Source organism: Curtobacterium sp. AG1037 (assembly GCF_003349855.1).
In the GTDB taxonomy this organism is placed as follows: Bacteria; Actinomycetota; Actinomycetes; order Actinomycetales; family Microbacteriaceae; genus Curtobacterium; species Curtobacterium citreum.
This window is the reverse complement of record NZ_QQAO01000003.1, coordinates 284,483-396,955: the sequence shown is the minus strand read 5'-3', so window position 1 is coordinate 396,955 and position 112,473 is coordinate 284,483. Positions and strand designations below refer to the sequence as shown.

Genomic DNA, 112,473 nt, shown 5'->3' with positions numbered 1-112,473 from the left:
GACGGGCTGGCTGCAGACCGGACGGGGCCGGGTCCGGACCGGACGGGAGGCGCGCGGCGGGCCCGTCACGCGCCTCCCGTCCGGTGTGTGGTCACGTCGCGATGGCGACCCTCACGGGGTGGTGCGCCGCGCCTCCTGGGCCACCACCTGGTCGAGGTCCGCCAGCTTCCGCATCTGCTGGAGCGGACGCGCCATCCGGTTGTTGTTGCGGAGGGCGGGTTCCGTCCGCGACAGGAACGCCCAGTACCCCGCGGTGAAGGGGCAGGCGTCCTCGCCGACCCGTTTCGTCGGGTCGTAGCGGCAGCCACCGCAGTGGTCCGACATCCGGTCGATGTAGCGGCCGCCCGACGCGTAGGGCTTCGTCGCGACCATGCCGCCGTCGGCGTGCTGCGACATCCCGATGATGTTCGCCGGCATGACCCAGTCGGTGCCGTCGACGAAGACGTCGGTGAACCACTCGGTCAGGTGCACCGGGTCGTAGCCGCGTTGCAGGGCCCAGTTGCCGAGGACCATCAGGCGCTGGATGTGGTGCAGCCAGCCGTGGTCGTGCAGGCCCTCGATCGCGGTGCTCAGGCACACCGCGTCGATCTCCGAGGCGTCGAGCTCCCGCCACCAGCGGGGGAGGTGCTCGTGCGCGTCGAGGGCGTTCTCCTCGGCGCCGTAGTCGTCGCCGAACCACCAGTAGAGGTGCCAGACGTAGTCGCGCCAGCCGGCGACCTGGCGCACGAACCCCTCGACGCTGGCGAGCGGGGCGTCGTGGTCGCGGTGCGCGGCGAGTGCGGCCTCGACGACCTCGAACGGGTCGAGCACGCCGAGGTTCATCGGCACGCTGAGGAGCGAGTGCGCCATCGTCCAGTCGTTCGTCAGCGTGGCGTCCTCGAACGGGCCGAAGTCACCCAGGCGCACATGGACGAAGTCGTCGAGCGCCTGCCGGGCCTCGTCCGCCGTGACCGCGAAGCGCCGGGTGTCGTCCCTGCCGACGAAGCGCACGGTGCCGTCGCGCTCCCACCGGTCCAGGTCGCGACGGACCTCGTCGTCGATCTCGTCCTCGGTCGGCCACCACGGTTCGGGGAGCCCGAGCGTCGTCGCACCCTTCGGCGGCGGCTCGCGGTTCTGGTCGTCCAGGCTGAACTTCCCGCCGATCGGCTTCTCCGAGCGCATCAGCCAGCCCTCGCGGCGGCGGACCCGCTCGTAGTGGGTCTCCATGCGGAACCGTCCGGTGCCCTGCGCTGCCCACTCGGCGAACTCGGCCTCGTCGGTGATGAACCCGCGGCTCGGCAGGATCGCGGTGCCCTTGCCCCAGTGCCGGACCTGCGCGCGGAGGGTCCGGGACGGCGGGTCGACCACCTCGAGGTCGTCGCGACCGACGAGGGCGTCCTTCAGCCGGTCGACCTGCACGTGCTCGGCGCGGTCGCCGAGCTCCCGGACGCGGTGGCGCAGGGCGCTCAGCCACAGGTGCGCCTTCGCGCGGTGCATCGGCCGCGCGTCGAAGAACTCGCGGGCCTCGACGACGAGCACCGGACCGCCGTCGTCGAACAGCGGCCCGTACTGCCCGGGGAGGACGAGCCTGGTGCGGACGGTGCTGCCGGCTTCGGTGCTGCGGCGCTCGGGTGCCATGCCCGGACGCTACCGGCGGTGCGTGACGACCGCCTGACGGCGCGTGTGCCCCGACCGCCGGGCGTTGCCCGCGACCGGGGCTGCCGGCGACCGGGGCTGCCGGCGACCGGTGTCGTCGACGGCCCCGGTCGGTCGGATGGCCCGCTCAGTTGTAGGACGCGAGCCGGTTCGGCGCCGTGTTGCCCACCGGCGTCGGAACCGCCCCGCCGACGCCGTTGATGACACTCGAGATCGTGCCCGTGTCCCCGAGCGACACCGTCACGAGCCCGTGCGCCCGGATGCCCGAGCCCGTCGGGGTCTCGAACGCCCGGTCGGCGTGCACGGATGGGTTCGTGTTGAAGAAGCAGTACACGCCGCCGCCCCAGATCTCGTGGTTCGTCACACCGGACGCGACCTTGTACGCCGCGTACCCGGCACCGGTCGGGCTCTGCCACGAGGCGTTGTCCGGCACGTCGTACGGCATCTCGTTCTGGAAGAAGATCGTCCGACCGCGGTTGCCGTTCCAGAGCACCTCGTACTTCTGGTAGTGCTCGACGAACAGCCCGGTGGCGAGCACGTCGTCCCCGTTCACCTCGACGCCCGTCGCGCCGGTGTTGACGTTCCAGCCCGTCGCGGCGCCGCCGTGGTCGGCCCGCCACGCCCAGATGTGGTCGACGAGCGTGTCGTCGGCGTCGACCTGCAGCGTCGTCGACGCCTTGCCCTGGATGCTCGACCCGACGCGGAAGAACACGTCCTGGATGCTCTGCGGGTCCGAGGCATGGTCGACGTGCGAGCCGCTGGTGCCGAGTCGGACGAGCTGCGCGCTGTTCTGTGTGCCTGCGTCGACGACCAGGTTCGACACGTTCACGCCGGAGACGTCAGCGGTGGTGAGCACCGCGTTGCCGGCGGTCGGCACGAGCGTCGGGAACCCGATGCCCGTGACGACGGTGTCCGGACGGGTGACGTTCAGCGCGGCGTTCAACTGGTACGTGCCCGGGGTGAAGAACAGGTTCAGCCCCTGCGCCAGCGCGGTGTTGATCGTCGCCGCGCTGTCACCGGGGTGCGCGACGTAGAAGTTGCGCATCGGGATGTCCGTCCCCGGCGTGTTCGGCCACGTCACCCCGGCGGAGTTCGTCCGCAGCGACGGGACGAACACGTGGTACTTGTTCGACGAGTCGACGTACAGGTACGGCTTCTCCCGCGTGACCGGGGTGCTCGACAGGGTGGTGTAGCTCTTCGAGAAGTCGTTCGCCGGCGCGCCCTGCACCCCCGAGAACACCATGTTCCAGTTGCCGCCCTGCCAGCTGCCGAGTGTCGAGTTCCGCGTGTACCACTGCTGCTGCGACCCGCTCGTGACGGTGCCGTCGACCTTCGAGTCGGCGATGTAGCCGCCCGACGAGTACCCCTGCCCGCCGTCCTGGTTCGACGGCCCCATGGTCAGGTTGCCCTTGATGTGCACCCGCCGCATCGGAGCGGCCTGCGACACCGCCCACCGGTCGGTCCCGCCCTCGGGCGCCACGGAGAGGTTCTCCGCCGACCGCCAGAAGTTCTGTGTGGCGTTCTTCTCGTCGCCGGCGTTCCAACCGGAGTCGACGTTGAGCGCGCCGGAGATCGTCACGTCGTCGGGGTTCTTCCCGAGACCGGCCACCGAGGTGTAGAAGCCCAGGTTCGCCCAGACCCGCCCGTAGCCGCCGGGCTTGAACAGGAAGGCGTACCGCTGCGAGCCGAACTGTGCCGTTCTGCTGCGGAGTTGCGCGTTGAAGGCCGCGTCGACGTCGGCCTGGATCGTCGACGCGGGAGTGGACTGGTCGTAGACCTTGACGTTGCCCCCGAAGTCCGGGACGTCGCTGGTCGGGACAGCGGCCTGCGCCTGCAGGGCCGGCGCCAGGGCGCCGACCAGGCCGACCGCCGTGATCGTCGCGAGGAGCGTGCTCATCCGTCGTTGCATGATGCTCGATTCGTCGTCGAGCGGCCCCGTTGCCGCCCGCAACAGACGGTAGACCCGCCCGGACGCCGCGGCAGTCGGTGCTGCGGCGGACAAGGACGTACCCCGTTCGGGGGTCGGACAGGAGGCGCGGGGGTGCGCCCGCCCGGTCGCTCACGGTCCGGCGGCGGGTACCATGCGCGCATGTGGCCGACCGAGCGGGACTGGCGTGCGTCCGTCCCGCGCAGGCTCGCACGAGCGGTCGAGCGCTGGGACCTGCGTCCCGGCGAGCCGTACGCCGGCGGGAGCGTCTCGCACGTCGTGCCCGTGCGGTTGCCCGACGGTGGCGATGCCGTCCTCAAGCTGTCCCTGCCGCACCACGAGGCCGAGCACGAGGCCGCGGCACTCGCCTGGTGGGACGGAGCCGGAGCGGTCCGCCTGCTCGACGTCGACTCGGACGATCCCTTCGTGCTGCTGCTCGAGCACTGCGATCCCGGCACCCGGCTCGGGGAGCGTGACGACCTGTCGGCCGAACACCGCCTGCGCTCCGCCGGCGGTCTGCTCACCCGGCTCTGGGCCGCCGGGGTCCCCGACGAGGACACCTTCGTGTCCGTCGCCGACGTCACCACCGGGTGGGCGTCGCTCGCCGAGGACCGGATGCGCGAGCTCACGCCGCCCTTCGACCCGGGACTCGTGCGCCGCGGCGCAGACCTGCTCCGCACGCTGCCGAGCGGTGCCGTGCGGTCGGTGGTCGTGCACGGCGACGCGAACCCCGGCAACGTGCTCGCGGCGGGGCGGGAGCCGTGGCTCGTCATCGACCCGAAGCCGATGGTCGGCGACCCCGCCTACGACCTGTGCCCGCTGCTCGTGCAGGTCGACGACCCGTTCCGCGCGGAGGATCCCCTGCACGCCGTGCGGCATCGGGTCGTCGTCCTCGCGGACACGACCGGCGAGCCCGCCGACCGGATCGCCGCCTGGTGCACGGCACGGCTGGTCGAGTCGGCCCTGTGGTCCGCCAGCCGCGGCGCACTCGACGACGGCCTCGACGCGATGACGCGAGCCGCCGTGGTCGACCGCCTGGCCGACTGACCGCCGACGGGCTCACCGTCGAGCCGGGTCACGATCCAGCATCGAGCGATCTCGATCCGGTCACCGCGGCCGACTCCGGCGTGCCGGTCCGCCAGGATCGACGCATGGGAATCCCGAGCACCGTCCGCCCGTTCGCCGCCGTGGTCGTCCTGCTCGCCGGGGGACTGCTGTCCGGCTGCGCTGCCGGCTCCGGCGACAGCGCTGCGCCCGTGGCCCAGACGCCCGTGGCCCAGACGCCCGCGGCCCCGAGTGCGGCGCAGACGCAGGAACCGAGTGATCCGATGCAGCAGGACCTGTCCGCTGCGTCGGTCTGCGGAACCGTGAGTGCGCTGAGCACGGTCCTCCTGAACGCGTCGGCAGGGCAGCAGGTCGGTGCGGTCAGCGAGTCCGACCGGCTGGCCCTCGTCCGGTCGGCCCGGTTCGGCTACGAGCACCTGCAGTCCTCGGACCCTCGGATGACCCGGGCCATCGACTCGGTCCAGCGGTACCTCGACGCGCATCCGGCCCCGACCGAGGGCCTCGCGATGGAGGACGGCCCGGAGTGGGAGCTCCAGCAGAAGCTCCTCACCACCGCGTGCCGCGAGTCCGGCTCGAACGTCGTGGCGACGGCCCAGTACGGCGGCTGACCCGGGGCGGTCAGTCCGTCGCACCCCGCGGTGGATCGACCAGCAGCGCCACCCGGTCGCGCAGGTACCCGTCGAGCGGCACCGTGCCGGCGGTGGGGGACCACCGGACGACCGGCTCGCCGTCGACGACCGCGAGCACACCGTCGGCGTCGACCAGGGTGTCGTCGAGGGGGATCGGCACCGCGCCGTGGTTCACGGTGTCGTTCTCGCGGAAGTGCCCCTTCGCGGCGGCGGCCCGGTAGGCGCGGCGCACCTCGGCGGACACCGACACGAACTGCGTCCGGCCCGGATCGGTCACACGGGTGATGCGCGCGGTGGCCCAGACCCGGCCCGTGGTCTCCACGGACGAACCGAGCAGCAGGGCACCGACGCGCCACACCCGGCCGAGCGGTCGCATCGTCGGGTCGCGGCGGATCCCGAGCACGGCGCGCGGCTCGACGTACTCGGCGAGGGCCTCGTCCCGCACCCCGGCGTCCCGGAGCCGGTCGGCCGCGGCGTCGAGCAGGTCGCGCGTGCGCTGGACGGCTGCCGCCGCGCTGCCCGTCCCGCCGTCGTCCGCCACGACCCCAGAGCGTAGCCCGGAGCCGAGTATCGGGGCCGTGCACACCGCGAGCCCGTCACGCGGCGCCGCACGACCGCCGGAATGCGCGTCGGGCCCCTACCGTTGCACCGTCCGGAAACGAGGAGGGCCCCATGAGCATCGTGCGGTGGCTGTTCGACGCACAGCTCGTCATCGGCGACCAGACCGTGCTCTGGCGCGAGGTGATCGGCAACGTGTTCGGACTCCTCAGCGCCCTCGGCGGGATGCGCCGCAGGGTCTGGGCGTGGCCGGTCGGCATCGTCGGGAACGCCCTGCTCTTCACCGTGTTCATGGGCGCCCTGTTCGACACCCCGAACCCGGTCAACCTGCTCGGTCAGGCCGGCCGCCAGGTGATGTTCATCGCCGTGAGCGTCTACGGCTGGTACCGCTGGACCCACCGCGCGGACGACACCGTCACCGTGGTCGAGCCCCGCTGGGCCTCGTGGCGGACCCGCGCGCTGCTCGTCCTCGCGATGGTCGGCGGCACCGCGGTCCTGACCCCGGTGTTCCGTGCCCTCGGCTCGTACGAGCCGGTGTGGAGCGACGCGTGGATCTTCGTCGGCTCGCTCCTGGCGACGTACGGCATGGCGAAGGGCTGGGTCGAGTTCTGGTTGATCTGGGTCGCCGTGGACCTGGTCGGTGTGCCCCTGCTGTTCTCCGCCGGGTACTACGCCTCCGGCCTGATGTACGTCTTCTACGGCGTCTTCACGCTGACCGGCTTCTTCGTGTGGATGCGCCAGCGCGTCCGGCCGTCGGCAGCGCCGATCACCGTCGGCTGAGGCACCACCGGGCCGCCGGCAGGACGGCCAGGCGGCCGGGATGACCGTGCACCGCGGTACCCCCCGAACGAGGATGTGACAGGAACGAGCGGTCTCCTGTGGAATGTCCGGATGACGGTCCCCGACGTGCACCTCGTCGACGAGGAGGCACTCGCTGAACGCATCGTGCGCGGTGCGATCCGCGCCTTCCGGCTGTACACCTTCGAGATGGTCGACGCGGTCGTCGTCGCGGACACCTGCGGGGTGACGCCCGAGGACGTCGACCGCCTGTTCCCGTCGTGGGACGGCCTGCTGCTCGTGACCTACGACCGGTGGATCCAGCTCCGGGGGACCGGGCGCTCGACCCCGGCGACGACGGTCGACCACGTCCGGACGACCCTGGCCGAGGACGTCGCCGACCCCGGCCTCGTCCGGCTGATGGCAGGCGTCCTGACGATCGCGGCCGCGGACGGCGACTTCGCGGAGCTGTTCCGCAAGCGCTTCGAGGAGTTCGTCGAGGAGCTCACGCGCGGCCTCGAGGCCGACGTGCGCGCGGGCACCGAGCGACTCGGGATCCCCGCGCACCGAGCGGCGACCCAGCTCCTGGCAGTCTACGAGGGACTGCAGATCCAGATGCTCGTGCGGCCCTACCTGGACGTGCTGGTCGAGTACGACCGGTCGGTGCGCACCCTGCGGCTCGGGTGGCGGGAGCAGGAGACCGCGGCCTGGGACCTCGACGAGGTCGCGGTCCGGTAGACGAGCGCGCCCGGCGACGGCCTGGAGGCGCGTGGCGGGCCCGCCCCGCGCCTCCAGGCCGTCGTCGACCCGGCCACGGGACGGTCAGCGACCGGTGCGCGGGGTGCGGCGACGCCGCCAGGCGGCGATCTGCCGCAGCGTGACCTTCGAGCCGTACTGGGCGATGGAGTGGCGGAACAGGTACTCGGCGAACCAGAGCAGGAGCGCCGCGGTGGCGAACACCTCGACGATGCACGCCACGGACTCGGTGAGGGTGAGCGTCCCGACGGCGTTCCGGACCATCGCGGTGATCGGGGTGAAGGTCGGGAAGTAGGTGAAGAACGCCGCGATCGGGGACCCCGGGGTGGTCATCACGAAGAACGCGGCGTACAGCGGGATGATCAGCGCGAAGATCGCCGCGGACTGCAGCGTCGAGGCATCCTTGATTGACGGGACCGCGGCGCCGACCGCCACGAACAACCCGGACGCGAGCAGGACCCCGCCGACGAGCAGCAGCGCGCCGACGACCATCCGCCACGGGTCCACCGTCAGGCCACCGAGTCGCGCGGCCACGAGCGGCAGGCCGACGAGCGCGACGGCGAGGCCCGGCACGACGAACACCCCGACCTGCACGAAGCCGACGAGCAGCATCGCGACGACCTTGCCGCGGATCAGCTCACCCGCCGTGACCGTCGTCAGGATCATCTCGGAGATGCGGTTCTCCTTCTCCTCGACCACCACCGTGACCATGCGGGTGGCGAGCAGCACGACGATGCCGAAGAACGCCGCGACGTACAGGAAGGGCGGCACGATCGACAGCCAGCCGGGCGCGACGTGTCCGTCCGACCAGGTGCGGAGGTCGGTGTCCGGCGGTGAGCGCAGGATCGACACCGACTCCGGGTCGTCCACCGACGCGGCGACGCTCTGCTCGAGGACCCGCTCGGCCAGGGTCGAGTAGCCGCCGTTCTCGAAGAGCCCGCGGTCGGCGGCCTCGATGTGGATCGGGGTGCTCGACGGGGTCCTGGGGTAGACGACGAACAGGTCGAGCCGCCCCGCACGGACAGCCGCCCGGTCGGCCTCGGGGTCGGTGGACGGTGAGCCGCCCCACCTCGCCGCGACCGAGCGGTCGACGAGCCCCGAGCGGTCGACGTAGTGGAACGGGGTCTTCGCGGCCGAGGAGCTCGAGCTGACCGAGTCCGCACCCGCGGCCTGGCCGACCCCGACGAGCAGCGACACGACGACCACCACCAGGGGGAGGGCGAGCGTGCCGATCCAGAACGCGGGCTTCTTGACGGCGCGGACGAACTCGAACCGGACGACCGTCCCGAGGCGGCTCACGCGGCTGCCCCGCTCGCGCCGGTGCCGGTGCCGGTGCTGGTGCTGGTCTCCTCGTGCTCGCTCGTGGCGGGCAGGTCGTCGTGCCCGGCGTCGTGGCCGTAGACCTGCACGAAGATCTCGTCGAGGGGGATCCGCCGCATCGTGAACCCGGTCACGTGCACCCCGGCGGACACGAGCGCGGCGAGGACGTCCGATCCGTCCGGCGCGGCGGCGTCGGTCAGGGCGAGGTACGCCACGTGCCCCTCGTGCCGGACCACCCGGTACAGCGGCGACTCCGGAACGCTGCCGTCGAGCGTCACGTGTGCGACCGCACCGCCGAAGGCGTCCTGCACCTCGGGGATGCTGCCGTACGCGGCGGCGCGCCCGTCCTTGAGCAGGAGGATCCGGTCGCACAACCGCTCGACCTCGTCCATGTGGTGCGTCACGAGCACGACCGTGGCGCCGTCGGCCTTCCGCTCGGCGACCAGGTCGAGGAGCAGCCGGCGGTTGACCGGGTCGAGGCCCTTCGTCGGCTCGTCGAGGATGAGCAGGCGCGGGCGGTCCATGATCGTGATGCCGAGCTGCACCTTCTGCTGTTGCCCACCGCTGAGCTTGTCCACGCGGAGCTTCGCGCGGTCCGCGAGCCCGACGCGCTCCAGGTAGGCGGTGCTCCACGCGGTCGCCTCGGGACGGCGCAGACCCCGGAGCATGCCGAAGTACGTCATCACGTCGATGACGGACTCCTTGCGGTAGAGCCCGCGCTCCTCGGGCAGGTAGCCGATGCCGCCGGTCGCCGGTCGGTACGGGACGCCGTCGACCGTCAGGGTGCCGGCGGTCGGGGTCGTGATGCCGAGCAGGGCCCGGATCGTGGTGGTCTTGCCCGAGCCGTTGCTGCCGAGCAGGCCGAACGTCTCGCCGGGTGCCACGTCGAAGGACAGGCCGTCGACCACGTCGCGGTCGCCGAAGCGCATCACGAAGTCCTGCACGCTGATGTCCGCCCCGCTCATGGTGCCGACCCTACCGACGGTGGGGCGGGGGTCGCCGGGTACCGGTACTTGCCACATTGGAAAGTAGTTGCCATGATGGGAACACTTCCCGGGGTGGGGAGGGACCAGAGGGGGAACCATGTCCGATCCGCAACCGTCCGAGGCCCGCGCGCTCCTCGCGCACGCCGACCGTCTCGCCCGTCGCACGCACGACGCCGTCCGGTGGCCGTACGTCGCCTTCATCGTCGCCCTCGGCGCGACGACGTCCCTCGGGACCTTCGCGATGGGGATGTCAGCGGGCCGTGCCTTCGCGGCGGCGTACGTCGGCACGATCGTCGTCGTGCTCGCGCTCGTCCTGTGGTTCAGCGCCGCGATCCGTGGTCGTGCCGCCTTCGCCCGCGGCCGGCGGTGGATCACCTACGTCGCCGCGTGGGGGCTGACCTACTGCGCCGCGATCGCCGTCGTGGGCTGGGCGCACGGCTCGGTGCTGTGGTCGGCGGTCACGTCCGGTCTCGTCCTCGTCGTGTCGCTCGCCTGCGCCGCGTGGGAGTCCCGCGGATGAGCAGCTCGCACCCGCGACACCGACTCGACGACCTGCTGCAGAACCCGGTGCGGTTCTCGGTCGTCGCAGCGCTCGACCGGGCCGGGACGCTCTCGTTCCGCGAGGTCCGGGACGCGCTCGAGGTCACCGACTCCGCGCTGAGCAAGCAGGCCAGCGCGCTCGAGGCGGCCGGGTACGTCACGGTGGGCAAGGCGCACGTCGGCAGGACCCCGCGGACGTCGCTGACCCTGACGCGGGCGGGTCGTCTCGCGTGGCAGGCGCACCTCGCCGCGCTCCGGGAGATCGCGGGGCCGGTGAGCTCGTCCTGAGCGATCTGTCCCATCACGGGTGACGTGGGAGGCGGATCCGCGCATGGCGGGTCGGAAGGGGCGACCTCCCATGCGCGGATCGCCATCCCGCGCGCGGATCGACACCCCACGCGCGGATCGGCACCCCACGCGCGGATCGGCACGGCACGCCGGGTGCGGGACGCGACCCCGGGACGGACGGGAGGCACGGTGCCTGCCTGCACCGTGCCTCCCGTCCGCCTGCTGGTCCCGTCAGGAACGCAACCAGGCGGTCCCCACACCCGACAGGGCGCCGTCTGCCACCGGCGCGGAGGCGAGCAGAAGCTCGCCGGTGGGGAGTGCGAACGGCTCGTCACCGAACACCGTCACGCTCGTCCACCCGTTCGGGCGACGGAACGCGAGCACGTCGTCGCGGCCGGTCTCGATCCACTCGAGGTGCTCCTCGGACCGGAGCTGGCCGCGCAGGCCGAGGGCCTTCCGGTACAGGTTGAGCGTCGAGTCCGGGTCGGCGTCCTCGGCCTCGACCGACGAGTCGGCGAACCAGGCCGGCTGCGGCAGGTGCGAACCGCCCGTGCCGAAGCCGAAGGACGGCCCCGAGCGGGTCCACGGGATCGGCACGCGGCAGCCGTCGCGGCCGACGTCGACGCCTGGGTTCCGGAAGAACGCCGGGTCCTGTCGTTCGGCGTCGGGGATCTCGCCGACCTCGTGCAGGCCGAGCTCCTCGCCCTGGTACAGGTACGCCGAGCCGGGCAGCGCGAGCTCCAGGAGCGTCGCCGCCTGCGCGCGCCGGAGCCCGAGGGCGCGGTCGAGGTCCTCCTGCCGGCCGCCGGCGAGCAGCCACGCGGCGCCCTGCTTCTCCTCGGCGCCGTTGCGGGCCGGGAGCGCGTACCGGGTGGCGTGCCGGACGACGTCGTGGTTCGAGAACACCCACGTCGTCGACGAGCCGGACTGCTCGGCGAGCCCGAGGTTGAACTCGATGATCGTCCGGAACTGCTGCGCGTCGAAGTCGGCCTCGAGCAGGTCGAAGTTGAAGGCCTGCCCGAGTCCCTCGGCGGAGGCGTACCGGGCGCGGCGGTCGGCGGCGACCCAGGCCTCGGCGACCGCGGTGCGGGCGGGGGTGTACTCGTCGAAGACCCGGCGCCACTCGGCGTAGATCTCGTGCACGTCGTCGCGGTCCCAGAGGATGTGCGCGCCGTCCTTCGGGCTCGCGAGCACCTCGGCCCACGTGGGCAGTTCGCCGGCCGGCAGGTCCTTCGCGAGACCGTGGGCGACGTCGATGCGGAAGCCGTCGACCCCGCGGTCGGACCAGAAGCGCAGGGTGTGCAGGAAGTCGTCGCGGACTTCGCGGTTCGCCCAGTTCAGGTCAGGCTGCTCCTTCGCGAAGTTGTGCAGGTACCACTGACCGTCGCCGACCGCGGTCCACGCGGGGCCGCCGAAGATCGACACCCAGTCGGCCGGCGGCTCCTGGCCGTCCGGGCCGGTGCCGTCGCGGAAGACGTAGCGGTCCCGCTCCGGGCTGCCCTTCGGCGCTGCGAGGGCCTCGCGGAACCAGGCGTGCCGGTCGCTCGTGTGGTTCGGCACGATGTCCACGATCACGCGGATGCCGGCGCCGTCCAGCGCCGCGACCATGTCGTCGAAGTCGGCGAGCGTGCCGAGCCGCGGGTCGACGTCGCGGTAGTCGTCGACGTCGTAGCCGCCGTCGGCGAGGGCGGACGGGTAGAACGGGCTGAGCCAGACCGCCTCGATGCCGAGCGACGCCAGGTACGGCACGCGGCTCGTCACACCGGGCAGGTCGCCGATGCCGTCGCCGTCCGCGTCGGCGAACGACCGCGGGTAGACCTGGTAGACGCTGGCCTGGCGCCACCACGTCTCGTCGGTGGTGGTCGCAGCGGGCTGGGCGAGGGTGTCGGTCACGTCGGGCCTTCCGTCGTAGGTGGGAGTGGGAGTGGGAGTGGGAGTGGGAGTGGGGGTCGTGGTCGTGTTCGTGGCGGTGTTCGGCTCGGTCACTTGATGGCGCCCTGCGTCACCCCGGCCATCACCCACCGCTGGGTGACGAGGTAGACGATGATCGCCGGCGCCATCGCCATCAGGTACGAGGCGAACGACACGTTGTAGTTGTTGCTGAACTGGGTCTGGAACATCTGCTGCAGCACCGGCAGGGTCTGCAGCGCCGGGTCGGAGGTGATCAGCGACGGCATCACGAAGTCGTTCCAGGACGCGAGGAACGCGAAGATGCCGACGGTGGCGCTCATCGGTGCGAGGAGCGGGAACACCAGTCGCCAGAACACCTGTCCCGTGGTCGCACCGTCGATGCGTGCACTCTCCTCCAGTTCGGCCGGGATCGACCGCAGGAACGCGGTGAACAGCAGCACGCTGAAGGACAGCTGGAACATGACGTGCAGGATCGCGACGCCGAGCGGGTTGTCCAGGTGCGCCAGCCCGGTGAGCTTCACCTGCGACAGTGCGAGGACCGGGAACGGCAGGAACATCGCGGCGAGCAGGTAGAAGAACGACCAGCGGAACAGCCGGCGCTCCCAGTTCCGGGCGATGGCGTACGCGGTGAAGGACGCGAGCAGGATCGTCCCGGCGACGGTGATCGCGGCGATGAGCACCGAGACGCCGAACGCCCGCGGGAAGTCGGTGAGCTCCCACGCCTGGACGAACCCGTCGACGCTGAACGGCGCCGGCAGCGAGAACGCGTTGCCGTCGACGGCCTGGCTCGTGGTCTTGAACGCCATCGTCACCGTGACGTACAGCGGGACGAGGACGGACAGTGCGCACAGCACGAGGACGATCGTCACCGGCCAGTTGGCGCGGTCGCCACGGCCGCCGCCGCGTCGTCCGGCGGTGCGGTCGGCGTCCACGGAGCGGATCGACCCGGTCGCGGTGGTGCCCGGTCGGAGTGGTGCCTGCATGGTCATCAGAGCGCTGCCTTCCCGCGGGTCGCCCGCAGCTGGATCACGGCGATCACGACCGCGATGACGAAGAAGATCGTCGCGTTCGCCATCTGGTAGGCGTAGTCGCCACTGCTGAAGCCCTTGAAGATCGACATCGCGACGCTGGTCGTCGCGGTACCGGGGCCGCCGTCGGTCAGGCCGACGATGATGTCGTAGGAGTTGAGGAAGTTCTTGAACCCGATCACGAGGTTGATCAGGATGTAGCCCGCCGTCAGCGGGGCCGTGATCGACACGAGCTCCCGCCAGGAGCTCGCCCCGTCCAGGGCGGCGGCCTCGTACACCTCGCCGGGGATCGACAGCACCCCGGCGATGTAGATGAGGAGCGTCGACGGGATCGCCTGCCACGCGGTGACGACCACGATCGCGACCCACGCCAGGTCCGGGTTCGCGAGGATGCTCTGCTCGAGCGGCGCGAAGCCCAGTGCGGTGGCGAGCGCTGGCAGCGAGTTCGCGAACAGGAACGAGAACACGTAGGCGATGACGATGCCCGAGATCACCATCGGCAGGACGAACACCGCCCGGAGCGCGATCTTCCCGCGCACCTTCGACGTCAGCGCGATGGCGAGCAGGAACGCGATCGCGTTGACGACGAGGACGGTGACGAGCGAGAACCCGATCGTGAACAGGTACGCCTGCAGGATCGCCGGGTCGGAGAACACGGCGACGTAGTTGGTGAGTCCGGTGAACCGGAACTCGCCGAACCCGACGGAGTCCGTGAAGCTCAGCACGATGCCCATCACCGCCGGCAGCGTGATGGCGAGCGTGAAGAGCACCAGGGTGGGGACGAGGAAGACGAGGAACAGCGGCTCGATGCGCTTCCGGCGTCCGCGGCTGCCGGCCTGGAGGCGCGGTGCGGCTCCGCCCCGTCGGCGGCGGTCCGTCGTCGTGATCGCTTCGGTGGTCGTGGTGGCCAAGGTCGTCTCCTTACGCGGCCGTGCGGAGCGCGAGACGCGCCCAGTCGCCGTCGAGGGTGCGGAGTTGCGGAGCGGGGGCACCGCCGAAGGCGGTGGACTGCAGGTAGTTCGCCACCGGGATCTCGGCGGGGATGAGCTGCGAGGCGCCGAGGGAGAAGGCGGCGCGGTCGTACGAGTCCTGCATGCCGCGGAGAGCGGGGTTCGACACCGGCGGGGAGTCCTTGCGGACGCCGAAGCCGTTGTTGTCGGCGTTGTACTGGTCGCTGACCGCCGGGCTCATCAGGAACGACAGGAACTCGCGCGCGGCCTCCTGCTTGCGCGACGCCTCCGGGATCCAGAGCCCCAGGTCGACGTTCACGCGCACCTTGTTGTCCGCGGCGTCGTCGGTCGCAGGGAACGGGAAGGTGCCGAGCTCGATGTCCTTGTTCGACTTCGCGATCTCGCCGAGCGCCCACGGCCCCTGCAGGTACATCGCGGCCTTCCCCTGCGCGAACGCCAGGTTCCCGTCACCGTACCCGCGGCTCGCAGCGCCCTTCTGGTGCCACTGGAGCAGGTCCACCATGCGGTCCACGGGGGCGGCGAAGTCCTGCTCGAACGAGACACGGGACCCCTTGCCGACGCGGGTGCCCTCGCGGTCGAGCGCGGCGAACGTCTGGTGCAGGTCGAGCATGCCGCCGACCGAGTAGTCGAACATGCCCTGGGCGATCGTCCAGTTGTCCTTGTACGTGCCGTACATCGGGGTGATGCCGGCGCGGACGAGCCGCTCGCACACGTCGCGGAACGCCGACCACGTGGTCGGCACCTCGAGCCCCTGGTCGGCGAAGATCCGCTTGTTGTAGATCACGGACGCCGCCGTCACCGAGTAGGGCAGCACGCTGGTGCGGCCCGGGTAGTCGGCCGTCTGCTGCATGAGCGGCCACAGGTCCGGGTTGATCGTGTCCTTCTCGGGCAGGTCCGACAGGTCCGTCAGGGCGCCGTGCTCGACGAACGAGACCATCGCGTAGTTGTAGTTCAGGCACCCGAGGTCCGGCGGCCGGTTCCGGACGAAGTTCGCGGACATGTTCGACGTCGAGTCGCGGACCACGCGGATCTTCGACTGGCTGTCGTGGAACTTCGCGATGACGTCGTCGAAGTAGCCGATGACCTCGGGCTTCGACACGTAGAAGGTGATCGTCTCGGGTCGGCTGCTCGAACCGCCGAGCGGGGCGCACCCGGCGAGTGCCAGGCCCGCGCCGATGCCGCCGGCCCCGAGGAGGAACCCGCGGCGGCTGAGCGCGGCGGTGTCCCTGGTGGTGGCGTGTGGTCGCACGTCGTCTCCGTCCGTCCGGACCCGGCGTCCCTGCCGTCCCGGTCAGCGGACCGGCGTCGGTGCCGGCTCGCGACACTTAATCTACTCAGAAAATCTAATCGCGCAAGCAATACCTCTCGCGGTAGGGTCAGCGCATGTCCCGACGCCGTGAACCCGCTCGTGCGACCAGCGCCGAGACGGTCCTGGCGTCCGCGTTCGACGCCGCCGCGTTCACCGCGACCGAGGCCATCGACGCCACCGGCCTGACCCGCTCGACCGTCCTCGCCGCGTGCGCCGAGCTCGTCCGGCTCGGGTGGCTCCGCGACCTCGACGACGCCCGGGCCGCGGGGGAGGAGTACCGGAAGGGCCGACCCGCCCGCCGCTACGAACTCGACGCCGGAGCCGGGGTGGTCGTCGGGGTCGACGCCGGGCAGCACCGCGTCACGGCGCTCGTCGCGGACCTTCGCGGGACCGTGCTCGCACGAGCCGAGGGCGCACTCGGCGACGCCGGCCTCGAGGTCCCGGTGCGCCTCGGCGTCACGGCCGACACCGTGTCCAGGGCGCTCGCCGACGCCGGGGTCGACCCGACGCGCGTGCTCGTGACCGTCATCGGCATCCCCGCGCCCGTCGACGCCTCGGGTGCGTCGCCGGACGACGGCGGGTTCTGGAACCGGATGAACCCGGGTTTCGCCGACGTCGTGCCGCACGGTGTCGTGGTCGTCGAGAACGACGCGAACGCGGCGGCCCTCGCCGAACGGCCGTCCTCCGGGGACGCCTCGTTCGCGGCGCTGCTGTCCGGTGAGCGCTTCGGCGCCGGGCTCGTCGTCGACGGGGTCCTGCTGCGCGGGGCGCGCGGTGGTGCCGGCGAGCTCCGGGTGCTCGACCTGGTCGACGGTGTGGCGTCCTCCGACGGCATCGGTCGCACCGCACGCACGCTCGTTCGGCAGGCGCGGGCGGCGGGCCGTGTCGGCGCGTCCTCGCTCCTCGGCGGCGACGAGGAGCCCGACGCCGCGGCCGTCCTGACCGCCGCCGCGCTCGGCGACGCGGTCGCGGTCGGGATCGTCGACGCGCTGGGGGATCGTCTGGCGCGGGTCTGCGTGCTGCTCGCGAGCCTGCTCGACATCGACCGCGTGGTCGTCGCCGGGGCGATCGCGGACGCGGTCGAGCCGGTGATCGACCGGGCACGGGCGCACCTCGCGGCGTGGGAGTACGACCCGACGCCGGAGGTCGTGGCCTCCCGGCTGGGTGGCGACGTCGTCGTGCTCGGGGCGCTGGCGCTGGCGCTCGACACCGTCCGCGCCGACCCGATGGCGTTCCCGCTGCCGGCCGCCCAGCCGGTCCCCGCAGCCTGACCGCCGCCCCGCCCACTTACCCGTTGACACCGCGCTCGCGCAGTGCCACGCTGCTTGCGTGTTGACGTTGCCATCAGCGTGCCAGGGGGCAAGCGGGAGCGCCGACGACCGGCACGCCGACGTCGTCGTGCCGCTGCAACGATGCAGTCAGGGAGGACCCATGCACACCTCGACCACCCCACGCCGACGCCGACTCGTCGGCACGCTCGCCGTCGTCGCCGGCGCCACCGCGCTCGCCCTCGCCGCCCCCGGCACCGCGACCGCCGCCCCGGTCCCGACCGCCGCGGCGCCGACCCACCACCGCCCGGGCCCGACCCCCGCGCTCGACCCGACGCAGTTCCACGGCGTCAACTGGGCCGACCCGCGGGACAACTACGTGAACGGGCCCGTCGTCCCCTCGGGGCTCTCGACGTCGGACGACTACCGCACCGTGTACAAGACCTCGGAGCGGATCGTCCGCGAGTTCCGGAAGGACCTCGGCGCCGACACCGTCCGCCTGCCCGTCAACCCGTACTCGGTCGGCACGACGTGGTGGACGTCCTACAAGGGGGCGATCGACGCTGCCCGGCACCAGGGCGTCAAGGTGGTCCTCGGCTACTGGGAGGGCAGCGACGCCAGCAAGGACGGCAAGGTCGACGACCCCGCCGCCTGGACCGCCATGTGGGACACCCTGACGAGCACCTACCGCGGTGACGCCGGCGTGTACTTCGAGCCGATGAACGAGCCGTTCGGCTACGCACCCGCCGACTGGATCCAGGTGGCCACCGACTGGGTCGACCGCTACACGGCTCGTGGGATCCCGCGCGACCGCGTGTTCGTCAGCGGCACCGGCTACAACGACCACGTCGACGCGGTCTGCGCCGCGCCGGCACTCGCCGGGACCTACGTGTCGCAGCACTTCTACGGGTTCTGGGGCACGCACGACGACGCGGGCTGGGCCGCCGACTTCGAGAGCCGACTCGGCGACCAGGCGTGCAGCGCCCGCACCGTCCTCGACGAGTTCGGGGTCCCGATGACCACCGGGATCGACTACCGCGGTTCCGCGACGACCGGCAACGCCGACGCGGACAACTCGGTCGCCTTCCTGCAGACGGTCACGACGATCGTCCGCGAGCGGCACCTCGGCGCCGTGTACTGGCCGGGGCTGCGCACCGGTGACACCTACAGCCTCGAGGAACTGCAGGGCACCGGGTCGCACGTGAAGCTCGCGGTGACGAACGAGTCCGGGCTCGCCCTGCTGCGGTGGGCCTGGGGCGAGGGCGAGCGCGCGCCCTTCGGGACCCGCTGACGCGACCACGGACCGGGACGCGCGACGCGACCACGGACCGGACGGGAGGCACGGTGCCAGCTGGCACCGTGCCTCCCGTCCGTGGGGTGGTCGCGTCGGCGACGGATCAGCGCCGGACCGGCGCCAGCCGCTGCAGCTGGGTGACGTGTCCCGGCTCGAGCTCGTCGAGCCTGGCGACGCCGAGCAGGCGCATGGTCCGCTCGATCTGCTCGGAGAGGATCTGGATCATCCGGTCGACACCGGCCTCGCCGCCCGCCATGAGCCCGTAGAGGTAGGCGCGGCCGACCAACGTGAACCGGGCGCCGAGCGCGACGGCGGCGACGATGTCGGCGCCGGACATGATGCCCGTGTCGAGGTGCACCTCGGTGTCCTTCCCCACCTCCTTGACGACCTCCGGGAGCAGGTGGAACGGGACGGGGGCGCGGTCGAGCTGCCGACCGCCGTGGTTCGACAGGGTGATGCCGTCGACGCCCATCGACGCCAGGCGCTTCGCGTCCGCGAGGGACTGCACGCCCTTCACGACGACCTTGCCGGGCCACTGGTCCCGGATCCACGCGAGGTCCTCGTAGGTGACCGTCGGGTCGAACATGTGGTCCAGCAGCTCACCGACCGTGCCCGACCAGCGGTCGAGGGAGGCGAACGCGAGCGGTTCCGTGGTGAGGAAGTCGAACCACCACCACGGCCGGGGGATCGCGTTCACGATGGTCTTCACGCCGAGCTGTGGCGGGATCGAGAACCCGTTGCGCTTGTCCCGGAGGCGTGCGCCCGCGACCGGGACGTCGACCGTGACGAGCAGCGTGTCGAAGCCGGCCTTCGCGGCCCGGTCGACCAGCGCCATGCTCTTGTCGCGGTCCTTCCACATGTACAGCTGGAACCAGTTCCGGCCGTGCGGGTTCGCGTCACGGACGTCCTCGATCGCCGTGGTGCCCATCGTCGACAGCGAGAACGGGATCCCCGCCCGCCCCGCGGCCCGAGCGCCGGCACGCTCACCCTCGGTCTGCATCATCCGCGTGAAGCCCGTCGGCGCGATCCCGAACGGCAGGGCGGTCGGCGCGCCGAGCACCTCGCGGGAGGTGTCGACCTTCGAGACGTCGCGCAGGATCGCCGGGGTGAACTCGATGTCCTCGAACGCCTGCCGGGCGCGGGCGAGGGAGATCTCCGCCTCGGCCGCGCCCTCGGTGTAGTCGAACGCGGCCTTCGGGGTGCGGCGCGCGGCGATCCGGCGGAGGTCCCAGATCGTCAACGCCGACTCGAGCCGCTGCTGTCGCCCCGGGAGCCCGGGCTTCTTGAACTGCATCAGTGGCGCCAGGTCGTGCACGGTCGGCAGCTGCCGCCGGACCCGGACCCGGTTCGTCGACGGGGTTCCCTGCGTCGGTGCCGGAGCCCCGGTCGCCGGGTCGACGCGGTGCTGATCGTCGGTCGAGGTCATACAGACATCCTATGTCTGTATGAGATCGTTGGCGAGGGTGATGGGGCAGGGGTGCGCTCTCGGGCAAGGAGCGCGCTGCGCCAACGCGTCGACGGAGCCGGGGATGTCGCGAGACGTCCGATCAAGCTCCCTCCCGCAAGACGCAACGTCGGCGGTTGCTCGCAGCGAAGTACCGCTGCGAGAACCCGCCGACGTTGCGTTTCGCGATCGCCGGAGCCCGCGAGCGCCAGCGCCGGTCAGCGGGGGAGCGCGGCCAGGACCTCGGCGGCGCGGGCGGCGTCCTCGGCGCTGACGTCCAGGTGCGTCACGAGCCGGACGGCCCGCGGTCCGAGCTGCATCACCCGGACGCCCCGCTCCGCGGCCCCGGCGACGAACGCCCCCGGGTCGGCGACCTCCGCGAACACGATGTTCGTGTCGACGGTCGCCGGGTCGACGTCGAGCGCCGCGGCGAGCACCCGGGCGTTCGCGTGGTCCTCGGCGAGCCGGTCGACGTGGTGCCGGACGGCGTACCGACCCGCGGCGGCGAGGAACCCGGTCTGCCGCATCCCCGCGCCGTACCGCTTCCGCCAGACCCGCGCGGCTGCGACGTGCTCCCGGGAGCCGACGAGCACCGAGCCGACCGGGGCACCGAGGCCCTTCGACAGGCAGACCGACACCGTGTCGAAGCCGGCCGCGAGCTCGCGGAGCGGGGTGCCCGACGCCACGTGCGCGTTCCACAGCCGGGCGCCGTCGAGGTGCACCGCGATGCCGTGCTCCCGCGCGTACGCCTGCACGGCCCGGACCTGGTCGAGGGGCTGCACGGTGCCGCCACCGAAGTTGTGGGTGTTCTCGACCGCGATGGCCGTCGTCGACACGGAGTAGGCGCCGGCGTCCGGCTCCGCGATCGCCTCGACCGCCGCGGCCACGAGTCGTCCGCGCTCCGAGGCCCACGTTCGCGTCGTGATGCCGGAGAACACCGCGGCGGCACCGAGCTCGGCCCGCACGACGTGGGCGCGGACGTCGGCGAGCAGCTCCTCGCCCGGGGCGACGTGCAACCGCAGCCCGAGCTGGTTCGCCAGGGAGCCGGTCGGGGTGAAGAGTCCGGCCTGGTGCCCGAGCAGGTCGGCGACCTCGCGCTCGAGGGCGTTCGTCTCCGGGTCCTCGCCGAAGACGTCGTCGCCGACCTCGGCGCCGGCCATCGCGGAGCGCATCGCCGGGGTCGGTCGGGTGACGGTGTCGGAGCGCAGGTCGATCGGGGCGTCGGTCACCAGGCAACGCTAACGCGCCGTTTAGATCGTCGATGCGCGACGCCGCTAGCGTGGCGCCATGCAGCAGCCAGCCGCGGGGTCGCTCCGCATCCTCCACCTCTCCGACACACACCTGACCGGCGACGGTGCACTCCACCAGGGGTCCGTCGACACCACCGCGGCGCTCGACGCCGTGCTCGCCCACGTGGACGGTGTCCCGGGCGTCGGGCTCGTCGTCGTGTCCGGCGACGTGTCGGAGGACGGCAGCCCGGAGTCCTACCGGACCGTCCGGGAGCGCGTCGGCGCCTGGGCGGAGCGGCGCGGCGCGGCGTTCGTCGCGGTCCCGGGCAACCACGACCTGCGCGAGGGCTTCCGTCAGGTCCTGGCGAACGGGCACGTCCTCGGCGAGGGCGGCCGGCCGCTCGCGCACACGATGGAGCACACCCCGCCGGAGGTCCCGGTCTCCGGACAGTCCACCGTGCACGGCTTCCGCATCGTCACCGTCGACACGAGCGTCCCCGGCGCCGGCTACGGGTACCTCGACGACACGGCGCTCGAGCGGCTCCGGACCGCGCTGACCGGTGAGCCCGCGGCGCACGGCACGGTCGTCGTGCTGCACCACCCGCCGTTGCCGTCGCCGACGCTCCTGCACGAGGCGCTCCGCCTGCAGAACCCGGAGGACCTCGCCGAGGTGCTCGACGGCTCGGACGTCCGGGTCGTCCTCGGCGGCCACCAGCACCACCACGCCGTCGGGTCGCTCGGCGGGATCCCCGTGCTCGTCGCCCCCGGAGTGGCGAACGACACCGACGTCGTCGGTCCGTACGACGAGGAGTCCGCCCACGTCGCCGCCGGTGCACTCATCGTGGACGTCGCGCCGGACGGCTCGGTGTGGTCCACCCCGGTGCGCGTTCCCCAGCCGGACGCGGATCCGCTCGCGTTCGCGCTGGACGCCGAGACGGTCGCGCGGATCGCGGAGCAGGCCGGCCCGCGCTGAGCGCGAGGCACGGGCCGGTCCGCGCAGGGCTGACGCAGGCTCGGTCGCGCGGGCCGGGCTGCGCGGGCCGGGTCGCGCAGGCCGAGTCGCGCAGTCCGGGCCACGCGGACCGGCCCGGCACCCGGCCGGGGACGGACCGGACGGGAGGCACGGTGCCGGACCGGCGCCGTGCCTCCCGTCCGTCCCGTGCTCGCGTGGGGCGACCGCGCCCACGGGAGGGGACCCGTCGAGTACCCCGCGCTCCCGGACACCGTCCCGGCGGCGCGAGTACACCGGGGGTCATGCAGACGGAAGGAGTCCCTCATGCGCATCGGTAGTGCCGTGCAGTACGACCGGTACGGCGGGTTCGACGTCGTCGACCTCGTCCCGCAGGAACGTCCCGAACCCGGACCCGGCGAGGTCGTCGTCGAGGTCGTCGCCGCCGGCCTGAACCACGTCGAGCGGTTCCTCCGCGAGGGGAAGCTCCGCGACCACATCGACCTCGCGTTCCCGGCCCACCAGGGCGTCGACTTCGCCGGCATCGTCCGCGCACGCGGCGCCGAGGTCAAGGACCTCAAGGTCGGCGACGAGGTCATGGGACACGCCCCGGACGGCGGCGCGCACGCCACGTGGGTGCGCGTGCCGCGCGGCGCGGTCATCAAGAAGCCCGAACACGTCGGTTGGGAGGTCGCCGGTGGGCTGTACCTCGCCGGAGCGACCGCCGCGACGATCGTCCGCGGCCTGCGCCTCGGCCCCGAGGACACCGTCGTGATCAGCGCCGCCGCGGGTGGGGTCGGGCACATCGAGTGCCAGCTCGCCCACGACGCCGGCGCGACCGTGATCGCGCTCGGCAGCCCGCGGAACCACGACTACCTGCGCCAGATCGGGACGCTGCCCGTGGCCTACGGCGAGGGCGAGGAGGACCGCATCCGCCAGATGGCGGCCGGCCGAGCGATCACCGCGTTCATCGACAACCACGGCGGGGGCGGTGCGGCGGACCTCGCGAAGCGCCTCGGCGTGCCGTCGGAGCGGCTCGTGACCTCCGAGCACCGTCGCGACGTCGAACTCCGCTTCCTCCGCGCCCCCGCGGACGACGAGGAGGCGCGCGACCTGCTCGTCATGCTCGCCAAGGCCGTGCAGGACCGGCGCGTGCAGGTGCTCATCTCCGGCTTCTACCCGTTCGAGTTCATCGTGGACGCGTACGAGGACCTGGCCGAGATGCGCTCCCGCGGCAAGGTCGTGATCGGCATGCAGACCGTCGAGACCGGTGCGCGCCTCGACTGGTACCGGTCCGAGAAGGCCCGGGACCTGCGCGACCGCTACGGCGAGCAGCGCGGTGCCGACACCGAGACGATGGCGGGCGGGAGCGCGTCGCCCGCCTCCTGAGCGAAGGACACCCACGGTGACGAGACGGTCCGGCCCCGCGGGGTCGGACCGTCTCGTCGTTCGACCGTCGCTAGCTCAGGACGTCCTTCGTCGCGAACCGGCCGTACGCCAACGCGCCGAACACCGCGACGTACCCGAGCTGCAGCAGAGCGTTCTGCCCGAACGAGTCGAACGCGATCGGGTCGCGGAGCAGGTCCCCGAACCCGAGCCACAGGTGCGAGAACAGGAACGGGTGCAACCAGTCGAGCTGGGGGAGCTGGTCGAGCACCTGCGACACCCCGGCGAGCACGACCGTCGCCGCCATCGCCCCGACCGGGACGGTGGTGAGCGTCGACGCGAACAGGCCGATCGCGGACAGGCCGAGCATCGACAGCGTCACGTAGAGCGCCAGGAGCACGGCCCGGCCGGCGTACGACCAGCCGTCGACCTGGGTCCCGGACAGCAGCGTGACGGGGCCGATCGGGAACAGCAGTGCGCCGATCGCCGCACCGACGAGCACCACGAGGAGCGTCGCGGCCAGGCTGAACGCGACCGCCCCGACGTACTTCACGACGATGAACCGGAGCCGGCCGGTCGGTGCGACGAGCAGGTAGCGGATCGTGCCGTGGTTCGCCTCGCCGGCGACGGTGTCCCCGGACACCACCCCGACGGTGAGCGGCAGGAACAGCGGGATCGACACCGTCAGCGCCGTGAAGGCGACGAAGAGCCCGTTGTTCGTGATGTCGCCGAGGAACGCGGGGCCGCGGTCGCTCGGGTCCGTGGTCAGCCGGACGGCGATCGCGATGAGCACCGGCACGAGTGCGAGCGCGCCGAGCATCGCCCAGGTCCGTCGACGGCGGAACACCAGGGCGAGTTCGGAGCCGAGCAGGGCGAACGGTCGCCTGGGCCGGTGCGCGGTGTCAAGCTGCGACATCGAAGCCCTCCCCGGTGAGCGCGACGAACAGGTCCTCGAGGGTGCCACCGCCGAGCGCGATGCCACGGACGCGGACGTCGGCACGGACGAGCGCCGCCGTGATGGTCTCCGGCTCGAGGTCGGCGGGCAGGTCCGCGACGAGGGCGTCCGAACCGGCGTCGCGCCGGGGGGAGAGCCCGATCCGGACGAGGACCGCGGAGGCCTCGCCGACGTCCGGGGTCCGTACGGTGACGGTCCGGCCACCGGTGGCGCGCAGGTCGTCGAGGGACCCCTGCGCCACGAGGCGTCCGCTCCGCATCACGGCGGCGTGCGTGCAGACCTGCTCGATCTCGGCGAGTAGGTGGCTCGACACGAACACCGTGGTGCCGTCGTCGGCGAGCGAGCGGATGAGGTTCCGGACCTCGCGCGTGCCCTGGGGGTCGAGACCGTTCGTCGGCTCGTCGAGCACGAGCAGGTCGCGCGGCGCGAGCAGGGCGTTCGCCAGCCCCAGGCGCTGCTTCATGCCGAGCGAGTAGGCGTGTGCCTTCTTGTCCGCGGCGTGGGTGAGCCCCACGCGTTCGAGGGCGACCGCGACGCGGTCCCGACGGGTGCGCGGGTCGGAGCTCGGGTCGGCGACGTCGAAACGCTGCAGGTTCGCGCGTCCGGACAGGTACGGGTACGCGGCCGGGCCCTCGACGAGCGCGCCGACACGGGGCAGGACCTCCTGCAGAGCGCCCGGGACCGGTCGGCCGAGCACCTCGATCGTGCCGCTCGTCGCCGAGGACAGTCCGAGGAGCATGCGGATCGTGGTGGTCTTGCCCGAGCCGTTCGGGCCGAGGAACCCGAAGACCGACCCGCGCGGTACGGCCAGGTCGATGCCGTCGACGGCCCGCTGCTTCCGGAAGACCTTGACGAGCCCCTCGGTGCGGACTGCGAGCTCGGACGACGCGTCGTCCGGCTGCCGCGCTGTCTCGCCCGGCTGCCGCGCTGTCTCGCCCGGCTGCGGTGCTGCCGTCACTTCGCGGCGGCGACCAGCGCGGACACCGGCACGGCGCCGGCGAGCACCCGGCCGTCGTCCGTCAGGTACACCGAGACGAGCGATGTCTGCAGCGCCCGGCCGCCGTCGACCGGCTTCGTCAGCTGGTCGAGGAGTGCCGATGCGTCAGGGTCCCGGGTCGTCCGGGCGGAGTCCCCGGTCGGCAGCTCGACGATGCTGTCCCAGCCGGACCCGGTCACCGTCGGCCGGACACCGGCACCCTGTGACTGCCCGTGCTGGCTCGGTCGGTGCTGACCCGCGTCGGAGAGGTCCTTCGTCGTGACGTCCGCGCCGGCCGGCGGCGTGAAGTCGAACAGTCGGGCGTCGGGTGCGCCGTAGTCGAGACTCGTGAAGCCGACCTGGAACGCCGGGTCGTCCTGCCCGGCCGCCGTCACCGTGACGCGGAGCGGCAGCCCGGTCTGCTGGTCCACCGCCAGCCGGACGCTGCCGACCAGCGTGTCGTCGGACCTCGGCGTCAGGATGACCTGCCAGGCGTCGTGACCGGCGACGCGGACCGTCGTCGGCTCGGAGACCCGGGTGCTCGGTGTGATCGCCGCGACCGCACGCTCGGCGGCCTGCGCCGGCGTGGTCGCGCCGGCCGTGGGGGCATCGGAACCGGCGGGGAGCGTGAGGTGCACGGCCTTGCGCTCCTCCGAGTCCCACGTCCACACGTCGGACCCGTTCCGGACGACGTCCTGCTCGGCGAGCTGCTGCGTCAGCTGGAAGCGCTGTTCGTCCTCGCCACCGACGTACAGGCGCGCGGTGTGTGATGCGGTGAGCAGCCCGAGGACGTCGGACGCACCACCCTCGAGCGAGGACCCACCGCTGCCCGAGGGGAGTTCCGGCAGGCCGAGGTCGCTCGTCTGCGAGAGCGTGCCCGAGTACTGCGCGTCCCGGGACGCCGCGATCCTCGCGAGCACGTCCGCCGCGCTCGGGTCCGTGCCGGCGACCGGGTCGGCGGCGGCGTTCGCGATGACGGGCGCGGCGATCGCTCCGGCCACGACGACCGGGGCGATCGCGGCGGGCAGCCAGGCTGACTTCTTCATCGGGTCCCCTTCGGTGGTGCGGTGGGTGCACGAGCGGCGTCGCCGTGGAGCGTCGGGTGCGCGAGCACCGTACGTCGCGCACCCGACAGCGCGCTGGGGATCCGCGGACCCAGCGCCCTCATGCCCTCCCGACGTCGGTACCGACCGGCACCGAGCCGTCGTAGCCGCAGATCGCCGCGACCTTCTCGGCGCTCGCGCTCGTCGAGTCGAACTCGTACCCGAGCCACTCCTTCGCCAGTCGCCGTGCGAGCTCGAGCCCGATCACGCGCTGCCCCATGCAGAGCACCTGCGCGTCGTTCGACAGCACGGAGCGCTCGACGCTGAACGAGTCGTGCGCGGTGACGGCTCGGATGCCGGGGACCTTGTTCGCGCTGATCGCCACCCCGAGCCCGGTGCCGCAGACCAGGATCGCGCGGTCGGCCTGACCGTCCGCCACCATCCGCGCCGCGTCCACCGCCACGTGCGGGTACGCCGTGTGGCCGTCGGCGTCGACCCCGACGTCGACGACGCTCGCCACGCGGTCGTCCGCCTCGAGGTCACGCTTGATGACCTCCTTGTAGTCGAAGCCCGCGTCGTCGGAGCCCACCACCAACCGGTACGTCATGCGTCCACTCCTTCGCGTCGTGCGCGGACCGCGAGCACCTCGCCGATCCGCGTGAGGACCATCCCCATCGAGGTGGCGCCCGCGTCGGGCGTCCCCACGCTCTTCTCGGCCAGCGGCCGGGCACGCCCGACCCTCGGCCGCAGGTCCGCCGTGGCCGCCGCCTGCTCGACCGCGACCCCGGCCGCCGCCTGCCACGCCTCCGCCGTGTCGGCACCCTCGTCGACCCGGGACCGCAGCTCGTCGACGAACGGCATCAGGGCGTCGAGCAGGGTCTTGTCACCGCGGGACGCGCCACCGAGGTGGACGATCGAGTCCGCGAAGGCCTGGGCGGCCGCGACGACGTCGGCCGCGTCCACGTGCTCGGCGTCGTCGCCGAGCGCGCGGCCGAACGCCTCGAGTGCCGCACCCCACAGCACACCGGACGTGCCGCCGGCCGACGCGGCCCACGCCTCACCGGCACGGCCGAGGACGAAGGCGACCCCGGCCTCCCGGTCGGTCTGCTCGACGGCGCGACGGGCCGCACCGATGCCCTTGACCATGCCGCGACCGTGGTCGCCGTCACCGGCGACCGCGTCGATGCGGCCCAGCGTCTCCTCCTGCTCGCGGAGCAGGACGTCCATCGCCTCGACGGCGACGCGTGCGGTCTCGGCGGCCCGCCGGGAGGCACCGGTCGCCTCCGGCACGACCGTCGCCTCGGCAGCGGCCTCGGTGACGGCCGCGGCCGGCACGAGCGCGGCGACCGGGGCGGCGACCTTGCGGTACGCCGGCGTGTAGGCATCGGCGCGCCAGTACCGTTCGAGCTCGTCGTCGAGGAACTGCAGCGTCAGCGAGCAGCCGCCCATGTCGAGGCTCGTGACCAGTTCGCCGACCTCGGGCTCGACGACCTCGAGCCCCGCGTCCTCGAGGAGGGGCAGCACCCGGCCCCACAGCAGGAAGAGCTCCTCGTACTTCGTGTCGCCCAGGCCGTTGAGGATCGGCGCCACCCGCGGTCCGGCGCCCTCGGGTCGTTCGGCCAGCAGACGCTCGACGAGCAGCGCGGCGAGGTCCCGCGCCGGCAGCACCGGGACGTCCTGGATGCCGGGTTCGCCGTGGATGCCGAGCCCGAGCCCGAGGTGGCGGTCGGGGACCGAGAAGAGCGGCTCGGTGGCGCCGGGCATGGTGCAGCCGGAGAATGCGACGCCGATCGTACGGGTGGCGGCGTTCGCGGCGGTGCCGACGCGCTCGACCTCGTCCAGCTCCGCGCCGGCGGCCGCGGCGGCACCCATCGCCTTGAACACCGAGAAGTCGCCGGCGATGCCGCGACGCTTCGTGACCTCGTCCGCGCTCGCCACGTCGTCGGTCACGACGACGATCCGGGTGTCGATGCCCTCGGCGCGGAGCCGCTCGGCGGCGAGCCCGAAGTTCATGGTGTCACCGGCGTAGTTGCCGAAGGACAGCACGACGCCGCGGCCCTGGTCGGCGGCCTTGGCGACCGAGTACACCTGCGCCGCCGAGGGCGAGGTGAAGACGTTGCCGACGACGGCACCGGTGGCGAAGCCCGGACCGACGACGCCGCAGAACGCAGGGTAGTGCCCGGAGCCGCCGCCGACGACGACGGCGACCTGGCGCTCGGCGCCCTCCGTCGGGAGTGCGACGACGCCGCCGTGCACGCCGCGGACGCGGTCGGCGTACAGGGCGAGCCAGCCGGCGAGCTGGTCCTCGGCGAAGTCCTCGGGGTCGTCGTGGATGGTGGTCATGGGGGTCGTTCCTGTCGTGCGGTGGACCGGGGTCCGGTGGATGGGGTCAGGATCGGGTCGGACGACCGGGTGCGTCGGTCGGGTCGGAGGGGTCGCGCGTGCCGGTGAGGGGGTGTGCGCATCGGGGGGACCGGGCGGCGGTGGGACGGCCACCGCCGCCCGGGGTCGGGTCGACGTGCCTCAGCGGGTGCCGCGGTGCGGGCGCCCCTGCGGCACGTCGAGGAAGTGGATCATCACGAACGCGCAGGCGTAGAGGCCGACGAACGTCCAGGTGACCGCCTGGCCGCCGCCGCCGAGCGCGAAGACCGCTGCGACGACGCCGGTGCCGAGGAACGCCGCGCCGCCGGCGGCCGTGGTGTACATCGCCATCGCGGCACCCTTGTGCTCCGGAGCGAGCGCCGGCATGATCGCGCCCATCGGGACGAAGCCCGCGAGCAGGCACCCGAACACGCAGCCGGCCACGACCGAGAGCACGTAGCCCCAGTCCGACCCGGCGGGCACCAGCTGCGGCACGTACCACCAGGCCACGAGCCCGGTCGCGGAGCCGACGATGCCGAACCACTTGACGGTGCGCTGCCAGCCGATGCGGTCGCCGACCCAGCCGAACAGGGCGTTCACCAGGATGTTCGTCGCGTAGACGCAGACGGTCATGAGCAGCCAGCGGCTCTGGCCCCAGCCGCGGTCGTTCGCGATCACGGCGGGCAGCACGACGAACATGCCGAACTCGGGTGCGGTGTTGATGAGGCGGACGAGGAAGCCCATCAGGATCTTCGGTCGCGTCGCGGTGAGGCGGATGCCGCTCGTCAGGACCCGCCCGGCGCTCTCCGCGGCCGGCGCGATCCGCGAGAAGCCGTTCGGCAGGCGGACGCCGAACAGCATGATGAGGAACCCGGCGACCACGAGGCCGATCGAGGCGATCATCGCGCCCGTCTCACCGATCGTCCCGCCACCGAACACCGGGATGGCCCCGATGGCGAACAGGGAGCCGAGCGTCGGCAGGCCACCGGTGAAGGCGACGTAGAACCACCCCACCGCTGCGCCGTTGCGCTCGACCGGCGTGGTGATGTTCACCCAGACCAGGAAGGCGAACGCGAAGAGCGGGTAGCCGAAGCCGCGCAGGGCGTAGGCGACGGCGGCGAAGGGCACGCTCTCGACGTTCAGCGCCAGCAGGAACAGCACCTCGAAGACCACCCAGACGGCGAACCCGAGGATCATCACCCGGCGCGGCCCGATCAGGTCGGAGAGGGCGCCGGAGACGTAGCTGCCGATGAGGGCGGCGAGGCTGTAGAACGTCACGATCGTGGCGACGGTGGCCTCGGGGCTACCGAGGACCGCGACCATGTGCGGCGTGATGAAGTTCGACTCGACGCCGTTGCCCGTCATGAAGACGAGCACGGCGACGAAGCCGAGGGCGAGCGGACGGGGGATGCCCATCCGGTCGAGTCGACCCTCGGGGCGGGCGGCGGCGGTCGTGGGCGCGGTGGTGGTGCGCGCGGTCGTCGTCGACATCGCGGGACTCCTCGGCGCTCAGGCCCGCGCGGCGGACACGGTCGGGGCGGACGTGGTGGGCGCCGAGAGCGACGGGATGATCGACACCTTCACCGACACGCCGGCGGAGTCGCCCACCAGGTCGAGGGCCTGCTGGAAGTCCTCGAGCGGGAACTGGTGCGTGCAGATCTCGTCCATCGGCAGCGTGCCCGACTCGAGCAGCTTGATCGCCGCCGGCCAGGTGTGCGGGCCGAGGTGGGCGCCCCGGACGTCGAGCTCCTTGTCGTCGGAGATGATCGACCAGTCGACCGAGACGGCGTCCTTGAAGACCGAGTACTCGACGAACGTGCCGAGCTTGCGGAGCAGGTTCAGGCCCTGGGGCACCGCGGAGGGGTGACCGGTCGCCTCGATGTAGACGTCGGCGCCGTAGCCGTCGGTGAGTTCCTTGACCCGGGCGACGGCGTCCTCCTGCGCGATGTTGATCGTCAGGTCGGCACCGACCTTGCGGGCGAGCGCGAGCTTGTCGTCGACGACGTCGAGCGCGATGATCCGCAGCGGGTTCTTCTGGCGGGCACCGGCGATGGCGGACAGGCCGATCGGGCCGGCGCCGGCGATCACCACGGTGTCGCCGAACCTGATCTCGCCGCGCTCGACGGCGTGGAAGGCGCAGGAGAGCGGCTCGGCGAAGGCGGCGACCTGGCCCGGCAGCGCGCGGTCGACCGGATGGGTCAGGGCCTTCGCCGGGACGAGCACGTACTCGGCCATCGCACCGTCGAAGCCCTTGAACCCGAACATGTCGTGGACGGCGCACATCCAGTAGGCACCCTCGAGGCAGTACCGGCACTCCCAGCACGGGACGATCTGCTCGCACGCGATCCGGTCGCCGAGCGTCACACCGCGCTTCGCGAGTGCGGCGTCGTCACCGGCGACGATCGTCCCGACGAACTCGTGGCCGGGGATCCGGTCGGCCTCCGCCCACGCCGGCCGGTTCTCGTCGCCCCAGAACTTCGCGGCGCCGTGGTAGCACTTCAGGTCGCTCGCGCAGATGCCGACGGCGTCGGTGCGGAGCAGCAGTTCGCCCGGGCCGGGCTGCGGCACCGGACGTTCCTCGAGTCGGTAGTCACCGGGCCCGTGCACCACGACGGCGCGCATCGTGGTCGGGATCTCGAGGTGCGCCTCACCCTGCGCCGGGGTCTCGGTCGTCGTCGTCGTCGACATGTGCTGGTCCTCCGTTGGTCAGCCGGGCGGGGCGCCCGTTCCGATGGTTCGGCGACGACTGTACACCCGTCGGAACAGATGTCCAGAACACAATTTCTGCTATGGTTCCCACACCACACCGATCCATCGCAAGGGAGCGACCATGACCGACGCCGTCGACAGCGCCACCGGCACCGACACCGCCACCGCCACCGACTTCGCCGCGGCACTGCGACCCGGTCCCGGGACCGTCGACCTGACGAACGACCTGACCGGCCGGACCGCGGTCGTGACGGGCGGCGCGTCCGGCATCGGGAACGCCATCGCGCACGCCTTCGCCTCCCGCGGTGCCCGCGTCGCCATCGTCGACGTCCGTGCGGACCCCTCGGCGGCGGCCGCCGCCGAGCTGCCCGCCGTCACGGCCGGGGAGCACCTCGGCCTCGCGTGCGACGTCACCGACGACGTCTCCGTCGCGGCCGCGGTCCAGCAGGTCGTCGACGCCGCGGGCTCGATGGACGTGCTCGTGAACTGCGCGGGCATCGTCGCGCTCGACGCCGCCGAAGACCTCGACGCCGGGGCGTGGGCGCGCACCCTCGACGTCAACCTGACGGGCACCTTCCGGCTCGCGCAGGCAGTCGGGCGGCACATGCTCGCCGCCGGCACCGGGCGCATCGTGAACATCGCGTCGCAGGTGGCCCACGTCGGCCTCGACCGGCACGCCGCGTACTGCGCGTCGAAGGCCGGCGTCCTCGGTCTGACCCGGGTGCTCGCGCTCGAGTGGGGCGGGCGCGGGGTCACGGTCAACACGGTCTCGCCGACGGTCGTGCTCACCGACCTGGGTCGTGCGGCCTGGGCGAACGCGGCGGGCATCCGGCACCAGGACGAGATCCCGACCGGCCGCTTCGCGACCCCCGCCGAGATCGCCGCCGCGGTGCTGTTCCTGGCGAGCGACGGCGCCGCGATGGTGAACGGCGCCGACCTCCGCGTGGACGGCGGGTTCACGATCCGGTGACCCTCGGTCGGACTACGATCCGAGTGTCCGACCGATCCGAAGGGTGCCGCAGCATGTCCTCCGAGAGCACCACCGGCGCCGAGGGGTCGCGGGCCCGTTTCCCGCTGGACACCGTCTACCAGGCGGCCCGGATGTACTACCTCGAGGACGCCACCCAGGTCGAGATCGCCTCGCGCCTCGGGGTCTCGCGCCCCACGGTCAGCCGACTGGTCGCCGAGGCGCGCCGCGCCGGCCTCGTCCGGATCGACGTCGTGGACCCCTTCCAGGACGAGACCGTCGCGCTCGCCGAACGGCTGCAGGTCGTGCTCGGGCTGCGCGCCGTGCACCTGGCGGCCGTGACGCACCAGGCGACGCTCGGCGCCGACCTGGCCGCCCCGATCGCGACCGCTGTCGAGGGGATGGGGCTCACCCCGGGCGACGCGGTCCTGGTGTCGTCCGGTCGGACGGTCTACGACGTCGCGCAGACCGGGATGCCGCAGCTCGCGGGCGTGCAGCTCGTCCCCACGGTCGGCGGGCAGGCGGACCCGATGCCGTGGTTCCAGACGAACGAGATCACCCGGACGGCCGCCGAGCACTCCGGCGCGATCCCGGCGTTCCTGTTCGCGCAGGCCCTGCCGTCGGCCGCCATGCGGGCATCGCTCGACGAGGACCCCGCCTTCCAGCACGTCGTCGGCCTGTGGGGGCGGGCGAAGGGTGCGATCCTGGGCGTCGGCGCACCGACCCCCACACGCGATGCGCTGGCGCGGGGGATCCCGGTCGAGGACGCCGTGTTCGACCAGGCCGCCGGTGACGTCTGTCTCAACTTCTTCGCCGCCGACGGGTCGCCGATCGAGTTCCCCGGCAGCGAGCGCATGGTCCGGACGTCGCGCGAGGTGCTCGCGGGCGTCCCGCACGCGGTCGGCGTCGCCGTCGGGTCGGCGAAGGTGCCGAGCATCATCGGCGCCGTCCGTGCCGGCATGATCAACGAGCTGGTGACCGACGCCGTGACCGCGCGCGCCCTGCTCGACGCACTCGCCTGAGTCGCGAGGCGACCAGGGGCGGACGGGAGGCGCGGTGCGGGCCGGCACCGCGCCTCCCGTCCGTCACCCCGTGCGGTGGGCGGTCCGGCGCACGTCCCACAGGTGGTGCACCGGGTCGTGCGCGTAGTAGGTCGCGAGGGTCGTGACCGTGAAGGCGCTGCCGTCCGAGCGCCGCCCCGTCCGTCCGACGGCGCCGTCGGGGACGGCGGCGAACGCGGCCGCCGCGTCACGGGCCGCATCGGTGAGCTCCCGGGCGACGACCGCCGGGTCCTGCTCGCCGTAGCGGTCCTGGGCGGCGGTGGCGTCCTGGTCCCAGTTCGGGAAGGTCGGGTCGTCCTCGGCGAGCACGAGCCGGAGCCGTTCCGTCATCTTCCGGTGGACGTCGCGGACGTGCGCGCCGTACTCCAGTGGCGACCACGTGCGGTCGTCGGGGCGCTGCCGGACGTCCGGACGGGCCAGCTGCTCCGGCCACGCGGCAGCGTTCTCGGCGATGACCGACGGGACGTCGCGGAACGCCAGGGTCGCCCCGTCGAAGCCGCAGTCGGGGCACGCGGTCCCGATCACCCAGGTCCAGTTCTTCGTGTCCGGTTCGATCGCCACGGGGCAGACGTTACCGCGTCGTGACCTCCGGGCCGATCGGCACCGTCGTGCGGATCGGGCGTGACCCCCGTCCGGGTGACACGCCGGTACCTGTGAATCCCCGGCCAGTGACATGTCGGTCGCTCGGTACCGTTGCTGGCTGTTCCGGGCCGGTACCGATCGGCCCGTCCCCACCACGAGGAGATCGCGTATGGGTTCCGACCCCAGCAGTACCACCACCCGACCGCCCCGACGTCTGCGGGTCAGCGACGTCACGGTGGTCGACAAGAGCATGATGCGCCGGGCCGTCAGCGGGATGGTCGTCGGCAACACGATGGAGTGGTACGACGTCGGGGTGTACGGCTACCTGGCGGTCACGATGGGCAAGGTGTTCCTGCCCACGGCCGAGCCGTCGGTGCAGATCCTGTTCAGCCTCGGGGTGTTCGCGGCGACCTACGTCGCGCGACCCCTGGGCGGCATCGTGTTCGGTCGGCTGGGGGACCGGCTGGGACGGCAGAAGGTGCTCGCCACGACGCTGATCCTGATGGCGTCGTCGACGTTCCTGATCGGAGTGCTGCCGGCATGGTCGACCATCGGCGCGGTCGCTCCGGTCGTGCTCGTCGTGCTGAAGCTCGCGCAGGGCTTCTCGACCGGTGGCGAGTACGCCGGCGCGACCACGTTCGTGACCGAGTACGCCCCCGACCGTCGGCGCGGCTTCTTCGCGAGCATCCTCGACTTCGGCAGCTACATGGGCTTCGCGCTCGGCGCCACCGTGGTGACCGTGCTGCAGGTGTCGCTCGGCGACGAGACGATGACCGCGTGGGGCTGGCGCCTCCCGTTCCTGCTCGCCGGCGTGATCGGCGTCGTCGCGATCTGGTTCCGCCTGCGCATCGAGGAGTCGCCGGTCTTCCAGGCGACCCAGGCGGCGCAGGAGGCCGCCGCCTCGGACCGCGAGGCCGCCGAGGGCGGTCGGCCCGCCAACGTGCTCGTCATGGTGCGGGACCACTGGCGCCCGATCGTCATCGCGATCATGCTCGTCGGCGCCTCGAACACGGTCGGCTACGCGCTGACCTCGTACATGCCGACGTACCTGACCGACTCGCTGGGGTACTCGGCGATCGACGGGACGCTCCTCACCATCCCCGTGCTCGTGCTGCTCGCGGTGATGCTGCCGGTCGCCGGTCGCGTCTCCGACCGGATCGGTCGTCGCACGGTGATGTGGATCGGTGCCGGCACCACGGTCGTGCTCGCCGTCCCGGCCTTCCTGCTCATCGGGCACGGAGCGCAGTGGTCGACCCTCGCCGGACTCGGGCTGCTGGCGCTGATGACCGCGCTGTGGGTGTCGAACCAGGCGGCCTCGTTGCCGGCGCTCTTCCCGACGTCGACCCGGTACGGGGGCATGGGCTTCGCCTACAACATCGCCATCGCGGTGTTCGGTGGAACGACGCCGCTCATCGTGCAGGCGCTCCTGACCGCGACGGGGGACCAGCTCGCGCCGGCGTACTTCCTCGTGGCGATGAGCATCGTCGGGGCGATCGGTGTGTTCTGCATGCGCGAGTCCTCGCAGCGGCCGCTCCCGGGGTCGATGCCCGCGGTGGAGTCCGAGGCCGAGGCGCGCGAGCTCGTGCTCACGCAGGACACGAACCCGAACCTCGACCTGGGCGACCTGCCCTTCGCGGCGCACGACGGGATCGCGGAGACCGCCCGGCGCTGAGGGCGTGCAGCGCCGGTCGTCCCGGGGCGCCGGTCGTCCGGAGCACGGCGCGCGGTCTGCGACGACGCACGCGTCGATCGACGCGTGCGACGTCGCACACCGGTCAGTCGTGCCGGTGTCCGTGCGAGGGGTCGAGCGCCGGCCACACCGGGAACGGGTCCGGCCACCGACGCCAGACGTCCGGCCCGGCGAGTAGCTCCTCCGACGTGAGGAGTGCGCCGTCCAGCGCGCGTTCGACAACGTGCACGTCGAGGCGCTCGCCGACGAACCAGATCGCCTGACCGACCGGCGCGTCCTCGTCCCACGACGGGTTCGCGGTCGGGTCCAGCGCGAGCATCGCACCGAAGCTCGACCACGAGCCGACGTGGTCCGGCCGTGAGGCCAGTCGGAAGAACCCCTTCGAGCGCAGGACCCGCCCGTTCGCGCCCGCGGCGAGGTCGTTCGCGATGACGTCGGCGAGTCGCCCGGGGTGGAACGGCAGCGGCTCGCGGTACCGCATCGTCACCAGGTCGTCCTGCGGCCCTCGCCCGGTGTCGGTCCGGCCGGCGTCGCTCGACAGTGCGCGCATCCAGCCGGCGCCGGAGGCCAGCAGGCGGGCGGCGCCGCCGTTCGACGCCGGCAGGTCGAGCGGCCCCCTGACGGCGGGTGCCGCGACGATCGCCGCCTGCGGAGCCATGCGGTGGAGCAACGCCACGAGCGCCCGACGACGACGGCCGGAGAGTGGCTCGAGTCGGTCGAGCGCGACCACGGTCGCGTACTCGACGAGGGCCACCACGCGCTCAGCGGCCACGAAGGCGTCGTCCACGTCCGACCAGAGCAGGTGGGCGACGTCGTCCGCCCGGAGCACGGCGACCACGTGGCGCAGGACCCGGTCGTCGCCGGTCTCCGAACGGGCGGCGTTCGCGAGGAGCATCCCGACCGCGCGGACGTCCACCTCCGGCGCGAGCGTGACGACGAGGTCGTGGTCGGCGTCCGGTCCGCACACGCGGTCGAGCTGGTCGCGTCGCGCGGCGATGCCCCTGGCCGCCGCGAGGGCATCGCCCTGGACGTGCATCCGGTGGCCGCTGCCGATCCGGCGCGCGACGCGGACTGCGTCGGCATCGTGCAGGGCGGTGACGAGGGTGGTTGCTGCAGGGCGCATGTCGGGTAGCCTACATGACAACCGTTCTCAACAAGGAGTCGGTGCAGGAAGGAGACCCGTGAAGGTCCGCAACTCGCTCAAGGCGCTCAAGAAGATCCCCGGCTCGCAGATCGTGCGACGCCGCGGCCGCGTGTACGTCATCAACAAGCGGGACCCGCGGTGGAAGGCCCGCCAGGGATAGGTCACCGGCCGTCCGTAGGGTGGGGCGCATGCGACTCCTGCTCATCCGGCACGGCCAGACCCCTGCGAACGTGGACGGCGTGCTCGACGCCGAAGTACCCGGCCCCGGGCTCACCGAGCTCGGGCAGCAGCAGGCGGACGCCCTGCCCACTGCCCTCGCCGACCACGGGATCGAGCGGTTGTTCGTCTCGTCGATGGTCCGAACGCAGGTCACCGCCGCGCCGCTCGCCGCCGCGCTCGGGACCGAACCCGTCGTGCTCCCCGGGCTGCGCGAGATCGAGGCCGGGGACCTGCAGGGCCGGCGCGACCGGACCTCGGTGCAGCTGTACATCTCGACCGTGCACGGGTGGTCGGCGGGGGACCGGTCGAGCCGGATGCCCGGGGCCGAGAGCGGCGAGGAGTTCTTCGCGCGCTACGACGACGCCGTGCGGCAGATCCTCGACACGGGCGTCGAGGTCGCTGCGGCGTTCAGCCACGGCGCGGCGATCCGCACGTGGGCCAGTGCGGCCGCGCAGAACACCCCCGACGAGTTCGGCACGAAGCGGCACCTCGAGAACACCGGGATCGTCGAGGTCGAGGGCTCGTTCGAGGACGGCTGGCGCCTGGTCGACTGGGAGGGCGAGCCCGTCGGTGGCCAGGACCTGATCGACCGGACGGCGCAGGACCCGACCGGCGACGCGTTCTGACGTTCGCGACGCTCCCTGAGACGCCGGCGTCGACGCGAGACGCCCGCGGTCGGGCGAGACGCCGCCGGATTCGGCGGCGTCTCGTCGCGACGGCGGCGTCTCGTGACGCGCGGGCTTCTCGTCGGGACGCCGGCGTGTCGTGACGCGCGCGGCGGACGGGTGCGGAACCACACGACGGACGGGAGGTGCGGCGCCGGCCGGCACCGCGCCTCCCGTCCGTCGGGGGCCGCGTGGACTACGCGGGCTGCGCCGCCGACGTGTGCAGCGGCACGATCACGCCGTGCGACTCGCGCAGGACGTCGAGCGTGCGCTGGACCTCGTCCGCGCGCTCCTCGGCCGTCCAGCCGAGCGCACCGGCGAGGACGTCGGCCAGCTCGTCGAGCAGGTCGATCGTGACGCCGCCGACGAACGCCAGGTTCGTGCGGCGGAGCACCACGTCCACCAGGTGGACCGCCTGCTCGTGCTCGGCGAAGTACGCGACCTCGGCACGGGTGAGCGTCGGGTCGGACTCGAGCGGCTCGACCGGGCCGTCGGTCAGGACGTCCACGACCTCGGCCGCACGGGTGCCGTAGCGCTCGAGCAGGCCGTCGACGAGCTGCTCGTCGAGACCGTCCCGGTGCGACTTGATCCACAGCGCGCGCTGGGCGTCGGTCGTCGGGAAGTCCTTGCCGCCGCCGATCGGCATGCCCGTCGTGTCGACCTTCCGGTCCACGCCGAGCTTCGTCGTGACGTCCGAGGACAGGTGCGCGGCGAGGGCACGGAAGGTCGTCCACTTGCCGCCGACGAGCGAGAGCACGGTCGTGCCGGGCAGGCCGGCGATCGGGGTGTCGACGATCCGGTAGTCGCGGGACACGAAGCCGGGGGCGGTGTCCTCGTGGCGGGGGAGCGGGCGGATGCCGGAGTAGCGGTACACGATGTGGTCGCGGTCGAGCGCGATCTGCGGGAAGACGTGCTTGACGAGCCCGAAGAAGTAGTCGACCTCCTCCTCGGTGCACACCGCCGGCTGCGACGGGTCGGCGTCGATGTCCGTCGTGCCGATGAGCACCCGGCCCTTCAGCGGGTAGATGAGGACGATGCGGCCGTCGTTGTTCTCGAAGAACAGCTCGCGGCCCTTCGTCGCCCCGAGGAGCTCGGGGTTGTCGACGACGATGTGCGAGCCCTTCGTGCCGCCCATGAACTTCGTCTCGCCGCCGAACGCCTGGTTCGTCAGGTCGGTCCAGGGGCCGGAGGCGTTCACGACGACCTCGGCCGAGAAGACGAACTCCTCGCCGGTCTCGCGGTCGCGGAGCACGACACCGCCGTCGCGGGTGCCGGCTGCCTCGACGTAGTTGACGGAGCGGGCGGTCGCGGCGCTGCCGGAGCCCTTCGCTGCTGCGAGGCCGTCCTTGAGCACGTCGAGCGCCAGGCGCTCCGGCTCGTGCACGGACGCGTCGTAGTAGGTGCCCGTGTACTTCAGGTCCTTGTTGAGCGCGGGCATGTCGGCCAGCGCGGCCTTCTTCGTGAGGAAGCGGTGCTTCGGCACCGAGCCGCCGTCGCGCGAGAAGGAGTCGTAGATCGTCATGCCGATCTTGATGAGCGCGGCGCCGCGCTCCTTGGTCGAGCGCTGCTTGTGCGTGAGCATGCGCAGCGGGGCGTTCATGATGCCGGAGAACGTCGAGAAGATCGGCATCGTCGTCTGCAGCGGCTTCACGTAGTGCGGCGCGATGCGGATCAGGCCGTTGCGCTCCTGCACGCTCTCGCGCACCAGGCGGAACTCGCCGTTCTCCAGGTAGCGGATGCCGCCGTGGATCATGTGGCTGGACGCGGCCGAGGCGCCGCCGGCGTAGTCGCCGCGCTCGACGAGCACGACGTCGACGCCCTGCAGGGCGAGGTCGCGGAAGGTGGCGATGCCGTTGATGCCGCCACCGACGATGAGGACCTGGGCGTTGGGGCGCTCGGTGAGCGCGGTCACCGTGTTCCGGGGCTGCGTCTTCTTCGACATGGTGCGTCGCTTCCTTGGGTCGGTTCCGTGGGGTCGACTCCGATCGTGCGCCTCGGTGGGAGGTCGGGCAACCTACGTGCACGAACGTGCAGCACACCTGTCGCTGCGGCCCGGCACGGGGCCGGGGAGCGGACGGGAGGCGCGACAGGGGTTGCAGAGGCCGTGCACGTCCGTGCATGCTCGGTTCCCATGAGCGATGCTGCGCAGCCGATGCGGACCCAGCAGGCGCTGCGCGCCGCACACCTGTACTACCTGCAGGACCTGACGATGGACGCCATCGCGGACGAGCTCGGCACCTCGCGGTCGTCGGTCTCGCGGTTGCTGAAGTACGCCAGGGACACCGGGCTCGTGGACATCCAGATCCGCTCGCCGCTCGACCAGGCGGCAGCGCTCAGCCGGAACATCCGGGCGCGGTTCGGCGTGCACGCCCACGTCGTGCCGGTGCCGGACCACACGAGCGACGTCGACCGGCTCGAGCGTGTCGCCCTGTCCGCCGCGCGCATCCTGACGCAGTACGTCGAGTCGAACATGGTGGTCGGCATCTCGTGGGGCTCGACCGTGAGTGCGGTGAGCCGGTACCTCGTGCCGAAGACGACCCACGGCTCGACCGTCGTGCAGATCAACGGTGCGGCGAACACCCGGACGACCGGCATCGTCTACGCGTCCGAGATCCTGCGGCGGTTCGGCGAGGCGTACGGCGCGTTCGTGCAGCAGTTCCCCGTCCCGGCGTTCTTCGACGATCCGGCGACGAAGGAGATGCTCTTCCGCGAGCGCTCCATCCGCCGCGTGCTCGACCTGCACGAGCGGATGGACCTCGTCGTGTTCGGTGTCGGCGCGCCGCAGGCCCCGGTGCCCTCGCACGTGTACTCCGGCGGGTACCTCGACCCGGCCGACCGCGACGAGCTCGCGCAGGCCGAGGTCGTCGGCGACGTCTCGACGGTCTTCTACCGGGCCGACGGGTCGTGGAAGGACATCGGCGTGAACGCGCGCGCCGGCGGACCCGACCTCGACACGATCAAGCGGGCGCCCCGCCGCGTGTGCGTCGTCGCGGGGCGGGGGAAGGCGGCGTCGCTCAAGGGCGCCCTCGCCGCGGGACTCGTCACCGACCTGATCCTGGACGAGAGCGTCGGGCAGGCGATCCTGCAGCCCTAGGTCAGTTCCTGACCGACTCGATGTCGGTGGTGCGCCCTAGGCTCCGGTGCATGGTGTTCTCTCGTGCGACCCAGCCGGCGACGGCGCCCGTTCCGGGTGTCCCGACGTCGCCGGACGTCTCCGACGCCAGCCGACAGGACGACGGTCGGCGCCGTGGCGCCCGCTACTTCCGGCGCCTCGCCGGGACCGACATCGACGAAGCCCTCGCCTTCTTCACGGGCGACTACGACTTCCGGGCGCCCCGCGTCCGCCGGACGCACACGCAGCAGCACTGGGACTTCGCGGGCGTCGGTGACGCGCGGATGTCGCTCCGGTCCTCGCGGCTGCTGGTCGACCTGCAGACCGAGAGCCTGGTCGACGACGAGTTCCTCGTCGCGTGGATGCGCTCGGGCACGAGCACGATCACGTTCCAGGGACGCGAGCACGCGCTCGAGCCCGGCGTCCCGGTCGTGCTGCCCTTCGCCGAGGCGTACGCGCTGCACCACCGGGACATCGGTCTGAACCTCGTGCACCTCGACCGCGACTTCGTGCGGTCGGTGGTCGGCGAGGACGACTTCGCGTTCGAGCCGATGCGCCGCCCGACGGCCGAGGGGCTGCGCGCCTGGCAGTCCGTCGTCCGTGCGCACTCCGGCACCTGGCTCGACGTCGAGCACGACCTGACGCCGATCGTGCAGCGGTCGATCGCCGAGTCGTTCGTCGCCGCCGCCGTGCAGGCGTTCCCGCGACGGGATCGCTGGCGCTCGTCCGTCACCGGCTCGGGGCCCGAGCACGACCGGCTGCGACGCGCGCTCGAGTACGTGCACGCCCACGCCCGCGAACCCATCGGGACGACCGAGATCGCCGAGGCCGCCGGGCTCAGCCCCCGTGGCCTGCAGCAGTCGCTCCGGCGCCACCTGGACCAGACGCCGGGCGACCTGCTCCGGAGCGTCCGGCTCGACGGTGCCCGGGTGGACCTGCTCCGCGCGGACCGGGACGCCACGAACGTCGCGGAGATCGCCCGCGCGTGGGGCTTCGGGCACCTCGGACGGTTCTCGGCGACCTACCGGGCCCGGTTCGGCGAGCTCCCGAGCGAGTCGCTCCGCACCCGCTGATACCGGGCACGTGCTCGGTCGGCGGCGTGCGGCTCGGTAGCGTGGCGCGCATGGACACCGTCGTCACCGCCCTCCGCTCCGCCCTCGCGGACCCGGACGGCGCCGTCGTCCGCACCGACCCGGCAGTGCTCGACGCCGCACGGACCGACAAGTCCGGCTGGACCGCACCCGGCGGGCCGGTCGCCGTGGTCGAGGCCCGGTCGGTCGCCGACGTCCAGGCCGTCCTCCGGACCTGCTCCGCGGCGCGGGTGCCGGTCGTCCCACGGGGCGCCGGCACCGGGCTGGCCGGCGGGGCGAACGGCACCGAGGGCTCCGTCGTGCTCAGCGTCGCCCGGATGGACCGCATCCTCGAGGTCTCGGTCGCCGACGAGTACGCCGTCGTCGAGCCGGGCGTCGTGAACGGCGCCCTCGACGCCGCGGTCGCCGAGCACGGGCTGCGCTTCGCCCCGGACCCGGCCAGCGCGGCGATCTCGACCGTCGGCGGCAACATCGCGACGAACGCCGGCGGCCTGCGCTGCGTCAAGTACGGCGTGACGCGCGAGGCTGTGCTCGGACTCGACGTGGTCCTGGCGGACGGCCGGCTCGTCTCCACCGGACGCCGCACGGTGAAGGGCGTCACCGGCCTCGACCTGACGGCGCTGTTCGTCGGCTCGGAGGGCACCCTCGGGGTGGTCGTCGGAGCGACCGTCCGGCTCGTGCCGCTGCCGGCCGGAGCGCCCGCGACGCTGGGGGCGGTGTTCCCGACCGTCGCCGACGCGGCCCGCGGTGCCGCGGCCGTCGTCACCGGCGCGAGCCGGCCGTCGACGGTGGAGCTGCTCGACGCGGCCGCCCTCGCGGGCATCGCCGCACACCTCGGACCGCAGGTGCTGACCGAGACGCTCGGGAGCAGCTCGGCGGACGGGGCGTTCCTGCTCGTCGAGTTCGACGGGCCGGACGCAGCGCAGGCCGCGCTGGGAGCCGCACCGCGCCTCCAGGCCGAGGGCGGCACCGTGCACCACGCGACGTCCGCCGTGGAACGCGAGCGCCTGCTGACCGTCCGACGGTCCTTCCACCCGGCCATGGAGGCGCGCGGCCGGGTGCTGATCGAGGACGTCGCGGTGCCGCGGAGCCGGCTCGCGGAGATGTTCGAGCGGGTCGAGGCGATCGGGCGTCGGCACGGCGTGGCGATCCCGACGGTGGCGCACGCGGGGGACGGCAACCTGCACCCGAACTTCGTCTTCGCGGGGGACGAGGTGCCCGCGCACGTCTGGGCCGCGGCCGACGAGTTGTTCCGCGCCGCGATCGACCTCGGGGGCACGCTGACGGGCGAGCACGGTGTCGGGGTGCTCAAGCGGCGGTGGCTCGGTGACGAGCTCGGTGACGCCGTCCTCGATCTGCAGCGGGGCGTGAAGGCGGTGTTCGATCCGCTCGGGATCCTCAATCCGGGCAAGGCGATCTGACCGGTTCGTCAAATCTCGTCGTACCGAACGACCGATCATCGCGCAGATGTTCGGCGGAAACGAGTCTGAAACGAACCAGAGCGCATCGTGGTCGTACCTGCACCGCCCACGAAGGAGTCCGTGATGCTGATCGGCGTCCCCACAGAGGTCAAGAACAACGAGTACCGCGTCGCGGCGACGCCGGCGGGGGTCGGTGAGCTGACGCTGCACGGCCACGAGGTCCTCGTGCAGTCCGGCGCCGGCACCGGGTCGTCCTTCGGCGACGACGAGTACCGCGACGCCGGGGCCACGGTCGTCCACACCGCGGCCGAGGTCTGGGCCCGGGCCGAGCTCGTGCTCAAGGTGAAGGAGCCCGTGGCGTCGGAGTACGCATCGATCCGCCCCGGACAGGTGCTCTTCACGTACCTGCACCTGGCCGCCGACCGCCCCCTCACCTCGGCGCTCGTCGAGTCCGGCGCGACCGCGATCGCCTACGAGACCGTGCAGCTGCCGGACCGGTCGCTGCCGCTGCTCTCGCCGATGTCCGAGATCGCCGGACGACTGTCGGTGCAGGTCGGCGCGGCGCAGCTCATGCGCACCGCGGGCGGCCGCGGCCTGCTGCTCGGCGGAGTCCCCGGGACGCCGAAGGGCCGGGTCGTCGTGATCGGCGGTGGCGTCGCGGGCGAGCACGCGGCGACGATGGCGCTCGGCCTGGGCGCTGAGGTCACCGTGTTCGACATCAGCCTGCCGCGGCTCCGTGCGCTCGACGCCCGTTTCGACGGCCGCATCACGACGCTGCGGTCCTCGTCGCACGCGATCGCCGAGGCGCTGCGTGACGCGGACCTGGTGATCGGGTCGGTGCTCATCCCCGGGGCCTCGGCGCCGAAGCTCGTGACCGACGCGATGGTCGCCGGCATGCGCGAGGGTTCGGTGCTCGTCGACATCGCCATCGACCAGGGCGGGTGCTTCGAGGGTTCGCGGCCGACCACCCACGACGACCCGACCTTCCGGGTGCACGACGCCGTGTACTACTGCGTGGCGAACATGCCCGGGGCGGTGCCGCGCACGAGCACGATCTCGCTGACGAACGCGACGCTGCCGTACGCCCTCGCCGTCGCCGACCAGGGCTGGGAGCGGGCGACCGAGGCGGACCCGGCGCTCGCGAAGGGGCTGAACGTGCACGCGGGCCGCGTCGTGAACGAGGCGGTGGCCGCCGCGCACGGGCTGGCGGCCGCGCGGTAGCGCGCCGCGCCGCGCCGCGCTGCGCGCGGTAGCCGGTGCCGGTTCACGCGCTCAGCGACAGTTCACGGGCTCACGAGCCCGTGAACTGTCGCTGAGCGCGAAAGGTGTCCGGCGGGGCGCGGCCCCGCCGCCCCGGCCTACGCCACCCGCGCGGCGCCCGCGCCGCGGCGCGCCCCGACCCACCCGACGCGGGTGCGCACCACGAGGGTGACGAGCACGACCGCCGCGATCGACACCACAGCCGCCACGGCCGTCGGCACGGACACGAGCGGCCCGTCGAGCCGCCCGACCGCGACCCACGCCAGGCCCCACGCGAGCGACACCGTCGGGGCCAGTCGTCCGCCGCCCCACACCGCCAGGAGCACCCCGACGAGCCCGGCGACGAGCGCCACGACCACGCCCCAGACGTCCTGGCCGAGACCGAAGCCCTCGAACCCGGCCGCCGCGAGCACCGCCGCGGTGTTGGCCGCCGTCGCGACGCAGACCCACCCGAGGTACAGCCCGAACGTCCCGTCGGTCAGCACCTGCTCGACGACGCCCGACGCCGTGGTCCGCCGGAGCACCGCGAACGTCCACACGAGCACGACGAGCAGCGCGACGATGACCGGCTCGCTCAGCCACAGCGCCCCGAACTGCACGGACAGGATCCACGCCGCGTTGAGCAGCAGGGACAGCGTCGCGGGCAGCGCGAGCCGTGCGTGCCGCGCGTCGTCGGCGGTCCGGAAGCACTGCCGCACCGCGTACGCGAGCAGCCCGACGTAGACGACGCTCCAGATCGAGAACGCCGGACCGTCCGGCGCGATGGCGGTCGAGGACGCCGACAGCGCCCCGCCGGCCGCGTCCTGGATCGGGGTGCCCACCACCGCTCCGGACCCGACGAACGCGCCGACCACCGCGACGACCGCGCTCACCGCGACCACGATCCTCCAGGCCTTGCCCATGACCACTCCCTTCGTCAGCATGCTGATGACCTGCACGGTAGGCGCGTGTCACCCCGCGCGCGCAGCGCGCGTCCAGCGGGCGGGGGACGGGCCACGGCCGGGAGGCACGCCCCGCGTCCGGCACGTCGGCCGTGCGTGGTGCGTACGGTTGCCTCGTGACCGTCGAGCTCAACACCGTCTACGTGGACCGGATCGCCCCGATCGTGTGCCCCTCGCTCGAGACGACCTTCCGGATGATCGGCGACCAGGGCGCGAGCGCGTGCATCGTGCTGCACCGCCCGGACGCCGAGGAACTCGGGGACGTCGCTGTGGCCCTGGGGCTGCACGAGCTCGCGGTGGAGGACGCCGCCGAGGGTCACCAGCGTCCGAAGCTCGAGCGGTACGGGTCGACGCTCTTCGCCGTGCTGAAGCCCGCGGTCTACGACGACGGCCGCGAGGAGGTGGAGTTCGGCGAGGTGCACGCCTTCGTGGGGGAGTCGTTCTTCCTCGCGGTCGTCCCGGCGGACCCCCGCGGTCCCCAGGCCGTCCCGCGCGCGCTGCAGCGGATGAGCGGCAAGCCCGGCCTGGTCACGGTGGGGCCGCAGGCGCAGCTCTGGGCGCTGATGGACTCGATCGTGGACGGGTACGCGCCCGTGATCGACGGCCTCGAGGAGGACATCAACCAGATCGAGGACCAGCTGTTCTCCGGCGTCCCCGGGGTCTCGAAGCGCATCTACGAGCTGTTCGGCGAGGTCGTCGACTTCCAGCGGGCCGCCCGTCCGCTCATCGGCATGATCGAGAACCTGCACCGCGGCGCCGACAAGTACCACCTGCCAGTCGAGATGCAGCGACGCTTCCGGGACGTGCTCGACCACGCCATCCGGACCGTCGAGCGCCTGGACACGTTCCGCTCGCTGCTGCAGAACGCCCTGACGGTCGACTCGACCCTGGCGGCGCAGAAGCAGAACGACGACACGAAGCGCATCTCCGGCTGGGCGGCGATCCTGTTCGCCCCGACGCTCATCGCCGCGATCTACGGCATGAACTTCACGCACATGCCCGAGCTGTCGTGGACGTGGGGCTACCCGCTGTCGATCGTCGCGATGGTGCTCTTCGCCGCCGTCCTGTACGTCGTGTTCAAGGTCAAGCGCTGGTTCTGACCCGAGCGCGCGCGTCGAGTTGCGGGAGCGCTCCCAGGCGGGGAGGCTCGTCCTGCCGACGACGCCGACCGGAGCAACGATGCCGACCCAGACCGCAGCGACCACGACCACCAGCTCCCCGACGCCGGGGATCGTCCACCTGACCGCCGGGGGCGTGTCCCTCGTGCTCGACTGCCGCGACGCCGCGCTGCCGGCGATCGTGCACTGGGGGGCCGCGCTCGGCGCCCTCGACGAGGACGCCCTCGTCGCCCTGGCCGCCGCCGCGGTGCCGCCGGTGGCGCAGAACGAGCCCGACGTGCCGGTCCGGCTCGCGGTCCTGCCCGAACCGCACCGCGGATGGAGCGGACGTACCGGGCTCGCCGGACACCGGGACGGCCGGGACTGGTCGCCCGCGTTCACCGTGACGGCCCTGGACGTGCGGCTGCACGGGGACGACGGAAGCGACGGCACAGGCACGGGCACGAGCACGGACACGCGCACGGGCACGAGCGCGGGCACGCGCACGGGCACGGGCACGGGCGGCACCGTCACGGCCGACGCCGAGGACCGCACCGCCGGGCTCGCCGTCCGCGTCACCGTCGAGCTGCTCGCGTCCGGGCTCGTCCGCGCCCGGGCCGCCGTCACGAACACCGCCGAGGGGACCTACACCGTCGACGACCTGACCGTCGCGTTCCCCGTCCCGTCCCGCGCCCGCGAGGTCCTCGACCTCGCCGGCCGTTGGGGCAAGGAGCGCACCCCGCAGCGCCGGGAGCTCGTCGTCGGCACGCACGAGCGCGACAGCCGCAAGGGGCGCACCGGTCCGGACGCCGCCACTGTGCTGAGCGTCGGCGTCCCCGGGTTCGGGTTCGCGTCGGGCGAGGTCTGGGGTGTGCACACGGCCTGGAGCGGCAACCACCGGCACTACGCCGAGCGCCTGTCGACCGGTCGCCAGGTGGCCGGTGGCTCGGAGCTCCTGCTGCCGGGCGAGGTCCGTCTCGGCACCGGGGAGACGTACGAGGGGCCGTGGGTCCACGCCGCGTACGGTGACGGCCTCGACGACCAGGCCCGCCGCTTCCACCGCTGGCTCCGCAGCCGACCGCAGCACCCGACGTCGCCGCGCCCGGTCACGATCAACGTGTGGGAGGCGGTCTACTTCGACCACGACCTCGCCAAGCTGACCGAGCTCGCCGAGCGGGCCGCGCGCCTCGGCGTCGAGCGGTACGTGCTCGACGACGGCTGGTTCCGCCACCGCCGCGACGACCACGCCGGACTCGGCGACTGGTACGTCGACGAGGGCGTCTGGCCGGACGGCCTCGGCCCGATCGTCGACCGCGTCCGTGCCCTCGGCATGCAGTTCGGCCTGTGGTTCGAGCCCGAGATGGTGAACGAGGACAGCGACCTCGCCCGGGCGCACCCGGAGTGGATCATGCAGGCCGACGGGCGGATGCCGGTGCGCTCCCGCGACCAGCAGGTCCTCAACCTCGCGATCCCCGAGGCCTTCGCACACGTCCTCGACCGGATGACCGCGATCATCGGCGAGTACGGCATCGACTACGTCAAGTGGGACCACAACCGCGACCTGGTCGAGGCCGGGCACCGCGGGGGCGGGGCCGCCGTGCACGAGCAGACCCAGGCCGCCTACCGGCTCATGGCGACGCTCAAGGAGCGCTTCCCCGCGCTCGAGATCGAGGCCTGCGCCTCCGGTGGGGCACGCGTCGACCTCGGCGTCCTCGAGCACACCGACCGCGTCTGGGTGTCCGACGACATCGACCCGCTCGAGCGGCAGCAGATGCACCGGTGGACGCAGCAGCTGCTGCCGCCGGAGCTCCTCGGCGCGCACGTCGCGAGCGGCACGAGCCACAGCACCGGACGCCACCACGACGTGTCGTTCCGCGCGGGCACGGCCCTGATCGGGCACTTCGGGATCGAGTGGGACCTCACCCAGGCCACCCCGGAGGAGGAGACCACGCTCGCCGACTGGATCGCGCTCCACCGGGAGTGGCGCGGCCTGCTGCACGGCGGGGACCTCGTCCGGAACGACGAGGTCGACCCCACGCGCCTCGTGCACGGGGTCGTCGCGCCGGACCGTCGGGACGCACTGTTCTTCCTCGTCAGCACGGGCCGCTCCGAGGTGTCGGGCACCGGACCGATGCGCTTCCGCGACCTCGACCCCGGCGTCACCTACCGCGTCGACCCGGTGTTCCGCGGCCCCGACCACCTGCTGAACCCGCCGTCGTGGTGGGCGGGGGAGCGCCGGTTCCCCGGCCGCGTCCTCGGCACCGTCGGCCTCGAGGTCCCGCTGCTCCCCGCGGACTGCGTGGTCCCGTTCCGCGTGACGGCCGTCTGACCCGGGACGCGCCAGCCCGACACGGGACGGCCTGGAGGATCGTGGCGGGCCCCGCCACGCGCCTCCAGGCCGGCAGTGGACCGCTCCGGCGGCCGCTAGGCTTCCGGACATGCCGCAGACCGGGAACGCGACACGCACGTCCACGCCGGTCGCCGGGAGTGCACGCTGGGCCGTCAAGCTCGCGGTGATCACCGCGCTCGTCGGCGTCGCCGGCGGCGTCGCGGGCATCAGCGTGTGGCTCGCGCTCCAGCTCATCCAGTTCGTCGCCTTCGGGTACCCCTTCGGCGGGCACCTCGAGGCGGCCGACGCGCCCTCCGGCTGGAACCGGTTCGCCGCGCTCGCCGCGGCCGGTGTGCTGACCGGCGTCGCGTGGTGGGCGCTCCGCCGGTGGGCGAAGCCCGTCGTGTCGGTGCCGGCGGCCGTCGGCGGCAAGCGGATGCCAGCCCTGTCGACCATCGCGAACGCGGGCGTGCAGATCCTCGCGGTCGGGCTCGGCGCCTCCATCGGGAAGGAGGTCGCGCCCCGGGAGATCGGGGCGTGGCTCGCGCAGCTCGTCACCGCGAAGGCCGGCCTGACCGCGCGCGAGACGAAGATCCTCGTCGCCTGCGGCGCGGCCGCTGGTCTCGCCGCGGTCTACGACGTGCCGCTCGGCGGGGCGCTGTTCGCCGTCGAGGTCCTGCTCGGGGAGCTCACGTTCGCGACGGCACTGCCGGCGTTCGCGACGAGTGCCGTCGCCGCGGTCACCGCACGGCTCGTGATCCCGGACGAGGTGCTCTACCACGTGCCGTCGATGCACCTCACGCCGTCGCTCCTGGTGTGGGCGGTCGTGGTGGGTCCGCTCCTCGGGTTCGCCGGCGTCGGGTTCGTGAAGCTGACGAACCGGCTGCAGGCCACCGCGCCGAAGGGCTGGCACCTGCTCGTCGTGCTGCCGGTCGTGTTCGCGATGGTCGGGCTGATCGCGGTGCCGTTCCCCGAGATCCTCGGCAACGGCCGGGCGCTCGGGCTCGTGGCGATGAACGCGACCTCGTCGTCCCCGGACTTCGCGGGGCTGTCGCCCATCCTGTTCCTGCTGCTCCTCGGGGTCCTGCGCACCATCACCACCTCGGCGACGATCGGCGCCGGGGCGGTCGGCGGCACCCTGACGCCCTCGATCGCGATCGGCTCGGCGGTGGGTGGCGCGCTCGGCGGGGCGTGGATCCTGCTCTGGCCCGCCGACGGCCCGAGCCTGGCGGCCTTCGCCTTCGTCGGTGCGGCGGCCTTCCTCGCCACGACGATGCGGGCGCCGTTCACCGCGCTCGTGCTCGTCGTCGAGTTCACCCAGCAGGGCACGGACATCCTCGTGCCGTCGCTCCTCGCGATCACCGGCTCCGTCGCCGTCGGGTACCTGCTCGCACGCCGCCGCAGCGCCCAGATGGCCTGAACCCGCACGACCCGACCGGGGCTGCGGACGCCTGTTCCGTCCGGCCCGGACACCGACCGCTGCCCGGATTAGCATCGGCGGCACCGCGGGGCGAGGGGTCCCGCACGACCACGAGGAGACCGCCATGGCCGGGTTCGACGACATCACGAAGAAGGCACAGCAGTTCCTGCAGGACGGCAAGGTGCAGGACGCACTGAAGAGCGAGAAGGCCGAGGACGTCAGCGACAAGATCCTCGACGGCGTCGCGGACGCGGTGAAGAAGGCAACGGGCGGCAAGTACGACGACAAGATCGACGGCGCGCGGGACCAGGCCGACAAGCACATCGGCAACCAGTAGGACCGGCACTTCCGCTCGTAGCGATTGGACGCGGGGGCGGAGACGGACCACGATTGTGGGGTGACCGTCCCCGCTCCGAACCAGCCGCTGACCGACGCCGAGGTCGCCGCGATCAAGCGGGACTTCCCGATCCTCCAACAACAGGTCAACGGTCACCCGCTCGCCTACCTGGACTCCGGGGCGACGGCCGAGCGCCCCGTGCAGGTGCTCGACGCCGAGCGCCGGTTCCTCGAGACCGACAACGCGGCCGTGCACCGCGGCGCGCACACGCTCGCGGCGCTCAGCACCGACGCCTACGAGGACGCCCGTGCCACCGTCGCGCGCTTCGTCGGGGCGGCCTCGCCGTCGGAGGTCGTCTGGACGGCGAACGCCACCGACGCCCTCAACCTCGTGGCGTACGGCATCGCCAACGCGAGCCGCGGTCGCGGGGGAGCCGCCGCGGACCGCTTCCGCATCGGCCCGGGCGACGAGGTCCTCGTGACCGAGGCCGAGCACCACGCGAACCTCGTGCCGTGGCAGGAGCTCGTCGCCCTGACCGGTGCCACGCTCCGCTGGGTGCCGGTCGCCGACGACGGCACCTGGACCGCGGCGGACATGGTCGCGTTGATCGGGCCGCGCACCCGGGTGGTCGCGTTCGCGCACGTCTCGAACGTCACGGGCATGATCGCGCCGGTGGCCGAGGTCGTGGCCGCCGCGCACGAGCACGGCGCCCTGGTCGTCCTGGACGCCTGCCAGTCCGCGCCGCACCGGCCCCTCGACCTCGGGGCGCTCGGCGTCGACTTCGCGGCGTTCTCCGGGCACAAGATGCTCGGACCGAACGGCATCGGCGTGCTCTGGGGCCGCCAGGAGCTCCTCGACGCCCTGCCGCCGTTCCGCACCGGCGGCTCGATGATCACCACCGTCACGATGGAGTCGTCGGACTTCATGCCCGCGCCCGAGCGGTTCGAGGCGGGGACGCAGCCGGTGTCCCAGGCCGTCGCGCTCGCCGAGGCCGTCCGGTACCTCGAGCGGATCGGCACGGACCGGGTGCGCGACCACGAGGAGACGCTCGCGCAGCGCTTGCTCGAGGGCCTCGCCGCCGTCCCGGGCATCCGCGTCGTCGGACCGCCCGTCGGGGTCCCGCGCTCGGGGATCGTGGCGTTCGACGTCGACGGGGTGCACGCCCACGACGTCTCCCAGTACCTCGACGCGCAGGGGATCGCGGTGCGCTCCGGCCACCACTGCGCCCAGCCGCTGCACCGCCGGCTCGGCCTGACCGCCACGAGCCGCGCCAGCACGTACGTGTACACGACCGACGAGGACGTCGACCGGTTCCTCGCGGCCGTCGCCGAGGTCCGCGACTACTTCGGAGCAGCCTCGTGAACGGCCTCGACTCGCTCTACCAGCAGGTCATCCTCGACCACGCCAAGGCCCGGCACGGCGACCTCGTGCTCGACGACGCCGATGCGTCGCACTTCGAGCGGAACCCGACCTGCGGCGACGAGATCACCGTCAGCGTCCGCCTCGAGCCCGGCACGGATCGCATCGCGGCGATCGGGTGGCAGGGCGACGGGTGCTCGATCTCGATGGCGTCCGCCTCCGTCCTCGCCGACATGGCCCCCGGGCGGACCGTCCCCGAGCTGCTCGAGCTCACCGAGGCGTTCCGGGCGATGATGCGCTCGCGCGGGGCGGGGGAGCCCGACGAGGACGTGCTCGAGGACCTCGTGGCGTTCCACGGCGTCTCGAAGTTCGTGATGCGTGTGAAGTGCGGGATGCTCGCGTGGGTCGCCGCCGAGGCCGCCGTGCGCGAGGCGTCCGCCGCCTGAGCCTCGAGCCCGGCAGTCGCCGGCAGCGTCACGCAACGTCACCGTCCGTGACGGACGGCGCTGCGCGACGTAGCTTCGCGACGTGACCTCGACGAACGACACCGAGCCCCGTGAGACCGCGACCCGGCAGATCCGCTTCAACGCGTTCGACATGAACTGCGTCGCGCACCAGTCCTCCGGACTGTGGCGGCACCCGCGCGACCGCTCGCGGCACTACAACGACCTGTCGTACTGGACCGAGCTCGCGAAGACGCTCGAGCGCGGGACGTTCGACGGCATCTTCATCGCGGACGTGCTCGGCACCTACGACGTGTACGGCGACTCGAACGAGGCCGCGCTCCGCACCGGGTCGCAGGTCCCGGTCAACGACCCGATCCTGCTCGTGTCCGCGATGGCCGCCGTCACCGAGCACCTCGGCTTCGGCATCACCGCCGGTACCGCGTACGAGCACCCGTACCCGTTCGCCCGCCGCATCTCGACGCTCGACCACCTGACGAAGGGCCGCATCGGCTGGAACGTCGTGACGGGCTACCTGCCGAGCGCCGCGCGGAACATGGGCCAGACGGACCAGCTGTCGCACGACGACCGCTACGACGTCGCCGACGAGTACCTCGAGGTCCTCTACAAGCTCTGGGAGGGCTCGTGGGAGGACGACGCCGTCGTCGAGGACCGCACGTCCGGGGTGTTCACCGACCCGGCGAAGGTCCACCCCATCGAGCACCACGGGCAGCACTTCGACGTCCCGGGCATCCACCTCTCCGAGCCCTCGGTGCAGCGGAGCCCCGTCGTGTACCAGGCCGGGGCGTCCCCGCGGGGCGTGCGTTTCGCGGCGGAGAACGCCGAGGCCGTGTTCGTCGGCGCGCCCACGTTCCCGCAGCTCGCCGCCACCGTCCGGAAGATCCGCGACGCGCTCGAGGCCGCCGGGCGGGACCGGTACGCCGCGAAGATCTACACGCTGCTGACGGTCATCACCGACGCGACCGACGAGGCCGCGCAGGCGAAGCACCGCGACTACCTGTCCTACGCGTCCGAGGAAGGCGCGCTCGTGCTCAACTCCGGGTGGATGGGCGTCGACCTGTCGCAGTACGACCTCGACGAGCCCCTCGGGAACATCGAGTCGAACGCGATCCAGTCGGCGGCCGCGAACCTGTCCGCCGCGACGGGCGAGGACGGCGCGAACTGGACCGTCCGGGACATCGCCCGCCAGACCGCGATCGGCGGACTCGGCCCGGTCGAGGTCGGCAGCGGAGCGACCATCGCGGACCGGCTCGTCGAGATCCAGCGGGAGACCGACGTCGACGGGTTCAACCTGGCGTACGCCGTGACCCCGGGGACATGGGAGGACGTCATCGAGTTCGTCATCCCCGAGCTCCGCGCCCGCGGTGCCTACCCCGAGGCCTACGTCGCGGGGTCGCTGCGCCACAAGCTGCACGGCCGCGGCGACCGGCTGCCCGAGGAACACCGGGGCGCGCAGTACCGCGTCGGCGCACGGGCGACCGTCTGACCGACCCCGGCGGGTGCGACGTAGGGTGGTCCGGTGATCGGGTCGTCCTTCGTCGTGCGCACCGCGGAGGACGAGTCGACCGCGGCGGCCTGCGTCGCGCTCTGGGTCGCCGCCGTGGCGGATCGTGACGGCGTGCCGGCATCGGACGCCGTCCGTGCACGTGCGCGCGAGAAGTTCGCCGCGGAACGGGTCGCCCTGGTGGTGGCCGACGACGGCGGGACCCCCGTCGGCTTCGCCCTGGTCACCGCTCCCGGTAGCGGCGGCACCCCGAGCGACGCCGCGTACCTCAGCCTGCTCGCCGTGCACCCCGCGGCGCAGGGGCACGGGCTCGGCCGACGCCTGCTCGCGGCCGCCGTGTCCGCGGCCGCCCACGCCGGGCACCACCGCACGGAACTGCACGCCCTCGACGACAACACCGCGGCCCTCGCGCTGTACCGCAGTGCCGGGTTCGCGCCGCTCGGGGAGGCCTTCCCGCACGCTCTGAGCGGCCGTCCGACCCGGGTCTGGAGCGCGGTATCCGCCCAGGTCAGGTGAGGCTCACCTCACCAGGAAAGCCCCGGTCAGGGCAGCCTTCCCTTGCTGGCGGACCGGCCGCGACCGTGGTTCGATGGCCGACATGTCGACCGCATCGGACCTCGCCCTGCCCGTCTCCGAGCACGACGACGCCACCAGCGCCGCCCGGCTCAACTGGCTCCGAGCGGGCCTGCTCGGCGCGAACGACGGCATCGTGTCCGTCGCCGCCGTGCTCGTCGGCGTCGCGGGTGCGGGAGCCGGCACCGGTCCCATCGTCGCCGCGGGCACCGCAGCCCTGGTCGGCGGGGCGATCTCGATGGCCCTCGGCGAGTACATCTCGGTGAGCGGTGCCCGCGACGCGCAGCGCACCGGGCAGGCGGCGCAGCAGGCCCAGCTCGAGGCCGACGCCGAGGACGCGCCGACCCTCGCTGCGCACTACCGCTCGCTCGGCGTGGACGACGACGTCGCCGAGGCCGTCGCCCGGCAGCTCGTCCGCCCCGAGGTCCGTCGTCGTCGGGCTGCGGCCGCGCTCCGGGACGCCGAGGACGAGGTCGTCAGCCCCTGGCGCGCGGCGTGGGTCTCCGCGGCGACCTTCACGACGGGTGCGCTGCTGCCCTTCCTGGCGATGCTGCTGGCGCCGGAGTCCTCCCGCATCGTCGTCACCGTCGTCGCTGTGCTCGTGGCCCTCGCGGCGACCGGCACGACCGGTGCGGTCCTGGGCGGTGCCCGCCGCGGGCGTGCGACGGTCCGGGTCGTGGTCGGCGGCGCGCTCGCCCTCGCCGCGACCTACGCGGCCGGTGCGCTCCTCGGCACGCACGCGTTCTGAGCGCCGGGAAGGCCCACTCGGAACAGGCGTTCCAGGACGGTCGTCGCGTCACACGACCGTTACACGAGGGAAACGGGCGGCGCGAAGAGGCTCCCTAGCGTCGGGGACACGGGGACCCACCCCCGTTCCCACTCCCACGGAGGACGCCTTGGTCACAGAGATCGCGACCCCGGTCGCCGCGCCCCACGCCCCCGCCCCGCCGTCGACCGCCCGCGCGGGCGCCGGTGTCGTCAAGCCCGGGTACGACCCGGCGCTCACCAACGAGGACCTCGCCCCGCTCCGCGAGCAGCGCTGGACGAGCTACAACATCTTCGCGTTCTGGATGTCCGACGTGCACTCGGTCGGCGGGTACGTCACCGCCGGGTCGCTCTTCGCCCTGGGCATCGCGAGCTGGCAGGTCCTCGTCGCCCTGGTCGTCGGCATCCTGATCGTGCAGGTGTTCGCGAACCTCGTCGCGAAGCCGTCGCAGCGGACCGGGGTGCCGTACCCCGTGATCAACCGCGCGGTGTTCGGGGTCGTCGGCGCGAACGTCCCCGCGATCATCCGCGGGCTCATCGCGATGGCCTGGTACGGCGTGCAGACGTTCCTCGCCGCGCAGTCCCTCAACATCGTGTTCCTGAAGTTCGTCCCCGGGTCGGCTGCGCTCCTGAACCACTCGTTCCTCGGCCTGTCCGCGCTCGGCTGGATCTCGTACGCGATCCTCTGGGTCGCCCAGGCGGCGCTGTTCTCGATGGGCATGGAGGCGATCCGGCGCTTCATCGACTGGGCCGGCCCCGCGGTGTACGTCGTGATGATCGCCCTCGCCGTGTACCTCGTCGCGAAGGCCGGCATCGGCAACATCTCGCTGACGCTGCACACCGGCGCACCGATGTCCTTCGGCGCGTCGATCCCGGTGATGCTCTCGGCGATCGCGATCGTCGTCAGCTACTTCTCCGGCCCGATGCTCAACTTCGGTGACTTCTCGCGCTACGGCCGCAGCTTCCGGGCCGTCAAGCGCGGGAACTTCTGGGGGCTGCCGGTCAACTTCCTGTTCTTCTCGATCCTCACCGTGCTGTGCGCGAGCGCCACGGTCCCGGTGTTCGGCAAGCTCATCACCGACCCGATCGAGACCGTGCAGGCGATCGACGCGCCGTTCGCGGTGCTGCTCGGCGGACTGACCTTCGTCACCGCGACGGTCGGCATCAACATCGTCGCGAACTTCATCAGCCCCGCGTTCGACTTCTCGAACGTCGCCCCGCGGAAGATCAGCTGGCGCGCAGGCGGCATGATCGCCGCCGTCGGCTCGGTCCTGCTGACCCCGTGGAACTGGTACGGCAACGACCAGGCGATCCTGTACACGCTCGGCATCCTCGGTGCGCTCATCGGCCCGCTGTTCGGCATCCTCATCGCCGGGTACTACCTCGTCGCGAAGCAGCGCGTCGCGGTCGACGACATGTACTCGAAGGAGCCGACCGCGCGCTACTGGTACCGCAACGGCTGGAACCCGAACGCGATCTGGACCCTCGTCGTCGCCGGTGCCGTGTCGGTCGCCAGCGCGGTGCTGCCGCCCGCCACCGGCGTCCTGCCGTGGCTGTCGAACTACAGCTGGTTCATCGGCTGCGGCCTCGGGCTCGTGCTCTTCCGCGCCCTCGAGCACCGGTCGCCTCGGATGCCCGCGCTGTCCGCCGACGACCCCACGGTCGACCACGGCGCCGCTCCCGGCCGCGACTGACCGCACCGGCCCGAGCCCGACGAGCACGACGAGCACGACCCGCCCCAGCACCACCGGAAGGACCCCGATGCGCATCCGCGTCGTCAACCCGAACACCACCGTCGCCATGACCGAGACGATCGGCCGCGCAGCCGCCGCGATCGCCGGCCCCGGGACCCTCGTCGAGGCCGTCACGCCCACCATGGGCCCGGCGTCGATCGAGAGCCACTACGAGGAGGCCCTGGCGGTCCCCGGGCTCCTCGAGCAGGTCGCGCTCGGCGAGCAGGAGGGCGTCGACGCGTACGTCGTGGCGTGCTTCGGCGACCCGGGACTCGACGCCGCGCGGGAGATCGCCACGGGTCCGGTGATCGGCATCGCCGAGGCCGGGTTCCACGCCGCGGCGATGCTCGGTCGGCGGTTCGGCGTCGTGACGACCCTGGCGCGGACGACCGGTCGGGCGCACGAGCTCGCCGAGCGGTACGGCTTCGCGTCCCTCGTCACCGACGTGCGGGCGTGCGAGGTAGCCGTCCTCGCGCTCGACGACCCCGCCTCCGGCGCACGGGAGCTGATCGTCGAGGAGTGCCGGGCGGTCGTCGCGGGCGGCGCGGACGCGGTCGTGCTCGGCTGCGCCGGGATGGCCGAGCTCTGCGCCGAGGTCTCGCGGGCCGTCGGCGTGCCCGTGGTCGACGGCGTCGCCGCGGCCACGGTCCTCGCCGAGTCGCTCGTCCGGCTCGGCCTCGGTACCGGCAAGCGCGGCGAGTACGCCCCGCCGCCTCCCAAGGCGGTGACGGGACTCCTCGCCGGGTTCCGACGTGACCAGCCGGCGGACGCGACGATCGGGGCGGCGGCGTGACGCGCCTCCCGGCCGACCTGGTGTTGCGCGCCCACCGGACGTGGGTCGACGGGGCGTGGTGTCCCGCCGCGGTCGTCGTCCGCGACGGCCTGGTCACCGAGGTGCTGCCGGTCGACGCGGACGTGCCCGCCTCCGTGGACCGGACGGTCCCGGCGGGCCAGGTGCTCCTGCCCGGTCTCGTCGACACGCACGTGCACGTGAACGAGCCCGGCCGGACCGAGTGGGAGGGTTTCGCGTCCGCCACCCGCGCCGCCGCGCTCGGCGGTGTGACGACCATCGTCGACATGCCGCTCAACTCGATCCCTGCGACCGTGGACGCCGAGGCGCTCGCGGTCAAGCGGGCGAGCGCGGACGGCCGCGTCGCGGTCGACGTCGGGTTCTGGGGCGGTGCGGTCCCGGTGAACGCCGGGGCGCTCGCGGACCTGCACGACGCAGGGGTGTTCGGGTTCAAGTGCTTCACGGCGCCCTCGGGTGTCGACGAGTTCCCGCACCTCGACCCCGGGCAGCTGCAGGCCGCGATCGCCGAGGTCGCCGCGATCGACGCGCTCCTGATCGTGCACGCCGAGGACCCCGCGCACCTCGTCGCGCACGACGCGCTCGGCGGTCGGTACGAGGACTTCCTGGCGACCCGACCGCCGGTCGCCGAGCGGTCCGCGATCGGACAGGTCGTCGCCGGGGCGCGGGCGACCGGTGCCCGCGTCCACGTGCTGCACCTGTCCGACGCCGGGGCGCTGCCGATGATCCGGGCCGCGAAGGACGACGGCGTGCGGATCACCGTCGAGACGTGCCCGCACTACCTGTCGTTCGAGGCGGGGTCGATCCCGTACGGCGCCACCGAGTACAAGTGCTGCCCGCCGATCCGCGACGACGCGAACCGCGACGCGCTGTGGGCGGGGCTCCTCGACGGAACCATCGACTGCGTCGTGTCGGACCACTCGCCGTCCACCGCGGACCTGAAGACCGACGACTGGGGGCTCGCCTGGGGCGGGATCGCCGGGCTGCAGGTGGGGTTCCGAGCGGTCTGGACCGAGGCGGTCCGGCGAGGCATCGCGCTCGAGACGGTGCTGCCGTGGTTCACGACGGGACCGGCCGACCTGGTCGGGCTCGACGACCGCGGGCGGATCGCGCCGGGTGCGGTCGCGCACCTCGCCGTGTTCGACCCGGACGCGGTGTCGGTGGTCGACGTGGCCGGGCTCGCGCACCGCAACCGGGTCTCCGCGTTCGCCGGCCTGGAGGCACGGGGCCGGGTCACCGAGACCTGGTTGCGCGGCGAGCTGGTCGCCACCGCCGACGGCGGGGTGACGGCCGTCCAGGGCCGGCTGCTCGACCGACCGGCACGCGTTGCTCCGCAACACGCTCGAAACGAACGTTCCGGTATCCTGCTCACCGGAACGACCGACGCACGAACGGACCTGTCATGACGCACCCGGTGAACCCGCCCGCCCGACTCCTCATGGGGCCGGGACCCATCGACGCCGACCCCCGGGTGCTCCGCGCGCTGTCGACCCCGCTCGTCGGGCAGTACGACCCGTGGATGACGCGGACGATGTCCGACACGCAGGAGCTGTACCGGCAGGTGTTCGGCACCGGGAACGCGGGGACCGTGCTCGTCGACGGGACCTCCCGCGCCGGCATCGAGGCGGCCCTCGTGTCGCTCCTGGCACCCGGCGACCGCGTGCTCGTCCCGGTGTTCGGCCGCTTCGGGCACCTGCTCGTCGAGATCGCGACCCGCGCCGGCGCCGAGGTGCACACCGTCGAGACCGCGTGGGGCCAGGTGTTCCCGGTCTCGGTCGTCGAGGAGGCCGTGCGGCGTGTGCGGCCGAAGCTCGTCGCCGTCGTGCAGGGCGACACCTCGACCACGATGAACCAGCCGCTCGACGAGCTCGGCGCGGTGTGCGACCGGTACGGGGCGCTGCTCTACACCGACGCGACCGCGACGATCGGCGGCAACCCGCTCGAGGTCGACGCGTGGGGGATCGACGCCGCGACCGCCGGCCTGCAGAAGTGCCTCGGCGGCCCGTCCGGCAGCGCGCCCCTCACGGTCTCGCCGCGCGCGGTCGAGGTGCTCGACGGTCGCCGGAGCGTCGAGGCCGGCATCCGCGAGGCCGACGACGTCGTGGCGGAGCAGCCGATCCGGTCGAACTACCTCGACCTCGCGATGATCCTCGACTACTGGGGTCCCCGCCGGCTGAACCACCACACCGAGGCCGCGTCGATGCTCTACGCGGCACACGAGTGCGCCCGGATCCTGCTCGACGAGGGCCGCGACGCCGTGGTCGCCCGGCACGCCACCGCCGGCCGCGCGATGACCGAGGGCGTGCAGGCACTCGGGCTGCGGGTGTTCGGCGACCTCGCGCACAAGATGCACAACGTCGTCGCCGTGGAGATCCCGGACGACGTCGTCGGGGACGCTGTGCGTGCGGCGATGCTCGAGGACCACGGCATCGAGATCGGGACCTCGTTCGGCCCGCTTCACGGTCGCGTCTGGCGCCTCGGGACGATGGGCTACAACGCCCGCAAGGACGCCGTCGTCACGACGCTCGCCGCGCTCGAGCACGCGCTGCGCCGGGCCGGGCACGCGGTGCCGCAGGGCGGCGGGGTCGACGCGGCGCTCGACGTGTACGCGGGAGCGTCGTCGACCGTCGGGACGCCGTCGCTCGTCGAGGTGTCGGCGTGACCGCGGCGGCCCCGACCGTGCCGACCGCGAGCGGGCGGGCGCTCGCCGACGCCGCGACCGTCGTGCGCTGGTGCGACGAGCTCGCCGCCGTGTCGCAGGACGACGGCCGGATCACCCGCGTGTACCTGTCGCCGGAGCACGCCCGCGCGAACGCCGTCGTCGACGGGTGGATGCGCGACGCCGGGCTCGAGACGTGGCAGGACGCCGCCGGGAACCTGCACGGGCGGGTCGCCGGTGCCACCCCGGACGCCCCGGTGCTGCTCCTCGGCTCGCACCTCGACACCGTGGTGGACGCCGGCCGGTACGACGGGGTCGTCGGGGTGCTCATGGCGATCCGGACCGTGGCGCGCGTGACGGCCGCCGGTCCGCTGCCCGTCGCGCTCGAGGTCGTCGCGTTCTCCGACGAGGAGGGCACCCGGTTCGGCAAGGCCCTGCTCGGGTCCTCGGCGGTCGCCGGGGTCTGGGACGAGGGCTGGTGGGACCTCGAGGACGGCGACGGCGTGACGCTCCGCGACGCGTTCACCGCCTTCGGGCTCGACCCCGAGCGGGTCGGCGAGGCCGCTGTGCGCCCCGAGCGGCTCGTCGGGTACCTCGAGGCGCACATCGAGCAGGGGCCGTGGCTCGAGCGGGCCGGCCAGGCGCTCGGCGTCGTCACGAGCATCGCCAGCGCCCGGCGGTTCGCCGTCGAGGCCGTGGGCGAAGCCCGGCACGCCGGCGGCACCCCCTACGAGCGGCGGCACGACGCCCTGCTCACCGCCGCCGAGGCCGCCCTCGCGGTCGAGCGGATCTGCCGGGCCGAGCAGCACGTCGGGACGGTCGGCACCATGACCGTCGAACCCGGGGCCGTCAACGTCGTCCCCGGGCTCGCGCGCTTCAGCGTCGACCTGCGCGGTGAGTTCGACGAGGGCCGGGACCGGGTCTGGGAGACGATCGTCGCGGCCTTCGACGAGATCGCCGCCCGGCGCGGGGTCACCGTCACGCCGACCGAGGTGCACCGGGCGCCGGCGGTGTTCTGCGCGCCCCGGCTGACGGCCGCCGTGCGGGCGGGGATCGTCGCCACGGGGGAGACCGACCCCGCGGAGCTGTTCTCCCGCGCCGGCCACGACGCGATGTCGCTCGGGCTCGTGACCGACGTCGCGATGCTGTTCCTCCGCAACCCGGACGGCATCAGCCACCACCCGGACGAGTTCGTGTCCGAGGACGACGTCGCCCTCGGACTCGACGCCCTCGCCGTCGCGGTCGAACGCGTCGCCGACGACCTGGCGGCGCGGTCGTGAGCGCCACCGTGACCGACGTCCGCGCTCGCGTCGACGCCGTCTGGGACCGCCTGTCGCCCGCCGAGCGCCGCGTCGCCGCGATGGTCCGGCACGACCCGGAGCTGCTGCTCGTCGGGACCTCGGCCGAGCTCGCCGCCGAGTCCGGCACCTCGAAGGCCACCGTGTCCCGCCTGGTGCGGTCGCTCGGGTTCCAGGACGCGGCGCAGGTGCGGCAGGAGCTCATGTCGGCCCGGGGCAACGGTCTGCCGTGGGCCGCCGAGGACGCTGCGCACGTCGACCAGCGCGCGGTCGAGGCGCGGAACCTCGACGCCGCCTTCGCCTCCCTCGCCCGGGCCGACCGGGTGCGGCTCGCCCGCCGGATCGTCCGCGCGCACCGCGTGCTCGTGTTCGGGGAGCGGGCGGCGCACCCCGTCGCCATGCAGCTCCGGTCGCAGCTCGCGCAGGTCCGACCGGACGTCCGGCTCGGTCCGGCGCCCGGGCAGCGGCTCGGGGAGGAGGTCGCCGACCTCGACCGCCGCGACCTCGTGGTGCTCGTCACGGTCCGCCGGCACGCCGCGGGGGCCGAGGGGCTCGTCCGGCACTGCGTCGCGACCGGGGCGGACGTCGTCGTGCTCGGCGACCCGACCGCGGCCGTGATCGCCGCGCCGGCGTCGACCGCGGTGCTGTGCCCGGTGGACTCCCCGTCGGCGTTCGACTCCATGGCGGCGATGTTCGCGGTCGTCGCGGCGATCGCGAACGACGTGTACGAGGCGGCCGGGCCAGCCGGGCGTGCCCGGGTCGACGCCGTGGCCGCGGCCTACGACACGCTGGGGGAGCTCGCCGGGTCCTGACCGCCGCGCTCGAGCTCGGACCGGAGCGACGCGTTCCGGTCCGCGATCAGCCGGCGCAGGTACCGGCCGAGCACGAGCCGTTCCGCCAGCCGCCCGAGCGGACCGAAGGGCGCCGTCAGGGTGACCTCGTCGACCATCCGCGTTCCGCCGGCCGACGCCGTGAACCGGTGCTCGTGCCGGAAGCGGGCGAACGGCCCACGCACCTGTTCGTCGACGAACCGACCAGGAGCCTCCAGGGCGGTGACCCGACTCGTCATCCGCCAGACGATCCCGAAGTGCCGTGCCCGCCACGTGACGGTCTCGCCGAGCCCGATCGTGCCGGACGTCGTGCCGGCGACCGCCCGCTCGCCGGACGCGGCCATCGACCGTTCGTGCGCACCGACGTCGAGCGACAGCGCGAAGGCGCGCTCCGGCGACGTCGCGAGGTCGGTGACCAGGCGGAACGTGACCGTCACCGGTCCGGCCATCCGGTGGCGGCTGCGCGGTCGTCCCAGCGCAGCACCGCGGCGGTGAGCTCGTCGTGCCGCTGCCCGCGGTGCAGCGAGCCGGACCGGCGGCGGCCCTCGTACGTCAGGCCGAGCCGCTGCGCGACCGCGGCCGAGGCGGCGTTCCCGGCGAGCGCGCGCCATTGCACCCGGACGAGCCCGAGGCCCGTCGGCGCGTCGGCGAACGCCCAGCGGAGCACGCGGTCGGCGGCCTCGGTGACGAAGCCGTGCCCGCGTCCGTCCGGGTGCACCGCGTACCCGATCTCGGCCGCACCGTCGGCGAGGCCGAACAGCCCGACCGTGCCGAGCAGGCGCAGGTCCTCGGCGCGACGGATGCCGAACTCGTACCGGACGTCGTCCCGCCACCCGGCGGCGACGACCTCGTCGAGGAAGTGCCGGGCCTCGGCGTGGCCGTACGGCACGGGCACCGGGGTGAAGGCGATGACGTCCGGGTCGTTCGCGTACGCGACCACGTCCTCGGCGTCCGCGGTCGTCGGGACGGAGAGCACCAGGCGGTCGGTGCGGAGCGTCACGGGCTGCACACCGCGAGCCTACTGACCGGGCGGTAGCGTCGACGGCATGACCCTCGACGCCCTCGCCTTCCCCGTCATCGACGGCCACAACGACCTGCCGTGGGAGCGCCGCGAGTCGCACGACTCCGGCGTCGAGGGCATCGACACCGAGCAGGGCACGCTGCACACCGACCTGCCGAAGCTCCGCGCCGGCGGCGTCGTCGGGCAGTTCTGGTCGGTGTTCGTGCCGTCCGACGACCCGGACCCGGTCCGGACCACGCTCCAGCAGATCGACACCGCGCACCGGATCATCGCCGCGTACCCGCAGGACCTGACCTTCGTGCGCACCGCTGCCGAGCTCCGTGCGGCGGTGGACGCCGGGCGGATCGGGTCGTTCCTCGGGGCCGAGGGCGGCCACTCGATCGGCGACGACCTGGCCGTGCTCCGGACCTTCGCGCGACTCGGCGTGCGGTACATGACGCTGACGCACAACGACGACACCACGTGGGCCGACTCCGCCACCGGGGCCCGGGCGCACGGCGGCCTGACCGACCGCGGCCGCGAGGTCGTCGCCGAGATGGAGCGCACCGGCATGCTCGTCGACCTGTCGCACGTCGCGCCCTCGACCATGCGGGACACCCTCGACGTCGCGACGCAGCCGGTGGTGTTCAGCCACTCGTCCACCGTCGCGGTCGACGACCACCCGCGGAACGTCCCGGACGACGTGCTCGGCCGGCTCGCGGACAACGGCGGCGTGGTCATGATCACGTTCGTGCCGAAGTTCGTCTCGCGTGCGTGGGCGGACTGGGAGGAGGCGGGCTCCGAGGGCGAGCCGCCCCTGGTCACCGTCGCCGACGTCGCGGACCACGTCGACCACGCCCGCCAGGTCGCCGGGGTCCGGCACCTCGGGCTCGGCGGCGACTACGACGGCACCCCGGTGCTGCCGCCGGACCTGCGGGACGTGTCGCGGTACCCCGTGCTCGCCGAGGAACTGCGGCGCCGGGGCTGGGGCGACGAGGACCTGCGCGCGCTGGCCGGCGGCAACGTGCTGCGGGTGCTCGAGGCGACGGACGAGCGGTTCGCGCAGAGCGCGTTGCGCTGACGGGGCGGGGCGGGGCTGGCGTCGGACCGTCGTGTGGCCGGGTCCGACACCCGGCCCGGAGGCGCGGCGCGCGCCCGGCGCGTCAGCGCGCGTCAGCGCACGTCACAGGACAGGGGAACGCCGGGTGCCGTCGCTAGGATCGCAGCGCACCACGCGCCTCCAGTGCAGGGGGTGCGCACCTGACCCGCAGAGGACGGACCGGATGAGCGGCACCATCTACGACAACATCTCGCAGGCGTTCGGGAACACCCCGCTCGTGCGACTGAACCGGCTGCCGCAGCCGGGCGGTGCCGAGGTCCTCGCGAAGCTCGAGTTCTACAACCCCGGGTCGAGCGTGAAGGACCGTCTCGGCGTCGCGATCATCGACGCGGCCGAGGAGTCCGGCGAGCTGCAGGCCGGCGGCACCATCGTCGAGGGGTCGTCCGGCAACACCGGCATCGCGCTCGCCCTGGTCGGAGCCGCCCGCGGGTACCGGGTCGTCATCACGATGCCCGAGACGATGAGCGTCGAGCGCCGGGCGCTGATCCGTGCGTTCGGTGCCGAGATCGTCCTCACCCCGGGGCCGGAGGGCATGAAGGGTGCCGTCTCGCGCGCCGAGCAGATCGTCGCCGAGACGCCGGGAGCGATCCTCGCCCACCAGTTCGAGACCCCGGCGAACGCCGCGATCCACCGGAAGACCACCGCGGAGGAGATCCTCCGCGACACCGAGGGCCACGTCGACGTGTTCGTCGCGGGCGTCGGGACCGGCGGCACCATCACGGGCGTCGGCCAGGTCCTCAAGGAGCGCGTCCCCGGCGTGCAGATCGTCGCCGTCGAGCCGAAGGACTCCCCGCTGCTGACTGAGGGCAAGGCCGGACCGCACAAGATCCAGGGCATCGGCGCGAACTTCGTCCCGGAGGTCCTCGACCGTTCCGTCATCGACGAGGTGTTCGACGTCGAGCTCGACGACGCCCTGCGCGTGGCCCGGGCGCTCGGGACGGAGGAGGGCATCCTCGCGGGCATCTCCTCCGGCGCGATCATCCACGCGGCCGTGCAGATCGCCGCGCGCCCGGAGAACGCCGGCAAGCGGGTCGTCGCGATCGTCTGCGACACCGGTGAGCGCTACCTGTCGACGCCGCTGTTCGAGGGGCTCACTGCGTGACGCGTGCCGCCCGACGCGGTGTGCTGCGGACGGTCCGCGAGGACCTGGCCGCAGCACGCCGCGGCGACCCCGCCGCCCGGGGTGACCTGGAGAACGCGGTGGTCTACTCCGGCCTGCACGCCGTCTGGACGTACCGGCTGACCCACCGGCTGTGGACCGCCGAGGACCTGCCCGGGTCGCGGTTCGCGGCGCGCGTGCTCGCCCAGCTGGCGCGGTCTGCGACCGGGATCGAGATCCACCCGGGTGCCCGCATCGGTCGACGGTTCTTCATCGACCACGGGATGGGCGTCGTGATCGGCGAGACGGCCGTGATCGGCGACGACGTCGTGGTGTTCCACGGCGTGACGCTCGGCGGCCGCGGGGGCGAGCACGGGCCGGGCGTCCGCCGGCACCCGGCGGTCGGGGACCGCGTCGTGCTCGGCGCCGGGTCGTCGCTGATCGGCGCGATCACGATCGGGTCGGACTCGGTGGTCGGCGCGAACACCGTCGTCACGAAGGACGTACCGGCCGGGTCGGTCGTCACGGGCGTCGCCGGGACCGCGCGTCCCCGGTCCGGACACGAGGGCGTGCCCCCGCTCTGACGCGCGGGCGCCCCGGCGTCAGCTCTTCTCGCAGGCGATCCCGTCGCCGTCCGCGTCGAGCCCGCGGTTCGCCTTGTACAGCGCGTCGTCCTTCTTCACGGTGCCCTTGAGCGCCCGGTTCTCGACCTTGCCGGACTTGGTCGTGACGCGGTTCGACGTGACGGACTGCTTCGCGATGCCGCCGGAGTACACCTTCTGCACGGCGGTGCAGTTCTTGTACACGGTCGGTGCCGCCTGGGCGGCCGCGGTGCCGCCGAGGACGACGGCTGCGGCGAGGACGGTGGATGCGGCGGCGAAGCCGGCGGTGCGGAGGAGGTGCACGGGTGCTCCCGGGGGTCGTCGGCGCACGACGGTTCCGTGGCCGATGTGATCGTACGGCGGGATCGGTGAGGAGTCCTCGCCCCCGAACGGGTCGCACCGTGGCTCGGGTGGGTACGGTGCGGCATGCTGGGAGCATGGACGGGGCGGCACTGCACGAGGTCACGGTCCGCACCGCGCTGGCGCTGCCCGCGGTCGAGGAGACCCAGCCCTTCGGCGAGGAGTCCGTGGTCTTCAAGGTCGTCGGGAAGATGTTCGTGCTCCTCACCGAGCTCCGCGGCGTCCCGATCGTCAACCTGAAGTGCGCACCCCCGCACGGCGCCGCGCTCGTCCGCGACCACGCCGAGGTGTCGCCCGGCTGGCACATGAGCAAGCGGCACTGGATCACCCTCGCGCCGGGCGACGGCCTCGACGAGTCGATGGTCGAGGACCTCGTCGCGAACTCCTACGAGCTCGTCGTCGCCGGGCTGCCGCGTGCGGCCCGCCCGCTCGACCCCGCCCGCCGCGTCCGCCCCGAGGATGCCTGACCCTCCGGCTCAGCGCACCCGACCCGGCGCCAGCACCTTCGACACCTCCCGCACGACCTTCGGCGCCAGGCGCTCGCCGGAGTCGAGCACCGCGCGGGCCTGCTCCGGGGTCAGCCCGGCCGAGATCTGCCCGATCGTCACGCCGTGCGCCGGTCGGTGCACGACGACCACCGGGTCCCCGGCCGCCACCGGCCCGGAGCGCACCACGCGGAGGTACGCGCCCGGACGGTTCTCGGCCGCGAACCGCTTCACCCACCCGTCGATGCGCATCCGACGGGCGAAGGTCCCGCAGGGCACCCGGGGGATCGTGACCTCGAGTTCGAGGGTGTCGCCGATCCGCCAGCGCTCACCCGTCACCGCCCCGGTGACGTCGACGCCGGTCGTCCGGAGGTTCTCGCCGAAGAGCCCGGGCGGGACGTCGCGCCCGAGCAGGTCGGCGAAGTACGCGGCGTCCTCGTCGGCGTAGGCGTACACGGCCTGGTCCTCGCCGCCGTGGTGCTTCCGGTCGGCCTGCACGTCGGCGTGCAGCCCGAGGGGCCGGACCCGGACGGGGCCGTCCACGGGACGCTTGTCGATGGCGGTGACGCCGATCGTCCCGGAGTCGCGGAGCAGCTGGTCGACGCGGCAGACGGCGGTGACGGAGGACATGTCCCCAGCCTGCCGTACGGATCACGCCCGCGGTGTGACGATCCGCTGCTCCGATCCGTCACACCGGTGGAACACACAGGAGGACGACATGACCGGTACCGACACCCACCGCGGCACGCTGCGCAGCGGCGACACGCACCTGCTCGCCCAGGCCCGCGTCCGTGCGCTGGCCACCCGGCCGACCGGACCCTTCCGCGTGACGACCGCGGCGCCCGTCCCGGCACGCCCGGCGTCCCCGGCCCGCCCAGACTTCCCCCACCTGTGACCGGTAGAAGGAACCCGTGCCCCACCAGCCCCTCACGGACCTCGACGACGCCGTCCTCGCCGGCCGGTCCTCCGACGGTGACGTCCGGGCGTTCGAGGTCCTCATCCGGCGGTACACGCCGCTGCTCCGGGCCTACGCCAGACGCACCCTCGGTTCCACCGACGAGCTCGACGACGTCGTGCAGGAGACCTTCATCACGGCCTGGAGCAGGCTCGACGCGCTCGAGGACGGCGCCAAGGTCAAGTCCTGGCTCATGCGCATCCTCAGCCGGAAGTGCATCGACCGCATCCGGGCCCGTCGGGAGCACCTCGACGTCACCGAGCTCGAGGTCGCCGCACCCCGGGACGACGCCCCGGAACGGGTCGCCGAGGCGCGCTCCCGCGAAGAGGCCGCGGAGCGTGCGCTCGCCGAGCTCCCGGAGGCGCAGCGGCGGTGCTGGGTGATGAAGGAAGTGCTCGAGTACCGGTACGAGGACATCGCGGAGGAGCTCGACCTGCCCGTGTCCACCGTCCGGGGCCTGCTGTCCCGGGCCCGGAAGAACATGATCCGTCTCATGGAGGCATGGCGATGACCCCGCACCCGGACGACCTCCGGCTCGACGCCCTCGAGCCGGACGACCTCGACGGCCACACGATCGACGAGCTCGCCGACTACCTCGACGACGGCATGCAGCCGGCGGACCCGACGATCGACGACTCCCCGGCCTGCCAGAACGCCCTCGCCGCGATCATCCGGCTGCGCCAGTCCTCGATGGGGTCGCTCGACGCAGCGGCCGCCGAGGAGCCGCCGGCGGACGAGTCCTGGATCGGCGGGGTCCTCGCGAACATCTCGCTCGAGGCTCGTGCCGGCCGCGACGTCCCCCTGATCCCCGAGGCCCCGACCGAACGCCCCGTGATGACCGAGGGCGCGATCCGCTCGCTGATCCGCAGCGCCGGCGACGTCGTCCCCGGCGTCGTGATCGCCCGGTGCTCGCTCGACGGCGACGTCACCACGCTCGGCGCCCCGGTCCGGGTGCTGGTCGAACTCGCCGTCCGCACCGGCGCGCCCATCCACGCCGCCGCCGAGCAGGTCCGCGAGGCCGTCGCCACGGTCCTCGCCGAGCAGACCGACCTGGTCGTCGACGCCGTCGACGTGCACGTCCGCGACGTGCTGCCAGCCCTGCCGGCCGACGCCGACCACGAGGAGGACCGCGCATGACCTGGGACGACGAGACCGTCGCGGCCGTCGAGGCCGCTGTCCTCGCGGTGCCCGGCGTCGCCGAGCTCTACCGCGCGAAGCCCACGCTCGGGAGCGCGATCGCCTCGGCCCGCAGCCTCGCCTCGCGCACCGCCGTCGCCCGCGTCGTGCTCGACGACGACGTCCTGCGCGTGGTCATCGGGACCGACGGCTCCCGTCCCGCGCCCGCCACCGCCCGCGCCGCGCACGTCGCCGCCCTCGAGACCGCGACCGCCCACGGGGTCGCGCTGTCGCGCGTGGACGTCCGCATCGCACGCATCGGCTGACCGCCCGCGCGACCCGGCCACACGTCGGACTGGAGGCTCGTGGCGCGCCCGCCCCGGGCCTCCCGTCCGACGGTCGTCACCGCCCGCGGTCCGCGACCTCCAGGACCACGACGGTCGCCGCGACGCACAGCGCCGTGAGCACGAGCGCGGCCGCCGGGACGGCGGTCGCGGCGAGGACGGCGAGCGCGAGCAGGACGACCGCGGCGTTGCCGGCGCGACCGAGGGACGGGCGGAGGGCGAGGGCCCAGATCGCCAGGACGAACAGCGCGACCGGGACCGTGACGGTCGCCGCGACCGAGGTGTGCGACAGGTCCGCGTCACCGGTGGCCGCTCCGACGGCGACCTCGATCCCGGCCGGCAGCGCGCCGGCGGCGGCGAAGACGAGGTAGTGGCCGTACCCGAACACGAGCGCGGCGCTGAGCGAGCGGATGTGGGCGTGCTGCTCGCGCGAGAAGTAGATCCACCAGAGCCCGGCGACGACGACGAGCCCGCAGCCGGCGAGCACGAGCAGGGACCCGACGTGCTCGGCGTCGCGGAGGGCGTCGATCACCGCGCTCGCCGAGGCGACGAGCCCCTCGCCGAGGACGATCAGCGTGAAGAGCGAGTACCGCTCCGCGATGTGCCGGGTGTGCCACGGCGTCGTGCGGGTGCCCGACTCGGCGAACGGCGGCACGAGCACCTCGAGGAGCACGAGCACCGGGGCGACGAACGGGACTGCGGCGTGCGGGAGCAGGAGCATGCCGACCCAGAGCGCCTGCACCACGACGATGCCACCGGCGTACCGGAGCGCGGTGCGCCGGTACGCCGGTGCCGAGCCGGCGGCGCGGAGCCACTGCGCGACGAGCGCGAGCCGCATCACGACGTAGCCGGCGACGGCGGTCGTCCAGACCCCGTCGACCATCGCGTCCCGGACGCCAGCGGCCAGGACGAGCACGCCCGCCATCTGCACGAACGTCGTGAGGCGGTACGCCCAGTCGTCGGTGTCGAAGGACGTCGCGAACCAGCTGAAGTTGATCCAGGCCCACCAGATGGCGAAGAACACGAGCGCGTAGGACAGCACCGCCGAGGTGACGTGCCCCTCGGCCTCGATCTCGTGCAGGTTCGACGCGGCGAACCCGACGGCGACGACGAAGACCAGGTCGAACAGCAGCTCGAGCGGGCTCGCGGCGCGGTGGTGCTGGTCGGGGTCGCGGGGCGTCATCCGCCGGAGTCCGAGGGTCGTCACCCGGCCAGCCTGCACGACGCTCGGCCCCGGGTGGGAGACCCGGGGCCGAGCGTCGTGGGGGCGATCAGTAGAAGTTGTTCGCCTGCGAGTGGGCCCACGCTGCGCAGGGCGTGCCGTACGCGGAGCTGATGTACTGCAGGCCCCACTTCACCTGGGTGGTGGCGTTGGTGCGCCAGTCGGCGGCGATCGTCGCCATCTTCGAGCCGGGGAGCGCCTGCGGGATGCCGGTCGCGCCGCCGTTCGCGTTGACGGCCTGGTAGTTCCAGCCCGACTCCTTGGTCCACAGGCTGTCGAGGCACTGGAACTGCGCGGAGCCCCAGCCGTACTGGGACGACGCGAGCTGCGCTGCCGTGGCCTTGGCGCCGGCTGGGGTGTTCGCGGCGGCCTGGGCGCGGGCGGCCTCGGCGGCAGCTGCGGCCTGCTCGGCGGCGGCCTTCGCGGCTGCCGCGGCACGGGCCTGCTCGTCGGCGTCGGCCTTGTCCTGCGCGGCGCTGGCGTCGGCGACCTCGGTCGTGGCGTCCACCGTCGAGGCGATGTGCGACGTGATCGCGCCGCTCGACATGGACCGGTAGTCGGAGAGGGCCTGCACCTGCTGCTCGAGGGCGGCGGTGTCGGTCTTGTCGTTCGCGTCGGCCAGGACCGTCTGCGCCGTGACGATGGTCGCGGCCGCCTGGGCCTTGTCGAGCGACGCGCCGCGGAGGGCCGGTGCGGCACTGGCGCTCGCGCTCGGGGTGGCGATGCCGAACGCGTCGCCGATCGCGGGCTGCGTGCCGACGGTCGCGACGCCGCCGACGAGCGCGAGGGCCGCTGCGCCGCCGACGACGAGCGCGGTGCGGCTGCGGAGTGCCCGGCGGACCCGGCGGCTGCGGGTGTCGAGTGCCTGGCGGCGGGTGGTAGCGGTGGTCGTGGGGAGGGAAGGGGTGGTGCGTCCTGTCATCGGTTCCGGTGGTCGGCCGGCTGCTGGTGCGGTCCGCGACGGGTGGGGGTGGACGCACGGGGTGTGGGGGAGTGCGCCCGCGACCATCGGGTGGTGGTCGGTGTCGGGAGCCGCGAGCCGGGGGAGGACCGGACGGTGGTGTGGGGCCCGTCCGTCCGCCGCTGGGCGACCGCGGCGGCCGCCTGCTCGGGCGAAGCCGTCACGATGACGTGTCTCCCTGGACACCCCGTCCAGGAAGACTGGCAGAACGGTCCGTCCACCGTTGTGTAACGGTTCGGTAACGGCCCGCTCGGAGCCGGCTCAGCGGCCGGAGGTGTGCACTTCCTGGGAGCGGTCGCCCTGGGCTACGCGCTCGAGGGCGTCGAGTGCGCCTGCGATGGCCTGGACGTCCGCGGTGGGCAGGTCGGCGATGAGCTCGGCGACGATCCCGGTGCGATCGGAGCGGGCGCGTTCGACGGCGTCGACGCCCGCCGGGGTGATGCTCACCATGAAGGCGCGACCGTCGCTCGGGTCGGCCTCGCGCTCGATCAGGCCGCGCTGTTCGAGCTCGGTCAGGATGCGGGTCATCGTCGGCTTCGTGACGACCTCGATCCGCGACAGGTCGCCGGGACGCAGGGGTCCCTCGCGTTGCACGGTGGCCAGGGCGGAGACGATCCCGTAGCCGAGCGAGGCGGCGTCCGAGCGGGCTCGGCGGTTGATCCGACCGACGGCGGCGGCCAGGCGCGCGGCGATCTCGGTGCGGTCCGGCGTGCGGTCGGTCATGCTGCGCTCTCGGTCGACGGGTCGGGCGGGGCTGCTCGGTCGGAGCGATGCTACCGGGGTCCGCAGGCGTGTGACCGCGAGCCACCCGTGCGCGTCCGTCGCGGCGCTCCGGACGCAGGACGCCCGCCCCGCGACGGCGGGACGGGCGTTTCCTGTGCGGACGTACAGGTGGACTCAGGACTTCTCGCCCGGCAGCAGGTGGATGGCCTCGGTCGCGAGCTCGGCGGCGATGTTGTCGCCGGACTCGGTGGCGGCCCGGAGGCGACGGAAGTCCTCGGTCATCCGGTCCCAGTCGATCAGCTCGTCGAGGTTCGGCAGGCGGAGCCGGAAGGCCAGGCCGTCCATCGTGTCGCGGCAGACCCGCTGCAGGTCGGGGTTGCCGCACGCGTCGACGTACAGGCCGAACACGTCGAGGGCGTCCCGGTTGACCGACGCGACGTCATGGGACTCGAGTTCGGCGATCGTGCGGTCGAGCTGCGCGACGATCCTGCGCCGGGCCGCCGCCGTGAGCCGCGGGACCGCGAGCCGGACGACACCGCCGAACAGCACGCCGAGGGTCTGCATCGCCTCGACCACCTCGTCCGGCTTCGGGGTCGTGACGCGGGTGTACCGGTTCGGGGCCATCTCGATCAGGCCGGCGCGGGTGAGCTGGCTCAGGGCTTCGCGGATGGGGGTGCGGGAGACGCCGAGCCACGCGATGAGTTCGTCGTCGTTGAGCCGCTCACCGGGCTCGAGCGTGCCGTCCATGATCGCGGCGTGGATCTTGAGGCGGACGGTGTCGCGGAGGAGCTGGTGCTCCGTGGGGGCGGTGCGGGGGACCGGCATGCGGTGTCCTCGGTTCTCGGGAAGGACGGATCGGGCTCGTGCCGCACGGGCACGTCGTCCACGGTACCTGATGTACCACCGGACGACGGCCGGACGCGGCGGCTCCGGTCAGTCGTCCTCGAGCAACCGCACCGTGAGCGGGTCCTCGGTCCCGTGGAACCAGCGGTCGAGGACGGCACGGAAGGGCGACGGGTCGTCGGCCGCGCGGGCGAACAGGGTCGCCGACGAACGGGCCTTCATCGCGTCGATCCCGCCGAACAGGGCGTCGGCGCTCCGAGCGGGTGCTGCTGCGGCCACCGCGGCGGCCTCGACGATCCGCGGGCCGAGCACCGGGTGCGCGAGGTACGCGCGGGCCTCGGCGAGTCCCGCGATCCCGTACCGCTGCGCGGTCGCACTCCGGCCGAGGCCGACGAGCTGCGGGAACACGAACCACATCCAGTGCGAGCGCTTCGCACCGGCCCGGAGCTCGGCGAGCGCCTGCTCGTGCACCCCCTCCTGCGCCCGCACGAAACGGTCGAGGTCGAACCGGTCGTCGCTCACCGGACCACGTCCCCCCACGCGTAGCGGACCGTCGTGCCGTCCACGACGAGGAGCGAGTCCGGCGCACGGTCGAACAGCCCGGGGAGGCCGACCGCGGCCGGCAGGTCCCCGTCGAGCCGCTCGAGCCGGGCGGACCGGATCGCCAACGGCGGGTGCTGCCGCTGCCAGAAGAGCGTCTGCGCGAGGTGCCGGGCGTGGATGCCGGCGCGGGTGGTGAGCTCGGCGGCCAGCGGGTCCTGCAGCGCCTCACCGGCCACGACGCGGACGGTGGCGTCGAGGCGGGGGCGGGGCGTGCCTCCCGGCCGTCCGCCACCCGCGGTCCGCAGCTGCCGAACCCACCGGACCGGGTGCCTTGCGCGCGAGGGGTGCCGGACCGAGTGGTACGCGATCGTGTCGCCCCGCCGTCGGGCCCTGGCGTGCGCGAACGTGTACGGCACGCCGAGCAGGGCGTGGGCGGCGACGATCGCCGGGACGTTCGCGGTGTCGACCGTGCGGTAGGCGACCCCGCGGCGGCCGTGGTCGTCGACGGTCAGGACCTCGATCGTGACCTCGGTCGTCGAGCCGAGCCGACCGGAGGGCGGGAACGGCGGCACGCTCGTCTCGCGGAAGACGTACGCGGTCAGCCCCACCCAGGCGCTGCCGTCGACGACGTCCGGGCGGGTGCCCCGCGGGACGAGCCCGGCGAGCTGGTCGGGGTCGCGGCGCCAGTGGGCGAAGACGATGTCCTCCCAGGCGTGCACCGTCACCGGCCGGTGCAGCAGGGGCACCGCCGCGCGAGCACGCGGGGTGTCCGTCACCGGCGCGTGGCGTGCCGACCGACGCGGGCCGCCCACGCGACGAGGGGTGCCTGCAGGGGGAGCCGCAGGACCGAGACGAGCCGCACGGCGCGGGACGCCCGCGGGCTGTCGAGCACGTCGCGTGCCATGGTGACGTTCGCGGGGAAGACCGCGAGGAACAGGGCTGCTGCTGCCCAGCCGGCCGAGCGGCGGGTGGCCGGGACGGCGAGTCCGACGGCCACGGCGAGTTCGGCGAGGCCGGAGCCCAGGGTCGTCAGGCGGGGCGGCAGGCCGTCCGGGACGATCCGGTCGTAGGTGCGCGGGCGGAGGAAGTGGGTCACGCCGGCGCCGGCCAGCAGGACTGCCAGGGCGCGGGCGGTCCGGTCGGCGCGCCGGGTGCGTTCACGTCGTCGCATGAGTCCATCGTGCTCGCCCGGGCCTGCGTGTGCACGGGACGTGCGGTCGGCCGCGGAGTGCGGCCGGCGTCGCTTGCGGAGTGCGGCCGGCGTCGCTTGGGAGTGGGGCCTGCGTCGGTCAGGTGAGGGCGGTCGCCACGAGGTCGAGCACCGCCGCGGCCACCTCGGCCTTCGTCCCCGAGGTCTCCCGCACCACGTGGCCGCCCGGCACGAGCACCTCGATGGCGTTCTCCTCGCGCTCGAAGCCCGACGACCACCCGACGTGGTTCACGACGAGCAGGTCCGCGGGCTTCCTGGCGATCTTCGCGCGGCCCAGGGCGAGCCGGGCCTCGCGGTCGGGCTCGGTCTCGGCCGCGAACCCGACGATGATCTGGCCGGTCCGCCGCGCGGCCACCAGATCGGCCAACACGTCCGGGTTCCGCACCAGCTCGAGCATCATCCGGTCGCCCTGGTCGTCCTTCTTGAGCTTCGCCTCGCGGACCTCGGCCGGCCGGTAGTCCGCCACCGCGGCCGTCATCACGACGACGTCCGCCTCGGCCGCCGCCGCGTGCACGGCGTCGGCGAGCTCCTGCGCGGAGCCGACCGGCACCACCGTCGCGTCCAGTCCAGCGGTGAGTCCGCCGTCCACGTTCGCGGCGACGAGGGTCACGACGGCGCCGCGGCGGGCCGCGTCCGCCGCGATCGCGACGCCCTGGCGGCCGCTCGACCGGTTCCCGACGAAGCGGACGGGGTCGAAGGGCTCGCGCGTGCCGCCGGCGCTCACGACCACGCGGACGCCGGCGAGGTCGCCCTGCTCGCCGCGGGCACCGGGACCGGGACCGGCCTGGAGGCTCGCCCCACGTCCGGCGGACCGGCCCGCGTCGGTCGTGTGGCCGGGCTCGGTGCTGGTTCCGGTCCTGCTCCCGGTCCCGGTTCCGGTTCCGGTTCCGGTTCCGGTGCTGGTTCCGGTCGTGCTCCCGATTCCGGGCTCGGCGACGACCGCGAGCGCCGCGCGGACGATCTCCTCGGGCTCCGCCATCCGGCCGATGCCGGCGTCGTCGCCCGTGAGGGCCCCGACGACCGGTCCGACCAGGTGCACGCCGCGACCCTCGAGGGTCCGGATGTTCGCCACGGTCGCCGGGTGATCCCACATCTGCGGGTGCATCGCGGGGGCGAGGACCACGGGGGCCTCGGTCGCGAGCAAGGTCGTGCCGAGCAGGTCCCCGGCGAGCCCGGCGGCCATCCGGGCGATCGAGTCCGCCGTGGCCGGTGCGACCACGACGAGGTCCGCGCGCCGGCCGAGGGCCACGTGGCGCACCTCGGACACGTCGTCCCACACGCTCGTGGTCACGGGGTTGCGGCTCAGGGCCTCGAGCGTGGGCAGGCCGACGAAACGGAGCGCGCCCTCGGTCGGGACGACGTGCACGTCGTGCCCGCGCTTGACGAGGTCCCGCACGACCCCAACGGCCTTGTAGGCGGCGATCCCGCCCGTGATCCCGACGACGACGGTCAGACGGCGAGCTGCTGCAGCATCCACGCCGGTCACGCTACCCGGACGGTCGTGCGAGGATCGACCCCATGTGCACCGTCGTCGTCCGCGTCGACCCCGCGGGCGAGTGGCCCGTCACCGTGCTCGCCCTGCGGGACGAGTCCCCCGACCGGCCGTGGGACCCGCCGGCCGCGTGGTGGCCGGAGCGCGACCCATCGGTGCGCGGCGTGCGCGACCGGTCGGCCGGAGGCGCGTGGCTCGCGGCGTCCGACACCGCCGGGCTCGCGGTCGTGCTCAACCGCGCGGAGCCCGTGCCGAGCACCGACGGCACGTGGACGACCCGGGGCGTCGTCCCGCTCGACGCCGTCGACGGGGTGCTGCCCGGCGCCGACGGGCAGCTGCCGACCACTCGGGCGTTCAACCTCGTCCGTGCCACGGCCGACGGGGTCACGGTGTCGACCTGGGACGGCGAGGCGGTCCGGACGACCGACCTCGGCCCCGGCGTGCACATGGTCACCCACGGGGCGCCCGACGACCCCGCCGCGCCCCGGATCGGCCGGTGGCTCGACGCCTTCCGCGCCGCACCCGCACCCACCGCGCCGCCGGTGCTCGGCCCGTTCGACGAACTCCGCACCGCCGACGCCGGGACGGACGCCGGCGACGGGTGGAGCGGGTGGTTCGGGCTCCTCGCCGAGTCGGCGGCGCTGCCGTCGGACGACCCGGACGCGATCCTCCGCGACGCCGTCGAGCCGGACGGGCACGTCGCGACGCTGTCCATCGTGGCCGCTGCCGTCGGGCGGGACCGGACCGTGCTGCAGCACGCGCGGCTCGAGCGGCCGGGGCGGCTCGACGGCTCGGTGGAGCTCCACCGCGCCTGACCCGGGGCGGCCTGCCCCGCGCGTTCCTGCCCATCGCGCGTGCCATGGGAAGCCGATCCGCGCGTGGCGTGGCGGAAGGGGCGGTCTCCCATGCGCGGAACGGCCTTCGACGCGCGGAACGGCATCCCACGCGCGGAACGGTCGCCTGGCGGGGCGCGGACCCTGTGGGGACCGGCAGCGACCGGGGCGGTCCCACTGTCCGGGGACGGCGTACGGTCACGGCTCGTGACCCGATCCGTACGCCCCGCTCCCGCACGACGCCGCACGGTGCTCGTCGCGCTGACCGCGGTGGTCGCCGCGGGCCTCCTCGCCGGGTGCACGGAGAGCACCTCGGCGGCAGCCCCGGCCACCCCGCACCCGAGTGCGACCACCCGGGCGTGGGACCACGCGCCGGGGGAGCGCATCGTCGTGATCGGCGACTCGATCACCGCCGGGCACGGCCTGACGCCGGAGCAGGCGTGGCCCTCGCTCCTCGCCCGGACCGAGCGGTGGCAGCTGACGAACTTCTCGTGCGACGGCGCCGGGGTCGTGGCCGAGGGCGACGCCGATGAGTGCGCGAGTGCCTACCCGACCCTCGTCCGACGTGCCGTGGACGAGCGGCCGCAGGTCGTGTTCATCCAGGCGAGCTCGAACGACCTCGGCGAGGACGACGCCGTCGTGAAGAGCCAGACCGACCAGCTCGTGGCCGAGGTGCACCGGCTGCTGCCCGAGGCCCGGGTCGTCGGGCTCAGCGCGATCTGGAACGAGCAGGCCCCGCCGGCGCAGCTCGCGAAGATCTCGCACGCGATGCACCGGGCCGCCCGGAAGGACGGCGGGACCTACGTCGACATCGGCGATCCCCTCCGCGGGCACGCCGACTGGATGCAGTCCGACGACGTGCACCCGACGGCGCGCGGGCAGCGGGCGATCGAGGCCTCGGTCATCGAGTCGTTCGCCCGCGACCGCCTGCGGTTCTGACGCCGGCGGGACGCCAGCGGCACCGCGCCTCCAGGCCGGCGAGCCGGCCACCCGCCGGACCGACGACCGGCCGCTCGACCAGCCGCCGGACCGGCGGCCCGGGGTCAGGCGGGCGCCTGCGTCCCGGTGAGGTCCTCTGCGACCGCCCACAGGGACCGCGCCAGATCCGCGCTCCGCGCGCTCCGCGGCACGGTGACCGTCGTGGTCGGACCGGTCAGGCCCGCCGGTCCGTTCGGCCCGTAGTAGGCCCCGCCCACCGCTGCCGGTCCGACCGCGGCGTACAGCAGCGGCTCGGCGCCCTGCTCGACGGCCTGCGTGAACGGCAGCGCACGGTCGCTCGACCGCACCGGCCGGGAGCGCCCGAGCGACCGTCCCGCGGACTGCAGGTTCGTGCGCGTGTAGCCCGGGTGGGCGGCGGTGCTCACGAGCGACCAGTCGCGCTCGACCGTCAGGCGGTGCAGGTGCAGCGCGAGGAGCAGGTCGGCGAGCTTCGACTGGGCGTAGGCGCGCCACGGGTTGTAGCCGCGGTGCCACTGCAGGTCGTCGAAGCGGATGCGTCCGGGGATCGCGGCGAGGCTCGACATCGTCGCGACGCGGGGGACACCGCCACCGGCGTCGCCCGCACCGCCTGCGCCTGCGCCTGCGCCTGCGCCGCCGCCCGCGCGCAGCAAGGTCGGCAGGAGCAGGTTCGTGAGCGCGAACGGGCCGAGGAAGTTCGTGCCGAACTGCAGCTCGAACCCGTCCGCCGTCTCGAAGCGCTCGGGCGGCGCCATCACCCCGGCGTTGTTGACGAGCACGTCGAGGGGCCGCTCGTCCGCGGCGATCCCGTCCGCGAAACGGCGGACGCTGGACAGGTCCGCCAGGTCGAGCTCGCGCACCTCGAGGTCGGCCGCGGGGTGCTCGCGGCGGATGTCGGCTGCTGCGTCCTCGCCCTTCGCGGGGGTCCGCACCGCCAGGACGACACTGGCGCCGGCGGCGGCCAGGCGCTTCGCGGTCTCCTTGCCGGTGCCGCTGTTCGCACCGGTCACGACGATGCGGCGGCCGGTCTGGTCGGGGATGTTCGGCATGCGCGGGACGGTACCCGCGGGGTCTGGCCGACGACCGAGCGCTGTGCTATATTCATGCAAACGCATCGATCAGGAGGCGCGCCATGAGCAACGCATTCGGAACCGACCGTCCCTCGGACGTCCCGCCGCCCGCACCCGAGCGCATCGGCCCGGTGCAGCTCGGCCTCGACACCTTCGGCGACGTCACCGAGCGGCTCGACGGGACCGTCCGGAGCCAGGCGCAGAGCCTCCGCGAGGTCGTGGACGAGGCCGTCCTCGCCGACCAGGTCGGCATCGACTTCATCGGCGTCGGGGAGCACCACCGCGAGGACTACGCGGTCAGCGCCCCCGAGGTCGTCCTCGCCGCGATCGCCGCGCGCACCGAGCGCATCCGCATGGGCAGCGCCGTCACCGTGCTGTCGAGCGACGACCCCGTGCGCGTCTACGAGCGCTTCGCCACCGTCGACGCGATCTCGGACGGTCGCGCCGAGGTCATCCTGGGCCGCGGCTCGTTCACCGAGTCGTTCCCGCTGTTCGGCTACGAGCTGAGCGACTACGAGGTCCTCTTCGAGGAGAAGCTCCAGCTCTGGAACGCCCTGCGCGGCGGCGACAAGGTCACCTGGAGCGGCACGAAGCGTGCGCCCCTGACCGACCAGGACGTCTTCCCGAAGCTCGAGCACGGTCCGATCCCGACGTGGATCGGCGTCGGTGGCTCCCCGCAGTCCGTCATCCGTGCGGCCTCGTACGGGCTGCCGCTGTTCCTCGCGATCATCGGCGGGCAGCCCGCGCAGTTCGCACCGTTCTCCCGCCTGTACCGCCAGGCGCTCACGCAGCTCGAGCTCCCGCAGCAGCCGATCGCGATGCACTCGCCCGGGTTCGTCGCCGCGACCGACGAGGAGGCCGCCGAGCGCTACTGGCCGTACCACAAGGCCGTCACCGACCGCCTCGGTCGGGAGCGCGGCTGGCCGCCCCTCGACCTCGCGCAGTACCAGGCAGGGCTGTCCGCCGGCGGGTCGCTGTACGTCGGGTCGCCCGAGACGGTCGCGCGCAAGATCGCGCGGAACATGCGGATCCTCGGCGTCTCGCGTTTCGACATGCGGTACGCGACGGGTCGCCTGCCGCACGAGGACATGATGCGGTCCATCGAGCTCTACGGCACGCGGGTCGCCCCGCGGGTGCGCGAGCTCCTGGCGGAGCCCGTCCCGGTCCCGTAGGCACGCGGTCGCCGGCTGCGGACCGCGGACCGCGGGCTGCGCCGGACTGGAGGCACGGGGCGCGTCCGTCACGTCGGCTCACGGTCAGCGCGGGTACGGTCGGCGCCATGCTGCGACCGAACGGGACCACCGAACGACGCTTCCGCGGCCGGATCCTCGGCGCCGGGACGACCTCCGGCGTGCGGATCGTGGTCGGCATGTGGGACCGCTCGCCGTTCGGGTCGTTCACGGACGTGTTCCTCGAGCTCGCCGACGGGTCGAGCGTGCTGCTCGCGCCGGACGAGATCGTCGCCGCGTACGTGTCCGGCACCTACCGGTTCGACACCGTCTCGGTCGTCGACGTCCGTGCCCGGCGGACGGCGCGCGGCCTCGAGCTCGACGCCGGACCGCTGCAGGCGACCATCGACGTCGGCGGGATCTCACCGCTCGGCCGGGTCCTGCGCATCGTCCCGAAGCCGATCGCCCGCGACCCCCGGTGGCTCGCCGCGATCGACCCCGTCGCACGGCTCGTCTCGCCGGGGTCCGGCACGGCCGGCTCGGCGGGCAACGGCCGCCGCGAGTACTACGGCGTGACCGGGGCCCACGACGTCACCGCGGTGTCGGGGACCTGGGCAGGGGAGCCGCTCGGGACGCTCGCCCCGCTCGACCCGCCCGTGGCGTTCGGCTTCGCGTCGATGCCGCGCGTGCCGCAGGTCGTCGACGTCGAGACCACGATCCGCGAACCCGCCGTCTGAGCGTCGGCGCTGCCGCCGGCCGCGGTGGTGCGCGCCCGGGGACGCGACCGTGCGGCGGGTGCTGCCACGTGCCTCCAGGCCGGGTCGGACGCGTCCAGCGTCGAGGGGCAGACTGGTCCGAACGGAACGCGCCCGGGACTGCCCGGCCGGACGTCGAGCACAACGGGGCGCACGACGAACAGGAGCATCATGACCGACACGCAGGCAGACCAGCGCGCCGCCATCTCGGACATCGTCCACGGAGCACGCACCGCCCTGCTCACGACCGTCAGCGACGACGGTCAGCTGCACGCACGGCCCCTCGCCGTGCAGGACAAGGCGTTCAACGGGACGCTGCGGTTCCTCGTGCAGGACGGCAGCGAGAAGGTGACCGACATCGCCCGCAACCCGCACGTGAACGTGGCGATCGAGTCGCAGGGCGGGTACCTCTCGATCGCCGGACGTGCCACGGTGACCCGCGACGAGAGCGTCATCGACGAGCTGTGGTCGCCCTTCGCCGAGGCCTGGTTCCCGGAGGGACGGCAGGACCCCACGATCCGGCTGCTCACGGTCGAGGGGGACTCGGTCGAGTACTGGACGCAGGACACCGGGCCGGTGGGGAGCCTCGTGCAGACGCTGAAGGCCGCGCTCGGCAAGCAGAGCCAGCCGGACACGGGCGACCACGGGACGGTCGAGCTCTAGGCCGCTGGCGGGCCGGCTGGCTCTGGCTCGCTGGCTCGCAAAACGCAAACGGGGCGGTTCCTCGCAGCGGTATGTCGCTGCGAGAAACCGCCCACGTTGCGTTCTGCGGCCTGGGCGGGTCAGGCTGGGCTGGGTCAGGGCGGGCCGAGCAGCCACAGCACGGCGACGAGCACCGGCTGCCCGAGGAGCGCGCAGCTCACGAACGTCCACCGCATCCAGGGCCGCGCGACGAGCTCCGGCGAGCCGAACAACGGCGCGAGCGGCATGAGCAACCGGGGCGTCGAGGCCATCGGCAACGACACCGCGAAGATGTACAGCGCGTACGCCGCCGAGTACAGCACCGTCGTCTGCCCGAGCTTCCGGGTCGAGCGACGCAGGAGCCACACGGGGTACGCCACGAGCAGGAACACGACGATGAACACCCCGCCGACGCCGATCCAGCGCAGGGCGATGAGGAACCACGGCGTCATCGGCACGAAGTCGACCCGACCGATGAAGTTCACCCACCAGGACATCTCGGTCTCGAGGTACGCGTCCGGCCGACCGGTCACGTGCGACGCGATCACGGGCCACGCGACCCCGGCTGCGGCCATCACGGCCCCTGCAGCGACGACCCGGACCCGCTCCGCGACGGGGAACGCGTCGAGCGACCGCAACCCGGTGCCGGCTGCGGCCCGACGTGCGCGGATCCACCGGACCAGGGCGACGACCCCGAGCACGAGCGGGATCGCCAACGCCCCCGGCCGGGTGAACGCCGCGACGACGCCGAGCAGCGCGAGCAGCCCGTACCGCCGACGCTCGAGCGCGAGCAGCGCCCCGAAGGTCAGTGCGAGGAACGTGCTCTCGGCGTAGCCGACCTGCAGCAGGAACGACAGCGGCCCGCACGTGAAGAAGAAGACGGCCCACATCCCGGCGGCGTGCCCGGCGTGGTCGGCGACGAGCCGGTGCAGCAGGAACGCGGCGACGAGCCCGGCGAGCAGGGCGACGAGCGGCGCCCCGACCTCGAACGGCAGCCCCGTCGAGGCGGTCAGCGCCCGGATCGCGAACGGGAACGCGGGCAGGAACGCCCACGAGTTCTGCGCCACGTGCCCACCGGCGTCGAGCGGCAGCGTCGTCGGGTACCCGTGCACCGAGATCTGCTCGTAGTACTGCCCGTCCCACGCGGTCAGGAACGCCAGGAACCCGTGCCCGTTGCCCCACACCGCGTTGTCCGGCATCGCCCGCCCCATCAACGGGTAGGCGAGCGCGAGCCAGAACGTGGAGACGACCCGGCCACCGGTCCACACGAGCAGGACCGCGGCCCAGGCGGGCATCGCGGTGGCGAGGTCGACGAGACGACGTCGACCGTTCGCGAGGGTGCCGGCGACGACGCCGTCGTACCGGCTCACCGGCCCGCTCCGCGATGTCCGGGCATCAGGGTGGGCACGTCCCGAGAGTAGCCGTCCGTTCCTGGACCCCCGCGTGCCACGCGCACGTCACGCGGGTGGTCGGTCGCCGGGCACGGCCGGGAGGCACGCCCCGCGTTGTGCGCACCGGAACGGCTCCGCCCCGTGGCCGGTCCCGGCGACGTCGGCACCCCTACCCTGGTGGCGACCCGCTGGACCGAACCGAGGAGGCCCCGTGCCGAAGACCGCCATCGTGACCGACAACGCCCCGAAGCCCGCCGGCCCGTACAGCCAGGGCATCGTCGCGAACGGCTTCCTGTACAGCGCGGGCTTCGGCCCGCAGGACCCCGCCACCGGGGCGATGGCCGACGACGTCGCCGGGCAGACCGCGCAGGTGCTGGCGAACGTGGCCGCGGTCCTCGCCGAGCACGGCGCGACCCTGGACGACGTCGTGAAGTCCACCGTGCACCTCGAGCACTCGGACCGGGACTTCCCGGCCTTCAACGAGGAGTACGCGAAGCACTTCTCCGAGCCGTACCCGGTGCGGACCACCGTGCAGTCGCACCTCGCCGGGATCCTCGTCGAGATCGACGTCGTCGCCGTGCTGCCCGACCGCCAGGACTGAGCAGGTCCTCACCCACCACCCCCGGCGGCGGTCCGTTCCCCGCGCTCAGCGTGCGCGACGGAGCCCGACGCCGGGGGTCGCGTGCGTCGTGCGACCGGCGGCGAGCACCGGGACCCCGGCGACGAGGACGTCGTCGATGCCCTCGGCCCGCAGCGTCGGCGCCGCGTAGGTCGCCCGGGACGTGACCCGCTCGGGGTCGACCACGACGAGGTCCGCGACCGCGCCGGCCCGGACCACGCCGCGGTCGCCGAGCCCGTGCAGCCCGACCGCCGTCGTCGCGAGGTGCCGCTGCGCCTCGTCCCACGTGAGCAGCCCGGGCCGGGCGAAGTCGCCGAGGTACCGCGCGAACGTGCCGGCCGCGCGCGGGTGCGGGTGGGTGCCGACGTGGATGCCGTCCGACCCGGCCGTGTGCCCCGGGTGGCGGAAGAGCGGCGCGAGCTGCTCGGGCGTGCGCGGCTCCGGGACCCGCATCACCACGGTCACCTGCAGCGCGGACGCGAGCAGCACGTCGAGCGCCAGGTCGACCGGTTCCGCCCCGGTGTCCGCTGCGGCCTGCGCGAGCGTCCGGCCCTGCAGTCCGTGGTGCGCGGCGGACGGCACGTGCGACAGCGTCACCTGCCCCGCCCACCCCGGGCCGAGGTCGGCGCGACCCGTCACCCGCTCGAGTGCGGCGGCCCGCACCCGCTCGCGGCCCTCGGGGTCGGCGACCGCGCGGGCGAGGTCCTCGCTGCCGGGACGGGCCAGGGACGACGGCAGGAGCAGCATCGACAGGATCGTGCAGCCCCGCGAGTACGGGTAGGCGTCGAAGGACAGCGGTACGCCCGCGGCCGCCAGGTCGTCGAGCGCCCCGAGGACCGTCGGCACCGGCCCGTGCAGGTGCGACACGTGCGCCCGGACGCCGGAGGCGCGGACGATCGCGGCGACCTCGTCGAGCCCGGTCCGGACGTTCGCCTCGTACCCACCGCGCATGTGGGTCACGTAGAGCCCGTCCACCGCCGCGACCTCGGCGCACAGCGCGGCGAGTTCGTCGGTGTCGGCGGAGACCCCCGGCACGTAGTCGAGGCCGCTCGCGAGCCCCACCGCCCCCTCCGCGAGCCCGGTGCGCACGAGCGCCCGCATCCGTGCGGTCTCGTCCGGGGTCGCCGGACGGTCCTCGTCGCCGATCACCTCGTGCCGGACCGTCCCGGCCGGCACGAGCGTCGCCACGTTCACGGGGGTGGTGCCGTCGTACGTCGACAGGAGCGCCGCCGTCCCGCCGCCCCGGTACCGCGGGTGCGGGCCGTCGATCGCCGCGAAGTACCGGTCCGCCCACGTCCCGTCGCCCGGTGCCGGGCCGACGCCGTCCTGGCCCGTGACGATCGTCGTGACGCCCTGGCGCAGCAGGGTCTCCTGGACGTCCTCGTCGAAGGCGCGTGAACCGGCGTGGGAGTGCGCGTCGACGAAGCCGGGCAGGACGAGGCGCTCGCCGCAGTCCACCGTGACGGCGTCCGACGGTGGGCGCACCGCCGGCCCGACGGACGCGATCCGGCCGTCCCGGACGAGCACGTCCGCGCGGACCGGGCCGTCCGGACCGACCACGGCGCCACCGCGGAGGAGCACCGGGAAAGCGCCCTGGGGTGCCGCGGTCACCGTGTCGTCTCCGCGACGAGCCGGGTCGCGCGCTCCCGCAGCGACGCCAGGTCGCCGGTGACGAGCGCGTCGCCGACGAGCGGGGACCCGAGCCCGACGGCGACCGCACCCGCCGCCAGGTAGTCGCGGACGTCGTCGATGCCGATGCCGCCCGTCGGGACGACGTCGACGAAGTCGAGCGGGGCGAGCACCTGGCGCAGGAACGCCGGTCCGCCGAGCTGCGCCGCGGGGAAGACCTTCACCGCACGGGCGCCGAGCTGCCACGCGCGGACGATCTCGCTCGGCGTCGCGGCGCCCGGGTACCAGCCGAGTCCGAGTGCGTGGGCCCGCTCGCCGATCGCGGGGTCGGTGTGCGGGCTGACCGCGAAGGTCGCGCCGAGGGCGGCCGCCTCGTCGACCTGTCCGGGCTCCATCACGGTGCCGACGCCGACCGCGACGCCGCTGCCGTGGCGCTCGACGGTCCGGGCGATGCCCTCGCGCCAGCCCGGGGTGTTCGTCGTCAGCTCGACCGCGCGGACCCCGGCCTCGACGAGGGTCGTGACGACGGCCTCGACGTGCTCGCCCGTCCCGCCACGGAGGATCGCGACGGCGGGGCCCGCGGCGTGCCGGTGGCGGGGGTGCGGGGCGGTGTCGGTCATGCGGGCTCCTGGTGGTCGCGGCTCGTGGTCTGCGGTGCGGTCGTGTGGTGGGGTCGTGCGGTGTCAGCGGTCGACGCGGTCGTGGACGTCGGCGGTGTCCGGCGTGCCCGGGCGGTGCAGTGCGGCGGGGTCGGGTCGGCGCCAGTCGCCCGCGACCGTGCACGCGAGCGCCCCGGCGTCGGCGGCCCGGTCCAGCGCGGTCTCCGGCGGTGCCCCGGTCAGCGTCGCGGCGAGCCAGGCGGCGACGAACGCGTCCCCGGCACCGACCGGGTCGACGACCCGCACGGGTGTGGCCGGGCGAAGCAGGGTCCGGCCGTCGACGACCGCGACGGCCCCGCGCGACCCGGCCTTCACGACCGCGGGGCCCCGCGACACGGCGGCGAGCGCGTGGGCGAGGTCCTCGTCGGTGCCCTCGTCGTCGCCGAGGCCCAGGAGCAGGCGGGCCTCGTCGTCACCGGCGAACAGGACGTCGGCGCGCTCGGCGACCGGACGGTAGACCCCCCGGGCGGTCGACGCGTCGACGAGCTTCGCCCGGTGGTTGACGTCGAACGACACCGGCACCCCGGCGGCGTCGGCGCGGTCGAGGACGGCATGGACGGTCGCCCGCGCGGTGTCGGACAGGGCGAGCGTGATGCCGGTCAGGTGCACCGCGGCCGCGCGTTCGACGAGTCCGGCGGGGACGTCCTCCGGCACGAGGGCCGACGCCGCGGAGTGCCGTCGGTGGTAGGTCACCCGCGTGCGGCCGTCGTGCAGGCGCTCCTTGACCATGAGGCCCGTCGAGCGGTCGGGGTCGACCACGGGGACGACGTCGACCCCGGCTGAGCGGACGTCGCGGAGCACGCGGTCGCCGGCCGGGTCCGCGCCGACCCGACCGACCCACGTCGCGGGGACACCGGCCCGGACGAGTCCGATCGCGACGTTGCTCTCGGCGCCGCCGGTGTCGACCCGGAGGTGCTCGAGCTCGGCGACCTCGCCGGGCTCGGTTCCGCTGAGCAGGAGCATCGTCTCGCCGACGGTGACCACGGCGCCGGTCGGCTCGGTCACCGGACGCCGCCGGCGGTCGCGGCGGTGCGGGCGAGGGCCAGTCCGGCGGAGGACGACCCGAGCGCCACCGACACCTCGAGTGCGGTCCGGACGACGCCCTCGCCGAGCTCCCGGACGGCCGCGGCGGGGAAGCGGGAGGCCAGCCCGGAGATGCTCATCGCCCCGACGACCTGGTTCGCGTGGTCGAGCACGGGCGCGGCGACGCAGCGGATGCCCGGTTCGTTCTCGCGGTCGTCGATGCCGTAGCCGCGCGCGCGGGTCCGCTCGACCTCCTGCCGCCAGCGGTCGTCGTCCGTGATCGTCTGGTCGGTCATCGCGACGGCCGGTACGGCCAGGACCTCTGCCAGGAGCTCGGGCTCGCCGAACGCCACGATCGCCTTGCCCGAGGCCGTGTTCCGCATCGGCAGGCGGTTCCCGATCCGCGACCCCATCCGGACGGTGCCCCGGGTCTCGACCTTGTCGACGTAGACGATGTCGGTGCCGTCCGGGACGACCAGGTGGCAGGTGAGCCCGGTGGCCTCGGCCGTCCGGCGGAGGAACGGTGCCGCGGCGGCGCGGAGATCGATGCCCTCCAGGTAGCTCTGGCCGAGGAGCAGCGCCCCGAGCCCGAGCGTGAAGCCGGCCTCGGGCGTCCGGCGGAGCAGGTCGGTCTCGAGCATCGGGGCCGTCAGTCGCAGCACGGTCGACTTCGCCGTGCCGAGCTCCGCCGCGAGCTCGGTCAGGGACACCGACGCGGCGCCGCCCCGGGTCCGGTCCGCGACGTGCTCGAGCAGCCGCAGCCCGCGGCGGAGCGACAGCGCGGCGTTCCGGGCCGGCACCTCCGCGGTCATCAGAACCACGTCCCGATCGTCTGCACGACGGTGTCGTCGTCGTCGAGGATCCGCACCTGACGCCACTTGTCGAACACCGTGCACGGGTGCGAGACCCCGAGCACGACGACGTCGCCCGGCGTGAGCCGGGGTGCGTCGTCCGTCAGCGCGAGGTAGCAGTGCTGGTCGTCCAGGCGCACCACGGTGACCGCCCCGGGTGGCGGGACGACCTGCGGGTCGTGCGCCGTGCCTCCAGGCCGGATCCCCCGCACGACGGGCAGGCCCTCGTCGAAGGAGACGTCGCGCTTGCCGATCGCGACGAAGGCGCGACCCGGTTCCGGGCACGAGGTGACGCGGCCCCAGACCTCGATCGCCGGGCGGAGGGAGCCCTCCTCGGGGCGGCGGCCGAAGGGCGTGCGCTCGGCGTAGAAGCCGTCGTCGTGGGTCAGGTACGCGCCGGAGCGGAGCAGCACGTCGACGTCGGCGGGCCGGTCCGCGAGCGCGTCGACCACGCCGTCGAACCAGGCGCTGCCGCCCATGCTGAGGAGCATCCGGTCGGTGTGGACGAGCGGGCGGAGGTTGGCGGCGACGGCGGCGACGCCGGCGACCCAGCATCGGGCGGTGTCGACGTCGAGCAGGCCGCCCTCGTACCCGGTGACGCCCCGGAGGACCAGGCCCGCGTCGACGGCCGCCTGTGCGACGGTGCGGGCCTCGGCGGGGGAGCGGACGCCCGTGCGGCCACCGGGGAAGCCGACCTCGACCAGGACGTGGACCGTGCCGCCGGTGCGTGCCTGCGCGGCGGAGGCGGCGGCGACGCCGGCGAGCGAGTCGACGTTGCAGAGGACGTCGACGGGTGTCGGTGCGGTCGCCGCCGGTGCGTCGGTGCTCGCGTCCGTGCCGGTGCTCGCGTCGGTGGCCTCGCCGCGGGTGGCGAGCCAGTCGAGGCCCGCCGGGTCGAGCACCTCGTTCGCGACGAGGACCCGCCGCACCCCGTGTGCCCACGCCACCATCGCCTGCTGCACGGAGGCGACCGTGACGCCCCACGCGCCGGCGCGGAGCTGCCGCTCGACCAGGGCTGGCGCCATGTGGGTCTTCATGTGCGGGGCGAGCAGCAGGCCGTGGCGGTCGACGTAAGCCTGCATGACGGCGGTGTTGTGCGCCAGGGCGGAGTCGCGGAGGGTCATGACGGGCAGGTGCGCGTGGTCGAGCACGTGGGGGCGGGCCGGTGCCGCCGGATCGGGTGCGCCCTTGTCGGTCACGGTGGCGGGGCGGTCGGCGGCGTCCTCGTGCTCCGGTGCGGCCGGGCGGTCGGGGGTGGTGGCCATCGGTCCTCCTGCTGGTCGCGGTGGTCCCACCGTCCACGGGGGAGGCGCCGCCGGGCAACGTCGTCGTCCTCCCCATTGTGCGGTGCAGAACCATCCCGGGTGTGGCGGAAACCGAGCGGGCATAGCATTCGAGGCGACATGACGACGATGACGACGACCCGACGGCGGGGGAGCACGGCGGTGGCGGTGCTCGTCGCCGGCACCTACTTCATGGAGCTCCTGGACGGGACGATCCTCGCGACCGCTGCGCCGGCGATGGGACGGGACCTCGGGGTCGACTCCGCGGCCGTCGGCGTCGCGATCACGGCGTACCTCGTCACCCTCGCGGTGTTCATCCCGGTCAGCGGGTGGCTCACGGACCGGATCGGGTCCCGCACGGTCTTCGCGGGCGCGATCGTGCTCTTCACGGTCGCCTCCGGGCTGTGCGCGATGGCGACGGGACTCGTCGACCTGACGATCTGGCGCATCGTGCAGGGCCTCGGTGGGGCGCTCATGGTGCCGGTCGGCCGCCTGGTGGTCCTGCGGAGCGCCGGACGGGACCAGCTCGTCCGCGCCATCGCGATCCTGACCTGGCCGGCACTCGCGGCACCGATCGTCGCGCCCTTCGTCGGCGGGGTGCTCGTCGACACCTTGAGCTGGCACTGGATCTTCCTCGTCAACATCCCCCTCGGCGTCGTCGCGTTCGTCGCGGCGCTCGTCCTCGTCCCGCAGGAGCGCGCGCCGGAACGGGTACCGTTCGACTGGTTCGGGTCGCTGCTGGCGTGCCTCGGCCTCGGTGCCCTCGTCGTGATGGCCTCGCTGCTCGCGCTCGACGACATCCCCGTGGTCGCCGTCGTCGTGTCCGGGATCGTCGGCGCGGTGTGCTCCTGGCAGGCCGTCCGGCACTTCCGCAGCGCGCCGCACCCGATCATGGGGCTGGAGTCCTTCCGGCTCGAGACCTTCCGGGTCTCGCACGCAGGCGGCAGCCTGTTCCGCCTGGCCGTCTCGGCGGTGCCGTTCGTCCTGCCGCTGCTGTTCCAGGACGCGTGGGGGTGGAGCGCCGTCCTCGCGGGGTCGGCCGTGCTCTGGGTCTTCGTCGGCAACCTCGGGATCAAGCCCATGACGACGCCGTTCCTGCGGTGGTTCGGGTACCGGCCGGTCATCGTCGTGTCGAGTGCCGTCGCCGCGCTGACGGTCGTCGCGATGGTGTTCATGACCGAGGACACCCCGTTCTGGCTCCTCGCGCTCCTGCTCGTGGTGAGCGGCGCCGCGCGCTCCGTGGGGTTCACCGCCTACAACACGATCGCGTTCGCGGACGTCGAGCAGGCGGACATGACGCCGGCGAACACCCTGTCGTCGACGCTGCAGCAGGTCGCCGCCGGGTTCGGCGTCGCGGTCGCCGCCGTCGCGATCCGGGCGGCGGCCGGTCTCGGCGGGTCCGGGCCGTACCACGTGGCGTTCTGGGTGGTCGCGGCGCTGCTCGCGGTGGCCTGCCTGGAGGGCGTGCTCATGAGCCGGACCGCCGGCGACACCGTCCGGCCCGCGCGGCGCGCGCGTGCCTGAGCGCGGCGCGCGGCCGGTCCGGCGTGCCGGAGCGCGGCGCGCGCGATGCGGGGCCGGGCGTGCGGGCCTGAGTGCGGCGCGCGGCCCCGGGCCGCGCCGTCATCCGTTTCCGACACGGTCACACGCGCGAAACCCGGGGTGCGCTACGGTCACAGCAACTGTCCGCGACAGCCGAGTACGGTGACCGCGGCAGGGTGACCGAGACACCCAGGACGGAAGGCAGCATGGCCGGGCCACAGCAGCAGGGATCGATCGCAGCCGACGCGGCTGTGGAGCCGACGGCCCTGCGCGTCGTGAGCTACAACCTGCGCGAGCACACCGCCAACGGCGAGCTCGCCGCCCTCGCAGAGGCCTCCGACGCCGACGTCATCTGCGTCCAGGAGTGCGACAGCAACGACCTCGCGCAGCAGGTCGGTGGGCTCTCGCTCGCGGCCTCCACCAAGGCGAACCGACTCGGTCTGGCGATCTACAAGCGGGACGACCGGTTCGAGGTCGAGGACTTCAGCATCCACTCGCTGCAGAAGTCCCTGCACGACCGGGTCCTCGCGCCCGCGCACGAGCGCCTCATCGCGATGCGCCTCCGCGACACCGAGGCGGACACCGAGGTCATCGTCGCCTCGTTCCACGCCTCGCCGCTCACCGCCACGAACTCCCTGCGCCGCAAGCAGATCGAGGCCGCGCACCAGTTCGTCCGCGACCTGTCGGACGAGGCTCCGGCGATCATGGTCGGCGACTTCAACTACCCGTGGTTCCAGACGAACCTGCGCCGGAAGATCGAGGAACACGGCTTCGCGCTGTCGCTGTCCGACCAGCCCACCTACCTGCGCTACCGCAAGTTCACGGGCCACTTCGACTTCGCCACGAGCGTCGGCCTGCACATCGCGGGCGTGGAGACCCTGCCCGCGGGCATCTCCGACCACCGGCCGATCCTGGTCCGGGCGCACTACGAACACCTCGGCGCGACCGGCGCGGTCCCCGTGCCCGAGGCTCCCGCCGCCTGACGGGCAGACCACTCGCACGCGGCGGCGTCGCGCGGCGGAGCGCCGGGGGTGCCTGCATGCGGGCGCCGCGCGTGCAGGACACGCCGCCTGCGGGGCGCAGCGCGTGAACAGAACGTCGCGTGGACCCGCCGAGCGCGACAGATGTGGCCCGCTCGGCGCGCGGCCGCTCGGCTCGGGCATCGACGCGCGAGCGTGCACGACACCCCGCGTGCGGGGCGCCGAGCGTGCACGGAACGTCGGATGGTCGCGCCGAGCGCGACAGATGTGGCCCGCTCGGCGCGCGGCCCGGCGGTCTGCCGCACCGACGACGGACGGGAGGCACGGTGCCAGCCGGCACCGTGCCTCCCGTCCGTGGGGTGGTCGCGTCGCGTCAGCGACGCAGCGTGGCGCGCGCCAACCGGTTGCCGACCAACTGTCCGAGCTGGACGATGACCACGATCGCCGCGACGGACACGTACACGATCCACCAGTCGTACCGCTGCGACCCGTACACGATCGCGTACTCGCCGAGACCGCCGCCGCCGATGAGCGCCCCCTGCGCGGTCATGTCGACGATGCCCACGAAGATGAACGTGTACCCGAGGATGAGCGGCCCGATGCCCTCCGGGATGAGCACGGTCAGCAGGATCGACACCGGGTGTGCGCCCGAGGCCCGTGCGGCCTCGACGACACCCGGGTCGACAGCGAGCAGGTTCTGCTCGACGATCCGGGCGACCGCGAACGACGCCGCGAGGGAGATCGCGAAGGTCACCGCGGGGACCCCGATCGTGGTCTGCACGGCGACGCGGGACAGGGGCGCGATCGCCGCGAGGAAGATCACGAACGGGATCGGTCGGACGATGTTCACGACCACGTTGACGATCGTGTGGACCGTCCGGTTGCCGAGCAGGTTGCCCGGACGGGTGGCGTACAGGACGAGTCCGAGTGCCAGGCCGATGACCCCGGCGACGACGAGGGACACCAGCGTCATCACGAGGGTGTCGCGGATCGCGGCGAAGAACACGTCGGACGTGTCGATCACGCTCTGGAAGCCGTTGCCGTTCACGCTGCCACCTCCTCGTCGACGGTGATGCCCCCGGCGCGGAGCGCACCGACCGCCCGGTCGACGGCCGCCGGGTCCGGCGCCGTCAGTTCGTAGGTCAGGGACCCGATCCGGCGCTCGCGGATCTCACCGACGCCGCCGAAGACGAGCTCGGCGCCGACGCCGGCATCGCGCCAGGCGACGTCGATCCGGTTCTGCAGGCCGACCTCGTCGGTGATGCGCACGGTGACGAGCCGCCCGCGGTGGTGCTCGCGGAGCCGGGCGAGCTGCTCGCCGGAGGGCCGGTCGTGCAGCGCGGTCCGGACGAACCGCTGCGCGGCGCCGGTCTGCGGGTCCGCGAACACGTCGTAGACGTCGCCGACCTCGACCACGCGGCCCTGCTCCATGACGGCCACCCGGTCCGCGATCTGGCGGACGGCGTCCATCTCGTGGGTGATGACGATGATCGTCACGCCGAGTTCCCGGTTGACGCGGCGCAGGAGCGCGAGGACCTCGGCCGTGGTCTCGGGGTCGAGGGCACTCGTGGCCTCGTCCGCGAGCAGCAGCTCGGGGTTCGAGGCCAGCGCCCGGGCGATGCCGACGCGCTGCTTCTGCCCGCCGGAGAGCTGCTCCGGGTAGGCGTGGGCACGCTCGAGCAGCCCGACGAAGTCGAGCAGCTCGGCCACGCGGCGGTCCCGCTCGGCCTTCGCGACACCGGCGACCTTGAGCGGGTACGCGACGTTGCCGGCGATCGTGCGGGACCGGAAGAGGTTGAACTGCTGGAAGATCATCCCGATCTTCCGACGCGCCAGACGGCGGTCCCGCTCGGGGATCGCCGTCAGCTCCTGTCCGCCGACCGTGACGCTGCCCGACGAGGGCAGCTCCAGGGCGTTGACGAGCCGGACCAGGGTGGACTTGCCGGCACCGGAGTACCCGATGACGCCGAGGACCTCTCCCCGGTGCACGTCCAGGGAGACGTCCTCGACGGCCACCACGGTCTCGCCGGTGTCGGCGCGACGGTAGTGCTTCGAGACGCCGCGGAGTTCGACGAGGACCGGCACTACTGCTTGGCCGCCTTCGCGTCCTGCTCGACCTTCGCGAGCTCGTCCTGCAGCTTCGTGGCGCTCTCGTCGCGGGCGACCGCCTCGGGCAGGTCCTGCTTGAAGGCCTTCTGCACGGCCGAGTCCTGGAAGAGCTTCGCCAGGTCCAGGTAGGTCTTGTTGTCCTTGTCGGCGTCGCGCACGGCGAAGACGTTGACGTACGGGGCGGCGCTCGCGCTCGCGGGGTCGTCCTGGAAGATGATGTCGCTCGTCGGCAGCTTGGCCGCGGTGGCGAAGTTGTTGTTCACGACGGCCGCGGCGACCGAGCCCTGCTGCAGGGCGTTCGCGGTCTGCGAGGCGTCGAGCGGCTGGACGTCGACCTTCGACGACGTGATGTCGGTCGTCGTCGAGAACGCGGAGCCGCCGTCCTTCAGCTCGAGGAGCTTCGCGGACTGCAGGATGAGGAGCGCCCGCGCCTGGTTGATCGAGTCGTTCGGGATCGCGACCTTGGCGTCCTTCGGCAGCTCGCTCGTCTTCGTGTAGTCCGTCGCGTAGAGCGGCAGCGGGTAGACGGCGGTCGAACCGATGGGCTGCAGGTCGTCGTCCGACGTGACGTTGTAGTCCGCCAGGTACTGGATGTGCTGGAACTGGTTGATGTCCAGCTGGCCGTCCTTCAGCGCGGGGTTCGGCAGCGAGTAGTCCGAGAAGTTCGTGAGCTTCACGGTCACGCCGAGCTCGTCCTTCGCCAGCTTCGTGTACGTGCTCCAGTAGCCGAGCGACTTGTCGGCGACACCGATCGTCACGGTCTTCTGCGCGCCGCCGGCGGCGGTGCTTTCCGAACCGCCGGAACGGACGGCACCGACGATGACGGCGACGACGATCGCGACGACGACCACCGCGGCGGCGATGATCCAGCCGATCGGGCGCTTGCTCCTCGGCTTCTCGGGCAGGACGGGTGCTGCGGACATGGGTGCTCCTCGTGGGCCGTGCTGTGGGGTCGCGGTGGTCCGCGGTGTGCGTTCGAGTGTGACGGGCGGTCGGGGCGCCGGGCCAATCCCGTTCCGTCGTGTTACATCCCGTGGTTCTCCACAGGTCGCCGCGCACGGAGTCGCCCATGGCCGCGGGTTGGTTGACTCGTCCCGTGCGCAGCATCGAACTCGTCCTCACCCCCGACGCCGACCGAGCGGTCCGAGCGGCGTGGGACGCCCTGACCCTCGCCGACCTGCCGAGCCTCGGACGGTCCGGCACGAACGACCCGCACGTCACGGTGGTCGCCGGCGACGACGTCGCCGTCCCGGACGCGATCGCGACCCCGCCCGCGCTGCTGCGGCTCGGCGGCGTGCTGCTCTTCCCCGCGGGGCCCGGGCGGTCGGTGCTCGCCCGGGCGGTCGTGGTCGGTCCGGCGCTCGCGGCGTTCCACGCGGCCGTGCACCGAGCCACGCGGGAAACGGTCGACACCTCGGCACCCGGGGCGTGGTCGCCGCACGTCACCTTCGCGCGTCGGGTCCGGGACGTCGACCTCGGGGCGGCGGTCGCCGCGCTGCGCTCGGCACCGCTGCCGAACGCGCTGGGCGTGGCGGGCGTGCGTCACTGGGACGGCGAGACGAAGACGGTCACCCGGCTCACGTGATCGGGATCGACGGCCGGACTGGAGGCACGGTTCAGGTCCGCAGCACTCGCTCGCCGAAGGCGGACGCGAACGTCCGCTGCGGGTCCGCCGCGGCCGCCAGCCGGCGGAAGTCGGGCAGCCGCGGCCAGAGGCGCTCGACGGTCTCCGCGTCCAGGGAGCTCATCTTGCCCCAGTGCGGTCGGCCGTCGAACGGGGCGAGGAGCGCCTCGAGGTCGGGGAGCAGGGCCGCGACCGCCTCCGGGTGCTTCTGCCAGGTGAAGGCGATGCAGAGCACGTCCTCGCCCTGGGTCGGGCTGAGCCAGAACGGGTCGGCGGCCATCGTCCGGAGCTCGCACACGTGCAGGTGCGGTTGGATGCGGGCGGCCATCGTGCGGACGGCGTCCAGCGCGGGCGCCGCGAGCCGCAGCGGCACGAAGTGTTCGCTCTGCACCTCGGAGCCGTGGGACGGGACGGTGTCGATCGGGAAGTGCGGCAGCCGGTCCCACCACGGGCCGACGGATCCGTCCCGGGCGGTGTGGTGGCCGTCCGCGGGGCGACCGGGCAGCCGTGGGGCGCCGACGAGGTCGTCCGGGACCGGGACGTCGTCCGCACCGTCGGGGACGCGCGACTTCAGCAGGACCTCGCCGACCTCGTCACCGAAGACCGTGTAGGCGCACACCGAGTACGCACTCGCGTGGACAGCGGCGACGTTCGCGACGTAGACGTCCCATGGAAGCGGACCGTAGGAGTCCTGGCGCATCCGGTAGGTCCGTTCGACGTCGACCTCGACCCGGGTGACGACGCCGAGGAGACCGAGGTGCAGCACGGCGCCGTCGAAGTCGGGGTCACTACGGCGCACGGTCCGCCGCGACCCGTCCGGACCGAGCAGCTCGAACGCGCGGACGGCGGTGCTCAGCGAGCCGAGGGCGGTGCCGGAGCCGTGCGTCCCGGTCGCGATGGCACCGCCGAGGGAGATGTGGGGGAGTGACCCGGTGTTGTGCAGGGCGGCCCCGGCCCGGTCGAGCTCGGGCGCGACGACGCCGTACCGGGTGCCGGCGCCCATGGTCGCGGTGCCGGCGGCGGTGTCCACGACCAGGTCGGTGGGGACGTCCGACAGGTCGAGCAGCACGCCGGGGGCGTCGGCGACGTCGTTGAAGGAGTGCCGGGTGCCGAGACCGTGGACGCGGGACTCCCGGGCGACGATCTCGGCGGCCTCGTCGATCGAGCGCGGCCGCTCCACCCGCCGGGCCGAGTAGGTGACCGTGCCGGACCAGTTCAGCTCGCGCGCCGTCGACCGCATGCCCTCACGATGCCACGCGGGTGCCCGGCGCGGTAGCGGTGTCCGCGGACCACGACGTCGGGAACGTGGTTCGACCCGGGGCGCGGTGCGCGCCGACGGGCCTCAGTGCACGACGGGCGTGGGTGCGCCCTCCGGGGTGTCCGGCCGACGCACGAGCGCCGAGGTCGCGATCCCGGCGAGCGAGATCACCGCCCCGACGAGGAACGCCGTGGCGACACCGGACGCCGTCGCGGAGCGCACGCCCTCGGCGTCCGCCCCGGCACCGGCCGACGCGGCGCCGATCGTCAGGAGCGTCACGAACAGGGCCGTTCCGGCTGCGCCGGCCAGCTGCTGCGTGGTGCCGAGCACCGCGCTGCCGTGCGAGTACAGGCGCTGCGGCAGCCCGCCGAGCGCCGCGGTGAACAGCGGCGTGAACGTCAGGGCGAGGCCGAGGCTCAGCACGACGTGCGCACCGAGGACGAACCACACGCTCGTGTCCGCGCCGACCGTCGCGAGCGCCCAGAGCACGGCGCTGATGATGATCGAGCCGGGGATCAACAGCACGCGCGGACCGCGACGGTCGTAGATCCGCCCGACGACGGGGGACAGGAGGCCCATGAGCAGCCCACCGGGGAGCAGGAGCAGCCCGACCTGCAGGACCTCGAGCCCGAGCACGCGCTCGAGGTAGATCGGCAGCAGGATGAGCGTCCCGAACATCGCCATGAAGCTCAGCCCCATCGCGACGATCGGGATCGTGAAGCCGCGCGTCCGGAAGGTCCGCAGGTCGAGCAGGGCGCTGTCGGTGCGCTGCAGACGGGTCTGCCGCAGGACGAACACCACGAGGGCGACGACCCCGACGACCAGGGCCGCGACGGGGACGAGCGGACCGGTCGACCCCGCCTCGCCGAGGCTCGACAGGCCGAACACGATGCCGCCGAACGCGAAGGCCGACAGCACCACGGAGAGCACGTCGAGCGGCGCCTTCCGCGGTGTCGAGACGTTCCGCACCTTCATGGCACCGAGGACGAGCGCGACGATCGCGATCGGCAGGACGAAGCCGAACAGCCAGCGCCACGAGAACGCGTTGAGGATGAGCCCGGAGATCGTCGGTCCGACGGCGGGTGCCACCGAGATGACGATCGAGATGTTGCCCATGATCCGGCCGCGGTGCGCGGGCTCGACGAGGTTCAGGACCGTCGTCATGAGGAGCGGCATCATGATCGCCGTGCCGCTGGCCTGCACGATGCGGCCGACGAGCAGCATCGGGAAGCCCGTCGCGGCGAGGGCGATCAGCGTCCCGGCGGCGAACAGGCTCATCGCCCAGGTGAAGACCGGGCGGGTGTGGAACCGCTGGAGCAGGAAGCCCGTGACCGGGATCACCACGGCCATGGTGAGCAGGAAGCCCGTGGTGAGCCACTGGCCGGTCGCCGCACTGATGCCGAGGTCGTCCATGAGCCGGGGGAGCGCGACGCCCATGATCGTCTCGTTGAGGATCACCACGAACGCCGATACGAGCAGCAGCCCGATCACGAGTCGGGTCTCGCCGGGGGACGGCTGCACGACGCTCCCGGTGCGGGGTGCGGAATCGACGGCCTGGGTCATGCTGGGCTCCTGACGGGGTCACGGCGTGGGCGGGGCGCCGAGGGTGCAGACGGGGGAACATCCTGAGCGGACGTCCACATTCCCGATCAGTGCAGGAACGATCCCGATCAGTGCAGGATCGCGAACCCGTCCCCGTCGCCGTGCGGCACCACCGTCCGCAACGACACGTCCGTCACCGTGGCCGACGGCGGCCCGGTCCGGATGAACGCCATGAGCGCGTCCACCGCGGCCGACGGCCCCTCCGCCTCGACCTCCACCGTCCCGTCGAACAGGTTCCTGGCGTACCCGACGAGCTCGAGCCCGTCGGCCTTCCGTGCGGTCCAGTACCGGAACCCGACCCCCTGGACCGTGCCCGACACCACGGCGTGCATCCTCGTCACCGTCGTCATGGACCCGAACGTAGGTCGCGATGCGTCCTCCGGCATTTCCGCCGTGTTCCGATCGCGTGAACGGTGATAGTGTCACTGCAACCCGAACACATCGAGTCACCATGACACTATCTCCTGAACCCGCACCCACCGCCATCCGCGTCGCGGTCTCCACCGTGATCGTGGCGCTGCGCCCGCACCCAGACACCGGGGCACCGGCGCTCTGGATGCCGCTCGTGCGCCGTGTCGCCGAGCCGCACGAGGGCTCGTGGGCGCTGCCGGGCGGCTGGGTCGGTCCGGACGAGGGGCTCGAGGACTCCGCCGCCGCCCGCCTCCGCGAGACGACGAACGTGCAGCCGCGGTACCTCGAGCAGCTCTACGCCTTCGGTGACGTCGACCGCTCCCCGAGTCGGGTCGTGTCGATCGTGTACTGGGCCCTCGTGCACCCGGACGAGGCGAGCTCGGTGCCGGACGACTGGAACGTGCGGTGGTTCCTCGCCGACGAGCACCCGCCGCTCGCGTTCGACCACGACCGCATCGTCGAGTACGCCCTCTGGCGCCTGCGCACCAAGGTGTCGTACTCGCGGATCGCCCAGGCGTTCCTCGGCGACCGCTTCACCCTGACCGAGCTCCGCGGTGTGTACGAGGCCGTGCTCGGGCGGGCGCTCGACCCCGCGAACTTCCGACGCCAGGTGGCGCAGGGCGACGCGGTGCTCCCCACCGACGAGACGACGAGTGGCGGGCGGCACCGTCCGGCCAGGCTCTACCGTTCGAACCCCGACCTCGCGTACGCCGACAACGGCCCCCTCACGCCGACGACCGCCGCGACGACCGTCACCGCCGCGACCCACTAGCCACCCCGAACTGAAGGAAGCACCGTGTCCATCGCGACCACCATCGAGCTCATCTCCAACGGCCGGGCCGACGGCAGCACGTGCACGCCCGACCTCGCGGCGCCCACGTGGGACTTCGACGCGCGCCCCGGCTACGGCCCGGGCTCCTCGATGTCCGACGTCATCCCGACGGGTGCTCCGCGGCAGGGGCAGATCCCGGAGGAGTACAAGACCGCCAGCGACGATGAGCTGCACGCCCGCATCGAGCGCGCGAAGGCGACCCTGGGGGACCGCGTCGTGGTGCTCGGGCACTTCTACCAGCGCGACGAGGTCGTCCGGCACGCCGACTTCCTCGGCGACTCGTTCCAGCTCGCGAACGCCGCCCTGACCAAGCCCGACGCCGAGGCGATCGTCTTCTGCGGTGTGCACTTCATGGCGGAGACGGCGGACATCCTGGCGCGGGACGACCAGCGCGTGATCATGCCGAACCTCGCCGCCGGGTGCTCGATGGCCGACATGGCCGACATCGACAGCGTCGAGCAGGCCTGGGCCGAGCTCGAGCAGGTCTACGGCACCGAACCGGACGCCGACGGCCGCGTCCCGGTCGTCCCCGTGACGTACATGAACTCCGCCGCCGACCTCAAGGCGTTCTGCGGCCGGCACGGCGGCATCGTCTGCACGAGCTCGAACGCGGCGACGGTGCTCGAGTGGGCGTTCGAGCGCGGGCAGCGCGTGCTCTTCTTCCCGGACCAGCACCTCGGGCGCAACACCGCGAAGGCCATGGGCGTCAGCACCGACCGGATGCCGATGTGGAACCCGCGCAAGCCCCTCGGCGGCAACACCGCCCAGGAGCTGCAGGACGCGCAGGTGGTCCTCTGGCACGGGTTCTGCTCGGTGCACCGTCGCTTCACGGTCGGCCAGATCGAGCAGGCACGACGGGACCACCCGGGCGTGCAGGTCATCGTGCACCCGGAGTGTCCGATGGCCGTCGTCGACGCCGCCGACGCCGCCGGCAGCACCGACCTGATCCGCCGGACCGTCGCCGCGGCGACCGAGCCGACGACGTTCGCGATCGGCACCGAGATCAACATGGTGAACCGGCTCGCCGCCGAGTTCCCGCAGCACACGATCTTCTGCCTGGATCCCGTCGTGTGCCCGTGCTCGACGATGTACCGCATCCACCCGGGCTACCTCGCGTGGGTCCTCGAGGCGCTCGTCCGCGGCGAGGTCCTCAACGAGATCGTCGTCCCCGCCGACGTCCAGGCCGACGCCCGGGTCGCCCTCGAGCGCATGCTCGCCGCGAAGCCGCGCGGCTGACGGACGGCACCGCACCGTGCACGTCGTCATCGTCGGATCCGGGATCGCCGGACTCACCGCCGCCGTCCGCGCGAGCGCCCGCCACGACGTCACCCTCGTGACGAAGGGTGCGCTCCGTGACGGCGCGACCGCGTACGCCCAGGGCGGCATCGCCGTCGCGCTCGGCGCCGACGACCGTGTCGCCCTGCACGAGCAGGACACCCGTGCCGCGGCCGCCGGCAGCGCCGACGAGCACGCCGTCGCGGTGCTCTGCGCCGACGGCCCCGCCCGCGTCCGCGACCTGCTCGCGCTCGGGGTGCCGTTCGACCGGACCACCGACCCCGCCAGCCTCGACCGGTACGGCGACGACCTCGCCCGCGGACGCGAGGCCGCCCACGGCCGCTGGCGCGTCCTGCACGCGGACGGCGACGCGACGGGAGCCGCCGTCGAGCGGACCCTGGTCGACGCGCTGCACCGCTGCCACGTCACGATCCTCGAGCGCACCTGCCTGACCGACCTCGTGCTGCGGGACGGCGCCGTGGTCGGGGTCGACGTCCTCGACCTGCTCGGCGAGCCCCGACGCATCGACGCCGACGCCGTCGTGCTCGCCGCCGGCGGGGCCGGGCACCTGTACCGGGAGACCACGAACCCGCTCGTCGCGACGGGCGACGGGGTCGCCGCGGCGTGGCGTGCCGGCGCGGTGGTCGCGGACCTGGAGTTCGTCCAGTTCCACCCGACCCGCCTCGCCGTGCCGGACGGTGGTCTGGTCTCCGAGGCCGTCCGCGGCGAGGGTGCCGTCCTGCGGGACGCGGCCGGTCGCCGCTTCATGCCCGCCGTGCACCCGGACGCCGAGCTCGCCCCGCGGGACGTCGTCGCCCGCGGCATCGCGGCCGCGGTCCGCGAGCAGGGTGGTGCGCCCGTCCTCCTCGACGCGACGGGCCTCGACCCCGACCACCTCGTCCGCCGTTTCCCCGGCCTGACCCGCGCGACACGGGCCGCCGGGTTCGACTGGACCCGCGAGGGCGTCCCGGTCGCGCCCGCCGCGCACTACGCGATGGGCGGTGTGGTCACGGACGCCGAGGGGCGCACGAGCCTGCCCGGCCTCCTCGCCGTCGGCGAGACCGCCTGCACAGGTGTGCACGGTGCGAACCGGCTCGCGTCGAACTCCCTGCTCGAGGGACTCGTCTTCGGGGTCCGCGCCGCTGACGCGGTCGCCGTGCCGCGCCCCGCGCACCTCCGGCTCCGCGGCGACGCCGACCTGCCCGTCGTGACCGTCCCGCCCGTGGTGACCGATGGGCACGACGGGACCGACGTGGCGGGCGCACACCGCGCCTCCCGTCCGGTGCACGGTGACCGGCCTGGAGGCGCGACCCACCCCCGCGACGTCACCGACGTCCGCCGGGTGGTCCAGACCGAGATGACCGAGCGGGTCGGGCTGCTGCGCGACGCCGCCGGGCTCGCCGCGGCGCGGCGGACGCTCGACGCCCTGCCGGACCCGGCCCCGACCGGGGTGCGGGCCGCCGAGGACCGCGCGCTGCTCGACCTGGCGCGCATCACGGCCCGCGCCGCCGAGGCGCGGCGCGAGTCCCGCGGCGCGCACGCCCGGACCGACCACCCCGACACCGACCCGACCGCGCCGGCCAGCACCGCGTGGGTCCGGACCCCCGTCACCGTCACCACGCCCGTCCAGCAGGGAGTCCCCGCATGACCACCACCGTCCCCGTCGATCCCGGCACCATCCCGCCGCACGCGCTGCGACGCGTGATCGAGACGGCGCTCGAGGAGGACGCGCCCTGGGGCGACGTGACCAGCGAGGCGCTCATCCCCGCCGACGCGACCGCCACGGCGACCCTGGCTGCGCGCGAGTCCGGCGTGTTCGCCGGCGGGACCGTCTTCGCCGCCGTCATGGCCGCGGTCGACCCGCCCGTCGAGACCGTCCTGCACGTGCGGGACGGTGCTCGGTTCGCGGCCGGTGACGTGCTCGCGACCGTGCACGGGTCGGCACGCTCGGTGCTCCGTGCCGAGCGCGTCGCCCTCAACCTGGCGCAGCGGATGTCCGGCATCGCCACCGTCACCGCCCGGTACGTCGCCGCGGTCGAGGGCACGCGCGCCCGCATCGCCGACACCCGGAAGACCACCCCGGGCCTCCGGGCGCTCGAGCGCTACGCCGTGCGCTGCGGCGGCGGGCACAACCACCGGACCTCGCTGTCCGACGCGGTGCTCGCGAAGGACAACCACCTCGCCGTCCTCGCGGCACGCGGGGTGCCGATCGGCGACGCGATCACCGCGGCCCGGGAGCGGCTCGGGCACACCGTGCACGTCGAGGTCGAGGTGGACCGGCTCGACCAGGTGGAGCCGGTCGTCGCCGCCGGCGTGGACACGATCATGCTCGACAACTTCACCCCGGAGCAGCTCGTCGCCGGCGTCGCGGCCGTGGCCGGGCGCGCGGTGGTCGAGGCCTCCGGCGGGGTGTCGCTCGAGACCGTCGCGGCGATCGCGGCGACCGGGGTCGACGTCGTGTCGGTCGGGGCGCTGACGCACTCGGCGAGGGCGCTCGACCTGGGCCTCGACATCGCGGTGTCCGACGGCGCCGTCGGTGTTCCGTCGCCGTCCGCGTCGCTCGCCGCCCCGGGTCGCGGCTGACGTGTTCTACCTGGACCGCGCCGCGACGACCCCGGTCCGCCGCGAGGTGCTCGAGGCGATGTGGCCGTACCTGACCGGGGTCTTCGGCAACCCGTCCTCCACGCACGGCGTCGGGGACGCGGCCGCGCGCGGGCTCGCCGACGCCCGGGCGACGGTGGCGCGGGTGCTCGGCTGCCGTCCGGGCGAGGTCGTCTTCACTACGGGCGGCACCGAGGGCGCGAACACCGCGGTCAAGGGCATCGCCCTCGCCGCACCCCGCGGTCGGCACGTCGTCACGAGCGCGATCGAGCACGAGGCGGTGCTCGAGAGCTGCCGGTACCTCGAGCGGCACCACGGCTTCACGGTCACGCTCGTGCCGGTGGACGCGGACGGGGTCGTCACGGTCGAGGCGCTCACCGCGGCCGTCCGGGCGGACACCACGCTCGTCTCGATCGCGCACGCCGACAACGAGATCGGGACCGTGCAGGACGTGCCGGCGCTCGCGGCGGCCGCACACGCCGTCGGCGCGCGGTTCCACACCGACGCCGTGCAGAGCGCGCCGTGGCTGGCGGTCGGGCTCGACCTGCTCGGCGTGGACGCGCTCTCGCTCTCTGGTCACAAGCTCGGCGCGCCGAAGGGCACCGGCGTCCTCGTGCTCCGCGCCGGGGTGCCGCTCGAGCCGCTCCTGCACGGCGGTGGGCAGGAACGTGGTCGGCGATCCGGCACCGAGGACGTCGCCGGAGCGGTGGCCGTGGCGACCGCGCTCGCCCTCGCGGCGGGGGAGCGGGTGGACGCGGCGGCCATGGCGGCGGCGACCCGGGACGCCGTGCTCGACGGGGTCACCGCGGCGGTCCCCGGGGCGGTCGTCACGGGGTCCCGGCGCTCGCGCCTGCCGGGGCACGCGTCGTTCTGCTTCCCGGGGGAGCCCGTCAACGGGGAGACCGTGCTGCTCGAGCTCGAGCAGCACGACGTGGTGTCCTCGTCGGGCAGCGCCTGCGCGGCCGGCAGCACCGAGGCCTCGCACGTCCTCACCGCGACCGGGCTGTCCGAGGACGTCGCGAGGACCGCGCTCCGCCTGACCTTCGACGCGTCCCTGACCGAGGACGACGCGGCCGCGGTGGTCCGGGCGGTGGCCGATGCGGTGTCGACCGTGCGGCGACTCGGAGTGAACTAGACGTTCTACTCCATGAATGGGGTGATGTCCGCCCTTCTGCGGACCGGCGTGGTCCGCCACGATGGGGGCATGGCCAACGCGATCACGACCCGTCTCCGGCAGGAGGACCGCTTCCGGGTGGTCCAGCTCCTCCCGGCTCCGGCCACCGTCGTCGCGCTCGCCATCGCCGCGCAGCACGACCTCGGGACCGCACCGCTCGGCGTGATCGCGTCCGTCGGTGCGCTCGCGACCCTCGGCAGCGCGCTGCTCCCGATGGTCCGCCCCGCGGCGGTCCGACGGTCGATGCCCGTCCCGCGGGAGGCCGACCGGTACGCTGCGGCCACGCTCACGGCGCTGACGCCGGCCGTCACCACCCCTGACCAGGGGGATGCCGAACAGCACTGAACCACCCGAACCCCGGACGCAGGACCCCTGACCGCGTCCGGAGCAGGGCACGACGTCCCCCCCTGTCGTCGGACCCTGCAGCGCCGCCCCCGCCGTGGACGCGGCGCCGGACCCTGACCGGCGCCGCACCCCCTGTCAGTCCGCGGACGGGGGCGGCGTCGTCCCCGGCCAGACGTACTCCAGGTCGTCCGGCACGTCGGGGAACAGCGGGCGGTAGTGCTCCGGGGCCTTCTGCACGAGCTTCGAGCGGTGCGACTCGTGCACCGCGGGGTCGTGGTTCCAGGCGGGCACCGGGAAGTCGCCGCGCTCGTACGCCGCCAGGTCCTCCGGGACACGGGCGAGGTCGACGAGCGTCTTGCCCAGGCACGTGTCGGCGTGCCCGCGCTCGAGCCACACCCGGCACGTCGCGTCCTGGTACGCCATGAGCGCCGGCCGGTACCCGCGCCACATCGCGACGACGGGGTGGTGCTGCCAGCCGTAGTCCGGCAGCGTCAGGGCGCGCATGACCTGCAGCGTCTCGACACGCTGCTTCCCCAGTCGCTTGTCGTCGAGCACCTCGGCGGAGGCCCGGAAGTCGGCGTACGGCAGGAACGTCTGCATCCCCGCGACGGTACGCGCGGGTGCTGGAGCGCGACACAAGTCGTCACACCCGGGCGGGCGCGGAGCGGGCGTGTGAGCATCGACCGCATGAGCGGAGAACTCGTCGTCGGCGTCAGTGGCAGCCCCTCCGACCCGTCCCGGACGTCCACCCTGGTGGCCGCCACGGTCGCACGGCTCGGCGAGGAGATCGAGGACGCCCGGACCGAGACGGTGGAGATCGGGCCACTGCTCGCGGACCTCGGCGCAGCGTCGTCGCGCGAGGCGATGTCGGACCGGACGCGTCGGGCGCTCGAGACGGTCGAGGCCGCGGACGTGCTCGTGGTCGGCAGCCCGGCGTTCCGCGCGGCGTACTCGGGTGCCTTCAAGCTCTTCTTCGACTGGGTCGGGCAGTACGACCTCGTCGACACCCCGGTGCTGCTGACGGCCACCGGCGGCAGCGACCGCCACGCGCTCCTCGTCGAGCACCAGATGCGGCCGCTGTTCGGCTTCTTCCAGTCCACGACCCTGCCGCTCGGCGTGTTCGGCAACGAGCGCGACTTCACCAAGCGCGAGGGCGGCTACGACATCAGCAGCGTCGACCTCGAGCTCCGCATCGACCAGGCCGTCCGGCGGGCGCTGCCGATCATCCGCGGCGGCTTCGCCACGGCGGGCCTGGCCGACGTCCGCCGCCCCGCCGACTTCTAGACCCGCGGCGCGCGGCGCGACCGCGCCGACCTGCCCGGTTCGGCTTCGGCGAGGTGCCGCAACTCGCCGCTGACGCGGCGTCGAGGTGTCACAGAATCCCGGAACGTCCGTCGAGATGCCGAGATCTCGGCACCTCGGGGAAGCAGGCTGTGCGCGTCACGCGGCGCGCGGGCGGACGGGAGGCGCGTGGCGGGCCCGCCACGAGCCTCCTGTCCGGTGCGGCTCAGCCGAGCAGGGACGCGACGTGCGCGACCGCGAGGCGGTAGCCGTCGGCGCCCGCGCCGGCGATCACGGCCGTCGCCGCGGTGGCCACGTGGTCGACGTGCCGGAAGGGTTCGCGCTTCCACGTGTTCGACAGGTGCACCTCGACGACGGGGACGTCGAGCGCCTCGACCGCGTCGTGCAGTGCGACGGAGGTGTGCGCGTAGGCGGCGGGGTTGATCACGACGCCGGCGAAGTCGTCGAGCGCCTCGTGCAGCCACTCGACCAGCTCGCCCTCACGGTTGGTCTGACGGAAGTCCGCCTCGAGCTCGTGCACGGCCGCCTCGGTGTGCACGATCGCCTCGATCTCTGCGAGCGTCACGGTGCCGTACTGCGTCGCGTCCCGTCGCCCGAGGATGTCCAGGTTCGGCCCGTTCAGGACGAGGATCCGCCGCGGGCGTGTCGTGGTCTCGGTGGCCGGCTCGCTCATGGGGGAGAGCCTACCGAGCGGGACGCACGGCGACACGGCCACGCATGCGCTGGCTGTGTGAACGGTCACATCGCGGTGTAACGTCTCCGTCCGGGTCGGCGCAGTTGCCGACTGCAACACATGGATGTGGAGATCGCATGGTCCTCGCTGCGGCGACCAACGGGATCCGGCTCGAACTGGGCTGGGTCGACTACTTGATGATCATCGTGTACTTCGCGGTGGTGATCGGCATCGGGTTCACCGCCAGGCGGCAGGTGCGCACGAGCATGGACTTCTTCCTGTCGGGACGGTCCATGCCCGCGTGGATCACCGGTCTGGCCTTCGTGTCCGCGAACCTCGGCGCGACCGAGATCCTGGGCATGGCCGCGAACGGTGCTCAGATCGGCATGGCGACGCTGCACTACTACCTCATCGGTGCGGTGCCGGCGATGGTGTTCCTCGGCCTCGTGATGATGCCCTTCTACTACGGCTCGAAGGTCCGGAGCGTCCCGGAGTTCATGCTCCGCCGCTTCGGCAAGGCCCCGCACCTCGTCAACGCCATCGCCTTCGCGGTGTCGAACGTCCTGATCGCCGGCATCAACCTCTACGCGATGGCCATCGTCATCGAGGCGATGCTCGGCTGGCCGGAGTGGCTCGCCATCCTGGTGTCCGCCGCGTTCGTGCTCGCCTACATCACCCTCGGCGGCCTGAGCAGCGCCATCTACAACGAGGTCATGCAGTTCTTCGTGATCATCGCCGGCCTCGTGCCGCTGACGATCGTCGGTCTGCACCGCGTCGGCGGGTGGAGCGGCCTGACCGAGGCCATCGAGCAGACCCAGGGCGTGCAGCACCTGCAGACCTGGGCCGGGACCGGCATCGGCGACGTCACCAACCCGATCGGCGCGAACTGGCTCGCGATCGTGCTCGGCCTGGGCTTCGTCCTGTCCTTCGGCTACTGGACGACGAACTTCACCGAGGTGCAGCGCGCGTTCTCGGCGAAGAACATGTCGGCCGCCCGACGGACGCCGCTCATCGCCGCGATCCCGAAGCTCTTCATCCCGTTCATCGTCGTCATCCCGGGCCTCATCGCCGCGGCGGTCGTCGGCAACCAGTTCGCCTCGGGGGAGCTGACCTACAACGACGCGATCCCGAAGCTCATCCAGATGTACCTGCCGACGGGCGTGCTCGGCATCGCGGTGACGGGCCTCCTCGCCTCGTTCATGGCGGGCATGGCGGCCAACGTGTCGTCCTTCAACACCGTCTTCACGTACGACATCTGGCAGCGCTACATCAAGCCGAACATGCCCGACCTGCACTACCTGCAGACCGGCCGCTGGGTCACGGTCGTCGGCGTGGTCGTCGGCATCGGTACGGCGTTCCTCGCGGCGCAGGCCGGCAACATCATGACGTACATGCAGACGCTGTTCTCGTTCTTCAACGCACCGCTGTTCGGCGTCTTCATCCTCGGCCTGCTGTGGAAGCGGATGACCACGCAGGGCGCACTGTGGGGCTACGTCCTCGGCATCGTCACGCCGACCATCACCTGGATCGCGTACCTGGTGAACCCGGAGCTGTTCTCCACCGCGACCGCGGAGACGATGTACGGCGCGATCATCTCGTTCGTCACGGTGCTCGTCGTCGGCGTGCTCGTCTCGCTCGCGACGAAGCCGAAGGACGTCTCGGAGCTCGGCGGCCTGGTCTACGGCGTCGGCAAGATCGACATGACCGCCGGGGCCGTCGCGACCGACACCGCCTGGTACCGCTCGCCCGCCCTGCTCGGCACCGTCGCCCTGGTGCTCTGCGTCGCCCTCTACCTGCCGTTCCTCTAGGCCCGGACCCGAAGGAGTACCACCATGCGTGACGACACCACCACGCTGACCGAGGAGCAGGTCGCCCTCGTCCGCTCCACCCGTCGACTCGACCTGCGCCGCATCCTCGGCGGACTGTTCGTGCTCTACGGCGTGATCACCACGATCGTCGGGATCGTGCACTGGGACACCGACCCGCAGAAGACCGGCGGCATCCACATCAACCTGTGGGTGGGCCTGTCGCTGCTCGTCGGCGGCCTGCTCTTCTTCCTCTGGGACCGCCTCAACCCGGTCCCCGCGGAGGACATCATCGGCCAGGCCGAGTCCGAAGCGGACCAGCGCGCCGCTGGCGAGGGCCGCGACGCGGTCTGACCCGGGGGAGCGCCACGGCGCACCAGGCAGGAACGGGCGTGCCCGGTCGGATCACCCGACCGGGCACGCCCGTCCTCGCTCGGTCCAGCGGGTCGGACTGCGTCGCGTCGCGGAGATGGTTGCGGCGACGGCCTGGAGGCACGGTGCGGTTCCGGCGCGCGGGCCACGTCGTGCTTCGCGCGATTGACGCACGCTGCGCTCCGCGCCTAACATTGACATGTCGGTCGGGTGCTCTCGGCCGGAAGCGATCCCCGGATGTCCTGCAGCCAGCGCGGGCCCGGGGATCTGCGCTGTTCAGGGGCTGCGCTGTTCAGGGGCTGCGCTGTTCAGGTGCTGCGCTGTTCAGGTGCTGCGCTGTTCAGGATCCCCGCTGTTCAGGATCCCGCCATCGAGATCGGTCTTCACGGGATGACGACGGTCGCGCTCGGCCTCCCGTGATCGAGTCCCGCGCTGTGCGCACCACAGGCGAGGTCCGCCAGCGCCAGGAGCGTCTCGTCGGAGGCGTGCGCATGCTCGTACCGGACGGCCCGTCCGATGCCGCGGTCGCGCAGTGCCCGCAACATCGACCGGTCGTCGCGATCGCGTGCCGGTCCTCGTGTCTCGAACACGACTTCGCCGACGTGCCGCTGTTCGAGCTCCCACACCAGGCGTTCCAGGCAGTGTCGTCGCCTGCGTTCCACCCGGGCAACCGGGCCGTCGTACCGGATGACCAGGACCTCGACTGCGTGACGCAGGAGATCGAGCCACGAGACCCGCTGTGCCGGGAGGGCCTCGTACCAGTGCAGCTTGCGCATCCGACGTGGCGTCGCGGCGAGGATCGCTGTTCGTGCCGCCTGACGATCGCTGATCGCGACGATGACGGCGGCCATCAGGTACGTCGTGTGGTCGAGACCGCCGCCCGGCTCGGATTCGTCGACGAAGGCGGTGCGCATCTCGGTAGCATATTGCGTTCCACGTTGGTACCGGTCGTGAAGGATGGTTGCGCGTGGTCCGGTACTGCGAGAGGTTCGACCTCGACGAAGGAGTCCCCATGCCCACGATGGTGTTCATCAACCTGCCCGTGACCGACCTCGCCCGGGCGACCGGGTTCTACGAGGCGCTCGGCTACTCGATCAACCCGGACTTCACGGACGAGACCGCCGCGTGCGTCGTGGTGAGCGACACCGTGTACGTGATGCTGCTCACGCACGCGAAGTTCCAGGAGTTCACCGACAAGACGATCGCGGACCCGGGGACGATCGAGGTGATCAACTCCCTGAGCGCCGCGTCGAAGGACGAGGTGCACCGCATCGTCGACGCGGCCGTGATGAGCGGCGGGAACGAGGACCGGCCGGAGATGGACCTCGGCTTCATGTACCAGCGGAGCTTCACGGACCCGGACGGGCACCGCTGGGAGTACGTCTGGATGGACGAGCAGGCGATGACGGACGGCCCGCCGGCCGAGTAGTCCCGACGTCGTCGGTGCCGGCCGCCAAGATGGCAGGGTGACCGACGAACCCGTGGCCCCGCCCGCCGACGAACGCACGACCGCGACGACCGACCTCGTCACGGGGGAGGACGGTCTCGCCCGCCCGGTGTGGGCCGCCACCGACGCGATGCTCCGCGACTACTACGACACCGAGTGGGGGATGCCCGTGCACGACGAGCGTGGGGTGTTCGAGCGCCTCTCGCTCGAGGCGTTCCAGTCCGGGCTCTCCTGGCGCACGATCCTGGCGAAGCGTCCGGCGTTCCGCGCAGCCTTCGCGGACTTCGACCCGGACACGGTCGCGCGCTTCGACGAGGACGACGTCGCACGACTGATGGCCGACGCCGGCATCGTGCGGAACCAGGCGAAGATCCGGGCGACCATCACCAACGCGAACGCCACGGTCGCCCTCCGCGCGGACGGCGGTCTGGCGGACCTCGTGTGGTCCTTCCGCCCCGACGCCACCCCGGCGCCCCGGACCGCCGCCGAGGTGCCGACCACGAGCCCGGAGTCAGTCGCCCTGTCGAAGGCCCTGCGGAAGCGCGGGTTCGCGTTCGTCGGACCGACCACGATGCACGCCCTGATGGAGGCGCTCGGCATCGTCGACACGCACCTGCTCGGCAGCCACCGCCGCGGGACCTCCGGCGTCTGGGCCTGAGCGGGACCGGCACAGGGCGGAACGACCCGACCCGACCCGCCGGGGCTAGGGTCGCGGCATGGACGCCGACACGACACCGGACGCCGAGCGCGGGCACGACCCGGCCGAGGTACGGATCGCGTTCCTGCTGTTCCCCGCGGTGACGCAGCTCGACCTGACCGGCCCGGCGCAGGTCCTCACCCGCGTGCCGGGTGCCCGGGTCGAGTACGTCGCCGGGACGCTCGACCCGGTCGCCACCGACTGCGGGTTCGCCGTCGTCCCGACCCGGACCCTCGAGACCGCCGCCGACGCCGACGTGCTCGTCGTCCCGGGCGGGGACGGCGCCTTCGACGCGATGCTCGACCCCGCGGTGGTGGCGTTCGTCCGACGGCAGGCCGAGCGTGCCACCTGGGTGGTCTCGGTGTGCACGGGAGCGTTCGTGCTCGGGGCCGCCGGGCTCCTCGCGGGGAAGCGGGCGACGACGCACTGGGCGTCGGCGCCCCTGCTCGAGGCGTTCGGCGCCGAGCCGGTGCCGGAGCGGGTCGTGACCGACGGCTCCGTCGTGACCGCGGCCGGGGTGAGCGCCGGGATCGACATGGCGCTGTGGCTCGCGGCGGAGCTCGCCGGGCAGCCCGTCGCCGAGCGGATCCAGCTGCAGCTCGAGTACGACCCGCAGCCGCCGTTCGACGCCGGGTCGGCCCTCCGCGCGGACGCCCTGGTGGTCACCGCGGCCCGCGCCGACACCGAGGCACGTCGGGGTGCCCGCGTCGCGCAGGCCGCCGCAGCGGTGCTGCCCTGACGGTTCAGTCCAGCGGGAGCTGCATCTGCGTCGCGGTGACGCGGTAC

At 73.2% G+C, this 112,473-nt stretch carries 114 protein-coding genes (1 of these 114 running past the window's edge); 63 read left to right on the top strand and 51 right to left on the bottom strand.

The window, feature by feature from the left end:
* Positions 1-111 precede the first annotated feature (111 nt).
* On the bottom strand, positions 112-1,617 hold the full coding sequence (locus tag DEU32_RS06615; RefSeq protein WP_114849822.1) for a cryptochrome/photolyase family protein: 1,506 nt from the start codon (positions 1,615-1,617) through the stop codon (positions 112-114).
* 145 nt (positions 1,618-1,762) lie between these two features.
* On the bottom strand, positions 1,763-3,532 hold the full coding sequence (locus DEU32_RS06610) for a hypothetical protein (RefSeq protein ID WP_114849821.1): 1,770 nt from the start codon (positions 3,530-3,532) through the stop codon (positions 1,763-1,765).
* Between the two features lie 192 nt (positions 3,533-3,724).
* Between DEU32_RS06610 and DEU32_RS06605 the strand changes: the two genes are divergently transcribed.
* Positions 3,725-4,609 (top strand): aminoglycoside phosphotransferase family protein, encoded by an 885-nt coding sequence (locus DEU32_RS06605; protein ID WP_114849820.1) that lies wholly within the window; start codon positions 3,725-3,727, stop codon positions 4,607-4,609.
* A gap of 104 nt (positions 4,610-4,713) precedes the next feature.
* The gene (locus tag DEU32_RS06600) at positions 4,714-5,235 is read left to right on the top strand and encodes a hypothetical protein (RefSeq protein ID WP_114849819.1); all 522 of its coding nucleotides are present in this window, start codon (positions 4,714-4,716) and stop codon (positions 5,233-5,235) included.
* A 10-nt stretch (positions 5,236-5,245) separates the two neighbouring features.
* Here DEU32_RS06600 and DEU32_RS06595 read toward each other — a convergent pair whose 3' ends face one another.
* Positions 5,246-5,797 (bottom strand): hypothetical protein, encoded by a 552-nt coding sequence (locus tag DEU32_RS06595; RefSeq protein ID WP_114849818.1) that lies wholly within the window; start codon positions 5,795-5,797, stop codon positions 5,246-5,248.
* Positions 5,798-5,928: 131 nt separating this feature from the next.
* Between DEU32_RS06595 and pnuC the strand changes: the two genes are divergently transcribed.
* Both pnuC and DEU32_RS06585 read left to right on the top strand, forming a co-directional pair.
* Positions 5,929-6,594, top strand: a complete 666-nt coding sequence (gene pnuC / locus DEU32_RS06590) for a nicotinamide riboside transporter PnuC (protein ID WP_114849817.1) — start codon at positions 5,929-5,931, stop codon at positions 6,592-6,594.
* 111 nt (positions 6,595-6,705) lie between these two features.
* The gene (locus DEU32_RS06585; protein ID WP_114849816.1) at positions 6,706-7,329 is read left to right on the top strand and encodes a TetR/AcrR family transcriptional regulator; all 624 of its coding nucleotides are present in this window, start codon (positions 6,706-6,708) and stop codon (positions 7,327-7,329) included.
* Between the two features lie 84 nt (positions 7,330-7,413).
* Here the strand turns inward: DEU32_RS06585 and DEU32_RS06580 are convergent, their stop codons facing one another.
* Positions 7,414-8,646, bottom strand: a complete 1,233-nt coding sequence (locus DEU32_RS06580; protein WP_114849815.1) for an ABC transporter permease — start codon at positions 8,644-8,646, stop codon at positions 7,414-7,416.
* A complete protein-coding gene (locus DEU32_RS06575) occupies positions 8,643-9,632 on the bottom strand; it encodes an ABC transporter ATP-binding protein (protein ID WP_229666661.1) in 990 nt (329 codons plus the stop codon). The genes DEU32_RS06580 and DEU32_RS06575 overlap by 4 nt, the downstream gene beginning before the upstream one ends.
* A gap of 118 nt (positions 9,633-9,750) precedes the next feature.
* Here DEU32_RS06575 and DEU32_RS06570 point away from each other — a divergent pair, with 118 nt between their 5' ends.
* Positions 9,751-10,173, top strand: a complete 423-nt coding sequence (locus DEU32_RS06570; RefSeq protein WP_058742313.1) for a hypothetical protein — start codon at positions 9,751-9,753, stop codon at positions 10,171-10,173.
* The gene (locus tag DEU32_RS06565) at positions 10,170-10,481 is read left to right on the top strand and encodes a transcriptional regulator (protein ID WP_058742312.1); all 312 of its coding nucleotides are present in this window, start codon (positions 10,170-10,172) and stop codon (positions 10,479-10,481) included. The genes DEU32_RS06570 and DEU32_RS06565 overlap by 4 nt, the downstream gene beginning before the upstream one ends.
* Before the next feature lie 231 nt (positions 10,482-10,712).
* On the opposite strand, the gene DEU32_RS06560 is transcribed toward DEU32_RS06565, so the two are convergent.
* The 4 genes from DEU32_RS06560 to DEU32_RS06545 all read right to left on the bottom strand — a co-directional run bounded on the left by DEU32_RS06560 (position 10,713) and on the right by DEU32_RS06545 (position 15,640).
* Complete coding sequence (locus DEU32_RS06560; protein WP_114849814.1) at positions 10,713-12,374, bottom strand: glycoside hydrolase family 13 protein; 1,662 nt, start codon at positions 12,372-12,374, stop codon at positions 10,713-10,715.
* A gap of 89 nt (positions 12,375-12,463) precedes the next feature.
* Positions 12,464-13,381 (bottom strand): carbohydrate ABC transporter permease, encoded by a 918-nt coding sequence (locus DEU32_RS06555; protein WP_180224849.1) that lies wholly within the window; start codon positions 13,379-13,381, stop codon positions 12,464-12,466.
* Entirely contained in the window at positions 13,381-14,331 is a 951-nt protein-coding gene (locus DEU32_RS06550) for a carbohydrate ABC transporter permease (RefSeq protein WP_258554797.1), read from the bottom strand. Before DEU32_RS06550 ends, DEU32_RS06555 begins: the two co-directional genes overlap by 1 nt.
* A gap of 10 nt (positions 14,332-14,341) precedes the next feature.
* Positions 14,342-15,640 carry an ABC transporter substrate-binding protein gene (locus tag DEU32_RS06545; RefSeq protein WP_114849813.1) on the bottom strand — a complete coding sequence of 433 codons (1,299 nt, stop codon included), beginning with the start codon at positions 15,638-15,640 and terminating at the stop codon, positions 14,342-14,344.
* Positions 15,641-15,774: 134 nt separating this feature from the next.
* Here DEU32_RS06545 and DEU32_RS06540 point away from each other — a divergent pair, with 134 nt between their 5' ends.
* Both DEU32_RS06540 and DEU32_RS06535 read left to right on the top strand, forming a co-directional pair.
* Positions 15,775-16,971 carry an ROK family protein gene (locus DEU32_RS06540; protein WP_114849812.1) on the top strand — a complete coding sequence of 399 codons (1,197 nt, stop codon included), beginning with the start codon at positions 15,775-15,777 and terminating at the stop codon, positions 16,969-16,971.
* Between the two features lie 160 nt (positions 16,972-17,131).
* Positions 17,132-18,259 carry a glycoside hydrolase family 5 protein gene (locus DEU32_RS06535; RefSeq protein WP_114849811.1) on the top strand — a complete coding sequence of 376 codons (1,128 nt, stop codon included), beginning with the start codon at positions 17,132-17,134 and terminating at the stop codon, positions 18,257-18,259.
* Positions 18,260-18,365: 106 nt separating this feature from the next.
* Here DEU32_RS06535 and DEU32_RS06530 read toward each other — a convergent pair whose 3' ends face one another.
* Both DEU32_RS06530 and DEU32_RS06525 read right to left on the bottom strand, forming a co-directional pair.
* A complete protein-coding gene (locus DEU32_RS06530) occupies positions 18,366-19,556 on the bottom strand; it encodes an alpha-hydroxy acid oxidase (RefSeq protein WP_114849893.1) in 1,191 nt (396 codons plus the stop codon).
* A 368-nt stretch (positions 19,557-19,924) separates the two neighbouring features.
* Positions 19,925-20,935: a low specificity L-threonine aldolase gene (locus DEU32_RS06525; protein WP_114849810.1), complete on the bottom strand. Its 1,011-nt coding sequence runs from the start codon at positions 20,933-20,935 to the stop codon at positions 19,925-19,927.
* Positions 20,936-20,993: 58 nt separating this feature from the next.
* Here DEU32_RS06525 and DEU32_RS06520 point away from each other — a divergent pair, with 58 nt between their 5' ends.
* Together DEU32_RS06520 and DEU32_RS06515 are read left to right on the top strand one after the other, a co-directional pair.
* Positions 20,994-21,908 carry a metallophosphoesterase gene (locus DEU32_RS06520; RefSeq protein WP_114849809.1) on the top strand — a complete coding sequence of 305 codons (915 nt, stop codon included), beginning with the start codon at positions 20,994-20,996 and terminating at the stop codon, positions 21,906-21,908.
* Between the two features lie 303 nt (positions 21,909-22,211).
* A complete protein-coding gene (locus tag DEU32_RS06515; RefSeq protein WP_114849808.1) occupies positions 22,212-23,273 on the top strand; it encodes an NADP-dependent oxidoreductase in 1,062 nt (353 codons plus the stop codon).
* Between the two features lie 70 nt (positions 23,274-23,343).
* Here the strand turns inward: DEU32_RS06515 and DEU32_RS06510 are convergent, their stop codons facing one another.
* The 7 genes from DEU32_RS06510 to DEU32_RS06480 all read right to left on the bottom strand — a co-directional run bounded on the left by DEU32_RS06510 (position 23,344) and on the right by DEU32_RS06480 (position 31,293).
* Complete coding sequence (locus DEU32_RS06510; RefSeq protein ID WP_114849807.1) at positions 23,344-24,186, bottom strand: ABC transporter permease; 843 nt, start codon at positions 24,184-24,186, stop codon at positions 23,344-23,346.
* Complete coding sequence (locus DEU32_RS06505) at positions 24,173-25,183, bottom strand: ABC transporter ATP-binding protein (protein ID WP_114849806.1); 1,011 nt, start codon at positions 25,181-25,183, stop codon at positions 24,173-24,175. The genes DEU32_RS06510 and DEU32_RS06505 overlap by 14 nt, the downstream gene beginning before the upstream one ends.
* Entirely contained in the window at positions 25,180-26,247 is a 1,068-nt protein-coding gene (locus DEU32_RS06500) for a sigma-E factor regulatory protein RseB domain-containing protein (RefSeq protein WP_114849805.1), read from the bottom strand. The genes DEU32_RS06505 and DEU32_RS06500 overlap by 4 nt, the downstream gene beginning before the upstream one ends.
* Positions 26,248-26,365: 118 nt before the next feature.
* Positions 26,366-26,851 carry a ribose-5-phosphate isomerase gene (locus tag DEU32_RS06495; RefSeq protein WP_058743379.1) on the bottom strand — a complete coding sequence of 162 codons (486 nt, stop codon included), beginning with the start codon at positions 26,849-26,851 and terminating at the stop codon, positions 26,366-26,368.
* Complete coding sequence (locus DEU32_RS06490; protein ID WP_058743378.1) at positions 26,848-28,587, bottom strand: dihydroxyacetone kinase family protein; 1,740 nt, start codon at positions 28,585-28,587, stop codon at positions 26,848-26,850. The genes DEU32_RS06495 and DEU32_RS06490 overlap by 4 nt, the downstream gene beginning before the upstream one ends.
* Positions 28,588-28,767: 180 nt before the next feature.
* Positions 28,768-30,096 (bottom strand): MFS transporter, encoded by a 1,329-nt coding sequence (locus DEU32_RS06485; RefSeq protein ID WP_220152770.1) that lies wholly within the window; start codon positions 30,094-30,096, stop codon positions 28,768-28,770.
* A gap of 18 nt (positions 30,097-30,114) precedes the next feature.
* Positions 30,115-31,293, bottom strand: a complete 1,179-nt coding sequence (locus tag DEU32_RS06480) for a zinc-binding dehydrogenase (protein WP_114849804.1) — start codon at positions 31,291-31,293, stop codon at positions 30,115-30,117.
* 142 nt (positions 31,294-31,435) lie between these two features.
* Between DEU32_RS06480 and DEU32_RS06475 the strand changes: the two genes are divergently transcribed.
* Complete coding sequence (locus DEU32_RS06475; RefSeq protein ID WP_114849803.1) at positions 31,436-32,284, top strand: GolD/DthD family dehydrogenase; 849 nt, start codon at positions 31,436-31,438, stop codon at positions 32,282-32,284.
* Positions 32,285-32,337: 53 nt separating this feature from the next.
* A complete protein-coding gene (locus tag DEU32_RS06470) occupies positions 32,338-33,303 on the top strand; it encodes a sugar-binding transcriptional regulator (RefSeq protein WP_058743316.1) in 966 nt (321 codons plus the stop codon).
* Positions 33,304-33,366: 63 nt separating this feature from the next.
* Here the strand turns inward: DEU32_RS06470 and DEU32_RS06465 are convergent, their stop codons facing one another.
* Positions 33,367-33,903, bottom strand: a complete 537-nt coding sequence (locus tag DEU32_RS06465; RefSeq protein ID WP_058743315.1) for a DinB family protein — start codon at positions 33,901-33,903, stop codon at positions 33,367-33,369.
* 190 nt (positions 33,904-34,093) lie between these two features.
* Here DEU32_RS06465 and DEU32_RS06460 point away from each other — a divergent pair, with 190 nt between their 5' ends.
* A complete protein-coding gene (locus DEU32_RS06460) occupies positions 34,094-35,596 on the top strand; it encodes an MFS transporter (RefSeq protein WP_114849802.1) in 1,503 nt (500 codons plus the stop codon).
* Between the two features lie 103 nt (positions 35,597-35,699).
* Here DEU32_RS06460 and DEU32_RS06455 read toward each other — a convergent pair whose 3' ends face one another.
* Positions 35,700-36,737 (bottom strand): GTP-binding protein, encoded by a 1,038-nt coding sequence (locus DEU32_RS06455; protein ID WP_058743313.1) that lies wholly within the window; start codon positions 36,735-36,737, stop codon positions 35,700-35,702.
* A 58-nt stretch (positions 36,738-36,795) separates the two neighbouring features.
* Here DEU32_RS06455 and ykgO point away from each other — a divergent pair, with 58 nt between their 5' ends.
* Together ykgO and DEU32_RS06445 are read left to right on the top strand one after the other, a co-directional pair.
* On the top strand, positions 36,796-36,918 hold the full coding sequence (gene ykgO, locus DEU32_RS06450) for a type B 50S ribosomal protein L36 (protein ID WP_058743312.1): 123 nt from the start codon (positions 36,796-36,798) through the stop codon (positions 36,916-36,918).
* A 28-nt stretch (positions 36,919-36,946) separates the two neighbouring features.
* A complete protein-coding gene (locus DEU32_RS06445) occupies positions 36,947-37,603 on the top strand; it encodes a histidine phosphatase family protein (protein ID WP_114849801.1) in 657 nt (218 codons plus the stop codon).
* Positions 37,604-37,838: 235 nt separating this feature from the next.
* On the opposite strand, the gene DEU32_RS06440 is transcribed toward DEU32_RS06445, so the two are convergent.
* Positions 37,839-39,584 (bottom strand): glycerol-3-phosphate dehydrogenase/oxidase, encoded by a 1,746-nt coding sequence (locus DEU32_RS06440; protein ID WP_114849800.1) that lies wholly within the window; start codon positions 39,582-39,584, stop codon positions 37,839-37,841.
* A gap of 189 nt (positions 39,585-39,773) precedes the next feature.
* Between DEU32_RS06440 and DEU32_RS06435 the strand changes: the two genes are divergently transcribed.
* From DEU32_RS06435 to ald, 4 genes are all read left to right on the top strand, one after another.
* On the top strand, positions 39,774-40,736 hold the full coding sequence (locus DEU32_RS06435; protein ID WP_058743281.1) for a sugar-binding transcriptional regulator: 963 nt from the start codon (positions 39,774-39,776) through the stop codon (positions 40,734-40,736).
* A gap of 50 nt (positions 40,737-40,786) precedes the next feature.
* Complete coding sequence (locus DEU32_RS06430; RefSeq protein WP_181819214.1) at positions 40,787-41,827, top strand: AraC family transcriptional regulator; 1,041 nt, start codon at positions 40,787-40,789, stop codon at positions 41,825-41,827.
* Positions 41,828-41,877: 50 nt separating this feature from the next.
* The gene (locus tag DEU32_RS06425; protein WP_114849798.1) at positions 41,878-43,266 is read left to right on the top strand and encodes an FAD-binding oxidoreductase; all 1,389 of its coding nucleotides are present in this window, start codon (positions 41,878-41,880) and stop codon (positions 43,264-43,266) included.
* Positions 43,267-43,389: 123 nt separating this feature from the next.
* Positions 43,390-44,487, top strand: a complete 1,098-nt coding sequence (gene ald, locus DEU32_RS06420; protein WP_114849797.1) for an alanine dehydrogenase — start codon at positions 43,390-43,392, stop codon at positions 44,485-44,487.
* Between the two features lie 137 nt (positions 44,488-44,624).
* Here the strand turns inward: ald and DEU32_RS06415 are convergent, their stop codons facing one another.
* Positions 44,625-45,449, bottom strand: a complete 825-nt coding sequence (locus DEU32_RS06415; protein ID WP_229666658.1) for a tryptophan-rich sensory protein — start codon at positions 45,447-45,449, stop codon at positions 44,625-44,627.
* Between the two features lie 134 nt (positions 45,450-45,583).
* Here DEU32_RS06415 and DEU32_RS06410 point away from each other — a divergent pair, with 134 nt between their 5' ends.
* The 15 genes from DEU32_RS06410 to DEU32_RS06340 all read left to right on the top strand — a co-directional run bounded on the left by DEU32_RS06410 (position 45,584) and on the right by DEU32_RS06340 (position 62,625).
* Complete coding sequence (locus DEU32_RS06410; RefSeq protein WP_258554796.1) at positions 45,584-46,567, top strand: magnesium and cobalt transport protein CorA; 984 nt, start codon at positions 45,584-45,586, stop codon at positions 46,565-46,567.
* A 79-nt stretch (positions 46,568-46,646) separates the two neighbouring features.
* Positions 46,647-48,893, top strand: coding sequence for an alpha-galactosidase (locus DEU32_RS06405; RefSeq protein ID WP_114849796.1), 2,247 nt, complete (start codon positions 46,647-46,649; stop codon positions 48,891-48,893).
* A gap of 109 nt (positions 48,894-49,002) precedes the next feature.
* Positions 49,003-50,313 carry a chloride channel protein gene (locus tag DEU32_RS06400; RefSeq protein WP_114849795.1) on the top strand — a complete coding sequence of 437 codons (1,311 nt, stop codon included), beginning with the start codon at positions 49,003-49,005 and terminating at the stop codon, positions 50,311-50,313.
* Between the two features lie 124 nt (positions 50,314-50,437).
* Positions 50,438-50,650 (top strand): antitoxin, encoded by a 213-nt coding sequence (locus tag DEU32_RS06395; RefSeq protein WP_058742677.1) that lies wholly within the window; start codon positions 50,438-50,440, stop codon positions 50,648-50,650.
* Between the two features lie 60 nt (positions 50,651-50,710).
* The gene (locus DEU32_RS06390; RefSeq protein ID WP_258554795.1) at positions 50,711-52,012 is read left to right on the top strand and encodes a SufS family cysteine desulfurase; all 1,302 of its coding nucleotides are present in this window, start codon (positions 50,711-50,713) and stop codon (positions 52,010-52,012) included.
* Entirely contained in the window at positions 52,009-52,455 is a 447-nt protein-coding gene (sufU, locus tag DEU32_RS06385; RefSeq protein WP_114849794.1) for a Fe-S cluster assembly sulfur transfer protein SufU, read from the top strand. Before DEU32_RS06390 ends, sufU begins: the two co-directional genes overlap by 4 nt.
* A gap of 82 nt (positions 52,456-52,537) precedes the next feature.
* Positions 52,538-53,959, top strand: a complete 1,422-nt coding sequence (locus DEU32_RS06380) for an LLM class flavin-dependent oxidoreductase (protein ID WP_258554794.1) — start codon at positions 52,538-52,540, stop codon at positions 53,957-53,959.
* A 33-nt stretch (positions 53,960-53,992) separates the two neighbouring features.
* Positions 53,993-54,493, top strand: coding sequence for a GNAT family N-acetyltransferase (locus DEU32_RS06375; protein WP_114849793.1), 501 nt, complete (start codon positions 53,993-53,995; stop codon positions 54,491-54,493).
* 82 nt (positions 54,494-54,575) lie between these two features.
* Entirely contained in the window at positions 54,576-55,298 is a 723-nt protein-coding gene (locus tag DEU32_RS06370; protein WP_114849886.1) for a VIT1/CCC1 transporter family protein, read from the top strand.
* Positions 55,299-55,446: 148 nt separating this feature from the next.
* Positions 55,447-57,009 carry an NCS1 family nucleobase:cation symporter-1 gene (locus DEU32_RS06365; protein ID WP_114849792.1) on the top strand — a complete coding sequence of 521 codons (1,563 nt, stop codon included), beginning with the start codon at positions 55,447-55,449 and terminating at the stop codon, positions 57,007-57,009.
* A 67-nt stretch (positions 57,010-57,076) separates the two neighbouring features.
* Complete coding sequence (locus tag DEU32_RS06360; RefSeq protein WP_114849791.1) at positions 57,077-57,841, top strand: aspartate/glutamate racemase family protein; 765 nt, start codon at positions 57,077-57,079, stop codon at positions 57,839-57,841.
* A complete protein-coding gene (gene allB, locus DEU32_RS06355) occupies positions 57,838-59,262 on the top strand; it encodes an allantoinase AllB (protein ID WP_181819213.1) in 1,425 nt (474 codons plus the stop codon). The genes DEU32_RS06360 and allB overlap by 4 nt, the downstream gene beginning before the upstream one ends.
* Complete coding sequence (locus DEU32_RS06350; RefSeq protein ID WP_114849790.1) at positions 59,259-60,518, top strand: alanine--glyoxylate aminotransferase family protein; 1,260 nt, start codon at positions 59,259-59,261, stop codon at positions 60,516-60,518. The genes allB and DEU32_RS06350 overlap by 4 nt, the downstream gene beginning before the upstream one ends.
* Positions 60,515-61,795, top strand: a complete 1,281-nt coding sequence (locus DEU32_RS06345) for an allantoate amidohydrolase (RefSeq protein WP_114849789.1) — start codon at positions 60,515-60,517, stop codon at positions 61,793-61,795. The genes DEU32_RS06350 and DEU32_RS06345 overlap by 4 nt, the downstream gene beginning before the upstream one ends.
* Positions 61,792-62,625, top strand: coding sequence for a MurR/RpiR family transcriptional regulator (locus tag DEU32_RS06340; protein ID WP_058742671.1), 834 nt, complete (start codon positions 61,792-61,794; stop codon positions 62,623-62,625). Before DEU32_RS06345 ends, DEU32_RS06340 begins: the two co-directional genes overlap by 4 nt.
* On the opposite strand, the gene DEU32_RS06335 is transcribed toward DEU32_RS06340, so the two are convergent.
* Together DEU32_RS06335 and DEU32_RS06330 are read right to left on the bottom strand one after the other, a co-directional pair.
* Entirely contained in the window at positions 62,592-63,080 is a 489-nt protein-coding gene (locus DEU32_RS06335) for an SRPBCC family protein (protein WP_208738914.1), read from the bottom strand. The two genes, DEU32_RS06340 and DEU32_RS06335, sit on opposite strands and share 34 nt — an antisense overlap.
* Complete coding sequence (locus tag DEU32_RS06330) at positions 63,077-63,652, bottom strand: GNAT family N-acetyltransferase (RefSeq protein ID WP_114849787.1); 576 nt, start codon at positions 63,650-63,652, stop codon at positions 63,077-63,079. The genes DEU32_RS06335 and DEU32_RS06330 overlap by 4 nt, the downstream gene beginning before the upstream one ends.
* A gap of 37 nt (positions 63,653-63,689) precedes the next feature.
* Here DEU32_RS06330 and DEU32_RS06325 point away from each other — a divergent pair, with 37 nt between their 5' ends.
* The 3 genes from DEU32_RS06325 (at position 63,690) to epsC (ending at position 66,446) form a co-directional block, all read left to right on the top strand.
* Positions 63,690-64,724: a dipeptidase gene (locus DEU32_RS06325; protein ID WP_114849786.1), complete on the top strand. Its 1,035-nt coding sequence runs from the start codon at positions 63,690-63,692 to the stop codon at positions 64,722-64,724.
* Between the two features lie 202 nt (positions 64,725-64,926).
* Positions 64,927-65,865 (top strand): cysteine synthase A, encoded by a 939-nt coding sequence (cysK, locus tag DEU32_RS06320; RefSeq protein ID WP_058742668.1) that lies wholly within the window; start codon positions 64,927-64,929, stop codon positions 65,863-65,865.
* The gene (epsC, locus tag DEU32_RS06315; protein ID WP_241490215.1) at positions 65,862-66,446 is read left to right on the top strand and encodes a serine O-acetyltransferase EpsC; all 585 of its coding nucleotides are present in this window, start codon (positions 65,862-65,864) and stop codon (positions 66,444-66,446) included. The genes cysK and epsC overlap by 4 nt, the downstream gene beginning before the upstream one ends.
* 18 nt (positions 66,447-66,464) lie before the next feature.
* On the opposite strand, the gene DEU32_RS06310 is transcribed toward epsC, so the two are convergent.
* Positions 66,465-66,767, bottom strand: coding sequence for an excalibur calcium-binding domain-containing protein (locus DEU32_RS06310; RefSeq protein WP_220152769.1), 303 nt, complete (start codon positions 66,765-66,767; stop codon positions 66,465-66,467).
* 134 nt (positions 66,768-66,901) lie between these two features.
* On the opposite strand from DEU32_RS06310, the gene DEU32_RS06305 reads away from it, so the two are divergent.
* Entirely contained in the window at positions 66,902-67,291 is a 390-nt protein-coding gene (locus DEU32_RS06305) for an MmcQ/YjbR family DNA-binding protein (protein ID WP_114849784.1), read from the top strand.
* 9 nt (positions 67,292-67,300) lie between these two features.
* On the opposite strand, the gene DEU32_RS06300 is transcribed toward DEU32_RS06305, so the two are convergent.
* The gene (locus DEU32_RS06300; protein ID WP_114849783.1) at positions 67,301-67,939 is read right to left on the bottom strand and encodes an MOSC domain-containing protein; all 639 of its coding nucleotides are present in this window, start codon (positions 67,937-67,939) and stop codon (positions 67,301-67,303) included.
* An 88-nt stretch (positions 67,940-68,027) separates the two neighbouring features.
* Here DEU32_RS06300 and DEU32_RS17105 point away from each other — a divergent pair, with 88 nt between their 5' ends.
* The 4 genes from DEU32_RS17105 to DEU32_RS06280 are packed head-to-tail and all read left to right on the top strand — an operon-like array spanning position 68,028 to position 69,706.
* Entirely contained in the window at positions 68,028-68,204 is a 177-nt protein-coding gene (locus tag DEU32_RS17105) for a hypothetical protein (RefSeq protein ID WP_167510115.1), read from the top strand.
* A 16-nt stretch (positions 68,205-68,220) separates the two neighbouring features.
* On the top strand, positions 68,221-68,775 hold the full coding sequence (locus DEU32_RS06290) for an RNA polymerase sigma factor (RefSeq protein WP_058742663.1): 555 nt from the start codon (positions 68,221-68,223) through the stop codon (positions 68,773-68,775).
* A complete protein-coding gene (locus tag DEU32_RS06285; protein WP_114849782.1) occupies positions 68,766-69,401 on the top strand; it encodes an Asp23/Gls24 family envelope stress response protein in 636 nt (211 codons plus the stop codon). Before DEU32_RS06290 ends, DEU32_RS06285 begins: the two co-directional genes overlap by 10 nt.
* Complete coding sequence (locus tag DEU32_RS06280; protein ID WP_114849781.1) at positions 69,398-69,706, top strand: hypothetical protein; 309 nt, start codon at positions 69,398-69,400, stop codon at positions 69,704-69,706. The genes DEU32_RS06285 and DEU32_RS06280 overlap by 4 nt, the downstream gene beginning before the upstream one ends.
* A 76-nt stretch (positions 69,707-69,782) precedes the next feature.
* On the opposite strand, the gene DEU32_RS06275 is transcribed toward DEU32_RS06280, so the two are convergent.
* The 8 genes from DEU32_RS06275 to DEU32_RS06235 all read right to left on the bottom strand — a co-directional run bounded on the left by DEU32_RS06275 (position 69,783) and on the right by DEU32_RS06235 (position 76,679).
* Positions 69,783-70,931: a low temperature requirement protein A gene (locus tag DEU32_RS06275; protein WP_258554793.1), complete on the bottom strand. Its 1,149-nt coding sequence runs from the start codon at positions 70,929-70,931 to the stop codon at positions 69,783-69,785.
* 64 nt (positions 70,932-70,995) lie between these two features.
* Positions 70,996-71,868, bottom strand: coding sequence for a phospholipase (locus DEU32_RS06270; RefSeq protein ID WP_114849780.1), 873 nt, complete (start codon positions 71,866-71,868; stop codon positions 70,996-70,998).
* A 300-nt stretch (positions 71,869-72,168) separates the two neighbouring features.
* The gene (locus DEU32_RS06260; RefSeq protein ID WP_114849779.1) at positions 72,169-72,630 is read right to left on the bottom strand and encodes a MarR family winged helix-turn-helix transcriptional regulator; all 462 of its coding nucleotides are present in this window, start codon (positions 72,628-72,630) and stop codon (positions 72,169-72,171) included.
* A 174-nt stretch (positions 72,631-72,804) separates the two neighbouring features.
* Entirely contained in the window at positions 72,805-73,455 is a 651-nt protein-coding gene (locus DEU32_RS06255) for a GntR family transcriptional regulator (RefSeq protein ID WP_114849778.1), read from the bottom strand.
* Positions 73,456-73,563: 108 nt separating this feature from the next.
* Positions 73,564-73,995: a DUF1810 domain-containing protein gene (locus tag DEU32_RS06250; RefSeq protein ID WP_058741412.1), complete on the bottom strand. Its 432-nt coding sequence runs from the start codon at positions 73,993-73,995 to the stop codon at positions 73,564-73,566.
* Positions 73,992-74,792 (bottom strand): YqjF family protein, encoded by an 801-nt coding sequence (locus tag DEU32_RS06245; protein ID WP_181819212.1) that lies wholly within the window; start codon positions 74,790-74,792, stop codon positions 73,992-73,994. Before DEU32_RS06245 ends, DEU32_RS06250 begins: the two co-directional genes overlap by 4 nt.
* Positions 74,789-75,187 carry a hypothetical protein gene (locus tag DEU32_RS06240; protein WP_114849776.1) on the bottom strand — a complete coding sequence of 133 codons (399 nt, stop codon included), beginning with the start codon at positions 75,185-75,187 and terminating at the stop codon, positions 74,789-74,791. Before DEU32_RS06240 ends, DEU32_RS06245 begins: the two co-directional genes overlap by 4 nt.
* 118 nt (positions 75,188-75,305) lie before the next feature.
* Entirely contained in the window at positions 75,306-76,679 is a 1,374-nt protein-coding gene (locus tag DEU32_RS06235) for a phosphopantothenate--cysteine ligase family flavoprotein (RefSeq protein ID WP_114849883.1), read from the bottom strand.
* A 65-nt stretch (positions 76,680-76,744) separates the two neighbouring features.
* On the opposite strand from DEU32_RS06235, the gene DEU32_RS06230 reads away from it, so the two are divergent.
* Both DEU32_RS06230 and DEU32_RS06225 read left to right on the top strand, forming a co-directional pair.
* Entirely contained in the window at positions 76,745-77,533 is a 789-nt protein-coding gene (locus tag DEU32_RS06230; protein WP_058741409.1) for an NRDE family protein, read from the top strand.
* Between the two features lie 225 nt (positions 77,534-77,758).
* Positions 77,759-78,490, top strand: coding sequence for an SGNH/GDSL hydrolase family protein (locus tag DEU32_RS06225; RefSeq protein WP_181819211.1), 732 nt, complete (start codon positions 77,759-77,761; stop codon positions 78,488-78,490).
* A 104-nt stretch (positions 78,491-78,594) separates the two neighbouring features.
* Here DEU32_RS06225 and DEU32_RS06220 read toward each other — a convergent pair whose 3' ends face one another.
* Positions 78,595-79,557, bottom strand: a complete 963-nt coding sequence (locus tag DEU32_RS06220; protein WP_114849774.1) for an SDR family oxidoreductase — start codon at positions 79,555-79,557, stop codon at positions 78,595-78,597.
* A gap of 83 nt (positions 79,558-79,640) precedes the next feature.
* Here DEU32_RS06220 and DEU32_RS06215 point away from each other — a divergent pair, with 83 nt between their 5' ends.
* From DEU32_RS06215 to DEU32_RS06205, 3 genes are all read left to right on the top strand, one after another.
* On the top strand, positions 79,641-80,750 hold the full coding sequence (locus DEU32_RS06215) for an LLM class flavin-dependent oxidoreductase (RefSeq protein ID WP_114849773.1): 1,110 nt from the start codon (positions 79,641-79,643) through the stop codon (positions 80,748-80,750).
* A gap of 107 nt (positions 80,751-80,857) precedes the next feature.
* Positions 80,858-81,484 carry a hypothetical protein gene (locus DEU32_RS06210; RefSeq protein ID WP_114849772.1) on the top strand — a complete coding sequence of 209 codons (627 nt, stop codon included), beginning with the start codon at positions 80,858-80,860 and terminating at the stop codon, positions 81,482-81,484.
* A gap of 189 nt (positions 81,485-81,673) precedes the next feature.
* A complete protein-coding gene (locus DEU32_RS06205) occupies positions 81,674-82,165 on the top strand; it encodes a pyridoxamine 5'-phosphate oxidase family protein (RefSeq protein ID WP_058741405.1) in 492 nt (163 codons plus the stop codon).
* A 134-nt stretch (positions 82,166-82,299) separates the two neighbouring features.
* Here the strand turns inward: DEU32_RS06205 and DEU32_RS06200 are convergent, their stop codons facing one another.
* Positions 82,300-83,553 carry a hypothetical protein gene (locus tag DEU32_RS06200; protein ID WP_114849771.1) on the bottom strand — a complete coding sequence of 418 codons (1,254 nt, stop codon included), beginning with the start codon at positions 83,551-83,553 and terminating at the stop codon, positions 82,300-82,302.
* Positions 83,554-83,785: 232 nt separating this feature from the next.
* Here DEU32_RS06200 and DEU32_RS06195 point away from each other — a divergent pair, with 232 nt between their 5' ends.
* On the top strand, positions 83,786-84,175 hold the full coding sequence (locus tag DEU32_RS06195; RefSeq protein ID WP_114849770.1) for a RidA family protein: 390 nt from the start codon (positions 83,786-83,788) through the stop codon (positions 84,173-84,175).
* A 45-nt stretch (positions 84,176-84,220) separates the two neighbouring features.
* On the opposite strand, the gene DEU32_RS06190 is transcribed toward DEU32_RS06195, so the two are convergent.
* From DEU32_RS06190 to DEU32_RS06170, 5 genes are all read right to left on the bottom strand, one after another.
* Positions 84,221-85,804, bottom strand: coding sequence for an amidohydrolase family protein (locus DEU32_RS06190; protein ID WP_114849769.1), 1,584 nt, complete (start codon positions 85,802-85,804; stop codon positions 84,221-84,223).
* Positions 85,801-86,442 carry a bifunctional 4-hydroxy-2-oxoglutarate aldolase/2-dehydro-3-deoxy-phosphogluconate aldolase gene (locus tag DEU32_RS06185; protein WP_114849768.1) on the bottom strand — a complete coding sequence of 214 codons (642 nt, stop codon included), beginning with the start codon at positions 86,440-86,442 and terminating at the stop codon, positions 85,801-85,803. The genes DEU32_RS06190 and DEU32_RS06185 overlap by 4 nt, the downstream gene beginning before the upstream one ends.
* Positions 86,443-86,505: 63 nt before the next feature.
* On the bottom strand, positions 86,506-87,486 hold the full coding sequence (locus DEU32_RS06180; RefSeq protein ID WP_114849767.1) for a sugar kinase: 981 nt from the start codon (positions 87,484-87,486) through the stop codon (positions 86,506-86,508).
* Positions 87,483-88,316 carry an IclR family transcriptional regulator gene (locus tag DEU32_RS06175; RefSeq protein ID WP_114849766.1) on the bottom strand — a complete coding sequence of 278 codons (834 nt, stop codon included), beginning with the start codon at positions 88,314-88,316 and terminating at the stop codon, positions 87,483-87,485. Before DEU32_RS06175 ends, DEU32_RS06180 begins: the two co-directional genes overlap by 4 nt.
* Complete coding sequence (locus tag DEU32_RS06170; RefSeq protein WP_181819210.1) at positions 88,316-89,620, bottom strand: alanine racemase; 1,305 nt, start codon at positions 89,618-89,620, stop codon at positions 88,316-88,318. The genes DEU32_RS06175 and DEU32_RS06170 overlap by 1 nt, the downstream gene beginning before the upstream one ends.
* A gap of 138 nt (positions 89,621-89,758) precedes the next feature.
* Between DEU32_RS06170 and DEU32_RS06165 the strand changes: the two genes are divergently transcribed.
* Positions 89,759-91,162, top strand: a complete 1,404-nt coding sequence (locus tag DEU32_RS06165; RefSeq protein ID WP_217488530.1) for an MFS transporter — start codon at positions 89,759-89,761, stop codon at positions 91,160-91,162.
* Between the two features lie 224 nt (positions 91,163-91,386).
* Positions 91,387-92,163: an endonuclease/exonuclease/phosphatase family protein gene (locus tag DEU32_RS06160; RefSeq protein ID WP_114849764.1), complete on the top strand. Its 777-nt coding sequence runs from the start codon at positions 91,387-91,389 to the stop codon at positions 92,161-92,163.
* A 370-nt stretch (positions 92,164-92,533) separates the two neighbouring features.
* Here DEU32_RS06160 and DEU32_RS06155 read toward each other — a convergent pair whose 3' ends face one another.
* The 3 genes from DEU32_RS06155 to DEU32_RS06145 are packed head-to-tail and all read right to left on the bottom strand — an operon-like array spanning position 92,534 to position 95,192.
* Positions 92,534-93,208, bottom strand: a complete 675-nt coding sequence (locus tag DEU32_RS06155) for a methionine ABC transporter permease (protein ID WP_058741398.1) — start codon at positions 93,206-93,208, stop codon at positions 92,534-92,536.
* Positions 93,205-94,245 carry a methionine ABC transporter ATP-binding protein gene (locus DEU32_RS06150; RefSeq protein WP_114849763.1) on the bottom strand — a complete coding sequence of 347 codons (1,041 nt, stop codon included), beginning with the start codon at positions 94,243-94,245 and terminating at the stop codon, positions 93,205-93,207. Before DEU32_RS06150 ends, DEU32_RS06155 begins: the two co-directional genes overlap by 4 nt.
* The gene (locus tag DEU32_RS06145) at positions 94,245-95,192 is read right to left on the bottom strand and encodes a MetQ/NlpA family ABC transporter substrate-binding protein (protein WP_114849762.1); all 948 of its coding nucleotides are present in this window, start codon (positions 95,190-95,192) and stop codon (positions 94,245-94,247) included. Before DEU32_RS06145 ends, DEU32_RS06150 begins: the two co-directional genes overlap by 1 nt.
* 173 nt (positions 95,193-95,365) lie before the next feature.
* Between DEU32_RS06145 and DEU32_RS06140 the strand changes: the two genes are divergently transcribed.
* Positions 95,366-95,854: a 2'-5' RNA ligase family protein gene (locus tag DEU32_RS06140; protein ID WP_258554792.1), complete on the top strand. Its 489-nt coding sequence runs from the start codon at positions 95,366-95,368 to the stop codon at positions 95,852-95,854.
* Between the two features lie 31 nt (positions 95,855-95,885).
* Here DEU32_RS06140 and DEU32_RS06135 read toward each other — a convergent pair whose 3' ends face one another.
* From DEU32_RS06135 to DEU32_RS06125, 3 genes are all read right to left on the bottom strand, one after another.
* A complete protein-coding gene (locus DEU32_RS06135; protein WP_114849760.1) occupies positions 95,886-97,133 on the bottom strand; it encodes a D-arabinono-1,4-lactone oxidase in 1,248 nt (415 codons plus the stop codon).
* Positions 97,134-97,235: 102 nt separating this feature from the next.
* A complete protein-coding gene (locus DEU32_RS06130; protein WP_114849759.1) occupies positions 97,236-98,714 on the bottom strand; it encodes an MDR family MFS transporter in 1,479 nt (492 codons plus the stop codon).
* Between the two features lie 107 nt (positions 98,715-98,821).
* Positions 98,822-99,103 (bottom strand): acylphosphatase, encoded by a 282-nt coding sequence (locus tag DEU32_RS06125; RefSeq protein ID WP_058741392.1) that lies wholly within the window; start codon positions 99,101-99,103, stop codon positions 98,822-98,824.
* Positions 99,104-99,204: 101 nt separating this feature from the next.
* Between DEU32_RS06125 and DEU32_RS06120 the strand changes: the two genes are divergently transcribed.
* From DEU32_RS06120 to DEU32_RS06095, 6 genes are all read left to right on the top strand, one after another.
* Positions 99,205-99,936 (top strand): NrtR DNA-binding winged helix domain-containing protein, encoded by a 732-nt coding sequence (locus DEU32_RS06120; RefSeq protein WP_114849758.1) that lies wholly within the window; start codon positions 99,205-99,207, stop codon positions 99,934-99,936.
* 24 nt (positions 99,937-99,960) lie between these two features.
* The gene (nadA, locus tag DEU32_RS06115; protein WP_114849757.1) at positions 99,961-101,232 is read left to right on the top strand and encodes a quinolinate synthase NadA; all 1,272 of its coding nucleotides are present in this window, start codon (positions 99,961-99,963) and stop codon (positions 101,230-101,232) included.
* A gap of 16 nt (positions 101,233-101,248) precedes the next feature.
* A complete protein-coding gene (locus DEU32_RS06110) occupies positions 101,249-102,919 on the top strand; it encodes an L-aspartate oxidase (protein ID WP_114849756.1) in 1,671 nt (556 codons plus the stop codon).
* Positions 102,916-103,854, top strand: coding sequence for a carboxylating nicotinate-nucleotide diphosphorylase (gene nadC / locus DEU32_RS06105; RefSeq protein WP_114849755.1), 939 nt, complete (start codon positions 102,916-102,918; stop codon positions 103,852-103,854). The genes DEU32_RS06110 and nadC overlap by 4 nt, the downstream gene beginning before the upstream one ends.
* Position 103,855: 1 nt before the next feature.
* Positions 103,856-105,007 (top strand): cysteine desulfurase family protein, encoded by a 1,152-nt coding sequence (locus DEU32_RS06100; RefSeq protein ID WP_114849881.1) that lies wholly within the window; start codon positions 103,856-103,858, stop codon positions 105,005-105,007.
* A gap of 69 nt (positions 105,008-105,076) precedes the next feature.
* Positions 105,077-105,391, top strand: a complete 315-nt coding sequence (locus DEU32_RS06095) for a hypothetical protein (RefSeq protein ID WP_114849754.1) — start codon at positions 105,077-105,079, stop codon at positions 105,389-105,391.
* Positions 105,392-105,526: 135 nt separating this feature from the next.
* Here DEU32_RS06095 and DEU32_RS06090 read toward each other — a convergent pair whose 3' ends face one another.
* A complete protein-coding gene (locus tag DEU32_RS06090) occupies positions 105,527-105,991 on the bottom strand; it encodes an MSMEG_6728 family protein (protein WP_058741387.1) in 465 nt (154 codons plus the stop codon).
* 87 nt (positions 105,992-106,078) lie between these two features.
* On the opposite strand from DEU32_RS06090, the gene DEU32_RS06085 reads away from it, so the two are divergent.
* A complete protein-coding gene (locus DEU32_RS06085; protein WP_114849880.1) occupies positions 106,079-106,675 on the top strand; it encodes an NAD(P)H-dependent oxidoreductase in 597 nt (198 codons plus the stop codon).
* A 223-nt stretch (positions 106,676-106,898) separates the two neighbouring features.
* On the opposite strand, the gene aroQ is transcribed toward DEU32_RS06085, so the two are convergent.
* Positions 106,899-107,366 (bottom strand): type II 3-dehydroquinate dehydratase, encoded by a 468-nt coding sequence (aroQ, locus tag DEU32_RS06080; RefSeq protein ID WP_058741386.1) that lies wholly within the window; start codon positions 107,364-107,366, stop codon positions 106,899-106,901.
* 137 nt (positions 107,367-107,503) lie between these two features.
* On the opposite strand from aroQ, the gene DEU32_RS06075 reads away from it, so the two are divergent.
* Entirely contained in the window at positions 107,504-109,174 is a 1,671-nt protein-coding gene (locus DEU32_RS06075) for a sodium:solute symporter family protein (protein ID WP_058741385.1), read from the top strand.
* A 24-nt stretch (positions 109,175-109,198) separates the two neighbouring features.
* Entirely contained in the window at positions 109,199-109,525 is a 327-nt protein-coding gene (locus DEU32_RS06070) for a hypothetical protein (RefSeq protein ID WP_114849753.1), read from the top strand.
* 401 nt (positions 109,526-109,926) lie between these two features.
* Here DEU32_RS06070 and DEU32_RS06065 read toward each other — a convergent pair whose 3' ends face one another.
* Positions 109,927-110,457 carry a DUF3800 domain-containing protein gene (locus tag DEU32_RS06065; RefSeq protein ID WP_058741384.1) on the bottom strand — a complete coding sequence of 177 codons (531 nt, stop codon included), beginning with the start codon at positions 110,455-110,457 and terminating at the stop codon, positions 109,927-109,929.
* Positions 110,458-110,555: 98 nt separating this feature from the next.
* Between DEU32_RS06065 and DEU32_RS06060 the strand changes: the two genes are divergently transcribed.
* Genes DEU32_RS06060 through DEU32_RS06050 form a run of 3 tightly spaced genes read left to right on the top strand, consistent with a single transcriptional unit; the run spans position 110,556 to position 112,426 of the window.
* Entirely contained in the window at positions 110,556-110,972 is a 417-nt protein-coding gene (locus tag DEU32_RS06060; protein WP_058741383.1) for a VOC family protein, read from the top strand.
* 37 nt (positions 110,973-111,009) lie between these two features.
* Positions 111,010-111,648 (top strand): DNA-3-methyladenine glycosylase I, encoded by a 639-nt coding sequence (locus DEU32_RS06055; RefSeq protein ID WP_058741382.1) that lies wholly within the window; start codon positions 111,010-111,012, stop codon positions 111,646-111,648.
* Between the two features lie 58 nt (positions 111,649-111,706).
* Positions 111,707-112,426 carry a DJ-1/PfpI family protein gene (locus tag DEU32_RS06050; protein ID WP_114849752.1) on the top strand — a complete coding sequence of 240 codons (720 nt, stop codon included), beginning with the start codon at positions 111,707-111,709 and terminating at the stop codon, positions 112,424-112,426.
* Between the two features lie 4 nt (positions 112,427-112,430).
* Here the strand turns inward: DEU32_RS06050 and DEU32_RS06045 are convergent, their stop codons facing one another.
* Positions 112,431-112,473, bottom strand: partial view of a GNAT family N-acetyltransferase gene (locus tag DEU32_RS06045; protein WP_114849751.1) — the end only. Its footprint extends 428 nt past the window's final position; the window shows 43 of its 471 coding nt (coding positions 429-471); its start codon lies beyond the right edge, outside the window; its stop codon occupies positions 112,431-112,433.

Coding starts and splice junctions, on each gene's coding strand:
- DEU32_RS06430 (WP_181819214.1), top strand. CDS start 40,787: ATGGTGTTCTCTCGTGCGACCCAGCCGGCGACGGCGCCCGTTCCGGGT.
- DEU32_RS06495 (WP_058743379.1), bottom strand. CDS start 26,851: ATGACGTACCGGTTGGTGGTGGGCTCCGACGACGCGGGCTTCGACTAC.
- DEU32_RS06395 (WP_058742677.1), top strand. CDS start 50,438: ATGGCCGGGTTCGACGACATCACGAAGAAGGCACAGCAGTTCCTGCAG.
- DEU32_RS06300 (WP_114849783.1), bottom strand. CDS start 67,939: ATGTCCTCCGTCACCGCCGTCTGCCGCGTCGACCAGCTGCTCCGCGAC.
- DEU32_RS06285 (WP_114849782.1), top strand. CDS start 68,766: ATGGCGATGACCCCGCACCCGGACGACCTCCGGCTCGACGCCCTCGAG.
- DEU32_RS06540 (WP_114849812.1), top strand. CDS start 15,775: ATGTCCCGACGCCGTGAACCCGCTCGTGCGACCAGCGCCGAGACGGTC.
- DEU32_RS06165 (WP_217488530.1), top strand. CDS start 89,759: ATGACGACGATGACGACGACCCGACGGCGGGGGAGCACGGCGGTGGCG.
- ald (WP_114849797.1), top strand. CDS start 43,390: ATGCTGATCGGCGTCCCCACAGAGGTCAAGAACAACGAGTACCGCGTC.
- DEU32_RS06220 (WP_114849774.1), bottom strand. CDS start 79,557: ATGCCGAACATCCCCGACCAGACCGGCCGCCGCATCGTCGTGACCGGT.
- DEU32_RS06535 (WP_114849811.1), top strand. CDS start 17,132: ATGCACACCTCGACCACCCCACGCCGACGCCGACTCGTCGGCACGCTC.
- DEU32_RS06085 (WP_114849880.1), top strand. CDS start 106,079: ATGAGCGGAGAACTCGTCGTCGGCGTCAGTGGCAGCCCCTCCGACCCG.
- DEU32_RS06520 (WP_114849809.1), top strand. CDS start 20,994: ATGCAGCAGCCAGCCGCGGGGTCGCTCCGCATCCTCCACCTCTCCGAC.
- DEU32_RS06145 (WP_114849762.1), bottom strand. CDS start 95,192: ATGTCCGCAGCACCCGTCCTGCCCGAGAAGCCGAGGAGCAAGCGCCCG.
- DEU32_RS06600 (WP_114849819.1), top strand. CDS start 4,714: ATGGGAATCCCGAGCACCGTCCGCCCGTTCGCCGCCGTGGTCGTCCTG.
- DEU32_RS06240 (WP_114849776.1), bottom strand. CDS start 75,187: ATGCGACGACGTGAACGCACCCGGCGCGCCGACCGGACCGCCCGCGCC.
- DEU32_RS06135 (WP_114849760.1), bottom strand. CDS start 97,133: ATGCGGTCGACGGCGCGCGAGCTGAACTGGTCCGGCACGGTCACCTAC.
- DEU32_RS06460 (WP_114849802.1), top strand. CDS start 34,094: ATGGGTTCCGACCCCAGCAGTACCACCACCCGACCGCCCCGACGTCTG.
- pnuC (WP_114849817.1), top strand. CDS start 5,929: ATGAGCATCGTGCGGTGGCTGTTCGACGCACAGCTCGTCATCGGCGAC.
- DEU32_RS06510 (WP_114849807.1), bottom strand. CDS start 24,186: ATGTCGCAGCTTGACACCGCGCACCGGCCCAGGCGACCGTTCGCCCTG.
- DEU32_RS06415 (WP_229666658.1), bottom strand. CDS start 45,449: ATGCTGACGAAGGGAGTGGTCATGGGCAAGGCCTGGAGGATCGTGGTC.
- DEU32_RS06325 (WP_114849786.1), top strand. CDS start 63,690: ATGACCCTCGACGCCCTCGCCTTCCCCGTCATCGACGGCCACAACGAC.
- DEU32_RS06060 (WP_058741383.1), top strand. CDS start 110,556: ATGCCCACGATGGTGTTCATCAACCTGCCCGTGACCGACCTCGCCCGG.
- DEU32_RS06270 (WP_114849780.1), bottom strand. CDS start 71,868: ATGACAGGACGCACCACCCCTTCCCTCCCCACGACCACCGCTACCACC.
- DEU32_RS06260 (WP_114849779.1), bottom strand. CDS start 72,630: ATGACCGACCGCACGCCGGACCGCACCGAGATCGCCGCGCGCCTGGCC.
- DEU32_RS06405 (WP_114849796.1), top strand. CDS start 46,647: ATGCCGACCCAGACCGCAGCGACCACGACCACCAGCTCCCCGACGCCG.
- DEU32_RS06175 (WP_114849766.1), bottom strand. CDS start 88,316: ATGACCGCGGAGGTGCCGGCCCGGAACGCCGCGCTGTCGCTCCGCCGC.
- DEU32_RS06565 (WP_058742312.1), top strand. CDS start 10,170: ATGAGCAGCTCGCACCCGCGACACCGACTCGACGACCTGCTGCAGAAC.
- DEU32_RS06255 (WP_114849778.1), bottom strand. CDS start 73,455: ATGCCGGTCCCCCGCACCGCCCCCACGGAGCACCAGCTCCTCCGCGAC.
- DEU32_RS06615 (WP_114849822.1), bottom strand. CDS start 1,617: ATGGCACCCGAGCGCCGCAGCACCGAAGCCGGCAGCACCGTCCGCACC.
- DEU32_RS06575 (WP_229666661.1), bottom strand. CDS start 9,632: ATGAGCGGGGCGGACATCAGCGTGCAGGACTTCGTGATGCGCTTCGGC.
- DEU32_RS06280 (WP_114849781.1), top strand. CDS start 69,398: ATGACCTGGGACGACGAGACCGTCGCGGCCGTCGAGGCCGCTGTCCTC.
- DEU32_RS06570 (WP_058742313.1), top strand. CDS start 9,751: ATGTCCGATCCGCAACCGTCCGAGGCCCGCGCGCTCCTCGCGCACGCC.
- DEU32_RS06215 (WP_114849773.1), top strand. CDS start 79,641: ATGAGCAACGCATTCGGAACCGACCGTCCCTCGGACGTCCCGCCGCCC.
- DEU32_RS06445 (WP_114849801.1), top strand. CDS start 36,947: ATGCGACTCCTGCTCATCCGGCACGGCCAGACCCCTGCGAACGTGGAC.
- DEU32_RS06350 (WP_114849790.1), top strand. CDS start 59,259: ATGACGCACCCGGTGAACCCGCCCGCCCGACTCCTCATGGGGCCGGGA.
- DEU32_RS06370 (WP_114849886.1), top strand. CDS start 54,576: ATGTCGACCGCATCGGACCTCGCCCTGCCCGTCTCCGAGCACGACGAC.
- DEU32_RS06440 (WP_114849800.1), bottom strand. CDS start 39,584: ATGTCGAAGAAGACGCAGCCCCGGAACACGGTGACCGCGCTCACCGAG.
- DEU32_RS06095 (WP_114849754.1), top strand. CDS start 105,077: ATGGCCAACGCGATCACGACCCGTCTCCGGCAGGAGGACCGCTTCCGG.
- cysK (WP_058742668.1), top strand. CDS start 64,927: ATGAGCGGCACCATCTACGACAACATCTCGCAGGCGTTCGGGAACACC.
- DEU32_RS06515 (WP_114849808.1), top strand. CDS start 22,212: ATGCGCATCGGTAGTGCCGTGCAGTACGACCGGTACGGCGGGTTCGAC.
- DEU32_RS06305 (WP_114849784.1), top strand. CDS start 66,902: ATGGACGGGGCGGCACTGCACGAGGTCACGGTCCGCACCGCGCTGGCG.
- DEU32_RS06455 (WP_058743313.1), bottom strand. CDS start 36,737: ATGCGCCCTGCAGCAACCACCCTCGTCACCGCCCTGCACGATGCCGAC.
- DEU32_RS06050 (WP_114849752.1), top strand. CDS start 111,707: ATGGACGCCGACACGACACCGGACGCCGAGCGCGGGCACGACCCGGCC.
- DEU32_RS06605 (WP_114849820.1), top strand. CDS start 3,725: ATGTGGCCGACCGAGCGGGACTGGCGTGCGTCCGTCCCGCGCAGGCTC.
- DEU32_RS06170 (WP_181819210.1), bottom strand. CDS start 89,620: ATGGCCACCACCCCCGACCGCCCGGCCGCACCGGAGCACGAGGACGCC.
- DEU32_RS06075 (WP_058741385.1), top strand. CDS start 107,504: ATGGTCCTCGCTGCGGCGACCAACGGGATCCGGCTCGAACTGGGCTGG.
- DEU32_RS06230 (WP_058741409.1), top strand. CDS start 76,745: ATGTGCACCGTCGTCGTCCGCGTCGACCCCGCGGGCGAGTGGCCCGTC.
- DEU32_RS17105 (WP_167510115.1), top strand. CDS start 68,028: ATGACCGGTACCGACACCCACCGCGGCACGCTGCGCAGCGGCGACACG.
- DEU32_RS06160 (WP_114849764.1), top strand. CDS start 91,387: ATGGCCGGGCCACAGCAGCAGGGATCGATCGCAGCCGACGCGGCTGTG.
- DEU32_RS06425 (WP_114849798.1), top strand. CDS start 41,878: ATGGACACCGTCGTCACCGCCCTCCGCTCCGCCCTCGCGGACCCGGAC.
- DEU32_RS06130 (WP_114849759.1), bottom strand. CDS start 98,714: ATGACCCAGGCCGTCGATTCCGCACCCCGCACCGGGAGCGTCGTGCAG.
- DEU32_RS06555 (WP_180224849.1), bottom strand. CDS start 13,381: ATGACCATGCAGGCACCACTCCGACCGGGCACCACCGCGACCGGGTCG.
- DEU32_RS06125 (WP_058741392.1), bottom strand. CDS start 99,103: ATGACGACGGTGACGAGGATGCACGCCGTGGTGTCGGGCACGGTCCAG.
- DEU32_RS06090 (WP_058741387.1), bottom strand. CDS start 105,991: ATGCAGACGTTCCTGCCGTACGCCGACTTCCGGGCCTCCGCCGAGGTG.
- DEU32_RS06530 (WP_114849893.1), bottom strand. CDS start 19,556: ATGCAGTTCAAGAAGCCCGGGCTCCCGGGGCGACAGCAGCGGCTCGAG.
- DEU32_RS06065 (WP_058741384.1), bottom strand. CDS start 110,457: ATGCGCACCGCCTTCGTCGACGAATCCGAGCCGGGCGGCGGTCTCGAC.
- DEU32_RS06360 (WP_114849791.1), top strand. CDS start 57,077: ATGCGCATCCGCGTCGTCAACCCGAACACCACCGTCGCCATGACCGAG.
- DEU32_RS06490 (WP_058743378.1), bottom strand. CDS start 28,587: ATGACCACCATCCACGACGACCCCGAGGACTTCGCCGAGGACCAGCTC.
- DEU32_RS06435 (WP_058743281.1), top strand. CDS start 39,774: ATGAGCGATGCTGCGCAGCCGATGCGGACCCAGCAGGCGCTGCGCGCC.
- DEU32_RS06610 (WP_114849821.1), bottom strand. CDS start 3,532: ATGAGCACGCTCCTCGCGACGATCACGGCGGTCGGCCTGGTCGGCGCC.
- DEU32_RS06485 (WP_220152770.1), bottom strand. CDS start 30,096: ATGTCGACGACGACCGCGCGCACCACCACCGCGCCCACGACCGCCGCC.
- DEU32_RS06185 (WP_114849768.1), bottom strand. CDS start 86,442: ATGACCGACACCGCCCCGCACCCCCGCCACCGGCACGCCGCGGGCCCC.
- DEU32_RS06120 (WP_114849758.1), top strand. CDS start 99,205: ATGACACTATCTCCTGAACCCGCACCCACCGCCATCCGCGTCGCGGTC.
- DEU32_RS06470 (WP_058743316.1), top strand. CDS start 32,338: ATGTCCTCCGAGAGCACCACCGGCGCCGAGGGGTCGCGGGCCCGTTTC.
- nadC (WP_114849755.1), top strand. CDS start 102,916: ATGACCACCACCGTCCCCGTCGATCCCGGCACCATCCCGCCGCACGCG.
- DEU32_RS06585 (WP_114849816.1), top strand. CDS start 6,706: ATGACGGTCCCCGACGTGCACCTCGTCGACGAGGAGGCACTCGCTGAA.
- DEU32_RS06400 (WP_114849795.1), top strand. CDS start 49,003: ATGCCGCAGACCGGGAACGCGACACGCACGTCCACGCCGGTCGCCGGG.
- DEU32_RS06500 (WP_114849805.1), bottom strand. CDS start 26,247: ATGAAGAAGTCAGCCTGGCTGCCCGCCGCGATCGCCCCGGTCGTCGTG.
- DEU32_RS06480 (WP_114849804.1), bottom strand. CDS start 31,293: ATGTCGACGACGACGACGACCGAGACCCCGGCGCAGGGTGAGGCGCAC.
- DEU32_RS06475 (WP_114849803.1), top strand. CDS start 31,436: ATGACCGACGCCGTCGACAGCGCCACCGGCACCGACACCGCCACCGCC.
- DEU32_RS06070 (WP_114849753.1), top strand. CDS start 109,199: ATGCGTGACGACACCACCACGCTGACCGAGGAGCAGGTCGCCCTCGTC.
- DEU32_RS06210 (WP_114849772.1), top strand. CDS start 80,858: ATGCTGCGACCGAACGGGACCACCGAACGACGCTTCCGCGGCCGGATC.
- DEU32_RS06205 (WP_058741405.1), top strand. CDS start 81,674: ATGACCGACACGCAGGCAGACCAGCGCGCCGCCATCTCGGACATCGTC.
- aroQ (WP_058741386.1), bottom strand. CDS start 107,366: ATGAGCGAGCCGGCCACCGAGACCACGACACGCCCGCGGCGGATCCTC.